The sequence below is a fragment of the Shinella sp. JR1-6 genome (assembly GCF_004284735.1).
Taxonomy (GTDB): domain Bacteria; phylum Pseudomonadota; class Alphaproteobacteria; order Rhizobiales; family Rhizobiaceae; genus Shinella.
In genome coordinates this window covers 111,679-225,630 of sequence record NZ_SHMI01000002.1, presented here as the reverse complement: position 1 = coordinate 225,630, position 113,952 = coordinate 111,679, and the positions used below count along the sequence as shown (strand labels likewise).

The following is a 113,952-nucleotide window of genomic DNA, read 5'->3' as shown; positions in this document are numbered from 1 at the left end:
CGTCGCGTTGGGAACGAGGCCGTGGATCCACGGCTGATAGGCCATGACCGCCTTGTTGTAATTGAAGAACCAGACCGGCGCGTCGTCCTGCACGATGTTGTTGGCCTGGCGCAGGAGGTCGTTCTGCTTGGCGGGATCACGCTCCTGCTGGGCCGCGTCGTAGAGCTTGTCGAAGTCCGCGCTCGCATAGCTCGTATAATTGCAGGCCGATTGCGCCGTCTTCGAATGATAGCAGCGCAGCGCGTTCAGCGGATCGGGACCAGAGAGGTTCGACCAGATGAAGGCCTGGAAATTGTTGGTCGTGACAGCCTCGCCGAGCGCCGAGCTTTCCACCGGCTTCGGCTTCACGGTGATGCCGACCTTCTTCAGCATCGGCAGGATGGCCTCGACGATCGGAACGCCCCAGCTTTCATTCGGGCTCGCCGTCACCTCGAATTCGAAGCCGTCGGCATAGCCGGCTTCCGCAAGCAGCGCCTTCGCCTTTTCCGGATCGAAGGCATAGGCCGGCTTGTCCTTGTCGAAGGCCGGCGAGGAGAGCGGCAGCCATCCGGACGCCGGATAGGCCTTGTTCTTGACGAGGCGCTCGATGATCAGCGGCGCATTGATGGCATGGTTGATCGCCTGGCGTACCCGCTTGTCCTTGAAAGGCTCGAAGGCCGGGTTGAAACCGATATTGCGGGTATAGACCTCGGCGACCTCGAGCAGTTGCCCCTTCAGCGCGTCCTCACCCTGATAGGCCTGGTACTGGGTCGGGCCGAGAATGGAGACGTCGATCTCCTTGTTGCGGAAGGCAACGTCGCGCGCGGCATCCTCGGCCATCAGCACGATGTTGATACGGTCGAGGTAGGGCTTGCCCTCCTCGTAGTACTTGTCGAACTTTTCGACGACGACCTGCGAACCCGGCACATGCTCCTTGAAAACGAAGGCGCCGAGGCCGACGGGGGTCTTGCCGAAGCTCGATTCGTCCTCGACATTCGACGGGTAGATGACCGTCGTGTTCTGCATCAGCGGGAAGCCGGGATTGATCGGGCCGGTATAGGTGATCTCCAGCGTGTTGTCGTCGATCTTCTTGAGGCCGGAAATCTCCTCGGCCTTGCCGGCGATATAGTCGTCCGCGCCCTTGATATTGGCGATGAAGCTTGCGCCCGGGAAGGCATTCTTCGGATTGGCGATACGCTTGTAGCTGTAGATGAAGTCGTCGGCCGTCAGCGGCTTGCCGTTGTGGAAGACGGCGTTCTTGCGCAGGTGATAGGTATGGACCGTGCCGTCCTCGGAGACGTCTTCGGAATCCGCCAGCTCCAGCACCGGCTTGTTCTGGATGGAATCCCAGCTGTAGAGCGCGCGGTGGATCGCCTGCGTGATGAACTCTTCCTGCGTGTTCGGGCTCGCCTGCACGTCGAGCGTGGCAAAGCTCGAGCCGTAGGGTGCGGTGAAGACGAGCGTTCCGCCCTGGCGTTCACCGGCGGCAAGCGCCCCGGAGGCCACGCCGAGGCTGAGCATTGCGGCCAGTGTCAGTGTCTTGAGCATGTCGTTCTCCCTCTCGTGCCGTTTTCGGCATCGTTTCGATTCAGTCTGTCAGGCCGTCACCTCGCATCATGCACGACACGGCCTGCAAGCAGGGTCAGCAGGCAACGTGTGCCTGAGAGAATGGTCTTGGGATCCGCGGTCAGAAGATCGTTGTCGAAGACCGCGATATCGGCCCACTGGCCGGGCACGAGCCGTCCCTTCACGCCTTCGGCCTTTTGCGACCAGGCGCCATATTCCGTATAGGCCTGCAGCGCCTCTTCCGGGCTCAGCCGTTCGGAAGCATCCATGACCGTGCCCTTGCCGGTCTGGCGCGTGATCATCGCGTGAAGATTGGGGAAGGGATCGGGCGAGCAGACCGGTGAATCCGAGCCGGTCGATGGCTTCAGGCCGAGGCGCGCCCAGGTACCGATCGGATAGGACGGCTTGCCGCGTGCCTCTCCGAGCACGGAAATGTAACTGTCGCCGAAATCATGAATGAAGGCCATCTGCGGCGCGGGCAGGATGCCGGCCGCCTGCATGCGCGCGTGCTGCGCGGGCGTGGAGAAGCCGCAATGCTCGATGCGGTGACGACGATCGGGATCCGGGTTGGCGGCAAGCGCCTTTTCGTAGGCCGTGATCAGCTGTTCGATCGCGCCGTCGCCGATGGCGTGGCAGACCATCTGGTAGCCGCGGTCATGGCAATCCCGAACGACCGCCTCGACCGTCTCGTCCGGCAGCATCTGCACGCCGATGTTGTCGGGCTCGCCCTCATAGGGCTTCGTCATCCAGGCGGTGCGCCCGCCGGCCGAGCCGTCGAGGAAGACCTTCACGCCGCCGACACGCAGCATGTCGTCGCCGCCCCCCGACAGCAGCCCCGCCCGCCAGGCATCCCCGACGATGGAGACGCCGGGATCACCGAGCAGCGTCAGCCAGACGCGCACCGGCAGGCGGCCGGACAGTTTTGCCATCTCATAGGCCTGGATCTCCGAGAACCCGGCGACATGGCCGACAGCCGCATCCATGCAGCTGGTGATGCCGAAGGAGAGCAGATGCCGCCCCGCCCGCTCGATGCCGTCGATCAGCTCCTCGGTGGTCGCCGGCGGCATGACGGCCTTGACGAGATTCTGGGCGTTCTCCGCGAGAAGACCGTTGAGCTTGCCGTCCGTGATGCCGATGACGCCACCGTCCGGCACCGGCGTCGCCTCGCTGATGCCGGCAAGCTCCAGCGCGCGGGAGTTGGCGATGGAGACATGACCGCAGGCCCGCGTCAGATACACCGGATGATCCGGCGCGGCGCGATCGAGATCCTCGCGCGTCGGATGGCGCCCCGTGTCAAGCTTGACCTGGTCATAGCCGCGGGCGCGCACCCAGCCACCCTTCGGCGTCGATGCGGCACGCTCGGCGATGGCCCGCGTAAGGGCGGCCACCGTCGGCGCAGCGGCGGGCGTCGCGTCGACGAAGCCCATGGCGATGCCGGTCGCGATGAGATGCAGATGATTGTCGATGAGGCCGGGGGTTGCGAAGCGCCCCTCCAGGTCGATCACCTCGGTCGCAGGCCCCTTCAGGCTCAGCATGTCGGCTGTGCTGCCGGTCGCCAGAACTTTGCCCTGCCAGACGGCGAGGGCCTCGCTGATGCCTTCTTCCCGCCCCCGCCAGATCCGGCCGTTGATCAGGATGCGGTCAGCCTCAATTCCGAATGCCATGCACAGCTCCCCCTGTCGGCACCGGCGAACCGGCGCCTATTTCCTCCACACGCAACGTGAAAGGTTGCGGCGGCCTTGGCCAATTCGCTTTTGGCACGACCCCATGCGAAATCGGCATACCTATTTCGATTGAATGACTTATGATCGCCTTTGCCGCGCAGAAGGCACCGGAGGGACGGGTGAATGGAGATCAAGTGGCTGGAGGACTTCGTGACGCTGGCCGACACGTCCTCCTTTTCGCGCGCCGCCGAATTGCGCAATGTCACCCAACCGGCTTTCAGCCGCCGCATCAAGCAGCTCGAAGGCTGGCTCGGCGCCACGCTGATCAGTCGCGCCACCATGCCGGCTGAACTGACGCCTGCGGGGCGCAACTTCCTGCCCGTCGCACAGGAGGCGATCCGCACCTTCTATGCGGCTCGCGAAGCGCTGCGCCCCTCGCATGAGCCGGGCCTCATCCGCTTTGCCGCCCTGCATACGCTGACGGTCACCTTCTTTCCGCGCTGGCTGAAGACGCTGGAAGGCGCGGGCGGCACCTTCAGCACATCGCTCATCCCCGACCGTGGCGGCATCGAGGCCAATCTCGATGCGCTCGTTGGCGACGAAGCGGATTTCTTCCTCACCTATGCCCATCCGGAGGTGCCGTTCCATCTCGACCGCGGGCAGTTCGCTTCGCTGACGGTCGGTCAAGACCGGCTGATGCCGCTCGTATCGGCGGAGATCACGATTGCGGGCCAGGTGCAATCCGGACACAATCTCCTCGACCGCGCCGTCGCGCAGCCGCGGCTCGCCGTTCCCTATCTCAGCTACGGCTTCAATTCCTTCTTCGGCGTCGCCCTGTCGCGCCTCCTCCTGCGCCGCCCGCCCTTCCGCCGGCGCACGACGCACGAGAACACCATCAGTGCCGGCCTGATGAACATGGCGGTAACGGGCGCCGGCCTCTGCTGGCTGCCGGAAAGCCTTGCGCGCGAGGAGATGGAGGCGGGACGCCTCGTGTCGGCCTCGGCGGACGAGGGCTGGAACCTCGACCTCGAAATCCGTCTCTACCGCCATGCGGCTAGCCGGACCGGCAAGGTCGAGGATTTCTGGCGCGCGGCGCGGCAATTTCTGGAAGCAGCGCCTGCCGAAATCAGACCTTCAGGAAGAGCAACGCCCTGAGGATTTCCGAAAAATCCCTATGCTCGAAGGCGACGGCGCGAGGACCGTGCGCCTTGGCACCGGGATACCATGCGGCCCGGTACGCCTCGGTCGGCGTGCTGAACTCGATCACCACCTCGTAGTGATCCGCCTTCGCAGGCAGTGCCTGTGCAAAATCGCCCGACAGCGCTGCCGCCACGCCTTCACGGATGAGGCGACGCGACCAGGCGGGCGAGATGGATGTCGAGGCACGGCCCCTGCCATCCAGCGTTTCCACCGTCGCAAGGCCCGGCACCATGGCCCGGGCCTCGGCGCAGATACCCACGTCTCCCGCGAGAAACACGGAAGGCACACCATAGCCGGCCGCACAGAGCGTGTTGAAGGTGAACTCGGACGCGACTTCGCCATTCAGCAGCAGGCGCGAGATGCGCAGGTTGGAGGTGTGCGCCAGCGGATTGACCTCCGTGCCGGCCTTGGAATGGTAACCCGTATAGATCGCGGCGGCGAAACCGGCGTCGATGCCGAACATCATTTCGTCCGGGTGGCCCGACCAGCCGCGCACGATGCGGGCGTAATCGGGCAGGCGATCAAGGATGAGGTTGCGGCCGCTGTCATGGGCATCCTTGATCACCACTTCCGTGGCACCGGCGGCGCGCGCGCCCTCGCAGGCGGCAACCACCTCGCCCGTCATCAGCGCGCGGAACTCGGCCCAGTCCGGATGAGTGCGCTCGGCCTCGTTCCAGTGGGCAATGCCGGCGGTGCCTTCGATATCGGCGGAGATGAAGACTTTCATGATGCGGGGCTCTCCTTCAGCCAGTCCGTGAGGGCGGGATAGATGCGGCCGTTCCGTGCCGGCGTGGCCGGCGCGGCACACAGCGCGTTCAGCACCGCCTCTTGCGTGGTCTCGGCAGCGGCGCGGAAGGCGATGTCGATATAGCTGTCAGACAGCCGTTGCTGCATGGCGACGGGCGCGGCCGGATCGTACTCGACCGGATCGGCCGTCGTGAAACAGAGGACAACGTCGCCGCTGCCATGGCCCCAGAAGGCGCCGAGCCGGGCAAGCCCGGCCCCGCCACGCCGGGCGACGCGCTGCAACTGCCTGTCCCCCAGCGGCAGGTCCGTCGCCATGACGACGATGACCGAGCCGCGCTCGGGGCTTGCCGGCACACGCGGATCGGGCCGGCGGCCATCCGGCAGGACGAGATCGCCAGCCGCGCCGAAATTGGCGAGGACCAGCGTGCCGAGCGTGAAATCGTGCTTGCCGATGCGCATCAGCCGCGACGCGGTGCCGATCCCAGCCTTGAAGCCGAAGGCGGTCATGCCGGACCCGGCGCCGACCGCCCCCTGCTCGACCGGCCCCGGACGCGCGGCGTCAAGAGCGGCATCGACATCGGCGGGCGTCACGCCGAGGGCCTGGATATCGTTGATGCTGCCGTCGTTGCATTCGCAGACCAGCGCATTGACGGTCGAGGTTTTCCGCCCGATCGCCGGATTGGCGCCGATGGCGCGGCGGATGAGCGCCTCGGTGCAGGCCGCAACGCCAAAGGTGTTGGTGAGCAGGATGGGCGTCTCGATCGTGCCGAGCTCGGCCACCTGCATCAGCCCGGCCGACTTGCCGAAACCGTTGACGATCTCGACCGCTGCCCGCGGCTTGACGCGGAAGAGATCGCCCGGATGCGGTACGACGGCCGTCACGCCGGTGAAGAGGCCGTCCCCGCGCAGCGAGCGGTGGCCGACGGCGACCCCGGCAATATCGGTGATGGCATTGCCCGGCCCCGGCTCCAGCCGCCCCTGCGGGATCAGGCCCAGTTCGCGCGCCGTGTTCATGTCCGCCCCTTCCGGCATTCCAGTTCTTGAAAAGATGGTTCTTTTTCAACGAGCAACCATAAGCCGCCTCGCCGGGCATGCTCTAGACCGAAACGCCGGCCGCTTCCAGATAGAGCGCCTGCAACACCCGTGTCCGGGGTCCGGGTTTTCCATCGCCGATCACCCGGTCGCCGATACGCACAACGGGCATGACCAGGCTGGAAGCGGAGGTCTGGAAGGCCTCCGCCGCATCCTGCGCCTCTTCGGGCGTGAAGGCGCGCTCCTCGATGCGCAGGCCCTCGGCGGCGCAGAGGCGCGCAAGGGCGCGCTGGGTGCAGCCCGGCAGCGTGGCCTGCGAGGCGGCGCGCGTGAGGATGCGACCATCGGCGGTGATGAGATGGGCGGTCGAGGAGGCGCCTTCCGTCACCAGCCCGTCTTCCACCAGCCAGACATCGTCGAAGCCACGGGCCCGCGCCGTCTGCTTGGCCATCACCTGCCCGAGCAGCATGGCGGTCTTGATGTCGCGGCGCTGCCAGCGCGGATCAGCGGCCAGATCGACCGAGATGCCGTTCTGCTGGGCCTTTGTCCCCGTCAGGGTCTTGGCCTGGGTGAAGCCGACCAGCCGCGGCGTCAGAGTGGCAGGGTAGAAGAAGTCGCGATCCGCCTCGCCGCGCGAGACCTGCAGATAGACGGTGCCGTTCTGCAGGGCGTTGCGGGCGATCAGTTCCGCCTGAATGGCCTCGATTTCCGGCCGGCCGAGCAAGAGGGCAATGCCGAGCTCCCTCAGCGAGCGTTCGAGCCGGGCGAGATGCAGGTCGTTATCGATCATTCGTCCGGCAATCACCGCCGTCACTTCGTAGACCGCATCACCGAACAGGAAGCCGCGATCGAACAACCCGATCCTGGCCTCCTCCTCTGCTACGAATTGACCGTGGACGTAGACGATCCTGCCCATCTGTTCCTCTTGCTTGCGCCGGTTGCCTTTGGCGCGGAACATTGGTGCGACTTGCCGCGGCTGACCAATTCAATTTGGGCAGGATCCTATGCAAAAATCGCCTGAGGTCTTGTTTTGCAATATGTTAGGCGGCGTCAGTTGCGCCGGACATAGCGGATCCCACGGGCCAGCCAGCAGCCGAGCACCAGACCCGTGATGTGTCCGGCCGCATCGCGCTCAGCCACCAGCGTCCAGTCCCCCGGGGCCGGCGCATCCATCGAGCGACGGGTCACGACGAGCCAGACATCAGGACCGGCCGGCCAGACGATTTCGGGCCGGCCCGTGCCGAGGAAGCCCTCAGCCCAGAGATAGGTCCCGCCGTCACGGCATTCGATGACGATGTCGGCCTCCAGTTCGGGGGAGCGGTAGCGGCCCGCAAGACGCGCGTCGCCGACCGCCGGCGCCGATGCGACCGGCACCAGCCTCTCGGCGTAGTTTTCCTGTGCGCGCTGCATCAGGAGGTCCTCACCGGCACGGGCGACCTTGACGGACGAAGAGGCAAGACTGCCCTCCTCCGCCTCCAAAAGGCTTTCCGGCGACGTGCCGAAGCGCAGTGTCGCCGAATCAAAACCTGGCTCCAGTCGCGCAAGAAGACCGGTCTCGCGACTCATCCATTGACCGCCCCAGCGCTCGCCGAGCGGCTTGGAAGCGGGATGCGGCAGGCCGAACGCGGCGCGCAGCAGCCGATGCGCCGCCCCATGCGCATCGCCGTGATGGTTGAACATCACCACGACAGAAAGCCGCGCCTCGGCCGAATAGGCCCGGAAGGCCCGGAACCCGCGCAAGGCGCCGCTGTGGCCGGTGAAGGCGACATCAGCGACACGCGAATGCTGCAGGCCGAAACCATAGGAGGCGGCCGCCCCATCGCGGAAGGTCTGCGGCACGGCAATCTTCCGGTAGAGGCTGTCCGGATCCCCGCGTGTCGCATCGATCCAGCGCTCATAGGCGAGCATGTCGTCGAGCGAGGCGGAAATGCCCGCATCACCGCGCCAGTAGATACCGTTGTCCGCCGGCAGATAGCCGGTCGCGTCACTGCCCTCGTAGCCGACCACGCCGTCCTCCGGCTGGCGGGTATCGGCGGTCAGCACGGCACCGGCCATGCCGGCCGGCTCCCAGATGTGCCGTGCGTAGAGCGTCTCAAGCGTGTCGGAGGAGAACTCCTCGAGAAGATCGGAGAGGAGGCGGAAATTGCCGTTGCTGTAGGAATAACGCGTACCTGGCGCAAAATGCCCGCTGCGCATACGCCTGAACGCCGATGCCGCATCATCACGCGAAAAGGCCTGCTCGGCTCTGGCACCGTGCAGCACGGTCAGCGCCCAGTAGTCGCGCAGGCCCGACTGGTTGTTGCAGAGGTCACGCACCCGCGGCAGCGGACCGTCGAAATTCGGCAGATGCGCGGCGAGCCGGCCATCCAGGGCCTCCGGCGCACCGCAGGCGGCCAGCATGGCCGCGCAGGTGAACTGCTTGGAGACCGAGCAGATCGGCAGCCGCGTGCCAGCCGTCATCGATCGCCGCGCGTCGAGATCGGAGAAACCCCAGGAACGAAGGGCGACAATCCGCCCCTCGCTGACCACACCGGCAACGCCGCCCGGCCCCGGAAAGCGCACGGCGAGTGCATCCATTTCCGCTTCGAGCCGCTTCTCGTCGATCATGCCCTGCCTGCCTTCCGTTCCCGCCCCGCCCGGCGCCTGCCCTGCGGGGATCGCTGCGAATCTTTCCGGCGGCCATTCTTTCCATCCGCGCCGGCTTCGCAACTCGGCAAATCTGGCCGGCAGGGCATGCCGGGTCACTCGATGCCGTTTGCCCGCTGCACCTCACGCACGTAGGCGATCACGTTCTGGAGATCGGCCTTCGTCATGGCCGGCTGGGGAGGCATGTCGCCGAACCTCCAGTGATGCGCCCGCACGCCGTTGGCAACGGCCATCTCGAAGGCGTAATCGCCATGATGTGAGGGCTCGTAGATCTTGTGCACCAGCGGCGGCCCGGCCTCGGTTCCCGCGGCATTTGCGCCGTGGCAGGCGGCACAGACGGCGTTGAATACCCTTTCCCCCATCTTCGCCGCCTCCGACAGGGTTGCCGGAACCGTGACGGCGACGAGAGCGCCCCCACCTGTCGCAGCTTCTGCCGCCGGGGCCTCCGCCCCCCGGCGCGTCCAGACAGCGGCGGCGGCAATGCCCACCGCGACGATGGCGAGAACGACGATCTTTCCCTTGTTCATACCGCCAGCGGCATTTTTCGAGTGGCTCTTCTGTTGTTCGTTTCGTGTCATGTGCGTGTCCTGATCGGAAGCCGGCTGCGGCAATTGCCACCCGGCGAAATTGTTTTCTGAAGGGCCACGGGGCAATCCCCGCGACCGGATGTGCAAGATCAGCCGCCCGAGATCTGGCGCTGATAATCCGCCTCGCGCTGCGGCCAGGTGCTCTTGATGAAATCAAGCACCGCCGCGCTTTCGGCATCGCTGAGGATGCCGGCAAAGCCCGGCATGTCGCTCTCGTAGCCGCCGCCAACGACCGCGGCCGTACCGCGGCGGATGATCGCCAGAAGCTGCGCGTCGGCATGATGCCAGGTGCGGCCGGTGGCATCGTGGGGCGGTGCGGGCAGGCGGCCGTCCGCCCGCGGGCTACGCCAGTCAGGCTGGCCCTCCAGCCTGACGCCATGACAGCTCGCGCAGTTCTCCGCATAGAGGGCCTTGCCGAGGGCGATACGCGCGTCCGCCTCCCGGCCCGGCCTTTCCAGGACGAAGAGAACCACGCCGGCCACGGCCACAAGGACCGCGCCGCCTGCAATCCACGCCGCCTTCACGCCTCGACCCGGAACTCGGTCATCATGCCGGCCGAAAGATGCGGCATGTGGTGGCAATGCAGCATCCAGCGCGCGGCCTCGCCCGCGTCCAGCGCCACGGTGACCATCGACATCGGCGGCACATAGACCGTGTCGCGTCGGGCGCCGGCAAAACGACGGGCATTGATCCCGACCACCTGGAAGGCATGGCCGTGCAGGTGCATCGGGTGTCCCATCATCGACATGTTGTGGAAGCCGAGTTCCACCCGCTCGCCGCTCTTTGCGACGATGGGGCGGTGCTTGCCCCAAGCAGCCCCGTCGATGGTCCAGACATAGGGCTGCATGGAGCCGCCCAGCATGACCATCTGGTTGCGCTCGATCGGCCTTTCCGGCAACGTGTCGATGCCCGAAAGGCTCGCTTCCTGCGCAAGGTCAATATCGAAGGCCGGTGCCTCTTTTTCGGCAAGGGCGTCGATCCTGGCGATGGCCGCACCGGGCGTCGCAAGGACGATGCCGGTCCGCTCGCGCGCACCCTCGCGCAGCGCAAGCACGGGCCATGCCCCGCCTTCGTTCGGCAGGTCGATCTCGATGTCGAGCCGCTGTCCCATGGCAAGGCCAAAGCGGGAGCCGGCGAGCGGGCGGACCTGATGCCCGTCCACGGCGACGAGCTGCCCTGTCAGCGCGCCCGTATCGATCCAGAAAACCGTGGCGGCGGCGGCATTGATGACGCGCAGCCGAATCCGTCCGCCGTGCTCGACCGACACGACCTCGGGATCGGACAGCGTGCGGTCATTGGCAAGATAGGCATCCCAGTCGTAGTCGTTCAGGTCCATGGTCATGCCGCCCATCCCGGCCATGCTGCCCATATCCATCGGCATCGCCATCGCACCCGTGGTTCCGGCGCTGTCCATGTTCATTCCGGCCATGCTGCCGTGGTCCATGCCCTGCACGGCGCCGGAGGGGGCGGTGCCCGCATGCCCGCCGGTGATCTCCGCCAGCACCTCTTCCGGCGCCTTGAAGGAGAAATCGTGCAGGAAGAGCACCACATCCTGCCGGTCGGCGGCGAGGTCTTCCGGCCGGCGCACGATCAGCGGGGCCGCAAGCAGCTGCATTTCCTGGATCGGCACATGGCTGTGCATCCAGTGCGTGCCCGAAAGCGGGGCGAAATCAAAACTGCGCGTCTCACCGGGCGCTAGAAGCGGCTGCGGCATATCCGGCACGCCGTCCTGCACGTTCGGCGGAATCTGGCCATGCCAGTGCACGATGGTGGGGACGGGCAGGTCATTGCTGAGGTCGACCCGAAAACGCTGGCCGGGATCGAGGACGAGGCCTTGCCCGCCGGGGCCGGAAAGGCCGAAGACGGTGGCGGCGCGACCGTCGATATCGAGTGTGCGGCGCGTGGCGGCAAGCCGCAATGGCGCGGCCGTCTGGCCGAAGACAGGGATGGGGAACTGGGTTGCAGCAAGCGTCGCTGCGCCGGCGGCCAGGAAGCCGCGTCGGGTAAAGGATCTCATAGCATCACCTCGGGACAGGCGTCCCGTTCAACAATCTGGAGGGGTGCAGCAGGAAGCGCCTGCCGCGGCTTCAAAGGCGGTGCGCTATGGGAGGTCGGTCGTCGAGGGCGGGTGGCGTCGAGACGAGCGCCGCGTCGGGATGACGACGATAGGTTTCGCGGGGCGAGGCAAGGCCTGCCGGGATCCGCTCGGCCGGCAGGAACACGCCGATACCCATGCAGACGAGATCACACAGGCCGGGATCCGTCTTGCACGTCCCGTCATCGGTACAGGACGCCTTCGCCATGGACGTGTGGTCCATCGGCTGCATGCGGCTGGCCAGTTCCGTCGACACGATCATGCCGGTCTCGTGCGCCGAGGCCGTGAAGGACACGACCGCGAACAGACAAGCCGAAACGATGAGCAACAGAAACCGCAGCATGATACAAAAATAGGGATCCGATCCCGCTTTGTCCATCGCTCAGCGCCCGGGCAAAGTGCCGCGCGGATCTTCTCCTGCCGCCCGACAGGCCAGAGCCATGGATTTAAAGGCAAAAGGCCTTTAATCCTCGCAGCTGCGGCCCGGTCGTTCGTTGGGATTGCAATCGAACCGACGGACACCCGGGCCCGAAGCTCATGCAGGGAGTGCGCAGATGCTCGTCGGAATTACGATCTTGCTTGTTTTCCAGTTGATCGGCGAAGTGACCGCCTATTACCTCGGCGGCTTCGTGCCGGGGCCGGTCATCGGCATGGCGATGATCGCCGTGGTTCTCACGCTGACCGGCGCAAAGCCGTTTCTGCAGTCCGCCCACCAGCAAACCCTCGACACGTCGAAAGCCATCCTTGCCAATCTTGGCATCCTCTTCGTGCCCGCCGGGGTCGGCATCATCCAGCACCTGGATCTCATCCGCGACCGGGGTTTCGCGTTGCTCGCCATCGTACTGCTGTCGACCGTCATCACACTGACCGTCACCGTCTGGGTTTTCATCCTGGTGAAGCGACTTTCCGGAGGCTATACGAATGACTGACGGGCTCTGGGTCTATCTCGCCACCTCGCCGCTCCTGTGGCTTGCCTGCACGCTGGTCGTCTGGCTCGCGGCCACCGGCCTTGCCGGGCTCCGTCCGGGAAATCCCTTGCTGAACCCGATCCTCTTCTCCATCGCCGCCATCGCCACAGTGCTCTGCGTCACCGGGATCGACTATGCCACCTATTTCGAAGGCGCCCAGTTCATCCATTTTCTGCTGGGCCCGGCGACCGTCGCCCTCGGCATCCCGCTCTATGAAAAACTGGCACTCGTGAAGAGCAACCTCCTGCCGTTGCTCGCCGCCCTCTTCGTCGGCAGCCTCACCGCGGTCGGCTCGACGGTGTTTTTCAGCCAGTTGTTCGGCTTCGCACCGGAGGTCGTCGCCTCGCTCGCCCCGAAATCCACGACCGCAGCGGTTGCCATGGCCATATCCTCCGGCCTTGCGGGGGACCCGGCCCTCACCGCAGCCGTCGTCGTGCTCACCGGCATCTGCGGTGCGATCGTCGTGACGCCCATGATGAACGCCATGCGCATCAAGGACTACAGCGCGCGCGGCTTTGCCGTCGGCCTCGCCTCGCACGGCATCGGCACGGCACGCGCCTATTCGGTGGATCCGGTGGCCGGGCTGTTTTCGGGGATCGCGATGGGGCTGAACGCGGTGCTCACATCCCTCATCGTGCATCTCTTCCTGTGATCGCTCACGCGATGGCGGTGATTTCGAGTTCCTGGTCACCGACTGTCACCAGATCGCCGACAGCCTTGCCCATGAGAATGCGGGCCACGGGCGCCACGTAGGAGATCGAGCCGGCCTTGGGGTCGGCCTCGTCCTCGCCGACGATGCGATAGGTCTGAACGCGTCCGTCGTCGCGGCTGAAGGTGACCGTGCTGCCGAAGGAAACGACATCGTTCGAGGCAGGCGCGGCAACGAGCTCGGCGGTTCGGACCCTCTCGGCGAGATAGCGCAGGTCCCGTCCCGGGCCGGCCGCCTGCCGCCGGCGCTCGTTAACGTCCTCGATGGCGTTCGCCGTCGCATAGGACTCGCGGGCCTCCTGAAGCTGCGCCTCCAGTGCCCTCAGCCCGGTCTCCGTCACAAGATTGAGGTGCGGGGAGATCGCCCGTTCGGGCAGCAGGGTTTCCGCTGCCGTCTCGGCGCTCTCTTCCTTCATGAAGGCTACGCTCACACTCGAACTCCATCCTGGCGCAGAGGGGCACACGCCCTGCGCTTGTCATTTGCTGTTTGCGGAAAAGGCCCTTCGCCCGGCCTGCCGACCGTCCATGGCCGGGCGGCTCGCAAACCGGACCCGCCACCGGGAATCTACCCATCGTCGGGAGATGGGTCAATTCCTCGACACGCCCGGCCCCGGCTGCAAAGACCATGCACGAGGATCAGGGGTGCGCCGACTGTCTCGTCGTATGCGCGATCGCAGATCCGGCGGCCGAGATCGCCGGCGGCGGCGATATGACCATACGGGCCTTCACCGCGCTGTCCGGCCCCGCTTCGCCCGCGATCTCCACACGGTTGCGGCCGTTCGACTTGGCGCGGTAGAGCGCACTGTCGGCCCGGCGCAGGATATCGTCATAGATTGTGTCGCCCGGGCGCAGGACGGCGATACCGCCCGAGATGGTAATGTCGATCCTCGCGTCGCCGACAGTGAAATCACTGCCCTCGACGGCGGCGCGCATCCGCTCGGCAATGGCGAAGGCATCGTCCGTGCCGAGATCGGGGAACAGCACGGCGAATTCCTCGCCGCCCATCCGGGCGATCGTGTCCGTCGGGCGTATTTCGGCGCGCAACCGCCTGGCGACATGGATGAGCACCCGGTCGCCGGTCTCGTGGCCGTAGGTGTCGTTGATCGCCTTGAACTTGTCGATGTCGAAGACGGCGATGGAAAAATCACGGTCCCTCGGCTTTGCGGCGAGAAAGGCTTCCGCGGCACGACCGGCGAGGCTGCGCCGGTTCGGCAGACCCGTCAGGTAGTCCGTTGCTGCAGCCCGCTCGAGACCTCGCCGCAACCGGTCGGAACACATCAGCAGGAATGCCGTCGTGCCCATGACGGGCAGCAGGGTCAACAGCATGGCGGACAAGACGTTCAGCCAGTTGTCCCCCGTCTCGACGGCGAAGGCATCGGGTACACCCACCCGCAGATAGAGCGCGCCCCGCAGGGCCGAATAGGCACCGACCCCGATGAACATCGCGGCAAGGATGGAGCGCGCCAGAGAGGCGTGGCCGCGCGTCCGGTCGAGCAGCACCCGCACGCACAGCGCCATCAGCCAGATCCAGGCGGCGGAAACGATCAGGATGCGAATGCGGAAATCCGGCATGACGGTGGAGAACCACACCACGGACAATGTCGCGATGGTCGCGGGAAGAAAATGCCAAACCCTCACCTCCAGCCGGTGAAACGAGAGGATCGCGGCATAATAGGCGGTCAGGCCGAAGGCGAAGGCGGCATTGGCTGCCGACAGCATGACCGGCCGGGGCAGCGGTGCGCCGAAAGCAAAGACGATGCAGCCGAAAGCGACCAGCAGCGTTCCAAGACACCATTGGCTGGCCGCCCCGCGCAGCCGTGCCGGCAGGTCGCGGTGGATGGCGGCGAGGATCGCGCCATTGGCAAGCACCATCACAGACGCCGTCGTGAATATGGTTTTCGCATCCATCATGAACGCGCTTCCCCCAATCCGAAGATCGTTGACCGACGTCGCCTCAGGCGGCGCGGGACGGTCGGCACGCAAGCGCCGTCCATCGCCCGCACCCTATCCGGGAGGCCCTAAGAGCGCGTTTCGAGACGAGGCCAACAGAGCGTTAAGGCGCCGCCTCCGATTTGCGGCAAGCGCCGGCCGAGCCGATCGTCAGGCTTCGGCAGGCGCGGCCTGCGCCCGGTGATGGCTCGCCCGGAACAGCGTGCGGGTATAGTCATGCTGCATGTCGCCGGCGCGCAGCTGTTCGCGCGTCAGCGTTTCGACCGTCCGGGCATTCTGCATCACCATCAGCCGGTCGCACATATAGGATATGACTGCGAGATCATGGCTGACGATGATGAAGGTCAGCTTCAGCTCCTGGCGCAAGCGGTTGAGGAGGTTGAGGATTTCGGCCTGTACCGAAACATCGAGCGCCGAGGTCGGCTCATCGAGCAGCAACACGCTCGGGGCGAGCGACAGGGCGCGGGCGATCGCCACCCGCTGGCGCTGGCCGCCGGAAAGCTCATGCGGGAAACGGAAGCGGTGCGCCGCCGTCAGCCCGATCATCTCCAGCAGCTCAACCGTACGGGCATCCACGTCAGGCAGACGGTTGATCAGCATTGGCTCGGCGATGGCCTGGCCGATCGTGTAGCGCGGATGCAGCGAGGCATAGGGGTCCTGGAACACCATCTGTGCCACGCGCACGAGATCCTTCCGCCGCCCCCGGCGTAGGTCGATGCCCGCAATGCTGATATCGCCGGTCCACTGGCGATTGAGCCCCATGACGGTGCGCAGCACCGTCGACTTGCCCGAACCGCTTTCCCCGACCAGCCCGAAGCTCTCGCCGCTCTCCACGGCAAGGCTGACATCCTGCACGGCGACGGCGCTGCCGAAGCGGACGCCGAGATTGTCGATACGGATCATGGGCGTGCCTCTCCCCAGCTTGCCGCGCGCGCAAGGGTCGGCAGCGGCGTCAGCGGCCCATCGATGGCGGGCAGGCAGGCGAGCAGGCCCTGCGTATAGGGATGCGCCGCCTCGTGCATGCGCCGCGCATCCAGTGTCTCGACGATACGGCCGGCATACATGACCAGCACCCGATCGCAGAAGCGCGAGACGAGGTTGAGATCGTGGCTGATGAAGACGAGGCCCATGCCGCGGCGCCTGACCAGCTCGTCCATGATCTCGAGCACCTGCGCCTGCACGGTGACGTCGAGGGCGGAGGTCGGTTCGTCGGCGATCAGCAGTTCCGGCTCGCGCACCACCATCATGGCGATCATCACCCGCTGGCCCATGCCGCCGGAGAGTTCGTGCGGGTAGAGGTCGTAGACGCGCTCCGGTGCACGAATATGCACCGCCTCCAGTATCTCGAGCACCTTCCGGCGCACCTTTGCACGCGGCAGCGAGCGGTCGCCGAGCCGGATCGCCTCGGCGATCTGCGCGCCGACGCGCATGACGGGGTTGAGCGAGAATTTCGGGTCCTGCAGGATCATGCCCATGCGGTTGCCGCGCAGCTGCCGACGCACGCGCGGCGAGGCCGTCAGGAGATCGATGCCCGCAAACGACATGGCGTCGGCGGCGACATGGGCATGGCCGGGCAGAACCCCCATCAGCGCACGGCTGGACAGGCTCTTGCCCGAGCCGCTTTCGCCGACGATGCCGAGCTTTTCCCGGCCGACCTCGAAGGAGACGCCCTTGACCGCCTCGATCGTCGCGCCGCCCTCGCCGGCAAAGGCGATGCGCAGGTTCTTCACGGTGACGAGCGGGTCGCTCATGCGCGCCTCCTCAGATGCGGGTCGAGCAGATCGCGCATGGCGTCGCCCAGGAGATTGAAGCCGAGACTGACGACGAAGATCGCAAAGCCGGGCATGGTCGCCACCCACCACTGGTCGAAGATGAACTTGCGGCCGGTCGAGATCATCGCGCCCCATTCCGGCAGCGGCGGCTGGGCGCCGAGGCCAATGAAGCCGAGGCCGGCGGCCGTCAGGATGATGCCGGCCATGTCGAGCGTCATGCGCACGATCACCGAGGAAAGGCACATGGGCATGATGTGGCGGAAGACGATGCGGAATTCCGAACCGCCGGCAAGGCGCACGGCATTGACATAGTCGCTGTCGCGCACGATCAGCGCTTCGGCCCGCGCGAGCCGCGCATAGGGCGGCCAGGCGGTGAGCGTGATCGCCAGTGCCGCATTGACGATGCCCGGCCCGAGCGCCGCGACGAAGGCGAGTGCCAGCAGGAGTTTCGGAACCGCCAGGAAAACGTCGGTGATGCGCATGAAGACCGCATCCACCCAGCCACCCGCCGTTCCCGCCACGGCACCGATAACAAGACCGATCGGCGCGGATGTCGCCACGACCAGGCTGACGATGAGCAGGGTGAGCCGGGCGCCGTAGAGAATGCGGGAGAAGATGTCGCGGCCGAGCTCGTCCGTGCCGAGCCAGTTCTGCGCGCTTGGCGGCGAGAGGCGACGCACGAGATCCGGAAGGTAGGGATCGTGCGGGGCAAGCAGCGGCGCGAGGATCGCGCTCGTCAGCAGCACACCGAGGATGGCAAGGCCGATCATGCCGAGCGGATTGCGCGCAAAGCGGCGGGAGAACCTACCGAATTCGTCGAGGCGTGCACGCCTTAACTGTCGGCGGCTGTCGGCGTGGGTGGGATTGGCGGTGGTCATGGCGGCCTCCTACCGGCGGCGAAGGTTGGAGCGCGGATCGAGCATCTGGTAGACGACGTCCGAGACCATGTTGAGCAGGATGAATACGGCACCGACCAGCACCGTGCCGCCGAGCACGGCATTGATATCGGCCCGGAAGAGCGAGGAGGCGATGTAGTTGCCGATGCCGGGCCAGGCGAAGACCGTCTCGACGAGCACCGAGCCTTCCAGCAGACCGCCATAGGAGAGCGCGATCACGGTGACGAGCGGGATCGCGGCGTTGCGCAGGGCATGCAGCATCACCGCCCGGTACTCCGTCGCGCCCTTGAGACGGGCCGTCAGCACATATTCGCGCGAAAGCTGGTCGAGCATCATGGAGCGCGTCATGCGCGAGATGTAGGCAAGACTGTAGTAGCCGAGCAGCGCGGCCGGCAGCACGATATGGCTGAGGGCGTTGCCGAACACCTCCCATTCGCCGGCAATCAGGGAATCGATCAGCAGCGATCCCGTCACCGGCGTGACGATGCCTTGAAAGAAGACGTCGATCTGGCCCGGACCGGAGACCCAGTCGAGCCGGGAATAGAAGACGAAGAGGCCGACCAGCCCGAGCCAGAAGATCGGTACCGAATAGCCGATGAGGCCGATGAAGCGGATGAGGTAGTCCGGCCAGCGATCATGCCAGTAGGCGGCGGCGACACCGGCCGGCACGCCGACCAGCGTGCCGATCAGAAGGCCGAGCATCGCCAGTTCCAGCGTCGCGGGGAAGAAGCCGGCGAGATCCGACAGGACCGGCCGGTTGGTGACGAAGGAGGTACCGAAATCGCCCTGCACCAGCTTGCCGGCATAGAGCAGGAACTGCTGCCAGAGCGGCTTGTCCAGACCCATTTCGAGGAAGACGCGCTGATAGACCTCCTCGCTCGCCTTCTGCCCGACCACGGAGAGCACCGGATCGATCGGCACAAGACGGCCGATGCAGAAGGTGAGCGCGACGAGACCGAGGAGCGTGATGCCCACGGTCAGGACGAGGGTGACGATCCGGCCGGTAAAACCGAGGACCCGCTGGAATAGAACTGCCGGCACGAACCCCTCCGGTTTGATTGCCTTGAACCCGCCTTCGACCACGGCCAGGCCGAGCCTGTCGTGGCCGAAGCCCAGATCCTACGCCTACTTGCTGACGTTCCAGTAGCGGTCGTCGGAGAAGGTCTGGCCGAGGACCAGGCCCTTGAGCGAGCTCTTCACCCCGACCTTGCGCACCTGTTGGAACATGTAGAGGAAGGGCGAGGTATCGGTATGGGTCTTCTGCAGCGCCTCGTACATCGCCCGGCGCTTGTCCGTGTCCTGCTCGCGCACCGCGGCCATCGCATCCTGCGACAGTTTTCCGGCATCCCAGCCGAAGCGGTCGGCAAGCCCGGTGGAGCCGTCCGGTGCGTCCTTCTGATTGACGGCGAAGGCCTTGCCGTTGGAATGCGGGTCCGGATAATCCGGTCCCCACAGGCCGAACCAGATATCGAGGCTCGCAGAGCGGTAACGCTCCAGCCATTGCTGGCCATCGACCACTTCGAGGTTCAGCTTGACACCGGCCTGCGCCATGGTCGCCTGGATGGCCTGGGCGAAATCCGTGTAGGGCGGCGTGTTCCAGACGACGGAATCCAGCGTGAATTCGCCGGAGACACCGGCCTCGCCAAGTAGCGCCTTGGCCTTCTCGATGTCGAGCTTGTAGGGCTTGTAGTCGATCGCCCCGAGGAAGCCCTTCGGCACCAGCGTCTGGTGCACCTCCATCGTGCCGCGCGAGATCGTGTCGGCAATGCCCTGGTAGTCCACGAGATATTTCAGCGCCTCGACGACCTTCGGCTTGGCGAGGTACTCGTTCCGCACGTTGAGGCCCATATAGTAGATGGTGCCTGAAACGCCTTCGACGAAGCCGACATCCGGATTGCCTTCCAGCGCTCCGAAATCGTCCGGGCCAAGCTTGTTGGCGATATCGATGTCACCCTTTTCGAGCAGCAGGCGCTGGGCGGCGCTTTCCGGAATGTGCTGGAGGAAGATGCGCTCCAGGCCACCGCTTTCGCCGGTATAGTTGGGGTTGCGGGTCAGCATGATCGACTGTTTCGGCTCCCAGCGCGTCAGCACATAGGGGCCGGAGCCGGCGGAATTCTCCGCCTTCAGCCAGGCATTGCCGAAGTCGCCGTTCACCTCGTGCTCCTGCACCAGCTTGGAATCGACGATACCGCCGACATAGGAGGAGAGGCAGTAATAAAGGAAAGACGGTGCATAGGTATCGCCGATCTCGATGACCAGCGTCATGTCGTCGGTCGCCTTGATGCGGTCCTTGACGTTTTCCGGCGAGAAACCGAACTGGGTCAGGATGAAGGCGGAGCGCGACTTCATGGCGACGACGCGGCGCAGCGAATATTCGGCATCTTTCGCCGTCACCGGATTGCCGGAGGCGAATTTCAGGCCGGAGCGCATCTTGAACGTATAGGTCTTGCCGTCTTCGGAGGCCGTCCAGCTCTCCGCGAGCACACCGATGATCTTGCTGGAATCATCCGGCGCCACGCTTACCAGCGGCTGGTAGATCTGGTTCGCCGCCAGCACACCACCCACCTCCGAGACTTCGCCCGGATCCAGCGTGATGATGTCGTCGATGGCGTCGGCCACGACGAGCGTGTTCTGCGGCGTTTCGGCAAGGGCGCTGGTCGATGCCAGTGCCAGTGCGATCATCGCGCCGCCGATCAGTCTTTCTATACGCATGTTTCCTCCTCCAGCCGGGCAGAATGTCCTGCCGCCGGCCGCTCCCGCGTTGCCGTTCGTGAAATGCGCCCGCCCCATGATCCCGTCCGCGTTTCGGGCGCGGAACCGGCGAGGCGGCCTCCCCAAATCGAGCGACCTCCATCGCTCATCTTCGAAACTTTAGTCAGGCTAAAGTTTTTGAGAGGTGCTTGTCAACCGATTTTGCGAGAATCCCCGCAAAGAATTGAAAGCGCCCACCGTCAGCGCTCCGGGATAATCCGTGTCGTGCCGACCCAGAGTTCCCGCGCCTCGACGATGCCGACATTGCGCGCCCGGTGCGGCAGGGAGGAGGGAAAATGCAACGTATCGCCCGCCTTCAGCAGATAGTTCCGGTCGCCGACTTCGTAGAGCATCTCGCCCTCGATGAGATAGAGGAAGTCCTCGCCCTCGTGGCGCGTCAGCTCCGAGACATAGCCGGGTGGCATATGGGTGATGCAGCTGTTCAGCCGGGCATCGGGAAAGCCGCGCTGCAGGATCTGATAGACCCGCTCCTCCGCATCGATGCTGCAGCCTTGCCGTTCACTCGCCCGCGAGACCATGGAATGGGCGGGCTGGGGGTTTTGCGGCAGAAAAGCCTCAATGCTGATGCCGAGCGTATTGGCGACATTGTAGAGCGAGATCAGCGAGGGGGTGGAAAGTCCGCGCTCGATCTGGCTGATGAAGCCTTCGCTGAGCCCGGCCTCCTGCGCCACCTCCTTCATCGTCTTGCCGATCTCCTTGCGCCGCTGACGCAGCGCGCGGCCGAGCGAGGTCGCGGAGGGCGGTTGGGCCAGGGAACCGGCGCCCGCCTCCGGCGCCTCCCGTTCATCGAAATTCATGCCGTCTTTCCGCACTGTGCCATCATCATCGCACACTTTAGTATTACTAAAGTTCATTGCGCAAGCGGGAAATTGACGAAAACCGAGGAACGCGAAACAACGAGGATATGCCGGCAGGACCGGAGCTCGCCCCTGTCAGAGCCAGCCGTTCTTGCGGAACCGCCAGTACAGGAACAGGCAGGTCGCACCGATCGCTGACAGCACCATGGGATAGCCGTATTGCATGCGCAGCTCGGGCATGTCGTTGAAGTTCATGCCATAGATGCCGGCAAGCGCGGTCGGCACGGCGAGGATCGCCGCCCATGAGGCCAGCTTCTTGGAGATTGCCGTTTCCTGGCTCTGGCCGACCAGCAAGCTCGCCTCGAAGGCGAAGGCCAGCACCTCGCGCAGGCTGTCGATCTTTTCCTGCACGGTGCGGATGTGATCGGTGACGTCGCGAAACAGCGGGTGCATGGCCTGCTGGATCTGCGGCAAGTCCGAGCTCGTCAGCCGCCGGCAGACCTCGACCAGCGGCAGCGCGGCATTGCGCAGCCGGAGCAGGTCGCGGCGCATCATATAGAGGCGCTCGATATCGCCCGCCGTCATCGGTTTGATCAGCACCTTGTCCTCGATTTCCTCGACCTCGTCTTCGAGTTGCTCCAGCACGGGCATGTAATTGTCGACGATGAAATCGAGAATGGCGTAGAGGACGAAATCCTCCCCCTTGGCCAGCGAATGAGGGCAGCTCTCCCAATGCTGGCGAACCGAGGCGTAGGAGGTTGACGGGCCGTGGCGCACGCTGACGATATAGCCCTTGCCGACGAAAAGATGCGTTTCACCGAAGATCACGCGGCGGTCGATCAGTTGCGCCGTGCGCGCCACGATGAACAGCGCGTCGCCATACTGCTCCAGCTTGGGTCGCTGGTGCGGGTGCTCGGCATCCTCGATCGCTAGATCATGCAGGTTGAATTGCGCCTGAACGCGCAGGAGAAGCTCGCGGCTGGGCTCCAGCAGCCCGATCCAGACGACATGGCCATCCTTGGCCGCCCATTCGCCGGCCTCTTCGATGGTGATATCGGCGATCCGCCTGCCGGCGGTGTAGACGCTGGAGGCAACGATCCCGGCCTCGGCCGGGGCTGGCGTGAACTTGCGGACATGATCCATCAGCACCTCCCGGTCGCGACCGCCGTCCCTCAAAGAACGCACTCGCACCACCAATCTAGCGCACTTTCGCCGCCGGTTCGAGGGTGGTTGTCGCAACAGGAGCAATCCGTTGAACGGACGTTTCAGCGATACGTTCAACGGGCACAGCCGAGCCGCAGGTGGAGACCGCACCGCCTCGGAAACCCGTGTTGCAGCGCTTCAGGGCGGGGCGAACTTCACCATCGTGCCACCGCCGGTGGCCTGGTCCGTCGGGAAGACCTCGATGCGGGCGACGTCGACATGGGCAGGCAGTGCAATGACGTCATGGACGATCTGCGCAATGTTTTCCGGCTGGATGGGACGGTAACCGTCATAGAGCACGGCATTCGCCTGGTCGCCGGGAAGCGAGGTGCGGTAGAGCGCCGTCTGGACGCGGCCGGGCACGATCTCGCTCACCCGCACGCCGGTGCCGAGGAGATCGCAGCGCAGGTTGTCGCAAAACAGGCTGAGACCCGCCTTCGAGGCACCATACGCGCCCATGTTCGGATAGGGTGCCTGACCGCCGCTCGAACCGATATAGAGGAGATGGCCGCGCTTGCGCGCCACCATGCCGGGCAGGAACACTCGCGTCAGCTGCATCGGCGCCTTGAGATTGACGTCGATCATCGCGTCGATCTCGGCGGGGTCGATGTCCTGGAAAGCCGCGCGGGTCGAGAGGATACCGGCATTGTTGACGAGGATGTCGACCGCGACGCCGGCCAGCACTTCGGCGATGCGCGCCGTATCGCGCACGTCCGCCTCGACAGGGATCGCTCCGCAGCGTTCCGCAAGCCCGGCAAGCGCTGCCGCGTTGCGGCCGATGGCATAGACCGTCAGTCCCCGCCCCCGCAGCATCGGCACGATGGCCTCACCGATGCCGCTGGTCGCGCCGGTGACCACGGCGACGCGGTTAGCATCAGACATAGATGTAGCCCCCGCTGATCACGACATTCTCGCCCGTCGCATAGGTGTTGCGGCTGGAGGCCATCATGACGATCCACTCGGCCATTTCCACCGGCTCCGCCGCCCGGCCGAGCGCGCTTGCCCTGGCAAGTTCCGGCAGGAAGCCGAGTTCCTTGGCCCGGTCCGTGGCAAAGCCCGCCGGGGCGACGGAGTTCACGAGGATCTGGTCCTTGGCGCATTCCTGGGCGAAGGATTTGGTGAGGCTGACGACCGCCGCCTTGGTGGCGGCATAGTGGGCATTCTGCGGGTGCGCCTTGAAGGCATCGACCGAGGTGACGTTGACGATACGGCCGGTCACCTCCGGCAGGGTCACGAAGCGGCGCATGTGGCGTACCGCCGCGACCATCATATGATAGGTGCCCTTGATGTTGATGGCGTTTTCCAGGTCCCAGTCCTCGTCGGTGATCTCGAGGATGGGCTTGCGCGGATAGATGGCCGCACTGTTGACGAGGGCATGGACACGGCCGAGCTTTTCCGCAACTGCCTCGAAGCCGCCATGCGCCGTCTCGGCCCGGGAAATGTCGGCGACGGCAGTCGCCACCTCGGCGCCCATCGCCGACAGCGTTGCCGCGGAGGAGGCAAGCAGCGCTTCGTTGCGGTCGACAAGGCCGATCTTCGCAGCACCGCGCTCGACCATCAGCCGGGCTGTGACGAAACCGAGACCCGAAGCGCCGCCGACGATGACAACAGACTGATCCTGCATGCTTCATCTCCTCCGCAATTTTCGCGGCAACGCTATATTGTATGTTATCACTTATATGCTAACTTTATCGAAATGCAAGCTGCCCCGGAGTTCGCCGCAGGCGCGCTTCCTCTGGGGAAGCCAGCGACACATGATATCTGATACCTGAAAACCCGGGAAAGGCTGGATCGGCATGTCGATCATCACGCAGCGCGGCAACCTCGCAGAGATCGTTGTCGCCAGGCTCGCCGAGCGGATCGACTCGGGCCTCTATCCACCCGGCGAAAAGATTCCGTCGAGCGCCCAGCTGTGCGAGGAGTTCGGCGTCTCCCGCACCGTCATCCGCGAGGCGCTGGCTTCGCTCAAGGTTGCCGGCCGCGTCATCGCGCGGCAGGGCGCCGGCGTCTATGTCACGGAGAAGGATACGCGGGCGCTGAACTTCGAGATCAGCCGCATCGACGACATCCGCTCGGCCATGCAGATCCTCGAGCTGCGGCTCGGCGTCGAAATGCAGGCCGTGGCACTGGCCGCCCAGCGGCGCACCCCGGAAGCCCTCGCGGAGATCGCCCGCGCCTTCGACCATATCGAGACACTCAACACGAACGATGCCGAGATCGAGGCGCGCGCCGATTTCGAATTTCACCTCGCCATCGCCAAGGCGACGCGCAACCCGCATTTCCCGCGTTTCCTCGAAGCCGTGATGGGCGAGATCAATCTCGACCTTGTTCTCAAGCACCGCCAGTCCGGCCCTGCCTCGAAGGCCTATCTGAAGAAGATCAACCGGGAGCACGCCGCCATCCTCGCCGCGATCACCCAAGGCGATCCCAAGGCCGCCAAGCAGGCGCTGGTCGCCCATCTGGAGGAAAGCCTCAACCGCTATCGAGCCCTCCTGGACGAGCCCGCGGGCAGCGAAGGGGACGATTGAAGGCTCGGCGCGCGCACCCTCAGATGACAGCGTCTTCCAGGAAGGGCCGGTTTGCGGCGACGCGCGCGTAGCCGAAGGGCGAGAGGTCGAGCGTGCGGAAACCTCCATAGGTGACCAGTTCGGAAATTCCGCGCCCCATGGCCGGCGATTGCTGGAGGCCATGGCCGGAAAAACCGTTGGCGAAGAGGAAATTCTTCACCTCGACATGCGGGCCGAGGATGACGTTGTGGTCGAGCGTGCAGTAATCATAGTGGCCTGCCCAGCTGTTGACGACCTTGATCGCCTCGAAGGCCGGTACGCGGTTTGCCAGCGTTGGCCAGATTTCCGTTTCGAACTCGTCATGCATGACGGCGAAATCGGCCGGATCGACCTCCGGATCATGCTTGGGATAAGTGCCCATCAGGTAGAATTTCCCCTCGGGGCGGAAGAAGACGCCGGAAGGGTCGATGGTGAGGCCGACGCCGGGGCCGAGCGGCGTGCGGCAATCGACGACGAAGATCGAGCGGCGACGCGGCTCGACGGGAATGTCGAGACCGGCCATGCGCGCCATGACCTTGCCATTGGTGCCCGACGTGTTGACCAGCGTACCGCAGGCGATGGTCTGCCCACCCCTGATCGTCACGGAGACGATGCGGTCGCCTTCGCGGTTGATCGCCACGACCTCGTCCTCGATGTATTCTACGCCAAGCGCGCGCGCCTTCTTGCGGAACCCTTGCAGGAGGCCGACGCTGTCGAACCAGCCCTCCCCGCGTTCGCCCTTGCTGCCGAGGGTGAGGCCTTCCGTGTTCAGCCACGCAAAGCGCCTGGTCAATCCGTCCGGGTCGAGCAGCGAGACCTCCGCACCGCAGGCGAGCTGCGTTTCATGGTTGCGGCGAAGCACGTCCGCGCCCCGCCTGTCGCCTGCCAGGAAGAGATAGCCGTTCTCGTGGAAGCCGATCTCCGGCGTGTCGGAATCGACCGCGACATTCTCCTTGAAGTTGCGGATGAATTCCGTGCCGAATTGCGAGACTTTCACGTTGATGGCATTGGAAAACTGGTGGCGGATCGAGCTGGAGGAGAGTGCGGTCGCCGATCGCTGGTAGGTCCAGTCCTTCTCGATCACCAGCACGGAGCCGGCGAAATCCGGATTGGTCGCCAGGAAATAGGCCGCTGCGCTGCCGACCACCGCGCCGCCGACGATGACGACGTCATAGGCTGTTCGAGACGCCTGCATCACCGGTCCTCGAAATGGCCGGCCGCGCAGAAGCCGCCCCCTTGGTAACGCACCGCCGGATCGTTCGGATCACCCTGTCCGGTTTCGGCAAAAACCTTGTCCGCATAGTCGTCGGCGCTATCCTCCGGTCGGTAGCCGAGCGAGGCCGCCGTACGATTGTCCCAGAAGGCGCGGCTGTTGTTCGACATGCCGTAGGCGACCATGAAACCGATGCGTTCCGCCGAAAGGCACTTTTCGACGAGCTGGCGGCAGTCGCGGTAGGAGAGCCAGGTGATGAGATGGCGCCGATCGGTCGGCTCCGGGAAACAGGAACCGATGCGGATATTGACGCTCTCGATGCCGAACTTGTCGAAATAGTAGCGGCCGAGATTTTCGACAAAGGTCTTCGAAACGCCGTAGAGGCTGTCCGGCCGCGTCGGCACGTTGCCGTCGATCGTCTCGGTGCGCTCATAGTAGCCGATGGCGTGCACGGAGCTGGCATAGACGATGCGCTTGACACCGTGGCGGCGCGCCGCCTCGTAGAGGTGGTAACCGCCGGAAATGTTGCTGTCGAGGATCGTCTTCCATTCGGCCTCGAGCGGCTGGCCGCCGAGATGCACAATGGCATCGCACCCCTGCACCGCCGTACAAACCGCATCGAAATCCGCAAGGTCGAGCGTGAAATCCTCCTCGTGGGAAGCGAGGTTTTCGCAGGGCCTGCGGTCGGAAAGCCGCACAACCTTGCCGAGCCGCGTGCCAGACTGGCGCAGTGCCGTGCCGACCCGGCCCGCCGCGCCCGTCAACAGAACCCTTTGAAAATGCGACATGGTCTTTCCTCCAGAATCTTTTCAGTCGAAGCTGGCCACGATGGCGGGCGACAAGAGCAACGGCGACCTGAGATGTCCGTCTCAGGCTTTGCCATCCGCCTTGCCGTAGAGTGCAGCCTGTTCGCCGGTGATGTAGCCGTGTTTGACGTCATGGGCGACGGTATCGGCGGGGCGTTCGGCCGGATCGCCATATCCGCCACCGCCCGGCAGAGAAAGCACGAGGCGGCGCCCCTCCGGCACGAACTGCAGGCCCTTGCCCTTCAGCACCGTGCCATCATCCAGCGCTACACCGCCGGGCGCACCATCAAGGCCGCCGTCGCGGCCGCGGGCGGGATGACCGAGGCGATCGAACATCGCGGAAAAGCGGAAAGAAAACCCCTCGGCCGCTTCGATCTCAATCATCTGGCCAAGGCCACCGCGCTGCGCACCAGCGCCACCGGAGCCCTCGCGCAATTCCTTGCGCCAGACGATGACCGGGCCGACATTTTCCGTCGCCTCGATCGGCATTGTATGCACGCCGCTCGGAAAGGCCGTCGCGTTGAGCCCGTCGAGCGCGGCGCGCGCGCCGGTGCCGCCGGAATTGAACATCAGGATTTCCGCGCCCTTGCCGCCGATCTCGTCGCTCAGCGGACGCACGCTCATATGCAGGTTCCAGAGTGCACTCGCGCCTTCCGCCGGCACCTTTCCGGGCAGTGCCTGATGCAGCGCGCCGAGCACGAGGTCGGGCACGAAATGGCCAAGCACGTGGCGCACGGCAACAGGGGCCGGACGTCTGGCATTGAGGATGCAGCCTTCGGGTGCGGCAACGTCGAAGGGCGCAAGCGAGGCGGCGTTGTTCGGAATGTCGGGCGCCACCACACATTTAATGCCGTAGCAGGCATAGGCTTTCGCATAGACCAGCGGCACATTGATGCCGAACCGGCTCATGCCCGAGGTGCCGTCGAAATCGACCAGCACGCCGTCGGGACTGACGGTCAGCCTTGCGGCAAGATGCACAGGCTCGTCATAGCCGTCGAGATCGAGGCTGTAGGACCAGCTGCCATGCGGCAGCGCCTGCAGCCGCTCCAGCGTCGCCTCGCGGCTGTGCTTCAGGATGAAGCCGCCGATCACCGAAAGGTCTTCGAGGTTGAACTCCGTGAGCATGTCGACGAGGCGGCGGTGGCCGGTCTCGTTGCAGGCGGCCAGCGCATGGAAATCGCCGACCACCTTGTCGCTCTCGCGCACATTGTTGCGCACGATATGGATGAGCGTGCGGTTCAATTCGCCGCGCTCGAAGAACTTCATGATCGGGATGAAGAGGCCTTCCTCGTAAACCTCACGCGCATCCGGCCCGAAGCCGCGACCACCGATATCCACCACATGGGCGGTGGAGGCAAAATAGCCGACAAGCCTGCCATGGTGGAAGGAGGGCGTGACGACGGTGATGTCGTGCAGGTGGCCGGTGCCCTTCCAAGGATCGTTGGTGATGTAGACATCGCCTTCGAAGATGTTCTCCGGGCCGATGTCGCGAATGAAATGGGCGACAGATTCGGCCATGGCATTGACATGGCCCGGCGTACCGGTGACGGCCTGTGCCAGCATGCGGCCTTCAAGGTCGAACACGCCGGCCGAAAGATCGCCCGCCTCGCGCACCGAGGTGGAGAAGGCCGTGCGGATCAGCGTCTGCGCCTGTTCCTCGACGACGGAGATCAGGCGGTTCCACATGACCTGCATGTGAATATCGATCATCGACTGGTTCATGCCTTCGATCCTCGATCAGGTCCGGGTGACGAGCAAGCAGCCGTCGTTCTGCACGACGGCCCTGAATGCGGCGGTGAGCATGGTGGACGTCTCGCGCTCGACGATGACGGCCGGCCCCTTGACCACGTCGCCGGGCATCAAGCTGTCCCGCTCATGAATGCCGGCATCGCGGAAGACGCCGTGCGCGGCGTCGAAGAGGCGGCGCGTCCGTGGAGGCGCCACGACGGCGCCCTCATCGACGATGGAAACCCGGGCGACGGGCGGCAGCGGGGAGCTTGCCTTGACCGACCAGCTGACGATCTCGACCGCAAGCCCCTCGATGGCGCGGCCGAAAAAGCGCTCATATTCCCTCTCGAACAGGCCCGCGATTTTCACCGCGCTTACAGCATCGAACTGCTCGACGTCGAGCGGCACCGGAATGTCCCAGCCCTGCCCCGCATAGCGCATGAAGAGCGTGCGTTCGATGACGGGCGTTTCGCGATCGAGCCCGCCTTCGACGAAGCCGAGGGCCTCCGCCTGCATGGCTGAAACCAGCACGTTCGCCGCGGCAAAATCGAATGCCGAGAGATTGAAAACGGCGCTGCGCACGGATTCGTAGCCGAACGGCGCGCGCAAAAAGCCGATGGCGGAGCCGACACCGGCACCCGGCGGCACGAGGAAGGTGGAGATGCCCATCTTCTCGCAGAGCCGCGCGGCATGCAGCGGGCCGGCGCCACCGAAGGTGATCATGGTGAAATCGGCGATGTTCTTGCCGTTCTCGACCGTGTGGACACGGCCGGCATTGGCCATGTTCTCGTCCACCATCTCGCAGGTACCGAAGGCGGCGACCTCCGGATCGAGGCCGATAACGGCGCCGATATCGTCGGCCATGGCCTGCCTGCTGGCCTCGACAGAAAGCGGGATGACGCCGCCGGCGAAATTGTCGGGATCGAGCTTGCCGAGGATAAGGTCGGCATCCGTCACGGTCGGGTTCCTGCCGCCGCGCTGGTAACAGGCCGGGCCGGGCTCGGAGGCGGCGGAATGCGGGCCGACGCGGATCTGGCGCATGCCATCGACCGAGGCGATGGAGCCGCCGCCGGCACCGATCTCCACCATTTCGACGACCGGGATGGAGATCGGCATGCCGGAGCCCTTGCGGAAGCGATAGGTGCGGGCAACCTCGAAGGTCTTTGCCGTCTTCGGCACCTGGTTCTCGATCAGGCAGATCTTTGCCGTCGTGCCGCCCATGTCGAAGGAAAGCACCGTGTCGAGCCCATGGCGGCGGGCGATGTCGGCGGCGAAGATCGCCCCGCCCGCAGGGCCGGATTCGACGAGGCGAACCGGGAATTCCGCAGCGCTTTCGACCGAGACGATGCCGCCGCCTGAATGGATCATGAAGACCGGACAGGATACGCCGATCTCCTTCAGCGAGACGACGAGCCGATCGAGATAGGATTTGATCGCCGGCTTGACATAGGCATTGGCTGAGACCGTGTTGAACCGCTCGAACTCGCGCATCTGCGGCGAGACTTCGGAGGAAATCGACACGGAGACATGCGGCAGGCACTCCAGGATCGCCGCGCGCACCGCGACCTCGTGTGCGCCGTTGGCATAGGCATGGATGAAGCCGATGGCGACGCTCTCGTAGCCGCCGGCGGCAATCGCCTCGACCACGGCGGCAACGGAGGCCTCGTCCAGCGGCAAAAGCACCTTGCCGGCGGCGTTCATGCGCTCGCGCACGACAAAGCGGTCGGCGCGGGGTATCAGCGCTGGCGGCAGGGTGATGTCGAGGTCATACTGCTCGAACCGGTTTTCCGTGCGCATTTCCAGCACGTCGCGAAACCCCTCCGTCGTGACGAAGGCGGTCTTCGCGCCGCGCCGCTCGATCAACGCATTGGTGGCGAGCGTCGTGCCGTGGATCAGGAGGTCGATCTTGGAAAGGGCGATGCCGGCGAGACCCGCGACGGCAACGACACCTTTGAGGATCGCCTGTTCGGGCGCCGTATAGTCGGTCAGCACTTTCGTCGAATGAAGGACGCCGTCGATGTCGAGCGCGATATCCGTGAACGTACCGCCGATATCGACGCCGACCCGGCAGTTTCGCGGGCTATCCTTCACCATCGCACTCTCCACAGACGACATCCTTACAGCGCCGCACCCCTACCGTATCTGCCGCCCGGCCCGGCCATCCGATCGCAAGGGTATTCAATCGTAAAATGGATATATCACTTATCATACATGTGTCAATTTAAACCAACCCAGAAGCCCCGCGCAATCCAGACTGCGGCGAGCACCGTGGCGGCACTGGATCACACGATGGCAGGCTTTGCTAACGAACACGAGTCGGTGCAAGCGGCAAGCCCCGCGCCGACGCCCGGCCCCACGCGGTGGTGAGCCTCTCGCGGAGGTCGAAAGGACATAAAACAGGCGGTACGGATCCACCAAGCGGCCGTTCGGCACCGCCGCGCAGATCGCTCCCGGACACATGGGCGGCACGGCAAAGCAGGAACGAAGGGGTCGGGAACGGCAGGATCCCTCTCGCCGGACCTGCTTCAGGCTAGCGGGCACGGTGATCGGTGCAGACCTGCTAGCCTGAAGCAGGACGCTGATAGAATATCTACCTTGTGATCAAGACAGGCGATCAATTCTCACGAAGAAACATCGCCCTTGCGTCAACGATATCCGCAAGGCGCCGTCATGGGTTGTAGCCCGCCTGCACCACCGTGACCGCAATCATGTGGAAGACGTCATCGGCGTTGCAGCCGCGCGAAAGATCGTTGGCGGGCTTGGCAAGGCCTTGCAGGATCGGGCCGATGGCGGTGGCGCCGCCGATGCGCTGAGCGATCTTGTAGCCGATATTGGCGGCGTCGAGATTGGGGAAGACGAAGACATTGGCCTCGCCGTGCAGCGCGGAATTGGGCGCCTTGGCGGCGCTGACGGCCTCGACGAAGGCGGTGTCGAACTGCAGTTCGCCGTCGATGACGAGGCCGGGCGCGGCGGCATGCGCCAGCCGCGTCGCCTCCACCACCTTAGAGACGCGCTCGTGCGCGGCGCTGCCGGCCGTCGAGAAGGAGAGCATCGCCACCTTCGCCGGCTTGCCGGCCAAGGCTTCGAAGGAGCGCGCCGACATGACGGCGATATCGGCAAGGCCCGCGGCATCGGGATCGACCACCAGCCCGCAATCGGCGAAGACGAAGGCGCCCTTCTTCACATGATGCGCCTCGCACAGCATCATCAGGAAGAAGCTCGACACCAGGCCGGCCTCCGGCGCGCGGCCGATCGTCTGGAGCGCGGCGCGCACCGTGTCCGCGGTCGTCGCCACCGCCCCGCCCACCGTGCCGTCCGCCTCGCCCTCCCGCACCATCATGGCGGCGAAGACGAGCGGGGAGCGCGCCGCCTCGGCCGCAGCCGCTGCATCGACGCCCTTGCTCTTGCGCAGCGCATGATAGGCGGCGGCAAAGCGCGGCGTCAGCGGAGACGTTGCCGGGTCCTCGATGCGGATTTCGCCCGGGCTCGCACCGGCGGCAGCAAGCCGTTCCTCGACGATCGCACGGCTGCCGACCAGCGTAATCCCGGCGATGCCGGCGCGCACGGCCCGCAAGGCGGCTGCGACGACACGCGGGTCCTCCCCTTCGGCGAGCACGATATGGCGCGGCGCGGATTTGGCGGTTTCGAGAATGCGGTCGAGCGGTTTCATCAGGCGTGCCCCAGATAGTGAATGCCGACGAGGATGAAGACGGCGATGAAGGCGGTTTCCGCAACGATGAGCGCGACCGCATCGCCGCCGACATCCAGCACCCGGCGCAGCGAGGTGCGCATGCCGACGGCGACGATGCCGGCGAGCAGCGCCCAGCGCGAGGTCTCCATGCCGGCCGTCGCGACCATCTCGGGCACGAGGCCGAAGGAATTGAGCGCCGCGAAGATCAGAAAGGCGACGACGAATCCGGGCAGGAGCGGCGGGCGTTTTCCCGCCTCCCCTTCCGGCTGCGGCACATTGCGCAGCGCCAGCGAATAGGTGAGCACGACGGGCGCCAGCATGGTGACGCGGATCAGCTTGACGAGCGTCGCCGTCTCGCCCGCTTCCGGCGAGACGGAAAAGCCGGCGCCGACGACCTGCGCCACGTCATGGATGGTGCCGCCGAAGAAGATGCCGGTCGCCCGCGCATCGAGCCCCATGGTCTGGGCGATGATCGGGTAGGCGATCATGGCGAGCGTCGAGAGCACGGTCACCGAGAGCACGGTGAAGATCAGGTTGCGCTCGGAAAACTCGTTTTTCGGCAGCACGGCGGCGATCGCCATCGCCGCGGAGGCGCCACAGATGGCGACGGAACCGCTGGTGAGCAGCGCCAGCCGCCAGCCGCGGCCGAGCAGTTTTGCGGCAGCGAGGCCGAAGCCGATCGTGGCGACCAGCGCCGAGACGAGCAGCAGAATGGTGCTGGCGCCAAGCCCGATCAGGAGATCGACGCTGATGCGCATGCCGAGCAGCGCAACGCCGATGCGCAGCACATGTTTGGCGCAGAAATCGATGCCGGCGACGCAGCGTCCCTCTTCCGAGAGGAAATGGAAGGCGATGCCGAGCAGCAAGGCCATCAGCATGGCCGGCGCGCCGTAGTGATCGGAGAGGAACTGGGCGGCGACGGCCACGGCGGCGGTGACGGCGAAGCCCGGCCAGTAGGCGGCAAATCCAGAGGGCATGCCCCTGAAACGGTCTTGGACGGAGGCGGCGAAGGTCATGATGTCGTTCCGGTCGCTTGCGGGAAGACGGGCCCGCCCGGTTTTCTTGCCGGGCGGGACATGGGTCGGGGAGGATCAGGCTCGCGTCTGCGGGCGCATGTCGGCGCGCTCGATGCCGGCAACGGCGACCGGCTTCTTCATCGCATCCCGCCGGAAGGGTTCGCCGAGCTCCTGGTTGAGGATGACCTCGACGAAGGTCGTCACGCCGCGCTTCTGGTCGGCGATGGCGGTGGCAAGCGCCTCGGTGAGGGCCGCCGGCGTATCGACGGCGACGCCCTTCAGCCCGCAGCCCTCGGCCACCTTGGCGTAGCTGAGATTGGGGTTCAGCTCCGTGCCGACGAAGTTGTTGGAATACCACAGCGTCGTGTTGCGCTTTTCCGCACCCCATTGGTAGTTGCGGAAGATCACCATGGTGATCGCCGGCCAGCCCTCGCGGCCGATCGAGCCCATCTCGTTCATCGAGATGCCGAAGGCGCCATCGCCAGCAAAACCGACGACCGGCACGTCCGGGCAACCGATCTTGGCGCCGACGATCGACGGGAAGCCGTAACCGCAGGGGCCGAACATGCCGGGCGCCAGATACTTCCTGCCGTCCTCGAAGGTCGGATAGGCATTGCCGATGGCGCAGTTGTTGCCGATGTCGGTGGAGACGATCGCCTCCTTCGGCAGCGCGGCCTGGATCGCCCGCCAGGCCTGGCGCGGCGACATGCGGTTCGGCTCGCGGCTCCGGGCGCTTTCATTCCATTCCGTGCCGACGTCGTCGTCCTCGTGATCCATCGAGGAGAGCTGCTGCTGCCAGGCCGAGCGGGTCTGGTGGATCGCTGCCTTGCGCTCCTCACGCCCGGCATCACCGGCGGAGGGGGAGAGCTGTTCGAGGATCTGGCCCGCCGCCTGCTTCGCGTCGCCGCAGATGCCGACCGTCACCTTCTTGGTGAGGCCGATGCGGTCGGCGTTGATGTCGACCTGAATGATCGCGGCGTTCTTCGGCCAATAGTCGATGCCGTAGCCCGGCAGGGTCGAGAACGGATTGAGCCTTGTGCCGAGCGCCAGCACGACATCGGCCTTGGAGATCAGCTCCATCGCCGCCTTCGAGCCGTTATAGCCGAGCGGGCCGACCGACAGGCGGTGGCTTCCCGGGAAGGCGTCGTTGTGCTGGTAGCCGCAGCAGACCGGCGCATCCAGCCGTTCGGCGAGCTTCATGGACGCGCCGATCGCGCCGCCGATGACGACGCCCGCACCGTTGAGGATGACCGGGAATTTCGCTTCCGACAGCAGTTTTGCCGCCTCGGATATCGCCTGCGGACCGCCGGCCGGGCGCTCGAAACGCACGATGGCCGGCAGATCGACGTCGATCACCTGGGTCCAGTAGTCGCGCGGAATGTTGATCTGCGCCGGGGCGCAGCCGCGCCAGGCCTTTTCGATGACGCGGTTCAGCACTTCGGGAATGCGCGAGGGGTCGCGCACCTCTTCCTGGTAGCAGACCATTTCCTTGAACATCGCCATCTGGTCGACCTCCTGGAAGCCGCCCTGGCCGATCGTCTTGTTGGCCGCCTGGGGCGTCACCATCAGGAGCGGCGTGTGGTTCCAGTAGGCGGTCTTGATCGCCGTGATGAAGCCGGTGACGCCCGGGCCGTTCTGGCCGATGGCGATCGACATGGTGCCCGTCGCGCGGCTGAAACCGTCGGCCATCATGCCGGCATTGGTCTCGTGCGCACAGTCCCAGAATTTGATGCCGGCCTTCGGGAAGAGGTCCGACACCGGCATCATGGCCGAGCCGATGATGCCGAAGGCATGTTCGAGGCCATGCATCTGCAGAACTTTGACGAAGGCTTCCTCGGTGGTCATTTTCATGGCGTGTTCCCTTTCTGATTTCAATGGGTTAGAGGATTTCGTCGCGCAGGTAGTACCAGCGGTACATGCCCCACTGGCCGAGCCGGCGGAACGGGGTGAGAAGCCCGTGGCTCGGCAGCGGCGAGGTGAAGATCGGAAGGTTGAGGCCGGCGCCCTTGCCGGCGACCATCTGCGCCATGCGGCGCCCGGCCTGCGCCGAATACATGACGCCGTTGCCGCCATAGCCCATGGCATAGAACAGGTTTTGCGCGGGGTCGGGCTGGAAGATGCGCGGCATCATGTCGTGGCTGACATCGACCCAGCCCCACCAGGAATAGTCGATCTCAATGCCGCGCAGGATCGGGAACTTGCGGTAGAGCCCCTCCAGCAGCAGCGCGAGATGTTTCGGGTTGGTGGCGTCGCGCCCGGTGATGGCGCTGCGGCTACCGATCTGCACCCGGCCATCCGGCAGCATGCGGTAGTAGTGGCGGAGCGTGCGCGTATCCGTCAGCGGTATCAGCGTCTTGAAGTTCAGCGCCTGCTGCTCCTCCGCCGTCAATGGCCGCGTCACCACCGAATTCGACAGGATCGGCATCAGCCGGTGTTTCGTCAGCGCATTCATGCCGGGAGACGTGTAGCCGGCCGTCGCGATACAGACCGCGCGAGCGCGCACCGTGCCGCCCGGCGTCCGGAGATAATGCACGCCGCCCTTCGCCGTGCAGTCGAGCACCGGGCTCGACGTGTGCACCCTTGCGCCGAGACGCCGCGCCAGCCGGAGATAGCCGAAGGCGAGTTTTGCGGCGTGGATGCCCATGCCGTCAGGCTCGTACATCGCGCCGCGGGCTTCCGCATCGCGGACGAAGTCGCTGTGAATCTCTTCGCGCGAGACCATGCGGGCGCGATAGCCGAAGGTGTCGTTGAGGACGCGGGCCTCGCTTTCGAGGTTCGGCAGGACCTTGTCGCGGTGCGCGATGTAGAGATGGCCGCCGTCCTGCGGATCGCAATCGATCTCCGGTTCACGGACCAGCGAACGGAACAGGTCGAAACCCTCGGATATCTCCGCATGCATGCGCTTTGCGACATCGACACCCCAGCGGGCGATCCATTGCGAGCGCTTCAGGCGGCCGGCGGAAATCTGCGCCTGCCCGCCGTTGCGGGTGCTGCATCCCCAGGCAACGCCGTTGGCTTCCAGCACCGTCGCCTTGATGCCGTGCTCGCGGGCGAGATGGATGGCGCAGGACAGGCCGGTATAGCCGGAGCCGATGATGGCGACATCGACATCGATATCGCGCGTCACCGGGCTGTCGTCCTCCGGCTCGGGGCCGGCGGTGCCTATCCAGTAGGTCGGCGCATAGTCCTTGCCGGTGCCGGGGCTTTTGGCATGTTCGGGATCATAGGCGGGATCGAACGGCGCCCTGCCGGTTTTCGGGGGGATGGTGCGCATCTGCATGGCCTTGCCTCCCATCCCTCAGTAGCGGGGCTGCAGAACCGGCCGGTTCTTGCGGAACGCCTGCTTGCGGACGATCTTGCCGTTTTCGAAGGTGAAGAGGTCGCAGCCCTCCGCCTCGATGCGGCTGCCATCGGCGGCCGTGCCGGAAAAGGTCCATTCGGAAACGCCGCGGTCGCCGCTGACGAAATGGCTGTGGTTGCCCCATTCGGCATCCGGCATCGCCTTCCAGACGCCGCTGAAGGCGTCGGCGATCGCAGCCGTGCCTTCGATCCGGGTGCCGTAAACCTCCGGGCCGCCGACCGCGTTGAACACGCAATCCTCGGCGAAGAAGCGCATGACCCCGTCGATGTCATGCCGGTTGAAGGCATCGAACACGCTTTTGAGATCGGTTGCGGTGAGTGTCATCGTCCTGTCCTTTGTCGCAAGGCATGGCTTCGCCGGAGACGGGAAACGCCGTCTTTGAAAGGCCGCCACGGCCGGGGAAATGAAGTGTCGGGGCTAGAGCATTTCCGCTTTTCTTCGAATCGCTAAAACGCTCTATCTCTTTGTTTTTCCGCAATTCCGGACGCAAAACCGCTTCGCACTTTTGCTGGAATTGCTCTGGTCGCCGCCGGTCAGATGCGCCCCTTCCAGGGGATCAGCGTCTTTTCGAGGTAGCGGATGAGCAGGTCGAAGGCGAAGGCGAAGAGGCCGATAATGAAGATGCCCATGATGACCGTATCGCTTTCGAGGTTTTCCGCCGCATTGAGCACCATGAAGCCGAGGCCGCGGTTGGCGGCGACCATTTCGGCCGCCACCAGCGTCGTCCAGCCGACGCCGATGCCGATGCGCATGCCGGTGAAGATCTCCGGCAGGGCGGCCTTCATGATGACCTGGCTGATGACCTGCCCCCGGGTGGCGCCCATCGCATAGGCCGCATGGATCTGCTCCGTCGAGACCGAGCGCACCCCTGCCCTTGCGGCAATCGCCATCGGCGCGAAGATCGCCAGATAGATCAGGAAGACCTTGGGGAATTCACCGATGCCGAGCCAGATGATGACCAGCGGCAGGTAGGCGAGCGGCGGCAGGGGGCGGTAGAATTCGATGATCGGATCGAACAGGCCGCGCGCGAAGCGGTTGACGCCCATCAGGATGCCGATCGGCACCGCCGTGACCAGCGCCAGCAGGAAGGCGCCGAAGACGCGGCCGATACTGGCCAGCGTGTGCTGCGCCAGCGTCGAGTTCGAGACGCCCTCCGTCATCGCCAGCCAGAACTTGTCCCAGACCGAGAGCGGCGAGGGCAGGAAGAGCGGCTTGACCCAGCCGGATTCCGTTACCAGGAACCACATTGCGAGGAGCACGGCCGCCGTCACGAAGCTGATCAGGCCGCTGCTGCCGTCGCCTGGCGCGCCGAAAATCTTGCCGGCCTTGGCGGGCTTGGCGCGTGTCACTCTGTCAAGCATGGGCCACCTCCGAGTTGCCGGACGCACGTTCGTCGCCATAGATGATGCCGAGCACTTCCTCGCGCATGCGGATGAATTCCGGGCTCGACTTGATCGCGCGAGCATTGCCTTCGGCGAGGAAACGGCGGTTGAAATCAAGCTCGTAGGTATGGGTGATGCGGCCCGGGCGCGGCGACATGACGATCAGCCGCGAACCGAGGAACAGCGCCTCCTCGACGCTGTGCGTGATGAAGAAGAACATCTTGTTGGTGAGCTGCCAGACCTCCAGCAGCAGTTCCTGGATGGTCTCGCGCGTCAGCGCGTCAAGCGCCGCCATCGGCTCGTCCATCAAAAGCATGGCGGGGTCGCAGGTCAGCGCCCGCGCAATGCCGACGCGCTGCTGCATGCCGCCGGAGAGATGATAGATCATGTGACGGTGGAAATCCTGCAAGCCGACGAGGGCGAGGTTTTTCGTCGCGATCTCCCGCCGCTCCGCCTTGTCGACGCCGCGCAGCTTCAGGCCGAATTCGGTGTTCTCGATGACGTTGAGCCAGGGCAGGAGCGCGTGTTTCTGGAAAACCACGCCGCGCTCGGCGCCGGGGCCGTTGACCCGGTGGTTGCCGAGCGAGATATCACCCTCAGAGGGGGCCATGAAGCCCGCCATCAGGTTGAGCAGCGTGGTCTTTCCGCAGCCCGAAGCGCCGAGCGCGACGACAAAATCCCCGCTCTTGATGGTCAGATTGACGCCTTTCAGGGCGATCACCGCCTGATCCGAGTACAAGCCCGGATAGGTCAGACTGATGTTCCTGACGCTGAGTGTTTCCATGAGAAATGCCTCCCTGCACCTCGATCACGTCTCTAAGCGATGATGGCTGCACCGGCCGCTCCACCGGCCGGTGCGCGATCGACGGATGGTTACTTCGCCGCTGCCGCGGCGAAATCCGCATTGACGAAGGGCGCATAGTCGTCGAGCGATTTACCGATCTGCTTCTGCTCGACGAGGAATTTTGCGCTTTCGCTGAGCGCCCGCGTCGCCCCGCCGCCGAGCCAGGTGTCGGAGGCCTGTTCGTCCGCATTGGGGAAGGAGAGCAGCCCCAGCGCCTCCACCGTGCTCGGCCCGTCGCCGCCGATCAGCTTGACGATACCCTGTACCTCGGGCGAGTCCACCGTCCACTTCGCCTTGTTGGCGTTGTAGTCGGCGTAGGACTCGGCGAGAACCTTGGTGAAGGCCTCCATCAGCTTGGGGTTTTCCGCCGCCCAGGCCTTGTCGACCACCAGCCCGTCGAAGGTCGGCACGCTGGCCGCGCCGATCACCTCGCTGTCCGAGATCGCCTTGCCGGTCTTGAGGATTTCCGAGAGCGCCGGCGGCCAGACATAGGCGGCATCGATATCGCCGCGCTGCCAGGCGGCGACGATCTGCGGCGGCTTCAGGTTCAAAATCTCCACCTCGCGCGGATCGACGTTCCACACCTTGCTCATGCCGACCAGAAGGTGGAAATGCGAGGTCGAGACGAAGGGCACGGCGACCTTCTTGCCCTTGAGATCGGCGGGCGTCTCGATGCCCGACCCGTCGCGGGCGACCAGCGCCTCGGACTTGCCGATATTGTCGAGGATCCAGAACAGTTGCAGCTCGACGCCGCGGGTCGCGGCCGCCGCCGTGCCGGTCGAGCCGAGCACGCCGATCGGCACGTCGCCCGAGGCGAGCGCGGTGGTGATATCGCCGGCCGACGAGAACTGGCGCCAGTCGATCGTGTAACCGACCTCCTTGGCCGCCGCGTCGAAACGGCCATCGGCGATGGCGGCGACGAACGGGCCGACGATCTGCTGGTAGCCGACGACCAGGTTGGTTTCGGCATAGGCGGCAGTCGAGGCAAGAAGGCCCGCCAGAAGGCCGGCCGTCGCGGTCATGCGTTGAATAGACTTGAAAAGCATCATCGTTCTCCTCATCGATTGGTGCTTGAGCCGGTTTTCCTCCCGGTCTTCTTGATGAAAGTGATAAGGGTGAAGCTCGTCTTGCGTTATATCCAGTTTGGAAGTTGAATAAATCCAGATTGGCGGAGCGGAGGACGGAAGAGATGCGCACCAACGTTTCCGAAACGATTTTCTTCATCGACCGGGAGAGCGGGCTGGGCTTGCAGGCGCAGTTGCGGGAAACGCTGGTCTCGGCGGTGCTGGCTGGTCGCGTGCAACCCGGCGCGCACCTGCCCTCCACCCGCAAGCTCGCGGATTACCTCAACATTTCCCGCATCACGGTAACGCTCGCCTATCAGGAGCTGGTATCGCAGGGCTATGTCGAGGCCGCCGACCGCAGCTCCTATCGCATCGCCGGCAATCCGCCGGGACGCGGCGTCGAAGGCGACCGCCCCTCGGCCGGCTCCGCCCCGGTCGATTGGACGGGCAAGATGAAGATGCGCTTCGAGGTGGTGCGCCAGGTTTCAAAACCGCTCGACTGGCGGCGCTACCCCTACCCTTTCCTCTACGGCCAAATGGACCCGACGCTGTTCGACCTCAATGCCTGGCGCGATTGTGCCCGCCGCGCCTTGGCGCGTGAGGATTTCATCCTGATGGCGAGCGATTTTGCCGCGGCCGACGATGTCCGGCTGGTCAATTACATCTGCTCGCGCACCCTGCCGCGGCGCGGCATCCATGCCAATCCGGACGAAGTGCTCATCACCGTTGGCGCGCAGAACGCGCTGTGGATGGTCACGCGGCTGATCCTCGACAGGGGCTCCAGCGCGGTGTGTGAAAACCCGTGCCATCCCGATATCAGCGCCTCGCTGCTCCTCAGCGGCGCAAAGGTCACCACTGTCGACGTCGACGGCGAGGGCCTGCCGCCGGATGGGCTCCCCGACGACACCGACGCCGTCTTCGTCACGCCGAGCCACCATTCGCCGACCGGCGCGACAATGCCGATCGACCGGCGCACGCGGCTGTTGCAGGCGGCGGCGGAGAAGGATTTCGTCATCGTCGAGGATGATTACGAGTTCGAGATCAGCTATCTCGCCCCGCCCTCCCCGGCGCTGAAAGCCTTCGATTCCACCGGGCGCGTGCTCTATATCGGCAGCTTTTCGAAATCGCTGTTTCCCGGCCTGCGCCTCGGCTACCTCGTCGCGCCGGCCCCGTTCATCCGCGAGGCGCGGGCTTTGCGCTCGCTGATGCTGCGCCATCCACCCGGCCACCTGCAACGCACGGCCGCCTATTTCCTGGCGCTCGGCCACTATGATGCCGTGCTCCACCGCATGCGCACCGAGTACCACAAGCGCCATGTCCTCATGGCCGATGCGTTGGAGCGCGAGGGATTGACGGTCGTCGGCTCCTCAGCCTTCGGCGGCACGTCCTTCTGGATGGAAGGGCCAAACGGGCTCGATGCCGACAGGCTGGTCACCGCACTTCGCCAGGACGGCGTCCTCGTCGAATCCGGCTCGCCGTTCTTCCCGAGAAACGACCAGCCATGCCGCTACTTCCGCATGGGCTATTCCTCGATCCCGCGTGCCAATATCGTCGAGGGCGTTTCACGTCTCAGGGCGGGCATCGAACGCCTGATGGCGGGATGACATGTTGCGCCAAAGGCGCGCGCCTGCTTGCGGCTACCCCGTCGCCGTTCAGTCGAGCACGTCGAGGTCCCGGCTGTGGCGCCAGAACATACGCGGCGTCTCCAGCGCGTAACGCAAATCCAGCCGGTCGATCATGCGCTCGGCCTCGCGCTGCGCCGCGTCGAGCACCGCGTCCTGATCGACATGGACGGGCCTGCGGTCGCGCAGCAACACCCTGCCATCGACCAGAACGGTGTGCACGTCGTTGCCGTTGGCAAAACAGGTGACGCGGAATTCCGGCATGTGGGCGGGGTAGAGGTGCGGGCGGCGCAGGTCGACGAGGATAACATCGGCCTTCTTGCCCGGCTCGAGTGAACCAATCTCCGCCTCGAGCCCGAGCACCCGCGCGGCGTCGATGGTGCACATTTCCAGCACCTTGCCGGGCGGAAGCCAGCTTGGATCGTGAAAATGGGTGCGGTGGTAATGCATGCATTGCTGCATGTGGCGGAACATGTCGGCCGAACGATCCGGTGCCGTCGCATCCGAACCAATGGCCACGGTGACACCCGCATCCAGCAGCTCCGGCACGGGGCACCGCGCCAGGATAGCGGCAACGGCGCTCGGATTGTGCACGATGGTCGTGCCGGTCTCGGCGCAGATCGAAACTTCTTCCGCATCAAGGCCCGTTGCATGGGACAGGAGGGTGCGCGGGCCAAGGATCCCGATCTCATGCGCGATACGCACGCTGCCGCTGGTGTGGCCGTCCTGGGTGAAGACGAGGCCGCGTTCCTCGGCATAGCACTTGACGGTATGTGACTGGGCGACGGCCTCCTGCGCTCCCGCCGTGTCCCGATAACCCTGATGCAAGGTGGGCGTCAGCAAGGCGAGGTGCAGGCGGCCGCCATGGCTGCCGTGCCAGCGGTCGATAAGCGCCTTGCAGGTCGAAAACTGCTGGTCGAAGGAAACGGGATAGTCGATGCGTGTCTCGCCGTGCCAGCGGGCATAGGTCAGGGGATGAGGCGGGCGGGTCGTGCCGACCGCCACCACAGAGCGTGTTCCGATACCAAGCACGCCTTCCATATGGGCATCGCCATATTGCGGTTCGTCGGTGCGCATGACGGAATCGCCGCCGCCAAGCAGCGAGACGCCCGTCGTGACGCCGAAGCGCAGGCGCTCCAGCGCGGCAAGTTGCGCTTCGGCATACCAGAAATCCGGCGTCGAGCCGACGGTATAGGCGCCGCGGCAGGCCTGATACCACGGATCGCTCTTCCCGCCACCGAGCGTCTTGATCAGGCCATGGCCGGCATGAGCATGCGCATCGACGAAGCCCGGCATGATCGCCATACCGCGCGCATCGATGACCTCTGCGGCCGGATGCGCGACCTCCACCTCGGCGGTCGGCCCGACGGCGACGATACGGTCACCGGTGATGGCGACCGCCCCGTCATGGATGATGCGGCGCTGCGGGTCGATGGCGATGACCACGCCGTTCTTGATGAGGATGTCGGCCATGGCGGTCTCCATTGGTTCGGTTCAGTTTCTGACACACGGACGCCTTAACGTGAACCGGTGCCGCTCCTTCCCTTCTCCCCAGCGGGGAGAAGGGAAGGAGCGCAACGTTACTCCGCCGCCTGCCGCGACAGGATTCGGTCGAGCGAGGGCGCGAGGCGCAGCAGTTCCTTGGTGTAGTCGTGCTGTGGTGCGGTGAACAGCGTCTCGGTCTCCGCCAGCTCGACGATCTCGCCCGACTTCATCACCGCGATGCGGTCGCACATCTGGCGAATGACCGCCAGATCGTGGCTGATGAACAGCATGGAGAGGCCAGCGAGGTCGCGCAGGTCCTTGAGGAGGTTGAGGAGCTGGGCCTGCACCGAGACGTCGAGCGCCGAGGTCGGCTCGTCGCAGATCAGGAGCGACGGGCGCGGGCCGAGTGCGCGGGCGATGGCGATGCGCTGGCGCTGGCCGCCGGAAAAGGCGTGCGAGAAGCGGCTGCCCGCATCCGCCGGCAATCCAACCGCTTCCAGTAGCGTCCGGGCGTCCTGCCGGGCTTCCTCCGCATTGGAGGCGAGCTTGTAGAACAGGATCGGCTCAGCGATAGCCGAGTTGATGCGCAAGCGCGGGTTGAGCGCCGAATACGGGTCCTGGAACACCATCTGCAGGGACTTGCGCACGGATTTCTCGCGTTTTGCGCCGAGCGACGTGCCCTGAAAGTCGATATTGCCGGAACTCTGAGTGACGAGGCCGGCAATGGTGTTGGCGACGGTGGTCTTGCCGCAGCCGGATTCGCCGACAAGGCCAAAAATCTCTCCGCGGCGCACGTCGAAAGAAACGCCTTTCACCGCGCGGAAGACGGAGGATTTGCGGCCGGGGATCAGCGACCGGCCACCATATTCAACGGCAAGGTTCTTGACGGAGAGCATCACGTCGTCGCGGCTGCCCGTCTCGCTGCTCGTGCTCTTGGCGCGCACGGCGGCGCGCGCATCGAGCGCCACCTGTGTTTCCTCGCTCGGCACCGGCAGGCGTTCGAGCCGGTGTTCGATCGGCGGCACGGCGGCGATCAGCGTGCGGGCATAGGGAGCCTTGGGAGCGGTCAGCACCTCGCGGGCCGAGCCGCTTTCCACGACGGCACCGTTCTGCATGATGGTGACGCGGTCGGCGATTTCGGCGACGACACCCATATTGTGCGTGACGAGCAGCACGCCAACGCCGCGCTGGTCCGCGAGATCGCGGATCAGTTTCAGGATTTGTGCCTGCACGGAGACGTCGAGCGCCGTCGTCGGCTCATCGGCAACGAGGAGCTGGGGGCCGCAGGCCAGCGCCGTTGCGATGACCACGCGCTGGCGCTGGCCGCCGGAAAGCTGGTGCGGATAGGAGCCGAGTCGGCGTTCCGGTTCGGGAATGCCGACGGCTTTCATCAGGTCGAGCGCGCGGGCCTTCGCCTCAGCGCGGGAAAGCTTCAGATGCGTCAGCATGCCTTCGCAAAGCTGGCTTTCCACGGTGAAGAGCGGGTTGAGGCTCGTCATCGGGTCCTGGAAGATCGCGCCGACGTCACGGCCGGGCACGATGCCCTCGGTGCGGCCGGTGCGCAGGTCGATCGGCTTGCCGGCGATCTCGATGGAGCCGGCAACAATCTTGCCGGGGGCCTGCAACAGGCCCATCAGCGCATTGCCGACGGTGGTTTTTCCCGCGCCGGATTCGCCGACGAGGGCGTGGATCTCGCCGGGGCGGATCAGGAGGTCGATATCCTTGACGGCGACGAGCGTATCGCCGCTCGCCAGCGGATATTCGACGCGGAGTTTCTTGATGTCGAGGACGGGGGTCGTGTTCATCTCAGCGGGCCATCAGTTTCGGGTTGAAGCGATCGCGCAGATAGTCGCCGATCACGTTGACGGCGAGCACGAGGATGACGAGAACCGCCGCCGGCATGACAGCAATCCACCAGAGGCCGGAGAACAGGAACTGGTTGCCGATGCGGATCAGTGTGCCGAGCGAGGGATAGGTCGGCGGCATGCCCGCGCCGAGGAAGGACAGCGTCGCCTCCGTCAGGATCGCCCCGGCGAGGTTGATCGTGGCGATGACCATGACCGAGCTCATGACGTTCGGCAGGATGTGGCGGCCCATGATGCGCCCGGAGGGCAGGCCGATCACCTTGGCGGCACGGACATAGTCACGCGCGACCTCCACCATGGTCGAGGCGCGGACCGTACGGGCATATTGCACCCATTCGTTGATCGCGATGGAGAAGATCAGGACGAGCGGCGCCCAGGCGAGCATCGTATCGGCGCTGAGCTGCGCGCGGGCGATGCCGCTGATGAGGAGCGCCACGAGGATCGTCGGAAAGCTGACCAGCACATCCGCGATGCGCATCACCACATTGTCGACGAGGCCACCGAAGAAACCGGCGACAAGCCCCAGAACGACGCCGAACGCGGCGGCAAACAGCACCGCGCCGAGGCCGATGACGACGGAGATCCTGAGGCCGAACAGGATGACCGAGACGAGATCGCGGCCCTGGTTGTCCGTGCCCAGTAGGAAGCGCGGATCGCCCCCCTCCATGAAGGCCGGGGGGATCTCCATGTCGATCAGCGAGTAGGAGGAAACGTCGCGCGGGTCCATCGGCGCGATCAGCGGGGCGAAAAGGACGAGCACGAGCATGATGGCAAGCACCAGGCCGGCGATCATCACGGAAACCGGCGGCAGCCGGCGCATCAGGGATTGCGTGGCCATTATCGTGTCCTCAGGCGCGGATCGATGAAGGTGTAGAGGATGTCGACGATCATGTTGATCATGACGAAGAGGAAGCCGACGAAGAGCAGATAGGCCGCAAGAACAGGCACATCGGGATAGCCGACGGCATTGGTGAAGAGCAGGCCCATGCCCGGCCACTGGAACACCGTCTCGGTGACGATGGCAAACGCGATGAGCTGGCCGATCTGCAGGCCGGTGACGGTCACGACCGGCATCAGCGCGTTGCGCAGTGCCAGTCGCCCGTAGATATAGGCGCGCGGCAGGCCGCGGGCGAAGGCGAAGCGGATGTAATCCGACGACAGCACGTCGATCATCTCCGAGCGCACCAGCCGCATGATCAGCGTGAGCTGAAAGAGCGCCAGCGTGATCGACGGCAGGATCAGCGATTTCAGGCCCGAGAAACTGAGGAAGCCCGTCTGCCAGAAGCCGAGGTCGACGAGATCACCTCGTCCGGAGGATGGCAGCCAGCGCAGGTTGACGGCAAAGACCAGGATCAGCAGCAGGCCGGTGACGAAGGTGGGCATGGAAATGCCGACCAGCGTCGTCGCCTGGGTGAGACGGGACAGAACGGAATTGGGCTTGAGCGCGCAGAGCACACCCAGGGGAATGCCGACGGCGAGCGCCAGGAAGGTCGCCACGATCACAAGTTCCAGCGTTGCCGGCAGGCGGCTCATCAGCAGGCTTACGACGGGCTGCTGATAGCGGAAGCTCGTGCCGAGATCCCCTGTCAGCACCTGGCCGACGAAATCCATGAACTGCATCAGCACAGGCTTGTCGAGGCCGAGGGCCGCGCGCAGCGCGTCCTTTTCCGCCTGGGTCGCCCCTTCGCGCACCATGGAGGCAACGGGATCGCCGACGAAGCGGAACATGACGAAGGCGATAGCCGTCACGGCCAGCATGACAAGGACCGCCTGGAGCAGCCTCACCGAGAAAAGTCTGAGCATCGTTATAGTCCTTGCTAGGGAGCGCCTGCGCTCCACGGGCAATTGCGGCAAACGGCCGTAGCGGCCCGGCATCCGGAACGGCATCGAAACACGCCGGTGAACCGGCTCTTCGCCCCGCCTCCCCGCGCACCGTCTTGGCAGGCCGGGAGGATCAAACCAGTTTGCGAAATGGTCCCGGCCAACTTTCACCGGCCGGAACCATGCCTCGGGAGAATCCCGTTACTTCTTGACCTGCGCGAACCAGGGACGAACGTATTCGTCGGGGAACTGCGGCATGTCGACCTTGGTGCTCATCGCCCAGGCGACGGGCTGCTGGTGCAGCGGCAGATAGAGCACCTGGTCATGAGTGATGCGGAAGGCCTGCTTCAGCATGTCGACACGCTTGGCTTCGTCGAGTTCGACGGCCGCGGCATGCGCCAGCTTGTCAATCTCGGGGTTGGACAACCCATCCGCATTGCTGCCGCCGAAGACCCCATCGTTGGTGGCCAGCAGGGACTGCAGCGGGCTGAAACCGTCCATTGGCGGCAGCGAGGCCCAGCCGAGCAGATAGGTATCGAACTCGCCCTTGTCGGTGCGCGGGAAATAGGTCGTCTTGCTCTCGACGCTGAGATCCACCTGGACGCCGACCTTCGCCCACATGGAGGCAATCGCCAGGCAGATCTGCTCGTCGGCGATGTAGCGATCGTTCGGGCAGGCGAGCCCCGTCTTGAAGCCATCGGCATAGCCCGCCTCGGCGAGCAGCGCCTTGGCCTTGTCGATGTCGTAGGGCAGCGGCACGTCGATGGTTTCGTCATAGCCGGTGACGGCAGGGGCGACGAGCATGGCGGCGATACGCGACTTTCCGCGCATCAGGCGCTTCTGGATCGTGTTCATGTCGATGGCATGCCAGAGCGCCTGACGCACCCGCACGTCGAGCATCGGGTTGGGTTTTCCGGGGGCGGCATGAAGCTCTGGCCGGTAGCTGAAGACGAGGAAGATGGTGCGCAGCGACGGATTCTCGGCCACCTTCAGCCCGTCCGTGGCAGCGATGCGGTCGACATCCTGCAACGGCACCGGCGCGATCATGTCGACTTCACCGGACAGCAGCGCGGCAACACGCGTCGCATCGGAAGCGATCGGGCGGAACTCCACCTCGTCGAGATTGTGCTCGGGCTTGTCCCACCAGTCCTTGTTCACCTCGAAGACCGAGCGGGAATCCGGCTCGTAGCTCTTCAGCTTGAAGGCGCCCGTGCCGTTGGCGTGGTTGCTCGCATAGGTGACGACGCCCGTCGAGGCGTTGCCCGGCTTCAGCGCATCATGCTCCTCCATCCAGGGCTTGCTCATGATGTAGATGGCGGCGAGGTCGTTGAGAAGCAGCGGATAGGGGCCGCGCAGGATGAGATCGACGGTATAGTCGTCCACCTTCTCGACGCCGGTAACGGTGGAGAGATTTTCGCGGTTGCGTGCGCCGGGATCGATCTGACGCTGGATCGTCGCCACCACGTCGTCGGCATTGAAGGGCTGGCCTTCATGGAACTTCACGCCCTGGCGCAGCTTGAAGCGCCAGCGCGTCGGCTCGATGACCTCCCAGGAGGTGGCGAGCGCCGGTTCCAGCTTCAGCTCCTTGTTCCGCCGCACCAGCGGGTCGAACACCATGTGGTGCACGCTCTGGGTAAAGCTGTCGACCTGCGCATTCGGGTCGTAGGAAATGACATCACCGGACGACGCCCAGCGCAGCGTCTCGGCAAGGGCAGGTACGGAAAGCGGCGCCAGCATGGCCAGCCCCGCCAGCAGGGTTTTCACATAGGTCTTCATGCGGATTCTCCCAGATTTGTATGCATACAACACTATTTTTGCATACGATCACTCCGAATATGAATGTACATAATGAAAATGGAATATCAAGATACCAGCGCTAGAATTTGCACACAATATATGCAAAAATTGTATCCAATTTAGGAGGATTTTGAGTGACCGACACATTGCTGATCGAAAATGGCGTGATCCTCACCATGGATGCCGGCCGAAGAGTGCTGGAGGGAGCATCCCTGCTGGTGCGTGACGGGCGGATCGCCGCCATCGGCGCGGATGTGCCTGCCATGCCGCCCGAAACGTCTCGCATCGACGCCGCCGGCATGGTTGTCATGCCGGGGCTGATCGACACCCATGCTCACGCCGGACACATGCTGACCAAGGGTCTGGGCGGGGATTCAGAAGACTGGATGACGATCACCGGCCGGGTCTACGCCGAGGCGACGGATGCGGAATTCTGGGCAGCGGAGGCAGCGCTTTCAGCCGCGGAACGCATCAAATGCGGCACGACCACCGCCGCTCTCCTCTTCGGCGGCGGGCCGGATATCATGCGCACCGAAGCGCCGGACGCCGCCGACGCGCATCTTGCCGTTATCGCCGAAATGGGACTGCGGGAAGTGCTGGCCATCGGCCCCAACCGGCTCTCGGCAAAGAGTATCTACCGAAAATACAACGCCAAATCGTATGACGAAATCGCTGTTTTACCGGATACACAACTGAAGGTGTGCACGATCCTGATCGATGCCTGGGCCGGTCGCAATGACCGGGTACGGCTCGCCGTCTCGCTGCCGGTCTTCGATGCATGCGACCTCCAAGACCCCGCCGTGCGCGCCCTTTGCCTGAAGGCGCGCGACCTTGCCCGGGAAAAGGGCGTGCTCCTGGTGCAGGATGGCCACCGCGACGGCTCGATCGCGGCCAACGACGCCAGCCTCGACCTCTTCGACACCCGTTCGCTGCTCGCCCACTGCATCGACCTCACCGACGAGGACCGCGCCGTGCTGAAGCGTACCGGCGCCAAGGTGGCGCACAATCCGAGCGCGCTGATGTCGGTGTCCGGCCGCTGCCCGGCGCCGGAGCTGATGGAGGACGGTGTCACCGTCTCGCTCGGTACCGATGCTGCGGCGCCCGACCGCTCCTTCGACATGTTCCGCAACATGTTCCAGGCGCACCGCTACCACGCCCGGCATTTTCGCGACGACGCCGTGCTGCCGCCGCAACAGCTTCTCGAAATGGCGACGATCGAGGGCGCCCGGGCGCTTGGCATGGAAGACGAGATCGGCTCGCTGGAGGTCGGCAAGCGCGCCGACATTCTCCTTGCCAACATGCGTCAGCCGCATCTCTGGCCGCCTACCGATCCGGTGCAGCGCCTCGCGCGCTTCGCCAACGGCGCGGATGTCGACACGACCATCGTCGGCGGCCGCGTGCTGATGCGCGGGCGAAAACTGGTGCAGGCCGACGAGGGCGCGATCCTCGACCGCGCCGAAAGAGCTTATCGCCTCGCCATGCGCCGCGCCGGCCTCACCTGACGCCGGAAAGGGAGACCGCCATGACCCAAAACCTTCTCATCCGCAACGCCCGCCCCCTCGGCGGCGCACCGGTCGATCTCGTCATCCGCGACGGCCGCTTCAGCCCGCCCGGCGATCAGCCGCCGGCAGAGGTGATCGACGCCGCCGGTTTCATCGCGCTTCCCGGCCTCGTCGAAGCCCATACCCATCTCGACAAGACGCTGATCGGCATGGACTGGTATGAAAACCGTGTCGGCCCGACGCGCAACGACCGCATCCTCGCCGACCGCGAGGCCAAGCGCGACCTCGGTATTGACGCCCGCCGCCAATCCGCCCGCCAGGTTCTCCAGACACTGAAATACGGCGTGCTCCACATCCGCAGCCATGTCGACGTCGATACGGAGATCGGCACCGCCAATATCGAGGGTGTCATCGAAACCCGCGAAGCGGTGCGCGATCTCGTGGACGTGCAGATCGTCGCCTTCCCGCAGAGCGGCATGCTGCCGCGCGCGGGCACGCTGGACCTGATGGACACCGCGATGCGGGCCGGAGCCGATATCGTCGGCGGCATCGATCCCGCCACCATCGACCGCGATCCGGTGCGCCATCTCGACGAAATTTTCGCCCTCGCGGAGCGTTACGGAAAGCCGATCGACATCCACCTGCACGAACCCGGCGATCTTGGCGCCTTCTGCCTGGAATTGATCGTCGAGCGGACGCGGGCGCTCGCCATGCAGGGCCGCGTCATGGTCAGCCACGCCTATTGCCTCGGCATGCTGGATCCGGCCCGCCAGCGCGCGCTGATCGAGGCAATGGCAGCGGAAAACATTTCTGTCATGACGGTCGGCAGCCCCGCGGCGCCTGCCCTGCCGCTGCGCCTGATGCGCGAATGCGGCCTCACGACCGCCTCCGGCTCGGACGGCATCCAGGGTACCTGGGAGCCCTGGGGCAACGGCGACATGGTGGAACGGGCAAAATACCTCGCCCAGCGCAACGGCATGACCAACGATGCGGACCTTGCGGAAACGATGCGCATCTGCACCGTCGGCGGCGCTGAGGGCATCGGCCTTTCGGGCTACGGCTTTGCCGAAGGCGATTTCGGCGATCTCGTGCTCGTTCCCGCCCGCACGCTCGCAGAGGCCGTGGCGCTGACGCCCCAAAAACGCACCGTCATCCGTCGCGGCCGCATGCTCGTGCGGGACGGCGAGCAGGTCGCGGATCTTTCCGGCCGCTTCAGCCTATGACAGACGGCCAGCCCGGGCGTTTTCGCGGAATTCGCCCGGCGGCACGCCGAATTCGGCCTTGAAGACGCGGGAAAACTGCGTCTGGTCGCCAAAACCCCAGCGATAGGCGATCTCCGCCGCCGTCTCGACATTGTTCGGGTCCTCCAGCGCCTCCCGGCAGGCCATCAGCCGCTGGTCGCGGATCCAGCTCCGCACGGTCTGCCCCGTATCGCGGAAGAGTTCGTGCAGGTAGCGCGTGGAGATGCCGCAGGCCCGCGCGATGCGCTCGGGATCAAGCCGAAAGTCCTGGAGATTGGCGCGCACATAGGCCTCGATGCGGGCGAGATGGGCGCCGCGCACCGTGGAATTGCCCGAGGCCAGCACCCGGTCGTCGGCCTTGATCGCCAGAACGAGCAGATCGACAAGCTGCCGGCCGACCGTGATACGCGCCTCCTGCGTCATGCCGTCGAAACGCGCCGGCAGGAGATGCAGCATGTCGGTGAAGAGGCCGCCCGCCCCGTTGTCCGCCTCGAATTGCAGGGTGCAGAAGCGATCGGGCGCGCGCATGCGGCCCGCCAGTGCGTCGCCCTCCACCTTCAGCACCCACATGTCCGCCGGCTCGGCATGGCTGAACTGGTAGGGCTCGCTGCTGCGCTCCAGGAAGAAGCCGCCGGGCGGGCATCTGATGTCCTTGCCGCACTGGGAGAAGAACACCTCCGCCTTGGCCGGCACCGTCACCAGAAACTCCTCGTCGCGCGCGGCGCGAAAATGATGCGGCAGGCGGTGGTATTGCAGGGCATCCGAGGTGAGCCGCGAGATCGAGACGTCGCCGAACTGCCAGGTCGTCAGGTCGCCGGAAAACCGGTCGGGATCACGGAAACGCAGGTCGAGCGGGAAATAGGCCGAGGCGATGGCCTCGTGCCAGTGCCGGCTGCGGTCCGGGGCGCGTGTCGCGCTTGTGGTGATGCTCGTCTTCATGCGGCTTCCCCTCTTCGGACAAAGGTACGCACAGGATTTCCGCCAGGCAACGAAAATGACAGCTTGTGCGCCCCAGCGCAATTTGTCGTTCCCGCACTGCAAAGACCGAAGCGGAAAACTCTGCCTAGATTGACCCCGGCTTCAACGGTGCGACAGATACCGGCGGCTTAAGGGAACAGTCACATCAGCACCTCCAACGGTTTCCAGGCCGTCGGTTCTCGCCCTCAACCAGCGTGAACACGATGAATCATACCCAGACTTCCAAGGTAGACCCGATCACCCTGTCGGTCGTGCGCGGCATGCTCGAGACGACCCAGCGTGAAATGACGCTCGCGCTCGAAAAGACGGCCCGCTCGTCGGTCTTCAACCTGGCACACGACTATTCGACGGCGCTGTTCAACGCCCGGCCGGAAATGATCCTGCAAGGCCAGGACATCCCGATCCATCTCGGCTCGCTCATTCCCGCCATGAAGGCGGTCGCCGCCTTCTTCGGCGACGACATCCACGAGGGCGACCTGTTCCTGCACAACGACCCGGCCTTCGGCGGTAGCCACGCCATCGATACCTGCATGTACAAGCCGGTCTTCTACAAGGGCGAGCTCGTCTACTGGACCGTCTGCAAGGGCCATCTCACCGATATCGGCGGCCCCGTGCCCGCCGGCTACAACCCCAACGCCACGGAAATCTACGCCGAGTGCCTGCGCATTCCGCCGGTCAAAATCTGGGACCGCGGCACGCCGCGCCACGACGTGCTCAACATGATCCTCACCAACATGCGCGCCCGCCGCGACCAGGAGGGCGATTTCCGGGCGCTGATCGGCGCCTGCCAGGTCGGCGAGCGCAACCTCATCGCCATGCTCGACAAATACGGCAAGGCGCAGGTGGACGCCTGCGTCGACACGTTGCTCGACATGGCCGACCGGCACATGCGCGCACTGATATCCACCGTGCCCGACGGCACCTACGAGGGCGCCGCCATCCTGGAAGATGCCGGCCACGGTTTCGGCGATTTCGAGATCAAGGCGACCGTGACGGTCACGGGCGATAGCTGCCACATCGCCATCGCGAGCCCGCCGCAGATCCCCTATTTCATCAACTCCTACGAGGGCAATTCCCATTCCGGCGTCTATCTCGGCCTGATGATGTTCGCCGCCCTGCCGCCACCCTACAACGAGGGCCTCTATCGCTGCGTCAGCCTCGATTTCGGGCCGAAGGGCACGCTCTGCAACGCGCAGGAACCGGCCCCGCACATGAATTGCACGACGACGCCGATGGAGACGCTGACCGACGCCGTGCGCCTCGCCTTCGAAAAGGCAATGCCCTCAAAGGTCTCCGCCTCCTGGGGCCATGCCAACGGCCTCAACATTGCCGGCCGCGATTCCCGCACCAACGAGGAATTCGTGACCATGGTGCTCGCCACCATCATCTCCGGCGGCGGCGCGACACCCAAACAGGACGGCTGGCATGCCGTCGGCCCGGAATGCTGCTTCGGCGCGCTCACCTCCGGCGACGTCGAGCTTCTGGAATACTCCTACCCCATCGTCATCCACCGCTATTCGCTGATGACCGATTCCGGCGGCGCGGGAAAATTCCGCGGCGGTTCCGGCACCGCCTGGGAGGTGGAACCGCTCAACGGCGACATGCTGTGCATCGGTTTCGGCGAAGGCCGGCGCATTCCCGCCATGGGCGCGGCGGGCGCAAAATCGGCGATGGTCGACACCAAGGTCGGCCGCGTGGAGCTGCGCCGCGACGGCAAGGTCGAGGTCGAGCGCAAGAACATCATTGAAACCATCAAGCCGGGCCAGACCATCACCAACCTCAATCCGGGCGGCGGCGGCTACGGCAATCCCTTCGAGCGGCCGGTGGAGAAGGTCGTCTGGGACGTGCGCAACGGCCTCGTCTCCATCGAAGGTGCGCGCGCCGACTACGGCGTCGCCATCGCCAACCCGCAAACCCTCGCCGTCGATACCGCCGAGACCGCGCGGCTGCGCGCCAGCGAATAAGGAAGATCCCACATGACCCTGCATTCCTACCGTCTCGGCATCGACGCCGGCGGCACCTTCACCGACTTCGTCATCGCCGACCGCGCCAGCGGAGAGGTAAAACTGTTCAAGGCGCTCTCCACGCCCACCGACCCGACCAAGGCCATCGAAAACGGCCTCGGCCTCATCGCCGCCGATCTCAGGAAGCCGATCGAGGAGATCATTGCGAGCTGCGATCTCTGCATCAACGGCACGACGGTCGGCCTCAACGCGCTGATCACCCATCGCGGCGGCAAGACGGGGCTGATCTGCACCGCCGGCCACGAAGACTCCATCGAGATTCGCAACGGCCACAAGGAAGACGGTTTCCGCTACGACCCGGATTATCCCGCCGCGACCATGCTCGTGCCGCGTTACCTCCGCCGCGGCGTGCGCGAGCGCATTCTCTCCGACGGCTCCGTGCGCACGCCGCTGCACGAGGAAGACGTGCGCGAGGCCTGCCGCCTGTTCCTGAAAGAGGGCGTCGAGACCGTCGCCATCTCCTTCGTCTGGTCCGTGCTCGACCCGAGCCACGAGCGGCGTGCCGCGGAGATCGTACGCGAGATGATGCCGGACGCGATCCTGACCGTGGGCGGCGAGCTTTATCCACAGGTGCGCGAATACACCCGCACTTCCACCGCCGTCACCAATGCCTATCTCGCGCCCGTCATGCGCCGCTACGTCGCCGCCGTCGACGCCTATTTCCGCAAACTCGGCGCCAAGCAGCCGGTGCGCTACTTCCAGTCGAACGGCGGCCTCGCCATCGGCCAGGTGATGACCGACCGCTCGGTCTACGCCATCAATTCCGGCCCGGCCTCCGCGCCGCAGGCGGGTCTTTATGCCGGCGCGCCCTTCGACCAGAAGAACGTCATCACCGTCGACATGGGCGGCACCTCCTTCGACATCACGCTGACGCGCAACGGCCAGACCAACCTCAACAAGAACATCGACTTCCTGCGCTACCGCATCGGCGTGCCGATGATCCAGGTGGAGACGCTGGGCGCCGGCGGCGGCTCCATCGGCTGGATCGACCCGCTCGGCCTGTTGCAGGTCGGCCCGCAGTCGGCCGGCTCCGAGCCCGGCCCCGCCTGCTACGGCCGCGGCGGCACCGAGCCGACCACCTCCGACGCCAATCTCGTGCTGGGCTACCTCAACCCGGAGGGCCTGCTCGGCGGCAAGCTGCCGCTCGACATCGAGAAGGCGCGCGCCGCGGTGGCCCGGGTCGCCGAACCGCTCGGCATCTCCGTCGAACAGGCCGCCTACGGCATGTTCGCCATCGTCAACAACAGCATGGTCAACGGCATCCGCCGCGTCTCCGTCGAACGCGGCTACGATCCGCGCGATTTCGTGCTGGTCGGCGCGGGCGGCGCGACGGCAGCGCATATCACGGCGCTCGCAAGCGAGATGGGCATCGATACGATCATCCTGCCGAAACTCGCCTCCGGCCTTTGCGCTTTCGGCCAGATCATCTCCGACGTCAAATACAACTACATGGCCCCGGCCCCGGTGCGCCTCGACAATGCCGCCGCCTACCAGCGCATCGACAGCCTGTTCCACGAGATCGAGGAGAAGGGCGTTTCGCATCTGAAGGCCGACGGTTTTGCCGACGACGCGATCGCCATCAAGCGCTCGATCGACATGCGCTATGTCGGCCAGGTGCATGAATGCACGGTCGATATCGGCACCTTCCCGATCGACGCTACGACCATCGAGAAGGTCAAGGACGCCTTCCACGCCCGGCACGAGGAACTCTACACCTATGCCGAACGCCACAGTGCGGTCGAGGTGGTGAATCTCGAATCCACCGTCTACGGCCTCATCGAAAAGGTCCGTCCGCCGAAACTCGCCGAAGGCGGCGAGGCGAAAGCGGCCCTGAAAGGCTACCGCGAGGCGATCTTCGACCAATCCGGCAAGGCGACGTCCACGCCGATCTATGACGGCGCGAAGTTCGGCGCAGGCGCCCGCATCGAGGGACCGGCAATCATCGAGGAGGTGACGACGACCATCGTGATCGAGCCCGGCTGGACGAGCGTGCTGCATGAAAGCGGCAGCTACCTGCTGACCCGCACCTAATCGGCCCTGGGCGGTTGCGCCAGCGGAGCCGCCCGAAACGTCCCGTTGCAAAGCGCCTTCTGGTTTATGGCGATCCTATATCAAAAAAACAGAAGGCGCTTTGCATACACGCCAATGAAACCGCGAATGCGTTTGGCGATATACGCCTAAACGTCTGTATAATCGACGGTTTTTACGGCCAAGACAGCGAATGAACAGTTCTGATTTTCAGATCCAGAACATGCAAAAATAGAATTTTTCAAAAGGAGGCAATCGGCCTAGCGTTGGCTGGTCAGAGAGGACATGCGTTGGGAGGAGCAATGCACGCACCAATGTCGATGACGCTTCTCCGAGGTCCCTGATCCCCTTCGCATCGGCAATCCGAAGCCGGCGGATCAGACCCAAGCACCTCGCCACCAGACAGATACGCACCCAATCGCCCGCCCGGCCGACACTGTCGCCGGTCGAACCGCATCACCTGCAACAATCGAGGGGAACAAGATGGCAGGCAACGTATCGGCCACCGAAGCCGACAATTCGGATTTTTCCAACGTGGCGGTCCCGCCGCACGCGCGCATGCCGAAAGGCGCCTTGACCATGGCCTGGTGGGCCGTGTGCAGCGCCGTGTTCTATATCGTCGTCGGCGCGGCAATGGCGCTCAATTTCGGCACGCGCAACGCCATCATCGGCATCGTGCTGTCGGTCATCGCCTATGGCGTCGTCAATGCGGTGCTGAGCCGCTTCGCCATCCGCACCGGGCTTTCCGTCGCGCTGTTCTCGCGCGTCCTCTTCGGCAATGTCGGGGCGGGGCTCGCAACGCTGATCTTCTGCGCCACGGCGATCTACTACGCCGTCTTCGAGGGCTCGGTCATCGCCGTCGGCATCAACACCGTCATGCCGTCGATCTCCTATCCCGTCGCGGCGCTCATCGTCGTGCTCTACAGCGTGCCCCTAATCTTCGGCAGCATCCAGACCTGGCTCGACAAGTTCAACGGCGTGCTCCTGCCCTTCTACATCCTCGGCCTCGTGGTCGCCGTCGCGCTCGCCATCGGCGAATACGGCTACAGCGACAAATGGCTGAACCTCGGCCCGGAAACCGGCGAACCGGCCGGCGGCTGGTGGTCCTGCTTCGTCTACTACATGGGCGTCTGGGTGCTGATGATGTTCACCTTCGACTATGCCCGCTTCGGTCGCCAGGAAGACGCCGGCTATCACGCCTGGTTCAACTTCGGCACGCCCTTCTACGCCGTCGCCTTCCTCGTCAGCGGCCTCTTCGGCATGTTCATGATCGGCACCGTGCCGGATCTCGGCGCGCTCTCGGAGGTCAGCGTGCTGCTGGCGCTCCTGAAGCTCATGGGCATCTGGGGCCTCGCCTTCGTCTGGGTCACGCAGACGCGCATCAACACGGCGAACTACTACCTCGCCGCCGTCAACCTCGAAGCGCTGGTGCAGCTCTTCGGTCGCCTGCCCTTCGGCCGCGTCGGCTGGGCGATCGCGGTCGGCGTCATCGTCTATCTCCTGATGCTCGCCGACGTCTTCTCCTACCTGCTCCAGGCCCTCGCCTACCAGGGCATCTTCGTCGTCGCCTGGGTCGCCGTCGCCATGGCGCACATCCTGATCGACCGCTACAGCACGCTGGTGGGTCCGGCCATCGAATACCGCTCCAGCCATGTGCCGGCCTTCAATCCGCTCGGTATCAGCGCCTGGTTCGTCGCCGCCGCGGTCGGCATCGCGCTCCATGTCTGGGGCGGCGCCTATGCGGAACTCTCGGCACCCGCGACCGCGGTCCTTGCCTTCTCCATCTATGCCGTGGGGCTGATGCAGGCGCGCCGGTCCTGGTTCCTCGTGGCGGGCTGAGCCCGCTGGCCGTGCCCCCAGCTCGGGGCACGGTCTACCCGCTCAGGCGATCACGACTTCCGTCCCGGCGGCCGCCAGCGCCTCGGCGATCGAGGCCGGCGGCTCCTGTTCCGTCACCAGCCGGTCCAGCGCAGACCAGGGCGCGACCTCGAAAATGCCGTGCTTGCCGAATTTCGAAGCATCCGCCAGCACGGTGACCGCCTCCGCGCGTTCGATCATGGTCTGCGCCACCTCCGTTACCTGCGCGTCGAAGTCCATGACCGAATGCTGATCCACCGCCCCGACGGTGAGAAAGGCGTGGCGCGCGCGGAACTTCCGCACCTGCTCGACAGCGAACTGCCCGAGCGTCTCCCCCGCATCCGCGCCATAGGCTCCGCCGAGCAGGAAGACCTTGTGATCGGCATTGGCCGAAACCGTCGCGGCGATCTTCCAGGAATTGGTGATGACGACCAGCGCCGGCAGGTCGACGAGCGTCTCCGCCAGGATCAGCGTCGTAGTGCCCGTGTCGATGAACACCGAATCCCCCGGCGCAAGCAGCCGGGCGGCGGCATAGGCGATCCGTCGTTTTGCGGTGAGGTTTTCCGCCATGCGCAGCGCGAAGGGCCCCTCCACGGCCGGCTCGACCGATGGCGTGGAGCGAACCCGCGCGCCGCCGTGGAATTTCTTCAGGCGCCCCATCGCATCGAGGTTCGAGAGATCGCGCCGGATGGTTTCCCGGGAGGCGGAGAGCGTCTGGGCCAGCTCATCGACACTGATCTCCCCAGCCTTGTGCACCAGCCGCACAATTTTTTCGTGGCGATCCGCAGGCCTCACAATGGTCCTTTCCGGCAACGGTTTTCGAATGCAAAGCCACTCGTTTGCTATGCTTTCCCGTTGTAGCGCGATGATCGGTCAAGTCAATGACCGAAAAGAGACCGATCGGTCAAAACCTGAGGTTTTCACTCTTGCACCGCACGCGCTGAGAATCAGGGCTTTCTATCACGCAACGCCCGAACTGGCTCGCAATCCCGCTTTACATTCGGTCAAACGTTAAATACCGTTCAGTCAACAATTGACCGAACGGGAGAAATGTCAGTGCCCCTTCCCCCCGCCATCAGCGGATCATTCGACATCGCGATCATCGGCGCAGGCGTCGTGGGCTGTGCGGTCGCCCGGCGGTTTGCGCTGGCCGGTGCGAAGGTTGTGCTCATCGAGAAGGGAACGGACATTCTCTCCGGAGCGTCCAAGGCGAACAGCGCGATCCTGCATACGGGCTTCGACGCCCCGCCCGGCAGCCTCGAGCTCGATCTGGTCCGCGCGGGCCGGCGGGAGTATCTCGCGATCCGCGACACGCTGAACCTGCCCCTCGTCACCACAACGGCCTTCGTCTGCGCCTGGAACAGCCTCGAGGCCGACAAGCTGGCCGCCATCGACGCCCAGGCGCACGAAAACGGCATCACGGATGTCGTGCTCCGCTCAGGCGCCGAAGCGCGCGCCGCAATGCCGACGCTGTCGGAACGCCTTGCCGGCGCCCTCGAAGTGCCGGGCGAACATGTCATCGATCCCTGGTCGGCGCCGCTCGCCTATCTCACGCAGGCCGTTTCGCTCGGCACGATCTTCCTGCGCGGCGCGGAACTTCTCAAAGGCGCGTTCGACGGGAGCTGGCGGCTGGAAACGTCGGCCGGCATCATCGAGGCAGGCAGCGTGATCAATACGGCCGGCCTTTACGGCGATATCGTCGATAGCCGCCTCGGCTTCGAAGCGGCCTTCCGCATCAAGCCGCGCAAGGGCCAGTTCGTCGTGCTCGACAAGGCCGCCGCGCGCCATGTCCCCCGCATCATCCTGCCGGTCCCGACGGAAATCACCAAAGGCATCGTCGTCTGTCCCACCGCCTTCGGCAACGTGCTCGTCGGCCCGACGGCGGAGGAGCAGGAGGACCGGGTGCGCGCCACGGTCGAGACGGAAACGCTCGACGCCCTCTTGCGCCGCGCGGCGGAAATCGTGCCCGCCCTTGCCGGTATTCCGGTGACGGCGGTCTATGCCGGGCTACGCCCCGCCAGCGAGGAAAAGGGCTATCGGGTTTTCGTGCGGCCCGACAAGCGCGCCATCACGCTCGGCGGCATCCGCTCGACAGGCCTCAGCTCTGCTCTTGGCCTCGCGCAGCACGCCCTGAAGCTGTATTCGGATTTTGCCGGTGATTTTGCACACCCTTCCGAGGTTCCACCGGTCTCAGTCCCCAATCTGGCCGAATGCCGGGAGCGCGACTGGCAACGCCCCGACCATGGCGAGATCGTCTGTCACTGCGAGCTGGTCACGCGCCGCGAGATCGAGGCGACCTTCGACAGCCCCGTCCCGCCCGGCGATTTCGGCGGCCTGCGCCGGCGCACGCGCGCCGGCATGGGGCGCTGCCAGGGCTTCTACTGCAATGCACGCCTTGCCGAGATGACCCGCGGAAAGCTTGCAACACCACTGGCCAGCGAAACGGGAGAGAGCCGATGAGCCCGTTCGACGCGGATGTCATCGTCATCGGCGGCGGCCCCTCGGGCGTCGCGGCAGCCATCGAGATGCGCAAGCGCGGCGCCGGGCGAGTCAGCCTGCTCGACCGTGAGCCGGCACTCGGTGGCGCAACCCGCCACTGCAGCCATTCCCCCTTCGGCATGCTGGAATTCGGCCGCGTCTATTTCGGGGCGGCCTATGGGCGCAAACTCGAACGGGAAGCCGCCACGGCCGGCGTCGATATCCGCACGGGCCATTCCGTCGTGCGGCTGGAAGAGGGCGGGGCCGTCACGGTCACCTCGGGCCGCGGCGTCGAGACCCTCCGTACAAGACGCATCCTGGTGACGACCGGCGCGCGCGAAAAGCCACGCTCTGCGCGCCTGCTCTCCGGCGACCGGCCGATCGGCGTCGTCACCACGGGCACGCTCCAGGCCTATATCGCCTTCCACGGCCTCGTGCCGTTCCGCCGCCCGCTCATCGTCGGCTCCGAACTCGTCTCTTTGTCGGCCGTGCTGACCTGCCTCACCCACGGGGCAAGGCCCGTCGCGATGATAGAGCCGCGCTCCCACGCCCTTGCCCGGCTCCCCCTGAACTGGTTTCCCACACTGGTCCGCGTGCCGTTCCACCGCAGCACCGACATCGTCGACATCGTCGGGCGCGATCGCGTCGAGGCCGTCACCATCCGCCGGAACGGTGAGCTCGAAACCCTCGCCTGTGACGGCGTGCTGCTGACGGGACAGTTCACGCCGGAATCGGCGCTGTTCCTGCAGTCTTCTATCGGGGTCGATACCGGCAGCGACGGCCCGGCGGTCGATCAATATGGACGCGCGCGCGATCCGCTGCATTTCGCTGCCGGCAACGTGCTGCGCGCGGTCGAGACCGGCGGCTGGGCCTATCGCGAAGGCCGCGCGATCGGGCGCTCGTTGGCTGCGGATATCGGCCGCGACCCGGAGGCAGCACAACCGGTTGCCGTCACCTTCGACGATCCGGTCAAGCTCGTCGTGCCGAACATCCTGCGCCGTGCGGCCTCTCTGCCTGCGGCATTCCGGGACTTCCAGCTGCGCTTCCTGCGCCGCGCGAAGGGCCGCCTGTCGCTTGAACTGGAGGGGCGCGAAGTGTGGCACGCCAGCGGCACCTGGATGCCCGAGCGGCGCGTCCTCGTGCCCATTCCGGCGGCGGCGCCGCAGGCGCAGCACGTCCATTTTCGTTTCAGGGAGGAATCATAATGCGGGTAGCCGCCATAGATCAGGGCACGACGTCCACCCGCTGCCTCGTCGTCGAGGATGGCGGGGCCTGGACGGTCGCCGGCACGCGCCGCCATGCGCAGCACCATCCGGCACCCGGCTGGGTGGAGCACGATCCGGAGGAACTGCTGCGCAACATCGAGGCCGTGCTGGAGGGCGCCGGGCCGGTGGATGCGATCGGCATTTCCAACCAGGGCGAAAGCTGCCTTGCCTGGGACGCAGAGACCGGAAAGGCCCTCTCTCCTGTCATCGTCTGGCAGGATGCGCGGACGGCGGACGACCTTGCCGCCCTGCCGCCTGCCGCGGGGGAACGCTCCAAGAGCGTCTGCGGCCTGCCGCTTGATCCCTACTTCTCCGCCAGCAAACTCGCCTGGCTGGTCAAGAACATCCCGGCGGTCTCCACCGCACTTCAGGCCGGCCGCCTGCGGCTCGGCACGACGGACGCCTTCTTCCTCGACCGGCTGTGCGGCACGTTCCGTACGGATCTGGCAACCGCCTCGCGCACGGGCCTCATTGATCTTGCCACCGGCAGCTGGAGCGAGGAGATGTGCGACCTGCACGGCGTCCCTCGACACTGCCTTCCCGATATCGCCGCCGTCAACGAAACCTTCGGGACCATCGGCGGAACGCCCGTCAAGGTCTCGATCGTCGACCAGCAGGCCGCCCTTTACGGCCACGATTGCCGCAAGCCCGGTGATTGCAAGATCACCTTCGGCACCGGCGCCTTCCTTTTGTCCGTCACCGGAGACAGGCGTCCGCCCGCTTCAGACCTTCTGCCGACCATTGCCTGGCATCGTAAGGGCGAAGCGCCGACCTTCGCCGTCGAGGGCGGCGTCTACGATGCCGGCTCGGCGCTCGAATGGGCGCGCAATATCGGCCTCTTCTCGGCAATGGAGGAGCTCGGCAGCTTCGAGGGGCCGTCGGCCCTCAGCCGCGGCATCGTTTTCGTGCCGGCGCTTTCCGGCCTTGCCGCACCCTACTGGGACCGCCAGGCTGCGCCACTCTTCATCGGCATGGACCATGCAACGGACCGACGGGACATGGTTCGCGCGGTCCTGGAGGGCATCGCGATGCTGACGGTGGGCCTCATCGAGGCCGCCGCGCAGGTCGTCCCGCTCGGTGAAAGCATCTCCATCGACGGCGGCCTGTCGCAGAGCAGCTATTTCGCCCAGTTCCTCGCCTCGGCGAGCAGGCGGTCGATCACCGTGCCGCCGATGCACGAGCTGACAGCGCTCGGCCTTGCCGAACTCTGCGGCGTCGACGTCAGCGGCGCCCGCAAGGCGGCGCAGACCTTCACGCCGGATGCTTCCGTCAGCACGGCTGAGCATGCGCGCTTCGCGCGCGCCATCGAGAGGGCTCGAGCCTGGCGTCAGTGACGCCCTCGACCACAGACAGACCATTTCCGGAGCTTAGAACATGCGAAAGATCTTTCTCGCATGCCCCTACGGGCATGCCGACAAAACGGTCGTGGAACAGCGTTTCACGCTGTCGAACGCCGTGGCCGCCCGCATCGTGCGGGGCGGCGGCGCCGTCTTCAGCCAGGTGTCGATGTCCCATCCGATCAACGGCCACCTTGCCGATCTCGACAAGGCGGGCATCGGCAAGCTCTGGGGGCCGGTCGATGCCGTTTTCATGGAGGCGATGGACGAGCTGATCGTCATCGATGCCGACGGCTGGAAAGAAAGCGCCGGCGTCGCGCGCGAGATCGATTTCTTCAAGCAACGCAACCGCCGCGTCAGCCTCTGGAGCGAGGCCGAGGGCGACTTTCCCGCATGACTTGACCGCATACCAAACCTGAAACAGGAGGGGAACCATGAGCAAGAACACCACGGGACGGCCCGCGCCGTCCCATCACGCAAGCCAGCACGACACGCTGAAGCGTGACGTCACCGCCTTTCAATCCTTCGCCGTCGCCTTCGGCTTCGTCTCGATCGCGACCGGCATCTTCACCGCCTACGGCGCCATGCTCTCGACATCGGGACCGATGGGCATCTGGACCTGGCCGGTGGTTGTCGTCGGCCAGCTGATGGTCGCTCTCATCCTCGGCTCGCTCGCCGCACGCATTCCGGTGACCGGCTACGTCTACCAGTGGACGTCGCGCATCTCCAATCCGGTCTTCGGCTGGATCATGGGCTGGATCAGCTTCACCTTCCTTGCCATCGTGCTCTGCGCGGTAGACTACACCATCGCCTCCACCGTGCTGCCGGTCCTCTTCGGCTACGAGGGCACGACCATGAACGCCTGGTGGATCACCAGCCTCGTCATCGTCGCCCAGGCCGTGATGATCGCCTTCTCCACGAAGTTCACCCAGCGCTTCAACGCGGTCGCCGTCACCATCCAGCTCGTCGGCATGATCGGGCTCGTCGTGCTGCTCTTTGCGGTCGGCGCCATCAACAACGAACTCGACTTCGCCAATTTGACGAGTACGGGCACGATCGGCGCGGAAGGCTATTATGCCTTCGGTGAACTGACCAAGGCCGGCCCGTGGATCATGGGCACGCTGCTCGGCGCCTTCACCATCGTCGGTTTCGAATCGGCGGCAAACCTTGCCGAGGAAACCCGCGAACCGGCGCGTGTCGTGCCGAAGGCGATGTGGCAGGCGGTTCTCAGCCTCGGCATCATCGGCATGCTGTTCCTCATCGCCGTCACCGCCCTTCTCGGCGATCCGACAGCACTCGGTGCCTCTGCAACGCCGATCGCGGATGTCATCACACGCGTACTCGGCCCTATCGTCGGCAATTTCCTGCTGGTTCTGGTGGTCATCTCCATCTTCTCCTGCGGCCTCGTCATCCTTCTCAGCGGCACACGCCTCGTCTGGGCCATGTCACGCGACGAGCGCTTCCCGGGATGGCAGCTCTGGCACAAGATCAGCCCGACCCTGCACACGCCGGTCAACGCGACCATCTTCGTCGCCGTCATCGGGCAGGTCATCCTCGCGCTGTTCTCGCAGCAGACCGATGCACTGTTCTCGCTGTTCTCCGCCGCAACGCTGCTGCCGGCGATCATCTATGCGGTGACCGTGCTGATGTATGCGGCCAAGCGCCACCAGCTGCCGCCGAGCCAGGGCTTCACGCTCGGCGCCTGGGAGGTTCCGGTGCTCGTCCTCGCCATCGCCTGGCTTGCCTTCGAACTGGCGATCTTCCGCGACGCCTCCTTCGCAAAGCCGTGGTCCTATGTCGCGATCATGTTCGCCATCGGCGCCGTCTACCTCGGCTACCTGCTCGTCTCGCGCGGCGGTGCCAACGGCCTGAAGATGCCCGACCTCATCGCCATCGACAGCATCCTCGATGCCGATCGCGGCGCGGAATACAAGTCTGCCCCGGCAGAATAGCCGCGCTCTCTGCCGACCGGCCGGGGAAACCCTGGCCGGTCTTCTCCTATATCCGGCGGCCGCTAGGCTCGGGAGTTGTCCGTCACCGTATAGACGCGCAGGCGATGGCCATCGGGATCGACGGCGACAAAGCTGCGGCCGAAGTCGAGATCGGTCGGCGGCATCAGGATGTCGGCGCCTCTCTCCCGCCACGCGGCATGACGGCGATCGACCTCTTCCACGGTCTCGACCTTGAAACCGATCTCGCTTCCGCCACCGGCCGCTGCCGGAGCCGGCGCCACGCCCTCCCTGCCCCACAGGCCGAGACCGAGGCCGGACGGCAGCACGAAAATCGCGAAGGTCGCGCTCGCCTCCACCGGCTCCTGGCCGAGAAGACGTGCATAATAGCGGGCACTTACCGCTGCATCCGCCACATAGAGAAGAACGCTGTTGATGTTGCTCATCGGAGCCTCCTGTCGTTGAAAGACAGGAAACAGCTACCATCCCCTGCTGCCAGTTTATGGCAGCAGCATGCGCTGCTGCGGAATGTTTTCCGCCTCGCGCCATGCCAGCAGCAGCGCCTGACGGCGCCTGGGATAGCGGTCGTCCAACACCTCAACCGCATCGATCCGGTCGGTGCGGAAATGCCGGAAGGCCTCGCGCAGCTCGCACCATCCGATCACCACCCGCGCATGGTCGAAAAAGGAGAGCGCGAAGGGCCAGATCACGCGAGCCGACGCCGTGCCCTCCGCCGAGCGATAGGTGATGGAAAGCCTGCGCTCCGTGCGGATCGCCTGCCGCAGGACGGCAAGGTCCACCGAACTTGCCGGGAGCGCATTCCCTGGACCGACGAGCAGCGGCGATGCCTCCAGCGTCTCGCGCAGTTCAGGCGGCAGCACTGCCGATATCCGGGCCAGCGCGTTGCGGGCAGCATCCTGCAGCGGGTCGTCGCCGCGGTTCGCCACCCAGCGGGCGCCAAGGACAAGAGCCTCGATCTCCTCCGGCGAGAACATCAGCGGCGGCAGGAGAAAGCCGGGCTTCAGAACATAACCCAGTCCCGCCTCCCCCTCGATGCCGGCGCCCTGCGCCTGGAGGCTGGCAATGTCGCGGTAGAGCGTGCGCAGGCTGACGCCTGTCTCCTCCGCCAGAACCCGCCCGCTCACCGGCCGGCGATGACGGCGAAGGGCTTGCAGGAGAGCGAAGAGGCGTTCGGAGCGGGACATGCCGGCACTCTATACGCACCCGCCGCTGCCAGAAAGCGGCAGCAGGCTGCTATGCGCGCGCTTCGCCGCCCAGCAGCCGCTGCGCGATGCCGGCAAACAGCGCGACGCCAGTTTCGAGCGATGCCTCGTCGATATCGAAATCAGCGGCGTGGTGCACGGCTGGTATATCGCTGCCGATGATGCAATAGGCGGCCGAGCCGCCGTTCTCCCGCACATGGCGGATCATCAGGCAGGCATCGTCGCCACCCCCGATCGACCATTCCGGCAGCACCTCGGTGACGCCGGGCAGGCCACGCGCCACGTCGGCGATGAGGTCGGTGGCGTTCCGGCTGTTCTCGTTGCCGGGCATGTGGTTCTTGCGCACGATATCCACGCCGCATTGCTGCATGGCGGCGGCGCCCTCGATGACCGCGTGCAGCCGCTCGACCATGTAGTCGTGCGCCGCACGGTCGTCGGCCCGCACCTCCACCAGCATCTCGCAGGTGTCGGCCACGATGTTGAAGGCCGTGCCGGCGCGGAGAACGCCGACATTGACGAAGGTTTCCGCGCCGGCAAAACGCGAAATGCCGTGCAAGCCGAGCGCCGCCGAGGCCCCGGCCAGCAGCGCGTTGCGCCCCTCTTGCGGCCCCATCGCCGCATGGGCGACAGTCCCGCGGAACGTGACGACAAAGCGGCTGGAGAACAGGAAGCCGACAGCGCTGGCACCGATCCTGCCGGACGGCAACAGGCAGCCGAGATGGCCGACAAAGAGATGATCGACAGCGTCGACCGCGCCGCCCGCCACCATGGGCGCAGCACCGCGGGCGCTTTCCTCCGCCGGCTGGAAGATCAGGCGCAGAGTGCCGGAAAGTCCCTTCTCCGCGCAAAGCCGGCGGGCGAGCGCAAGGCCGATGCCAACATGGCCATCATGACCGCAGGCATGCATGCGGCCGGCAAAACGCGAGCGGTAGTCCTCCGCATTCGGCCGGTGCGTCTCGGCCCCGGTCTCGTTGACCGGCAGCGCATCCATGTCAAAGCGGAAGGCGACGATCGGCCCGTCGCCAAAACGATAGTCCGCGACGACCCCGGTAAGGCCTTCCGGCATACGGTCCATCCAGACGGGATCGCCGCCCGTGGCAAGAGCCGCCTGCTTTGCTGCCACCACCGCCTCGGCCGAGGGCGGATCGATGACGACGGCTTGATCCATCACGTCCCGGCCGGTGCGCACGGCAAAACCGAGATGGTCGAGATAGGCGGCAACGCGCGAGGCGGTACGGTATTCGAGGAAGGCCGTTTCCGGATGGCGATGCAGGTCGCGGCGCACGGTGACGGCGGGCGCATTGCTGGTGGCGATCATCTCGGCAAGGGTCATGGTGGTTCCTGTCAGTTTAGCCGCGGCTGGCAAGGGAAACGCCGAGCGTGGCGATGCAGAGGCCGGCAATCTGGACCAGGGTGAGGCTTTCGCCAAAACCGATCCAGGCCATAAGGGCCGAGACGCCGGGCACGAGGAAGAAGAGCGACGACACCTTGGACAGTGCGCCCTGGCGGATCATGTGCAGGAGCAAGAGGATCGCCCCGAGCGACATGCCGAAAACCGACCAGGCAAGGCCGATCCACAACGGCACCGCCGTCGTATCGAAGGCCGGCCCGCCGACGAAGGGCACGAGGATCGCCGTCGGCACCAGCGCGCCGATATATTGCGCGGCTGTGTTGGTCAGCGGATCTGCGGTGATCTTCGTACGCTTCACCAGGATGGAGCCGGTGGTAATGGCGAGCACGCCCGCAAGGCAGACGAGGAGCGGCACGAGAAGAATGCCGCCGGCATCCGTCGCGCCGAGCTTCGGTGCCAGGGTGACCAGCGTGCCGATGGCACCGATGACGATGCCGATGGCGCCGCGCCGCGACATGCGCTCACCGAGCAGCCGGCCGGCCAGCAACGTCACGAGCAGCGGCTGCATACCCGCCATCAGCGCGGAAATCGCCGTCGGTAGGCCGTTCGCCACCGACCAGAAGACACCACCGAGATAAAGCCCGTGGATCAGCACGCCGGCAAGCAGCGCCTGTCGCCATTCCCGCGCCGCGCGCGGCCAGCGGGCACCCTTCCAGAGCGCGATGGCGGCGAGTGCCAGAAAGGCAAGGCAGAAGCGCACGGCAAGGAAGGTCAGCGGCTCCGCATGGGGCGCGACGAGCCGCGCCAGCACGAAGCCGCTCGACCACAGCGGCACAAAGACCGCCGGCAGCAAGAGACCGGTGCTGGCCGATGGAGCGGTGGTGTTGGCGGGTGCGTTCACGGAAGGCCCCGAATGCTCAAGACCGGGCTTTCGAGCAGCACGCCGGTCGTGCCATCGGCGATGCCGCGGTCGGTCTGGTGCGGGCCGGCATTGCAGGCGAGCGTTGCGCCGAAGACGGCCTTGAACACCAGGTAGGGCGGTTGCCAGTCGACGATGCCATCGGCCGCGGTGCGCAGCGCCGAGAAGGTCGCGGCCACGTCCTCAAGCGGCGCATCGGAAATCAGGCCGGAGAGCGGCAACGCGAGCAGCGCCAGCACCTTGCCCTCCGCCGCCACGGCCATGCCGCCGCCGGCGGCAATCACCGCATTGGCCGCCACGGCCATGTCCCGCGGGTTGCCGCCGAAGACCGTGAGGTTGTGGCTGTCATGCGAGACGGTGGTGGCAAGCGCGCCGCGCCAGTCGCCCCAGCCGGAGAGGAGGCCGACGCGAGGGCATGCATCCGTCTTGCCGTGCCGATGTGCCACCGCGATCAGCGTGGTTCCGGCGGGCGGAACGACAAAACCGTTCTCGACCTTCGCGACGGCCTCGCCCCATTCGGTGAAGCGCGGTTTGGCGATCAGAGCGACGGTCGCCTCGCTGCCCGCACAGGGAATACGGAAATCATCGTCCACGAGCGGCGCAAGATGCATGGAGCCGCGAAGCGGCGCCGCGTCGATTTCCTGTGCCGCTTCGATGAGGGCACCATCGCGAGCAACAAGACGACCGCTGCAAAAGACCCGTTTCGCTTGAAAATCGGCAAGATCCCGGAACAGCACGATGTCGGCTCTTCGGCCGGGAGCGATGAGGCCGAGATCGTCGCGGCGGATGCGGCGGGCAGCGTTCAGCGTGGCGGCCTGCAAGACCCATTCCGGCTTCATGCCATAACGCACAAGGCGGCGCACCACGTCGTCGAGGCCGCCGGCGGAAAAAAGGTCGTCCGGGAAGACGTCGTCGGTGCACAGCGTCACCGTCTGCGGGAAGTGGGGCAGCGCGTTGAGGGCCGCGACGCATTCGGGCAGAAGGTGATCGTGCGAGCCGCGCAATTCGATGGTGAGGCCGGCACGCAGTTTCTGCACGAGGTCCTCACCGGAGACGATCTCATGATCGGAGCTGATGCCCGACGTCACGAAAGCCTGCAGATCGGCACCGTCCAGGCTGCGCGCATGGCCGTGGATCGGCTTGCCGGACCGGCGGCCGGCAGCGAGGATGGCGCTCATGCGTGCCCTCCCCTCGATGACGGCGCGCATGTCCATCACCTCGGCAATGCCGCCGATCTCCGGGCGGGCGAGCAGTGCGGCGATGGTTTCCGCGGGAAAATCAGCGCCTGCCATTTCCAGATCCGGCGCGGACGGCACGCAGGAGGGTGCAAGCAGCACATGGCGCTGCGCCAGCGCGCCGGCTGCCTCCGCCGCCCAGTCGACACCAGCGACACCGTGCACATTGCCGAGCTCGTGTGGATCCCAGACAAGCGTGGTGACGCCGCGCGGCAGCGTCGCCGCGGCATAGGCCGCGGGGGTGATCATCGAGCTTTCGACATGCATATGCGTATCGATGAGACCGGGTGAGACGAAGAGCCCGGTGGCGTCGACTGTCTCCGCCGCATCCTGCCGGGCATCCGGCGCATGAACGCTCGCAATCAGCGGGCCGACGAGGCCGATATCGGCAGGGCGGCACTCGCCCGTCACCATGTCGACCAGCGTGCCGCCACGGATGAGGATATCGAAGACGCGGTCGCCGCGGGCCGCCGCGACGGCGTTTTCCCTCAAGGTCTCGTCGTCGAGGTCGCAAGCGTCGGTCCGGCCGGTCATCGCTGCGCCTCCGCAGTCAGCGCGCCAAGGATGACCGCACGGGCGGCATCCACGTCGATATCGGAGACGAAGGCGGCATTGCGTCTTTCCGCGGCGGCGCGCACATCCACAACCGTGCGTCCACGGGTCAGCATGCCGGACAGCTCCACGTCGATGCGGGCAGCAGTAAAGGTCACCAGCTCCGGTCGCACGAAGACGACGGCAGCGCAAGGATCGTAGATGGCCATGCCGGGGCGGCCACGGCTTGTCCCGATGGAGATGTAGCCGGCAAGAAGATCGGCCAGAAGGTCGGCATTCCGCCCGCCTGCGGTGCGGACCGGCGCGGCGTCGTCCGGAAAGGCGACGACCTTACGGCAGAGGTCGAGATCGACCATGCGCAGCGGCAGGCCATGGGCGAGCACGATGGCGAGCGCTTCCGGGTCGGCGAAGGCGTTGAATTCGGCCGAGGCCGTGTGGTTGCCGGCGGTGACGCCGCCGCCCATCCAGGTAAGATCGTCGATCTTCTTCGCCAGATCCGGCCGGGCGATCGCCAACGCGGCGATGTTGGTGAGCGGGCCGAGGGCAAGGATGCGGCGCGGGCTTTCCATCGTCTCCAGCCAATGGCAGAGGGCCGAGAAGGCATCGCTCTCCGGCAGCAGCGGCGCCGGCGGCAGGCTGCGGCCGGCGGTCAGCATGCCGGCTTCGGAAAGGATGTTTTCCGCGGTTTCGAGGCGGCCCAGGACCGGCAGGGACCGGCCGTCGTGGAGGGGAAAGCTCCAGCCGAAGGCTGCTGCAGCCGAGGCCGCATTCTGTCGCACCTGCGCAAAGCCGGAATTGCCGAAGACCAGCGATATGCCGTCGATGGGCTCCCTCGCATGCGCCACCACGAGGATGGCGGCGATGTCGTCGAACCCCATATCCGTATCGATCCAGACGCCCATCGCCGTCACGCGAAACGCTGGAGGGGCGCAGCCGCCTTCAGCGGCAGGTCGAAGGCGAGGTCAGCACCGAGTGCATGGACCGGCAGCGCGGCACTGACCTCGGCCGTGATGGGGCCGAGCGGCGTGTCGAGCAGGTATTCGCGCAGATTGCCCGTGAAGGAAACGCTCTTCACCTTGCCCCTGAACGGGCCGGCATCGAGCACGACGCCTGCCGGGCGCCAGGCAAGACCCGCGGCATTGCCGGGCAGCGTCTCGGCAAACGCGGTCGCGCCCGCGGGCGTAGCAAGCTTGCCGTCCTTCAGCGCGAAGACATTTTCGAATCCGACGAAGTCGGCGACGAAGGAAGAGACGGGGTTGTTGTAGATTTCCTCGGGCGTGCCGATCTGCTCGACCAGGCCGTCACGCATCACGACGATGCGGTCGGCGAGCGACAAGGCTTCGGCCTGGTCGTGGGTGACGAAGATCATGGTGACCCCGGTCTCCTTCTGCACGCGCTGCAGCTCGGCGCGCATTTCGACGCGCAGGCGCGCATCGAGATTGGAGAGCGGCTCGTCGAGCAAGAGCACCTTCGGCTCCATGACCATGGAACGGGCGAGCGCCACGCGCTGCTGCTGGCCGCCGGAAAGTTCCGCCGGCTTGCGGCCGGAGAAGGCGGAAAGGCCGACCGACTTCAGGCCGGCGGTGACACGCGCCTCGATGTCGGCGGCCGGCATGCGCTTCAAACGCAGACCGAAGGCGACGTTTTCGAAAACGGTCAGATGCGGGAAGAGCGCATAGGACTGAAAGACCAGGCCGACATTGCGTTTGTTGGCGGAAACGCGGGTGATGTCCGTGCCGTCGAGCGTGATGCGACCGGAGGTCGGCGTCAGGAGGCCGGCGATCGAGCGCATGGTCGTCGTCTTGCCGCAGCCGGACGGGCCGAGAAAGGCGACGAGTTCGCCCTTCCTGATGTCGAGGTTGAATTTGTCGACGGCGATCGAATTGCCGTAGGAGAGCGTCAGGTTTTCGAGGGAGAGGAAAGCGCGATCAGACATAGCGGGAGAATCCAAGGAAGCGTTCTGCGAGGAAGACGATGCCGATCGACATCAGGGCCAGAAGGGCCGACAGCGCAGCGACGGAGGGATCGTAGGTGGTTTCCATGTAGGAGAGCATGTCGATGGGCAGCGTGCGCACGCCAGGACCGGACAGGAACAGCGAGACGGGCACCTGGTTGAAACTCGTTACGAAGCCGAGGATGAAGGCGGCGAGAATGCCCGCCCGGATATTCGGCAGCACCACCATGAAGAAGGCGCCGAGACGGGTGGCGCCGAGCAGCACCGCCGCCTCCTCCATGTCGGAGCGCAGGTTGTTGAAGCTGGAGGAGACGACGCGCACCGTATAGGGCAGCACGAGGGCCGTATGGGCAAGGAACAGCGCAACGCCGATCGAGAAACTGAAGGGCACGACGAGATAGCGCAAGAGCGCGAGACCAACGATGATGCCCGGCACGATGATCGGCAGGGTAACGATGGTGTTGATCGTCTCGCCGAAGGGCAGCTTGTAGCGCGACAGCGCATAGGCCGCCGGCACGCCGAGCAACAGCGCAACGAAGGTGCCGCCGACGGCGAGGATCATCGACATGATGAAGCTGTCGCGGAAACTCTCGACGGTGAAGACCTTCAGCACCCATTTGAGCGACAGGCCCTGCGGCGGGAAGGCAAGCGTATCGCCGGCCGAAAGCGAGGCGGCAACGATGATCAGGAACGGACCGATCAGGAAGACGATCAGTGCGGTCAGGATGGTGAAGGACAGCGTGCGGTTCATCGCTTGTTCCTCGCGGTGGCGAGCCGTTTCAGGAGAAGGTTCGCGGCAAAGCACATGGCGATCAGGATGAAGGCGATGACGCTTGCGGAGACAAAGTCGTTGGCGACGGTGACGCGCTGGAAGAGCAACGTCTCCAGCATCAGCACCTTTGAGCCGCCGAGGATGGCGGGCGTGATGTAGGCCGTCAGCGAACCGGTGAAGACCAGAGTGCCGCCGACAACGAGGCCTTCGCGCGTCAAGGGCAGGATGACCTTCCAGAACACCTGGAACCAGTTGGCGCCGAGCACCCGGGCGGCGAGGATGGCATCCTTGGGCATGTTTTCCAGCGCGCTGATCAGCGACAGGATCATTAGCGGCAGGAAGAGCTGCAGGAGGCCGATAAAGACGGCCGTCTCGGTAAAGAGCAGGCGGATCGGCTCGTCGCTGAGGCCGACGGCCTGCAGCGCCTGGTTGACGATGCCGGTGCGGCCGAGGATGACGATCCAGGCATAGGTGCGCGCGACCGGCGAGATCATCAGCGGCAGCGAGATGAGGCCGATCATGCGCCCCTTGCCGGAGGCGCTGAGATTGACGATCGCAAAGGCGGCGGCATAACCGATGATGGCGGACGCCACCGTCACGGCGATGCCGAGCTTGAACGTGCGCAGCAGAACCAGCCTGTTCAGTGGCTCAGAGAAGAAGTTTGTATAGGCCGAGAAGGTCCAGCCGGCCGGGCTGCGAAAGCCCTCCGCCAGCACGATGACCACAGGCACCAGGAAGATGACGGTCGCAAAGACGGCGGCCGGCAAGGCCAGCGCCAGGGCTTCAGCGCGATTTTGAAACATGCGTGCTCCTGCCGAAAAGAGGGCAGCGGTTCGGGGTGATGGGAAGCGCAGAGGGCTTCCCTCTGCCTGCCGGCATCTCCCCACGAGGGGGAGCGGTCGCGTATAGAGATTGCCCCTCATCCGGCCTGCCGGCCACCTTCCCCCCGCAAGCGGGGCGAAGGAGATATGCCGTGCCGGCTTGCCCAATTCCTCAACGGTTCGTAGGGCAAGTCCCCTCTCCCCGCCTGCGGGGAGAGGGTGAGGGGCAACTTAGTGCGATCGCCTTCGGTTCAGAACGCCTTTTACTGCGCGACCGTCGCGTTCCACTCGGCAAGCCACTTCTCACGGTAGTCGAGGGTGGTGGCGGCCGGCAGGAAGGTCAGCTTGTTGGCGACGTCGGCGCCGTAGGTCAGCTTTTCGGCGATCTCGGGCGCGACGACGACTTCCTTGTTCGCCGGGCTGTCGATCAGCATTTCGGCGATCTTGGTCTGCATCGGCGTCGAAAGCCAGAAATCCATGAACTTCAGGGCCAATTCCTGGTTCTTGGAGCCCTTGACGAGCACCATGGCGTTCATATCGCCGGCGTCGCCTTCCTTGGTGGCGGCCCAGCCGATCGGCAGGTCCAGCTTCGAGATGCCGGCCCAGGAGAAGTGCCCCATCGGCGCGGCCCAGATCTCTTCCTGCTGCATGAGCTGCACGAGCTGCGAGCTCTTGACGTAGAAGGTGACGAACTCGTCGCGCTTCTCGCCGACGGCGGCCATGGCATCCTTGAGATCGGGCGAATCCTTGCCGAGCGCCTTGCCGATCATGTTCAGCACCGGTCCACCCTGGTTGGTGGTGATGTTCGGCAGGGCGACATGACCGGCATAGTCGTCCTTCAGGAGATCCGCCCAGGATTCGATCTTCATCTTGTCGGTGCGGTAGGCGATGCCGGTCTTGTAGATCGTGTAGCCGACGCTCATGCCGTCGCCGTTCGGGTCCTTGGCGAAATCATAGAGCTTGTCGTAGTTGGAAAGCTTCGTCGTATCGATCTTGTCGGTCAGCCCCTTGCGCGCGGCGGAAAGCGCATCGGCAAGCGAGAAGACGGCCATGTCGATGACCGGAGCGTCCTTGTTGGCGTCCAGCTTGGCCAGGCGCTCGATGCTGTTGCCGGTCTCGACGACCAGCTTGCAGCCGCATTCGGCCTCGAAGGGCTTGTAGAGCGCCTCGGTGAATTCCTCCTGGACGAAGCCATAGACGGAAATGGTCAGCGTCTGCTCCTCGGCGGATGCGAGCGCACCGCTCATGAGCCAGAAGACGCTGGCGGCCAGTACTTTCTTATGCATGCGGGGACTCCTCCTCAAAAAAACCGGCAGATGGCGCGGGACCACTGGAACGGCGGATGACAAGCTCCATCGGCACGGCGGCCTTGCGAGCGGTGACGGGCGGGCTCGGCGTGTCGTCCGAGGCCTCGCGGGACTGGATCGCCTCGACCAGCGCATCGAGCGCCAGCGTCGCGATTTCCGGCATGTTCATCTTCACGGTCGTCAGCGGCGGCGAGATGAAGGACGACCATTGCAGATTGTCGAAACCGGTGATGCTGGCCTCCGCCGGAATGGCGATGCCGGCCGATTGCAGCTCGGTGAGCGCACGCAGTGCGTGGGGATCGGAGACGCTGGCGAAGGCGGTAAAGCCCCGCTTCCGCCAGTCTGCAAGCCCGAGCGCACAGCCTTTGCCGTGCCGGGCCTCCAGCTCGACGATCCAGATGGTCTCCGTCCTGATGCCCGACAGCGCGGAACGCATGCCATTGATGCGGGCGTTCTGCACATTTGAGCTCGGATCGTCACCGATCAGAAGGATCCTGCTGTGGCCGAGCGCAGCAAGATGGCCGGCAGCCTCCGCGCCGCCGGCGAAATGATCCGCCGAGACGGTGTTGCGCGGGGTCGTCGGTGTGTCGATGATCGCAATGGGGCAGCGCGTTTCCGGCACCGTCGTGCCGCGGCGGGGAACGATGACGATGCCGTCGACCCCGCGCTCGATGAGCTGGAAAATCGCCTTGTCCTGCGCGGCGATCTCGTCGCGCGAGTTGGCGATCAGCACGCCGTAGCCCGCCCCCGTCGCCACGCGCTCGATTTCCTGCGCGATTTCCGGATAGAGCGGATTGCCGATATCGGGCAGGACGAGGCCGAGAACGCCGCTGCGGCCGGTGCGCAGGGCCCTGCCCGCCTGGCTCGGCACATAGCCCAATTCGTCCGCCGCATCGCGGATGCGCTTGGCAAGTTCCGGCGACAGCCGCCCCTTGCCCGACAGCGCATTCGATACCGTCGCAATCGACACCCCAAGGTGGCGCGCCAGTTCCGAAAGGTTGGGTCGCGAAGGCTTCACGGCTGGTCACCGACATGATTAAACGTTTAATCACATTAGCACAGTTTAAAACATTGTCAATCGGCGCCGTTTTTTGCCGGTGGAAAACAGCGGCCGGCGGCAGCGTTCCCGTGGAAAGCGACCGCCGGAAGCACACACCGTCAGTTTGATGACGCTGCAGCAAGCTGTTCAGAATCCAGAGGAAAAGCCGGGCGGCGAAGGCGCGTATAGGTCCTGCGCGCAAGATCCGGCGAGCTCAGCCCGCCAGCATCCGTCACGATCATGCGCGCGGCGATCGGCCCGAAGGCGCCCTTGAAATGCTGCATGGATTTCACCGCGAGGATCGCCCTTTTGGTCGGCTCTATGCCGACGGCGCGGAAGATGTTCTTGTCCAGCATCTGCATGCGCTCGGAAACGATCATGATGTCGAGCCCATCGACGCGCAGGCAAACACTCGTGCCGCAGGTGCCGGGCAGGCCGGTGAACATCGGCCCCTCGAAGACGAACCTGCCGTCGGTGATCGCCATCACCGTGCCGGTCACCGTCAGGGGACCGCCACCGACCGCCGGGTCCGTGCGCCCGCCAATCGTCACCGTGACCTTTGCCCCGACGCCAGCCTCTGCGATCTCGCGGACCGCATCGGGATCCAGCAACGCCCCGGCGGCGGCATCGGTGAGCTGCGCGTCCAGCATGGCGGCGATCAGGGCCGTGCAGTCGCTATAGGCGCCCGATCCGGGATTGTCGGAAAAATCCGCCACCACGACGATGCCGTCCCTGGGATCGGCGTCCGTCAGTTCCGCGATGCATGCCGAGAGCGGCACCGGCTGCGTCCACTCGTTGCGGTAGGACCAGATGGCCGCGCAGAGCCTTTCCCCGACGCCCTCCGCCGCTGCGACCGGCACGTTGGCGCTGTCATAGGTGACGACAACGCTTGGCCCGGCGGCCCAGACATCGGCATCGGTGAAGCCGGCATTGATCGAGACGGCGAGCACGCCCGGCGCCGCTGCTTCCGCCGCCGCTTTTTCCAGGAGGCGGCACATCGGCCCGTTGTCCGTCGTGCGCCCGTCGTCGCAGCCGAGCAGCATGGGCGGGCGGCGGATGGCGAGTTTCGGCGCGATCTCGCCGGCCATCGCCCGGTGCAGCAGATCGCAGGCCTCGACGCCGACCTCCCGCATGTCGACATGCGGATAGGTGCGGAAGGAAACGGAGATCTGGGCAAGGTCCGCCAGGTCGTCGAAGATGTTGGCATGCAGGTCCAGCGTGATGGCGACGGGCACGGCATCCCCCACCACGGCACGAATTTCCCGCAGGAACTGGCAATCACCGTCCTCGTCCGTCTCCGTCACCATCGCGCCGTGCAGCGCCACGAAGATCCCGTCGAAGGGTCCGCTTTCCTTCAGCCGGCGCAGGCATTCCTGCGTGATCTCCGCGCGTGCCTCTTCAAGGATGATGCCGTTCGGTTCGGCGTGGGCAGCAACGATATAGACCGGCGTCCAGCCCCGCGCATGGGCAACCTCCATCGCTCCGCCCACTTCCGATCCCGTGCCCGCGAAGTTCTGCGGAATCTCGTCGCCCTTGAAGTAATGCGAGGCATGGAAATCGTCGATCCCGGTCCGCTTCAGCGTGAACGTGTTGGATTCGTTGATGAACTCTATAATGGCGACACGATAGGACATGAAATACCCTTCCCTGCCCGCAAGGGCAGACGATGAACTGGCGTGGAAAAATGCGGAATGCGGCCCGGTTTTCGAGGTGGCGCAAAGGTTCAGGAAGCCATGACGCCCCCGTCAGCTCTGCGCGATACGGCTGAGGAAACGTCGGGACCGCTCCTTCGCGTCGACGCCGAAGAACACGTCCGGCGGCGCCGCCTCGATGACTTCCCCCTTTTCCATGAAGACGATGCGGTCCGCGATCTTGCGGGCGAAGCCCATTTCGTGGGTCACGCACAGCATCGTCATGCCCTCGGCGGCAAGCCCGGCCATCACCTCGAGCACCTCTGCGATCGATTCCGGATCGAGCGCGGAGGTCGGCTCGTCGAAGAGCATGATCTCAGGCCGGAGGCAGAGGCCGCGCGCGATGGCGACACGCTGCTGCTGGCCGCCGGAAAGCTGATGGGGATATTTGCCGGCATGGCCGTCCATGCGCACCCGCGCGAGCAGCGCCATGGCAAGCGCCTCCGCCTCTTCCTTCGCGACACCATGCGTGTGGATCGGCGACAGGGTGCAGTTGCCAAGCACGGTCAGGTGCGGGATCAGGTTGAAATGCTGGAAGCACATGCCGACCCGGTTGCGCACCGCGCGAATGGTCTTCGGCGTATCGTCGAGCAGGATGCCATCGACAGTCAGCCGGCCGGACTGATGGGGTTCCAGCCGGTTGATACAGCGGATCAGCGTGGATTTTCCCGAGCCGGACGGCCCGCACAGCACGATGCGCTCGCCGCGGGCGACCGAAAGGTCGATATCCTTCAGCACATGAAAGGCGCCGTAGAACTTGTTGAGCCGCTCGAAGCGGACGGCGGGCTGCTGCTGCATGAAGCTCTCCTACCGCGCGACCCAGGGTGTGCGCGCCTCGATCCGCCGCACGGCCCATTCGATGAGAAGGACGACGACCAGATAGTGCGCCGCCGCCACGTAATAGACGCCAAGGTCAAAGGTCTTCGAGAAGATGAACCGCGCCTGCCCCATCAGGTCGAAGACGGTAATGATGGCGACGAGCGAGGTGGACTTCAGAAGCAGGATCACCTCGTTGCCGAGCGCCGGCAGCGCCTTGGAAAGCGCGATCGGCAACAGCACCCGCCGGAAGGCCGTCCAGCGCGTCAGGTTGAGCGCCGCGTTGGTTTCAAGCACAGACTTGGAAATCGTATCGAGGCTGCCGCGGATGATCTCGGCCTGGTAGGCGGCGGTGTTGAGCACCAGAGCCAGAAGGCCGCAATAGGTGGCGTCACGGAAGAACCACCAGAGCCCCAACTGCCTGAGTTCACGGTTGAACTGGCCCACGCCGTAATAGATGAGGAACAACAGCACCAGGAGTGGCAGGCCGCGCAGCACGTTGACATAGCCGAGCGCAAGGAGGCCGAGCACGCCCCTGGAGCGCGAACGCGCCACGCCGATCGGCACCGCGAGGAAGAAGCCGATGACGACCGCCGAGACGGTGAGACCGATCGTGGTGAGGAGGCCGTCGCGCCAGAGCGGCAGATTGTCGAACCAGAGATCAAGCATGCGAGCCTCCGGCGGCGGAAAACCCGCGTGATGCCCGCAGCTCCAGTGCCTTCTGCGCCCGCGACGACAGGGTCACCAACGCGACATAGAGCACCCCGATGGCGAGATAGAACAGGAACGGTTCGCGCGTCGTGTTGATCGCCATGACGGCGACATGGGTGAGGTCGCTGAGCGCGATCACCGAAACGAGCGAGGTATCCTTCAAGAGGATCACCCAGAGATTGCCGAAGCCCGGCAGCGCATGGCGCCAGAGCTGCGGCAGGATCACCTTCTGGAACGCTCGCATGGGGGACAATCCCAGCGCCGCGGCCGCCTCGAACTGCCCGCGGCCCACCGCGTTCATCGCTGCACGCACGACCTCGCTGCCATAGGCGCTGATGACGAGGCTGAGCGCGACAAGCCCGGCGATGAAGGGGCTGATGGAGAAATCGCTTCCCGGCGATAGGCGCTGCGCCAGCCAGTTCAGCACCGCCTGGGCCTGGTAGTAGAGGATGAGAAGCGTCAGGATTTCCGGCAGGCTCTTGAAGAGCGTCGCATAGGCCTGCCCGAAGAGCCGCACCGGCGCCAGCGACGCGGTGCGTGCCCAATGCACGGCGAAGGACAGCGCGATCGCCACCGGAAAGGTGGCCAGCGCCAGCGCGAGGGTGACGGCAAGGCCCCGAAGGATCTCGTCGCCCCATCCGCCCGCGCCGAAGGCAAGAAGGGATAGCTGGTTCATGAACCTGTCCGGACAAGGGCTGACGGAGGGCGCAGCCCGGTTGCCGGGCTGCGCCAACGTTTCATGCGGTCAGGACCGGATTATTTTGCGAACAGCTCGCTCGCATTCTTCGGCTTCTGACGGATATCGAAGTCGAAGTATTTCTTGCGGATCGTCTCATAGGTGCCGTTGCCGACGAGGGTCGCCAGCGCCGCGTTCACGCGCTCGCGAAGGGCGTTGTCCTCCTTGCGGAAGGCAAGGCCGGCGCCGAGCGTACCGTCCTGGAGAAACTCCTCGCCGACGAAGACGCAGCAGTCCTCGCCCTTGGCCAGCCAATCCGCGCTGGCGATCTTCGATTCCACCAGGAGGTCGAGGCGGCTGCTCTTCATGTCGAGGAAGGCCTCGCCCAGCGTCGGATAGAGCTTCACCTCATTGTCGGGGAAGAACTCCTTGAGCATGTCGGCCGCAATCGAGCCCGACTGCGTGCCGATCACCATGCCCTCGGCGGTGGCAGGCGTGACGTCCTTCAGGTCCAGGTCCTTGGACGCGACGAAACGCATGGCGTTGAAATAGTACGGCTCGGAGAAGCTCACCTGTTCCCTGCGTGCTTCCGTGATCGCCATCGACGAGGCGATGATGTCGAACTTGCTGGCCTGCAGCGCCGGAATGATGCCGCTCCACTCGTTGGTGCTCCACACGCATTCCGCCTTCAGCTCCGCGCAGATCGCGTTGCCGAGATCGATGTCGAAGCCCTTGAGCTGGCCATCCTCGGCAACATAGTTGAAGGGCGGATAGGCACCTTCCGCGCCCATGCGGATCGTCTCGGCTGCGGCCGATGCTGCCCCCGACAGGACGATCGCGACCGCCGTGCACGCATAGAGCGCCATTTTTCTCATCATCGTTCCCTCATCGTGTTGTGTCGCCGGATTGCCTCGCCCACAGCCCCACCTTCCAGCGCATGACACCGAAGTGAAGGCAACAACCTGAATTTTCCGGGTCTTGGCGAACGATACATCCGGTCGGTTTTCGTTCTGCCCTTGTAGGATTACTGTTGAGCCGACGCTGCAACAATGCAAAAGATATATTCCTAACTATTAGTTTTCCTCATGGTTCGATGACAGACAGGCACCACCGTCGACAACTCGCCAATCTGCGCGCATTGCGCGCCTTCGAGGCCGTGGGCCACCACCGCAGCTTCACTGCGGCGGCGAGCGAGCTTGCCGTCAGCCAGGGCGCCGTCAGCCATCAGATCAAGCAGCTGGAGGAGCGGCTCGGCCGCCGCCTTCTGGAGCGCAACTCGCGCGGGGTCAGCCTCACCTCGGAAGGCAGCCTGCTGCTCGACGTCTGCACACGCGCCTTCGAGGATGTCGCCAATGTGCTCTCGCTCATCGGCCAGGAGACCGAGGCGAAGATCCTGCGCATCCGCACTGGCCCCTTCTTCGCCATGGAGGTGCTGGTACCCCGCATGGCGGGCTTCCTCGAACAGAACCCCGGCATCCAGCTCCATCTCAGCAATCTGGAGGAGCGCAGCGGCACCGTCGAGCGCGAGGACGCCCAGATCAAGTACTGCGTCCATCCTCCGGCCGGAGACTATGCCGTCGAGGTGCTGCGCGAACGCCTTGTCCCCGTCTGCAGCCCGGCGCTGCTCGCCAGCGTCGCGCAGGCCAGAGATCTCCTGTTCAGCCGCAGCGTCGCGCGCCTGCACTATCGCAACGCCAATGACTGGAAGAACTGGCTGACCCACAACAACCTGCAGGAGACGCAGACGAACGCCAATCTCTTCTTCGACGACCAGCATACGCTGCTTGCCGCCGCGCGCTCCGGCCACGGTATCGGCTTCTCGCACCGCGCCTTCGTCGAGGCCGACATTGCGCGCGGCACCCTGTGCGTGCTCTCGGAAGAGACCTTCCAGCCGGAGGAATCCTATAAATTCCTCTGTCCGAAGGAGAGTATCGAGGGCAACCCCGCCCTCGCCCGCTTCCGCGACTGGCTGCTGCAGGAAATCGAAACGGTGCGCTGACGTCAGAAGCTGGGCGGGCTGATCGCCCAGAGCACGACGGCCTCCCGGCTTCCCGGATTGCGGTAGCGGTGCGGCTCACCGGCGGAATAGGAGCAGCTGTCGCCCTCGCGCAGGTGGAAATGCCGTTCGCCGACCCACATCTCCAATTCGCCTGTCACGACGAACCCGACGGCATCACCCGCATGGGTGTAGCTTTCCGCGCTTTCGCCGCCCGGCGGCAGGCGGGTGTGAATCATCTCGAGCTGGAGGCTCATCTTCGGCGTCAGCAGTTCGTCGACGATGCCGCCGTCATACTGGATGCGCAGACGGTTGCCGCGGCGGATGACGTACCCCTGCTCGGCCTGCGGCACCGCCGCCGCACCGCCGAAAAACCATTGCACGGTGACCCCGAGACTGCGGGCAATACCAACCAGGGCCGGGATCGACGGGTAGGCAAGGTTGCGCTCGATCTGGCTGATATAGCCGGTCGAAAGGTCGCAACTTTCGGCCAACTGGGCGAGCGTCATACCCCGCCGCTTGCGCAAGCCGCGGATACGCTCGCCGAGCACCGGATCCTCGGCCACCGCGCCGCCCTGCCCTCCAAGAACATCCTCGTCCACCATCACCTCTTCCCTTTCCACGCGATACCGGCGCATGGCGGCAAGGTTGCCCAGAATAGAGCGCGTGGCAACAGATTTTGCCGTTAGTAAAAAAAGTCATCGATTTTTTACTTTGGATAAAATATAAGCACCTGGCTTCGCTCAATCAGGATGGGAGGACTGAATGATGGAGAATGCACGGACCGATCGCGCCATGCGCCACTGTCGCAAGACCGGGAGCGCAGCATGACTGCGTCCGCCGCCTTTCCGAACCTCTTCCAGCCGCTGACGATCCGCGGCGTGCGGCTGAAGAACCGCATCATGTCCACCGGTCACGACACGACGCTGCCGACCGATGGCCGCGTCAACGCGGCTCTCGTCGCCTACCACGAGGCCCGAGCCAAAGGCGGCGTCGGTCTTATCGTCTCACAGGTGGCCGGCGTGCACGAGACGGCGCGCTACACCTCGCACATGCTGATGGCGACGGACGACAGCTGCATCGAGGGCTATCGCAAACTGGCGGAAATCTGCCACGCCCACGGCTGCGCGCTCTTCTCGCAGCTTTTCCATCCCGGCCGGGAGATCATGGAGGGCGGCGACGGCCTGCTGACGGTCGCCTATGCCCCCTCCGTCACGCCCAACGAGCGGTTTCGCGTCATGCCGCGCGCGCTCGACCAGGCGATGATCGACGAGATCGTCGCCGGCTATGGCGCGGCCGCCCGGCGCATGCTGGAGGCCGGTGTCGACGGCGTCGAACTGGTGGCGAGCCACGGCTACCTGCCGGCGCAATTTTTGAACCCGCGCGTCAACCGCCGCACGGATGCCTATGGCGGCGCGCTGGAAAACCGGCTGCGTTTTGCCGAGGAAGCGCTGAAGGCGATCCGCGCCGCCACATCGGAGGATTTTGTCGTCGGCCTGCGCATCAGCGCCGGGGACCGCGATGAAAACGGCCTCACCCCGGACGAGGCGCTCGACGGCTGTCGCCTGCTCGAACCGCTGGTCGACTATGTCAACGTCACCGCCGGCACCTCTGCCTCGCTCGGCGGCGCAGTGCATATCGTGCCGCCCATGGCCTATCGCAACGCCTATCTGTCCAGCGACGCCGCCCGCTTCCGCAAGGCGCTGAGCGTACCGGTCTTCGTCGCCGGCCGTATCAACCAGCCGCAGGAGGCCGAGGCCGTCATCGCCGAGGGCGCAGCCGATGTCTGCGGCATGACGCGCGCGCTGATCTGCGATCCCGAGATGCCGGCTAAGGCCGAAGAAGGCCGCACGGACGATATCCGTGCCTGCATCGCCTGCAACCAGGCCTGCATCGGCCATTTTCACCGCGGCGTGCCGATCTCCTGCATCCAGCATCCGGAGACCGGCCGGGAACTTGCCTTCGGCACGCTGACCCCGGCCGCCCGGCCGAAAAAGGTCATGGTGATCGGCGGCGGGCCGGGCGGCATGAAGGCCGCCGCCATCGCCGCCGCACGCGGCCATCAGGTCACGCTCTATGAAGCCGCAAACCAGCTCGGCGGGCAGGCCCTGCTCGCCCAACAATTGCCGCGCCGCGCCGAATTCGGCGGCATCGTCACCAACCTGTCGCGCGAACTCGAACTGGCGCAGGTGCGCGTGGTCAAAGGCGTTCGCGTCGATGTGGCCCTTGTCGAACAGGAAAGGCCGGACGCCGTCGTGCTCGCGACGGGCGCGAGCCCCTACCTGCCGGAAATCCCCGCCGACGACAGCGTGCAGGTGGTCGATGCCTGGCAGGTGCTGCGCCGCGAAGCCAAGACCGGCAGCCGCGTCGTCGTCGCGGACTGGCGCTGCGACTGGATCGGCCCCGGCATTGCCGAACTGCTGGTCAACGAGGGATGCAGCGTCGATCTCGCCGTCAACGGCACCCACCCCGGCGAGCTTCTGCCGCTCTATGTGCGCGACAACATCGCCGCTGAGCTGCACAGGAAGGGCGTCGGCATCACGCCCTATGCCCGGCTCTACGGCTGCGACGGCGGCACAGTCTACCTGCAACACACCGTCAGCGAACAGCCGATCCTCTTTGAGGAGGTGGATACGCTCGTCCTCTGTCTCGGGCATGCGCCAAACGACGCGTTGCGGACGATGCTGACTGGACTGGTCCCGGAGATCCATCTCATCGGAGACTGTCTGGCGCCACGCACCGCCGAAGAAGCCGTCTATGACGGATTGAAGGCTGGAACCGCTCTCTAAGTTGCCATTTTGAAACGGCTTTGCTGCCGAACGCCCTTCCGCCAAGCAGATATCCGCCGAGGGCGGATCCCGGGCAGTTCGGGAAAATCGTTGCACCTTGATTTTAGCAGTTGCCAAAATGCCATTCACTTAATACGCTGTTAAGTGAGGAGCAAAACCATGGACGACATCGCGGTCGCGACAAGGAACCAGGCTGCCGTCGGCGAGAAGGTAAAAGCCTTCCGCACCGCCCGCCGCATGTCGTTGCGCACGCTGGGCGAGGCGACAGGCACGACCGCAAGTTTCCTCAGCCAGCTCGAACGCGGCCTCAGCGGCGTCAACATCAGCACGCTGATGCGCATTGCCGGTGCGCTCGGCATCAGCCTGACGGACCTTTTCGAGGAGGCCGCCCCGCCCGTCGGCCGCGTGCTGCGCAAGCATGAACGCCCGGCCCTGCCGCCGGCCGAGGGCTATCGGAAAATGCTTCTGTCACGGCGGCCGATCCGCGACATGGAAGTCTATATCGGCGAATTCGATCCCGGCGGCTCGACGGGCGACAAGCCCTACAGCCACGGGGATTCGCATGAACTCTTCTTCGTCCTGCGCGGCGAGGTGGAACTCACCCTCGGCGAGGAACGCCATGTGCTGTCGGCCGGCGACAGCATCGAATATCCGACCTCGGTTCCGCACAAGACCGTCAATATCGGCAAGGAACCGGCTGAAGTGCTCTGGATGATCGCGCCGCCCACCAGCGTCGCCGATGACCTCGACAAATACCTGCCACGGCCGGGCTCGTAACCGCGGCAGGAACAATTCACGCGAGCGCTACTGGGAGTATCGATGATGAAGAATTTTGCGAGGGCTTTTGCCCTGACGATGACGTGCGCCCTGGCGTTGCCGGCGTTTGCACAGGAAAAGCCGGTCGCCGGCGAGGTGAAGGAAGGTTCGCTCAAGGGCAAGACGCTGACCTTTGTCTCCTATGGCGGCATCTACCAGGACGGCCAGGTCGCCGCGCTCCAGGAGTTCGTCACGAAATCCGGCGTGACGCTGCTGAACGACGGCCCGACCGAGATCGCCAAGCTCAAGGCCCAGGTCGATGCCGGCAACGTCACTTGGGATGTGGTCGACACCGCCGACCTGCCGCCCTATGTGCATTGCGGCACGCTGTTCCAGAAGCTGGACTTCTCCAAGCTCGACGTTTCGAAAATCCCGCCCGGCCAGGTCGGCGAATGCTCGGTTCCGGCGATGAACTACGGCGTCGTGCTGATGTACAAGAACGAGACCTACAAGGACAATCCGCCGAAGAGCTGGGCCGACTTCTTCGACACGGAAAAATTCCCGGGCGTGCGCGCCATCGACGGTTCCGGAGATCCGACCGGCGGCCTGATCGAGCAGGCCTTCAAGGCTTCGGGCGGCGATCCCAAGGCGATGACGCCTGACGATATCGAGAAGGGCATCCAGAAGCTGCGCGATCTCGGCCCCGACACGATCTACTGGAAAACCGGCGCGGAGAGCCAGCAGCTCGCCGAATCCGGCGAGGCTGACATGGTAATGATGTGGACTGGCCGCGCCATGACCGCGGTGAAGAACGGCGCCGCCTATACGCCCGTCTGGCAGGACTGGCTGGTCGTGATGGACCAGATGACCATCCCGGTCGGCGTCAAGGATACGGATGCCGCCTACGCGCTGCTGAATGCCTATCTCGGCGCGAATGCCCAGGCGATCCTCACCGAAAAGACCTCCTACACGCCGATCAACCTCGACGCCAAGCCGAAGGTCGACGACACCACCGCCGCCTTCCTCACCTCGACGCCCGAGCGCATCGCGCAGGGCTATCAGCAGAACATTCCGTTCTGGGTGAAGAATTTCGACCTCGCCGCGGAAAAGTGGAACGCGCTGCTTTCCGGTAACTGAGGCCTGCGGCGGCGACTGCCCCTCACCCTAACCCTCTCCCCGCAAGCGGGGAGAGGGGACCTGCCCCACGAACCGGTTCTCATTGCGGAAAACGGTGCGGCCTATCCCCTTCGCCCCGTTTACGGCGAGAAGGTGGCCGGCAGGCCGGATGAGGGGCCAGCCCAACTGAGAATGCCGCCACCCAACCGAACCCACAGGAGACGACCGTGACCGACACGCCTGACAGGCCCGCTCTCCTCACGCGATGGCGCCCCCGCGGTGCGGTGTGGCTCGCGGCCCCCGCCGTGCTGGTGCTGCTCGTCGCCCTCGCCTATCCGCTGGCGATCGTCGTGGTGCGAAGCTTCACCGATCCCGCCCCCGGCCTCGACAACTATGTCTGGTTCTTCCAATCCGCCGTGAACCGCACCGTGCTGCAACGCACCTTCGTCGTCGCCGCCTGGGTCACGCTCGTCTCCCTCATCTGCGCCTATCCCTATGCATACGCCATGACCATCGTCGGCAAGAATGTGCGCCTCGCGCTCATCCTGTGCGTGCTCGTGCCCTTCTGGCTGAGCGGCGTGGTGCGCACGCTGGCCTGGGTCATCCTCTTGCAGGATTCCGGCGTCATCAATTCCTTCCTGCGCGGCATCGGCCTGCCGCCGGTTAAGCTGATCCGCACGCTGCCCGGCGTCATCATCGGCATGACGCAGGTGCTGCTGCCCTTCATGATCCTGCCGATCTATTCCGTGATGAAAGGCATCGACACGCGCCTGCTCCAGGCCGCCCGCAGCCTCGGCGCAAAACCCTGGAAGGCCTTTTTGCAGATCTACGTGCCGCTGTCGCTGCCCGGCGTCTATGCCGGCGTCATCATCGTCTTCATCCTGTCGCTCGGCTTCTACATCACCCCTGCCCTTCTCGGCGGTCCGCGCTCGACCATGCTGTCCTCGCTGGTGCAGAACCAGGTGCTGAGCCTGCTCAACTGGGGCCGCGGCGGCGCCATGGGCGTCGTGCTGCTCGTCGCCACCTTCGTGCTTCTCGCCATCGCCGCCCCGCTGATGCGCCAGAAACATTCCTCAAGCCGCAGGGAGGCGTAAGAGATGCCGTCCTTCCCCCGCGTCCTCCTCGGCCTGTTCTGCCTGCTCGTCGCCGTGCTCCTGCTCGCGCCGACGCTGGTGGTCATCCCGATGTCGTTCAACGGCAACAAGTCGCTCGCCTTCCCGCCGGTCGGCTTCTCCTGGCAATGGTACGACAACTTCTTCCGCAATCCCGACTGGACGACGAGCTTCTCCAACTCGCTGATCATCGCCCTCATCGTCGCGGTCGTTGCGACGATCGTCGGCACGCTCGCCGCCTTCGGCGTCTCCCGCGCGGCGGCGCGCACCGGCGGCCTGCTGCGCGCCCTCCTCATCACGCCCATGGTGGTGCCCGGCGTCGTGCTGGCCATCGGCATCTACGCGGTCTATCTCGACGCCCACCTCGTCGGCACGGTCACCGGCTTCGTGCTGGCACACACCATGCTCGCCATCCCCTTCGTGCTGATCGCCGTGCAGGCCAGCCTCGAGGTCTTCGACCGGCGCCTGGAAACCGCAGCCGCCAGCCTCGGCGCCGGCCGGCTGACCGTGTTCCGCACCGTCACGCTGCCGCTCATCCTGCCCGGCATCCTCTCCGGCGCGCTCTTCGCCTTCATCACCTCGTTCGACGAGATCATCGTCGCACTGTTCATCACCAGCCCGTACCTGAAAACCCTGCCGGTGCAGATCTACACCTCGATCACCCGCGACGCCGACCCGACCGTCGCCGCCGTCGGCACGCTTCTGTTCCTCGCGACCTCGCTCATCATCATCGCCGGCCTGCTTCTCGGCATGCGCCGCGGAAGGACCTGACCCATGACCGCACCCCAACGCTCGGCCGGCGCCGCGATCGAAATCCGCAAGGCATCGAAACGTTACGGCGCGTTCACCGCCCTCAACGACATCGACCTGCACATCCGCCCCGGCGAGTTCATGACGCTGCTCGGCCCCTCCGGCTCCGGCAAGACGACGACGCTGAACCTCATCGCCGGCTTCACCGACATCAGCTCCGGCACTCTGGAAATCGGCGGCAAGAGCGTGACGGGCCTGCCCTCGCACAAGCGCAATATCGGCGTCGTCTTCCAGCACTACGCGCTTTTCCCGCACATGACGGTGGGAAAGAACGTCGCCTATCCGCTGGCATTGCGCGGCATCCGGGGCGAAGACCGCGAGCGCCGCGTCAAACGCGCCCTCGACATGGTGAAGATGGCCGATTTCGCCCATCGTTACCCCAACGAACTCTCCGGCGGCCAGCAGCAGCGCGTGGCGCTCGCCCGGGCGCTGGTCTTCGATCCGCCGCTCCTCCTGATGGACGAACCGCTCGGCGCGCTCGACAAGAAACTGCGCGAATGGCTGCAACTCGAAATCAAGCGTATCCACCGCGAACTCGGCACCACCTTCGTCTACGTCACGCACGATCAAGAGGAAGCCCTCGTGCTCTCCGACCGCATCGCCGTCTTCAACGGCGGGCGCATCGAGCAGATCGGCACGGGCCGCGAACTCTACGACCACCCCGCGACACTCTTCGTCGGCCGCTTCATCGGCGAATCCACGGTTCTCCGCGGCAAGGCCGAGGTCTCCGGCAACGACACGGTGATGACCATCGGCGATCAAAGGATTCTTGCCCATGGCCGCCTTCCCGGCGATGCCCGCCCGGTCATCCTGCTGCGGCCCGAGCGCGTGGCGCTGAAACGCCCCGGCATGGACACTCTCCCCGGCGAAAACCGCCTGTCCGGCACGGTCGCCGAGGCGATCTATCTCGGCTCCGGCTCGAAATACGAGGTGCGGCTGACGGACGGCACGGTCGCCGTGGTGCGCAGTCCCCTCGGCGCGACCGATTTTGCCATTGGCGACACCGTCGACATCGCCTTCACCCCCGCCGACCTCATCCTTCTTCCCGACGATGCCAGCGCCGACGTGACGCTGACCTGAACCCGAAAGCCTCTCCCATGGACGTCAAGACCAACGGTGACATCTCCTTCTGGTATGCCGATATCGGCGGCATACCGCAAAAGCGCCCTCCCCTGCCCGGCGATCGCGAGGCCGATGTCTGCATTATCGGCGCCGGCTATACGGGCCTGTGGACGGCCTACTACCTGAAGAAGGCCGATCCCTCGCTCGACATCGTCGTGCTGGAACGGGAGTTCGCGGGCTTCGGCGCATCCGGACGAAACGGCGGCTGGCTATCCGGCGGCTTCGGATGGTCCCGCGACAAATATCTGAAAACCTCGACGCGCGGCGCGGTCATCGACATGCAGCGCGCCATGGCGGGCACGGTGGACGAAGTGATCCGTGTCACCGAGGCCGAGGGCATCGACGCCGATATCCGCCGCGTCGACAATTTCACCGTCGCCACCAACGCGCCGCAGCTCGCCCGCGCTCGCGAGGAGTACCAGTTCTATCTCGATTGGCAGATGCCTGCCGAGCGCCTGGAAATGCTCTCCGCAGAGGAGGCCGCAAAACGCATCCGCATCGCCAACGTCCAGGGCGGCTTCGTCATCCGCGACACCGCGCGCGTGCAGCCGGCCAAGCTCGTGCGCGGGCTCGCCAATGTCGTCGAAGCCCTCGGCGTTCCGATCTTCGAAGGCACCGCGGTCACCCGCTTCGAGAAGGGCCGGGTCGAAACCGACCGCGGCACGGTACGCGCGGCGAAAATCATCCGTGCCACTGAAGGCTTTTCCGCCGGCTTCCCTGGCGAGGAGCGCACCTGGCTGCCGCTGAACAGCGCCCAGATCGTCACCGAGCCCGTGCCGGAAGCGCTGTGGCGGGAGATCGGCTGGGAAGGCCACGAACTGCTCGGCGATGCGGCGCATGCCTATTGTTACGCCCAGCGCACCCGCGAGGGTCGCATCACCATGGGCGGGCGCGGCGTGCCCTATCGTTTCGGCTCGAAGACCGATGTGAACGGAAAGACGCAGCAGGCGACCATCGACGCCCTGCATGCCATCCTCACGCGCCTGCTGCCGCAGACGAAACCGCTGAAGATCGACCATGCCTGGTGCGGCGTGCTCGGCGTGCCGCGCGACTGGTGCACGACGGCCGGCTTCGACCGCTCGACGGGCATCGGCTGGGCCGGCGGTTATGTCGGTCTCGGCGTCTCCAGCTCCAACCTTGCCGGCCGCACGCTCTGCGACCTCGTGCTCAACCGTGAGACGGAGCTGACCGCCCTGCCCTGGGTCAACCGCACCGTGCGCAAGTGGGAGCCGGAACCCTTCCGCTGGCTCGGCGTGCATTCCATGTACCAGCTTTACCGCATCGCCGACGAGCGCGAGTTCGCCGGCCTGCCGCACACGTCGAAACTCGCGGCGCTTGCCGACACCATCACAGGCCATTGAGCCAGAGACAGGACGAACCATGATCAGCTTCGAAAATTTCGGCGACCTCCTCCAACGCGATATCGGCGCCTTCGTCGCAAAACCCACCTCCATCGAGGGCGAGCAGCAGGAGGCAACGCTGCCCCTGTGGACGAGCCCGGACGGCAAGATGGAGACGGGCATCTGGGAATGCACCCCCGGCCGCTTCACCGCCGACCGTAGCGAGATTGCGGAAATCTGCCACATCCTCACCGGCCGCGTATCGCTGCACAATGCTGACGGCACGAGCCGGGAAATCGGGGCGGGTGAAATGTTCGTGCTGCCGCTCGGCTGGCGCGGCGAATGGACGATCCACGAGCGGACCCGCAAGATCTACACGATGGTGGCGAAGGGTGTCTGACGGCGCTATCGCTGAATCTTCACTGTAGTATTCCCATAGTACCCGCTCGCATGCCGGCCTTGCTAAGCTCCTCCCATTGGTTTTGGGAGGAAACAGATGCCAGCTTCGAAAATTCTGATGATCACCGGCGACTTCACCGAGGACTATGAAACCATGGTCCCGTTCCAGACGCTGCTTGCCTGCGGCTACACCGTGCATGCCGTCTGCCCCGGCAAGAATGCCGGCCAGACCGTCGCGACCGCCATCCATGATTTCGAGGGCGACCAGACCTATACCGAAAAACGTGGCCACAATTTCACCCTCAACGCCACCTTCTCCAGCATCCGCGCCGAAGACTACGACGCGCTGGTCATCCCGGGCGGCCGCGCGCCGGAATATCTGCGCCTCAACCCCGAGGTCATCAAGGCGGTGCGGCACTTCTTCGAAGCCGGCAAGCCGGTGGCCGCCATCTGCCACGGTGCCCAGCTTCTCGCTGCCGCCGGCGTCCTCAAGGGCCGGACCTGCTCGGCCTATCCCGCCTGCCGCCCTGAGGTGGAACTTGCCGGCGGCATCTATGCGGATATCGCGATCGACGATGCGGTCTCCGACGGCAATCTCGTCACGGCACCCGCATGGCCGGCACACCCTTCCTGGCTGCGGCAGTTCATGGCTGTGCTGGACGCCGCGTCCCTGCTACAAACAGACGCTGCCTGAGGAGGCGGACAAGGAGGCCGGGATGTGTGAGCTGTTCATCAAGGCGGATGCGAAGCTCTGGGAGAGCACCACGCGCTCGCTGCGGATCGACGGCATGGTGACGAGCGTGCGGCTGGAGAATTTCTTCTGGTCGAAGCTCGAGGAGATCGCACGCCGCGATCGCATGAACGTGACCCAGCTGATCACCAAGCTGCACCATGAATCGATCGATGCCGGCCACGACCTCGGAAACTTCACATCTTTCCTGAGGGTGTGCTGCGCGCGCTATCTCGATCTCCAGCTGACCGGAGACATTCCGGCAGACGTCAACCAACCGATCGCCGGGCTGAACGCCCCGGCGATCCTCCTGCGGGAGCGGGAAAAATATCACTGAGCATGGCGGGGATCGCATTGGCGACGTTTCCGCAATGTGCAGTTTTTGAATCTTTTCCAGGGAAAACCGCACAGGGCGCATGGAGTTTCTTTCGAACCTCTGGACAAAGCCAGTTTTCCTGAACCCGGAACCATCCAAACAAGCGGTGACCGCCTGACCCTGCCGTAGCCTTTACCAGCGCAAAAGCATCGAACGGTGAACGCAGCGTTCTCGTTCCACACCTTTTCAAGCCTTGCCCGATACCCCATCTTCGCCGGCGACACCCATCCCAACGGACGCACCGGCGTCGAGGCAAACATCCATGAAGAAAATCGGTTTCCTTTCCTTCGGGCACTGGACCCCCTCCCCCCAATCCGAGACCCGCTCGGCCGGCGATACGCTGCTCCAGTCGATCGACCTTGCCGTCGCGGCGGAGGAACTGGGCGCGGACGGTGCCTATTTCCGGGTGCATCATTTCGCCCGGCAACTCGCCTCCCCCTTTCCGCTCCTTGCCGCCGTCGGCGCGAAGACGGACAGGATCGAGATCGGCACGGCCGTCATCGACATGCGCTACGAAAACCCGCTCTACATGGCAGAGGACGCCGGCGCAGCCGACCTCATCTCCCGTGGACGCCTGCAGCTCGGCATCAGCCGCGGCTCGCCCGAGCAGGTTATCGACGGCTGGCGTTACTTCGGTTACCAGCCGCAGGAAGGCCAGAGCGACGCCGACATGGGGCGACGGCATGCCGAAGTGTTTCTGGATGTGCTGAAAGGCGAAGGTTTCGCACAGCCGAACCCGCGGCCGATGTTCCCCAACCCGCCCGGCCTCCTGCGACTGGAGCCGCATTCGGAAGGCTTGCGCGAGCGCATCTGGTGGGGTGCAAGCTCGAACGCCACCGCCGTCTGGGCGGCGAAGCTCGGCATGAACCTGCAGAGCTCGACGCTGAAGAACGACGAGACGGGCGAGCCGTTCCATGTCCAGCAGGCGGCGCAGATCCGCGCCTATCGCGAGGCATGGAAGGAAGCCGGCCACGGCCGCACACCGCGTGTTTCGGTCAGCCGCAGTATCTTCGCGCTCGTCGACGACCGCGACCGGGCCTATTTCGGCCGCGGCGGCAAGGAGGCGGATTCGATCGGCTTCATCGACGACCAGACGCGGGCGATCTTCGGCCGCTCCTATGCCGACGAGCCGGACAAGCTCATCGGGCAGCTTGCCGCCGACGAGGCGATCCGGGAGGCCGATACACTGCTGCTGACCGTGCCGAACCAGCTGGGCGTCGAGTACAATGCCCATGTCATCGAGGCCATCCTGAAGCACGTAGCACCGGCGCTGGGCTGGCGCTGATTGGCTGAAACGACAAAGGCGCGTCGGATTTTCCGGCGCGCCTCGGTTTCGACGGCAAGCTCCGCCCCACCCGCCTCCGTCATCTGCAGGTCAGGCCCGCCCATGACGGAGGAAAGGTTTGCGTGCCTCATTGGCAAGCGAAAGGCGCACCGGAGCCTCGGCGCGCCTTTGCCCCTTACCAGATGCGGCTGAACTTGAAGGTAATGGTACGGCCATCGCCGTAGCCGCAGACCATGGTGGTCTGGCACCCCTTCACATACTCCTTGTCGAAGAGGTTGGTGACGTTGAGCGCCGCGCCCCAGCCGTCCTTCTCGTAGCGCAGCGCCGCGTCGGCGAGCACCACGTCCGGCACCTTCTTGGTGTTGGCGTAATCCGCCCAGGATTCGCCCTGGTAGCGCACACCGCCGCCGACGCTGAGCCCTTCCAGGGCGCCTTCCGGGATGGTGTAGTCGAGCCAGAGCGATGCTGTGACTTCCGGCACCAGATAGGGGCTGTTGCCGATCAGGGTCCGGTCGGCGTGTTCCGTCATTTCCAACTTCTGGTAGGTGAAGGCCGCCGTCGCCTTCCAGTCGTTGGCGATCTGCGCCTTCGCTTCCAGTTCGATCCCCGTCGAGGTCACTTCGCCGATCTGCGACTGCAGGAAGGTCAACGGGTCGGTGACGGTCCAGTTCTGTTTCACGAGATGGAAGACCGAAGCCGTGAGCATGCCGTCAAAGCCCGTCGGCTCGTACTTGAAGCCGCCTTCGAGCTGATAGCCTTCCTCCGGCTTGATCGGTGCTGTCGCGCTTGCACCGATAACTGGCAGGAAGAACGTCGAAACGCTGGCATAGGGGGTAAAGCCGTTGGCAAATTCGTAGGCGAGGCCTGCACGGCCGCTCGCTGCCTTGTCGTCGGAGGTGTAGCTATAGCCGACCGCAGCATCGGATTCGGTGCGCACGAAGTCGTAGCGCCCGTTCAGGGTGGCGATGAAGCCGCCGCCGAAGCGGATCTGATCCTGCGCATAGAGGCCGACCTGGCGCTGCGTCAACACCTGATCGAGATAGACGAACTTGTCACCCTGAGCGACACCGTAGAGCGGGTCGAGCACGCCAATCGGCGTCGCACCGCCCGCGGCCTGGGTCTGGTCGATCCTGTAGTATTTGAAATCGAGACCGACCGTCAGGTCGTGCTCGAGCCCGCCCGTCTGGAACGTGCCATTCAGGCGGTTGTCGAGCGCGAAGGTATCCACCTCGGTGTCGCCATGGAAACCGATGCGGGTAAACGTATCCGTGCTGCCAGCCGGCTGCTCCAGCCAGCCTGCATCCGTATCCCGGTTGTAGTAACCGTAAATGTAGGCCATGGTCTCCTCCTTCGAGAGGTGACCGTAGCGACCGTTCTGCGAGAAGGTCCAGCCGTTGTCGAAGGTGTGCTCGAATTCGTGGCCGAGCAGGAATTGCTGGTAACCGCCATCATCGGACGACGGCTCGCCATAGAAACCTTCCGGATCGATCTTGCCGAAGCGCGCCGATTCCACGGTCCCGTAGTAGGGATAGAAGCCGTTGCCGACATGCAACTGGTCCATGGCGCTGTAGAAGGCGTAGACGTTGAGCTTCGTCGCATCGTCCGGCTGCCAGGTGACCTGCGGCATGATCCCGCCGCGCAAGTCTTCCGAATAGTCGGTCGTCTGGTCACCGCCCGCAAGCTTGCCCGTAAGGCGGAAATTGACGCCGCTCCCAAGCGGCGTGTTGACGTCGAAACCGGCGAAGGCATTGCCGTAATTGTTGACGCCGATCTCGCTGTAGACCAGCTTCTCCTCGAGCGGCCGCTTGCCGACCATATTGACAAGACCGCCGGGATTGGCCGCGCCGTAGAGCACGGAGGCCGGCCCCTTCAGCACTTCCACTCGTTCGAGGAAGAACGGATCAACCTGGAAATTGCCGAACGAATAACTGAAGAGATTGAGGCTATCGAGGAAAAGCCCTGTCTGGCTGGCATCGAAACCGCGAATGTAGATCCAGTCCGTGTCCGGATCGGAGCCGAAGGGTTCGGCGAAGACGCCGGACGTATAGCGCAGCGCTTCGTCCACCTTGCCGACGACGCCGCGGTCCTCGAGTTCATCCCGGCCGATGACCGAAACGGCCTGGGGGATATCGCGAAGCGCGGTATCGGATTTCGAGCCGGTAGCGGACACCTTGGCGACATAACCCCTGACAGGTCCCGTCGCAGAGGCCTCCCCTTCCCCGCCGGTCCCCTCGACGACTACGGGATTGAGCGTCGTGCTGTCCTGGGCCGCGGCATGGCCCAGCCCGGCGAGCATGGACATTGCAACACCCGCCAAAAGCCTTGCCCGCGGCGCCGGCCCCTTCGATTTCATCATCATCTGCGCATACCCCACTCACCCGTTCGCCAGCCAGAACGGTCTTCCAACAATAAGGTGAGTGCTTAACTCAGTTTTAACGATCGGGCTTGTCGCATTCCGCGAAAATTGTACGTTCTTGGGCAATTTTCCACGGAGCGAACAATCGCCCGACCGCGCAAGCTCAGGTCAGCTGCACTTTCTGCCAATGGGCCGGGGTCGTGCCGAAATTCTTGCGGAAAACCCGGGTGAAATGCGCCTGGTCGGCAAATCCGGTCTCGACGGCGATCTCCGTCAGAGGCTGATCACCTTGCAAAAGCAATTGCTTGGCCCGGCGCAGCCGCGCGTTCACCTGCCATTGATGGGGCGCAATGCCAGTCGATGCCTTGAAGGCATGGCTGAAATGGGATTGCGACAGGCCGATCAGGCTGGCGAGTTCCTCCAGCCGGATGTTGCGCAAGCAGTTTTCTTCAATGAAGTCGGTCGCGCGACGAAGTTGCCAGCCCGCCAGTTTGCCGCGCTTACGGCCCGGCATCTTACCCAACTTCATGACATCGATGATCAGCGCCAGCGCCAGACCGTCGCCATAGAGATCATGCAGCGGCAACGGATTGATGCATTCGGCAGCGATGAGCTGCGCCAGCGAAAACAGGCGGTCATCGGAGAAGAACAGCTTCGGGGTGGCGAGCCGCTCCGGATCGAGATCCTCCGCCAGGCGCCGGCCAACCGTTTCCACATCGAAATGCAGGTCGAGATGGCGCAGGAACTGGTGATCGGCGAGATCCGCCCAGAGTTCAAAATTCGCGGGGATGTAGGCAATCGGGCAATGCCGCCAGTCCTCGACGGATTCGCTCCCCCCGGGCGCGAGGCGAATGCGAGAATCGCCCGGCCCCTGCTTGTCGAGCAGGATGAAAAGCCGCGGGTCCCGGCCGACATAATAGCCGCCTGCATGGGCCGCGCATTCGACATCCCAGACATCAGCGACGATGCCGTTCCAGTGACGACGGTTGAGACCGCCGACGACGGAAAAGCCCTCGATCCTGTTCTGCATGCGCGGCTGGAACGTCATCTTCCCCTGCTGATATTCCTTCTATTTTTCCTCAAGTTTTTTAACCCGGTTTCTGCCGCAATGCAATATCGCTAAAATGCGAGGAGGAGCGGCTCGTCGCCACTCCTCCCCTCCCCCGCAGGTTTTCCTGTTTCAGTCTTCTTCTTGGAAAACCTCTTCACGCTTCTTCTTGACCGAAGGCAGGAAGACGATGATGAGAACGGCCAGCGCCAGTGCCAGCAGAATTGCGCTGATGGGACGTGTGACGAAGGTGGTCGGGTCGCCGCGCGACAGGATCATGGCGCGGCGCAGGTTCTCCTCCAGCAAAGGCCCGAGCACGAAGCCGAGCAGCAGCGGCGCCGGCTCGCAGCGCAACTTGACCAGCAGATACCCGCCAAGGCCGAACAGCGCGACCGCATAGAGGTCGTAGACGTTCGAGTTGACGCTGTAGACGCCGATAGAGCAGAACGCCATGATGATCGGGAAGAGCACGTAGTAGGGCACCGTGAGCAGCTTCACCCAGAGGCCGATCAGCGGCAGGTTCAGCACGACAAGCATCAGGTTGCCGATCCACATCGAGGCGATGATGCCCCAGAACAGCGTCGGCTGCTCGGTCGCGACATTCGGCCCAGGCACGATGCCCTGGATGATCATCGCCCCGACCATCAGCGCCATGACGGGATTGGCGGGGATGCCGAGCGTCAACAGCGGGATGAACGAGGTCTGGGCACCCGCATTGTTGGCCGATTCCGGTCCGGCGACACCTGCAACCGCGCCGTGGCCGAACTCTTCAGGATGATCCGATACACGTTTTTCCACCGTGTAGGACGCGAAGGCCGCGAGGATCGCCCCTCCCCCCGGCAGGATGCCGAGCGCCGAGCCGATGGCCGTGCCGCGCAGCACCGGGCCGACCATGCGCCGGAAGTCGTCCTTCGTCGGCCAGAGCCCGGACACCTTGGCCATGATGAGGCTGCGTGTCTTCTCCCCCTCGAGGTTGCGCAGGATCTCGGCGATGCCGAAGACGCCGACCGCAACAGCAACGAAGTTGAGCCCGTCGGCATATTCGCGAATGCCGAGGGTGAAGCGCGGCGTGCCGGTATAGATGTCCGTACCGACGAGGCCGAGCAGCAAGCCCAGCGCCACCATGGCCAGTGCCTTGACGATCGAGCCGTGGGCCAGCGCGATGGAGGAAACCAGACCGACGACCATCAGAGAAAAGTACTCGGCAGCGCCAAATTCGAGTGCGATGGCTGTCAGGGGAATGGCAAAGATCGCGACGAGGAAGGTGGAGACTGTGCCGGCGAAGAACGAGCCGAGCGCAGCGATGGAGAGCGCCGCTCCTGCCCTGCCCTTGCGAGCCATCTGATAACCGTCGATGGCGGTCACGGCGGATGAAGACTCGCCCGGCATGTTGATCAGGATCGCCGTGGTCGAGCCACCATATTGCGCGCCGTAGTAGATGCCGGCGAGCATGATCAGTGAAGAGACCGGCTCCAGCTTGAAGGTGATCGGCAGGAGCATGGCGATGGTCGCCGTCGCGCCGATACCGGGCAGAACGCCGATCAACGTTCCGAGCAGCACGCCGATCAGGCAGAAGGCGAGGTTTTCCGGCGAGGCCGCGGTGGAAAAGCCGAGCGCGAGATTGCTGACAAGATCCATGCGCGCCTCCTAAAGCCGGGTCCAGGGGCCGAAGCGTTCGAACGGCAACCCGAGGGCGTAGCTGAACACCAGGACGGAAAAGAGCGTGATCGCCCCTGCAAGCACCAGCGCCATCAGCGGCTTCATGCGCGTCGAGGCGAAGGCGGCGATAAGCGCGGCGAAGAACAGCGACGGCACGAAGCCGAGCCCGCGCACGGTGAGCCCGAAGAAAACGGGCGCCGGCAGAATGAACAACATGCCGCGCAGCGCCAGCGGGGCCATGGGCTCGCCCTGCACCCGTGTCGCCTGCGCCAGCACGACGACGCCGAGCAGCGTCAGGATCGCGGCGAGGATCAACGGGAAGTAACCCGGCCCCATGCGGAAAGCCGTGCCGAGCTCAAGGTTGAGGCATTGATAGATAAAGAAGCCGCCAAGCGCGATAAAGGTCAGGCCGCAGATCGCATTGGTACCGTCGAACTGTAATTGTTTCATGGGTTCCCCTCTTCCAGCGGCCGGGACGGGCCGCGCAGGCGGTCAGGGCTCGTGGCGACATCGACTGCCGCTGCGAGCCGCTCCGTGCACCGCCGTGTCGTTTCCGTCATCTCGACGGAAACGACACGCCACGGCAGCGGTTGACCTCAGTCAGCGTACTGGCCGGCCGCCTCGATGACGGGCTTCCAGCGCGCAATCTCGCCTTCGAGTTTTGCCTTCAGGGCAGCCGGCGTTGCGTCTGCCTCTGCCGACGGCGCCGTGCCGAGTTCGGCAAAGCGGGCAACGACGTTGGGGTCCTTCAGTGCAGCCTGCAGCGACTTGGACAGGCGTTCCGTCACGTCGGCCGGCGTACCCTTGGGCGCATAGACGCCGTGCCAGATGCCGACCTGGAAGCCGGAGAGACCGGCTTCTTCCGCCGTCGGGACATCCGGCAGATTGCCGAGCCGGGCAGGGGAGGTCACCGCATAGGCCTTGATCGTGCCGCCCTGGATCTGCTTCGTCGTGTTGGTTGTCTGGTCGCACATCACGTCGACCTGGCCGCCGAGCAGATCCGTCATCGCCGGGCCGGTGCCCTTGTAGGGAACGGTAACGAACTGCGTCTGCATGGCGCTCATCAGCAGCATGCCGCACAGATGCGAGGCCGCGCCGATGCCGGCATTGGCCACGGTCACCGTATCCTTGTTCGCCTTCATGTAGTCGATCAGGCCCTTGAGGTCCGTCGGCTCGAGATCCTTGCGGGCGACGATCGTCATCGGCACATCGGTGACGAGGCCGACATATTCGAAGGCGTTCAAAGTGTCATAGGCGAGCTTGCGATAGAGCGTCGCGCTGGTCGCCATGCCGATATGGTGGAGCAGCAGCGTGTAACCGTCCGGGTCTGCGCTGGCCACACGGCCCGCACCCAGCGTGCCGCCGGCGCCGCCGACATTCTCGACCACGATCTGCTGGCCAAGATCCTTTGACATCGCTTCGGCGACGAGGCGGGTGACCGTATCGGTCGGACCGCCCGCGGAGAAGGGCACCACCATGGTGATGGTCCGTTCCGGATAGGTCTGGCCGAGTGCCGACGTGGCGAGCAGCGATACGGCGAGTGCGGCCGAGACGCCGAACAGGGCTTTCAATGTCTTCATCAAATCCTCCCGATGAAATGCCCAGCCGACGTGGCTCCTCCCGCGCCGGTTCTGGATGACCTAGAAGGGCCTCCGGGATGGCGAGTCGGCAAGCGGCGAGGGAACTTTACGGGCGAGTTTACCGCCGTAAACTTGGCACGATGGGTGGAGATGGGAACAAACCTGCACACGAGCGGGTGGAAATCCACCCACCAACGCCTCAAATGTCGTCCTGAAGCAGCCCAGACGCGAAATTTTTATCGAGCCCGTACTTCTGCATCTTCTCGTAAAGCGTCTTGCGGGAGACCCCGAGCTGCTCGTAAACAGGCTTCAGACTGCCGCCATGGGCAGCCAGTGCCGAGGCGATCAGACCTCGCTCATAGGCGGCAACCCTGTCGGCAAGGCGCTGCGGTCCGGACTCCGGCGACGCCTCGTCCGGCGCAGTATCAAGCCCCAGCACGAGCCTGTCCGCGAAATTGCGCAGCTCCCGCACGTTGCCCGGCCAGCTCCGGCCGGCAATGTCCGCCGTCAACTCCGGGGGAACGTCAATGTCGCTGCGGCCGTATCGCGCCGCGGCCTCGCGCACAAGCTGGAGGAAGAGCAGGGGAATATCCGCCCGGCGCTGCGCGAGCGAGGGCACATGCAGCGTCGCGACATTGAGCCGATAGAGGAGGTCGGCCCGGAACCGTCCGGCCGCCACCTCCGCCGCCAGATCCACCTTGCTGGTCGCAATGAAGCGCACGTCGAGCGGCACGGGCTCGTTCGAGCCGAGACGGGTGATGACCCGTTCCTGCAGCACGCGCAGGAACTTTGCCTGCAGGTCGAAGGGCATGGAGCCGATCTCGTCCAGCAGGATGGTGCCGCCACGGCCGTGTTCGAATTTGCCGAAGCGCGGCCGCAGGGCGCCGGGAAAGGCTCCCGCCTCGTGGCCGAAGAGCTCGCTCTCGATGAGGTTTTCCGGCAGGGCCGCGCAGTTGATGGCGATGAAAGGGCGGTTTGCGCGGGCGCTGATATCGTGCAGCGCGCGTGCCACCACTTCCTTGCCGGCCCCGGTCTCGCCGATCACCAGCGTATCGGCATCCGTCGCGCCGATCGCCCTCAGCCTGTACCGAAGGTCCACCATGATCTGCGTTCGACCCGGCAGCCGGGCTTCGATGTCGTCCCGCTTGCCGGCGACGGCGCGCAGGCGGCGGTTTTCCAGCACCAGGCTACGGCGGTCCATCGCACGGCGGATGATGCCGGCGAGATGCTGCGCCGTGAACGGCTTTTCCAGGAAGTCATAGACGCCGGCCCGCATGGCGCTGACGGCAAGTTGCACATCCGCATGCCCGGTCACCAGGATAACCGGGACTTCCGGATCCACCTCGCGAATGCGCTGCAACAGCGTCATGCCGTCCATGCCGGGCATGCGGATATCGCTGACGACAACCCCGTCGAAAGCATAGCCGACGAGTTCCAGCACCGGCTCCGCACTGGCAAAGGTATCCACCGTCAGGTCGAACAGTTCGAGGGCCTGCGCCGAGGAGCGGCGCATCTCTTCTTCGTCGTCGATCAGCAGAATGCGCGGTCCGCTCATTCCGCCGCCTCCTGCGCAGGGGTTGCTACATCGAGCGTAATGCGGAAAACAGCGCCTCCGTCGGGATGGCTCACAGCGGAGAGACTCCCACCGAAGTCCTTGATAATATTATAAGAAATAGAGAGACCCAAGCCAAGTCCCTTGCCGACGCCCTTGGTCGTGAAGAAGGGATCGAAGATACGATCGGCAATTGCAGCCGGTACGCCCGGTCCGTGATCGCGCACTTCGATGACGACATGATCGTCTTCGCGATGCGCGGAAAGCCGGATCAGCCGGTCATCCAGTCCCTCGACCGCATCGGCCGCATTGCTGATGATGTTGACAAGCACCTGCTGGAGGCGGACCGGCCCGGCGCGCACGACGAATGCCTGCTCATCAAGTGCGACCTCCAGCTTCGCATCCGCCGCCTTCAGCCGCGGGGTGACGATCTCCACCGTATCGGCGATGACATCGGGGAGGGGAACGGCTCCCAGTTTCTCGTTCGGCTTGCGGGCAAAGTTGCGTAAGTGACGGCTTATCGAGGCCATGCGGTCGACGAGGGCGGAGATGCGGCGGACATTATCTTGCGCTTCAGGCACACGGCCCCGATCGATCAGCAGCGCCGCGCTGTCCGCATAGGTTTTCGCCGCGGCAAGCGGCTGGTTGAGTTCATGGGAGAGGGCGGCTGACATCTGGCCGAGACCGGCAAGCTTGCCGGCCTGGATGAGATCGGCCTGAGTCTTGCGCAGTTCCTGCTCGGTCAGCCGTCGTTCGGCGACTTCGAGTTCGATCTGTTCGTTGACGCGGGCGAGATCGGCAGTGCGCTCCTCGACGCGCCGCTCAAGCTCATTGCGCGCCTCCTCCTGGAGCCGGAGCCGCTCCACGACCCGGGCGCGACGTTGCCAGAGCACGGCAAGTCCAAGGCCCGCAAGGCAGATGAACAGCAGAATGGCGATGAGGGCGGTCCGGGCCTGCGTGCGCACCGAGGCTGTGTCGAGCAGCACATTCACGGTCCAGTCCGCCTCCGGCATGTATTGCGAGAGCTGCAGATATTCCCGCGTCGAGCCTTCACCGGCGATCCGCATCAAATGTTGACCGTAGTAAACACTTTCGGTGACGGGCAGGGGTTTCAATGCCGCTTCGGCGTAGCGCCGGGAAGCCTGGGTACGGGCGAGGCGAGGGGCGTCCAACGGCAGAATGCCGTTGTAGAGCCACTTTTCGTTCCCCGTCATGAAGATGATGCCTTCGGGGTCTGCGACGAAGATTTGGTATTCGCCACCGCGCCAGGAAGCCTCAATAGTGTCAATGTCCACCTTGAAGACGATAACACCGAGGATAGTACCGCCGACTTCCACCGGCGAGGAGAAATAGTACCCCCGTCTCAGCGATGTCGTACCAAGCGCATAGAACCGTGCCTGCCGACCCGCGATCGCCTCCTGAAAGTAGGGACGGTAGTCGAAATTCTGGCCGACGAAGGTTCCGGGCGCCTCGTAATTGCTGGCCGCGATCGTGTTGCCGTCCGGCGTCATCACATAAATGTCCGAGGACTCCAGAAGGCTGTTGATCTCCTTGAGGTATTGACTTGCGGTCCGGCGCAGCTCCGGGTCCGTCGGCGCCTGGAGCAGCGCTTCGATGTCGTCGTGATCAGCGATCAGCGCGGGCAGGGGCTCGTACCGGCTGAGGTGCCCGCCAAGCGCCGCAACCGCAAGGCGAAGCGTCGTGCCGGCCTGCAAGGAGGCTTCGCCCATGTAGCTGCGGGTCAACAGCGCGCCGCCTTGCAGGATGGTGAGCACCACGACGATCGGCAGGATCACGAATGCCAGGGCATGACGCAATTTCACGGAACGACGGCTCCTCTCCGCTTCCTCCCGGCCAAGCGGCCGCAGCTTATCCTAATGAGCCGGGTCGATCTTTCCTAGAGGGGAGGGGAGGGGAGGGGAGGGACGCTAGTCCGGCAAGCGGGCTTCACCAAGGTCGATGTTCAAGAAGCCGGCGATCGCATCCGCGACAATGGCGTGGTCTATGCGCTGTGGCACGCCCGAAACCGTAACGGCTCCCACGCAGCCGAGATCCGCTACGAAGAGCGGGACGCTGCCGCCGTGCACTGCGAAGTCGGCATGCGGGAGATTATGCGCTTCCATTTGGTCCCGGCCGGAAAGCGCCAGCCTCCGCCCGACGAGATAGGAGGAGTGCCAGAGCCGCAGCACCGTGTTTCGCTTGCGACGGACCCACTCGACATTGTCGGTCGATGTTCCCGGGAGGGCGCAATGAAACAACGGCCGATCACGCAGGGAGATATCGATCGCCACACCCGCGCCACGGGCGAGCGCCGTCTCGCGAACCCGATTGCCGAGCGCCCAGGCATCGTCCGGGCTGAACCGGCTGAACCGGAGAAGGCGCTCCTGTTCCTCCAGCCGGCGGATGTCGTCCGCAATCATCTCGGTCATTGTCGTCTCCCTCTCGTGATCTTGGTCCGATCCTTACCGGGACTTCGCATGCGGGGGAAGACACCGCGCTCTTGACGGAGATCAAGGCCGCGGTGCAGGAAGTGCCTAGGGTGGAGCCGTACAGATCCTCCCCACCCGTGGAACACTCATGCCGGACAGCTTTTTCATCGTCGCCATTCTCGCGCTGCTGCTCACGCCTGGACCGACCAACACCCTTCTGACGGTCGGCGCCGCAGCGCGCGGATTCCGCTCGAGCCTCCCGCTGCTGATCGGGGAGCTTGCAGGCTATCTTGTCGTCGTCGTGCCACTGGCAACGATTGCCGCGTCTCTGCTGGAAGGGCGCCCGGCGCTTGCCGTCACCCTTCGGCTCGTGGCTGCCTTGTGGGTGCTTTTTCTGGCCATTCGGCTTTGGCGCGTCTCGTCCAGCGAGACGACCCCGGACAGTGCCTCTACCGTAACCATTGGTCAGGTCTTCCTGACAACCGTCCTCAACCCGAAAGCGCCGATTATCGGTCTCGTCATCATGCCACACGGCCCGCTTTCGCAGATCGCCCCGGCGATAGGGTTGTTCAGCCTGCTGGTTGCGGGCGCCGGCACGAGTTTTCTCGTTCTCGGCAGCCTGATTGGTCGCGCGCCGGTTCTGTCGCCGCAACTTGTCTACCGCGTTGCAGCCGTCTGCCTCGGCGTGTTTTCGCTCGGGCTGGCGGGAACCGCTTCCGGGCTTATTTGAGATCAGGCCTCATCGGCCTGATGCAGGCGCATGAGTTCCTGCTGCACCTCGTCCTGAAAGGCGAAGACGGCGGCCCGTGCCTGGGTTTCGTTCGATCCAAGCTTCTGCAGCTCGGCCGCAAGTTCACGGCACACCTTCACCCAGTATAGCCGCGCTTCATCGCCATGCAGGACGCCCAGTTCCCCGGCACAGCGGCGGACATGGGCCGTGCGGCGTTCGACGGGAAACGGGACGACCGGTCCATTCTCGTTGGCAACAGAGCGGCGGTGCGGCTGGATCGCGGCATATGGGGGCATTGATTCGGGCTTCCTTGTCTTCCCCCCATGATTAGGGAATCCATGGTTAATGCCCGGTTTCCAAAGTGAATTTCGTGTACCGCCCTGGCACCGTCACCCCACCTGCCGTACTGGCTTCTCGTTTGCCCGCGTCAGCGCCATCAGCATCGGCCCGAGCGAAAACTCCCCGCGTTCCGCCCGCCGGGTGAGGTCACGCAAATAGCCGCCCGCCGAGTTGATGTGCCCGGCGCGTTCAAGAATGCAGGCAATGACCGTCGCCGCGTTCTCCGGCCCGAGGATCGCACAGGCGTTCTCATAGGCCGAAGCGCTGACCGCCAGCATTGAGCGCACCACCACCGCCGCGGTCATCAGATCGCGCCAGCTCGATATCGCTCCACCCGGACCGAAGGCGACGATTTCCGGGCACGCCTGCAGCACAAGACCCAGCGGATAGGGCTTGAGCGCATCCGAAACATTCGCCGGCTGTGGATGAACTCCTTTCGCCGTCGTCGGGACATCGACAGGCCACTGCGAATAGCGTCCGCTCGTTTTTTCATCGCCATTGCCGTGCTGCACAGCCACCCGCTCCTGTTCTCTCTCGGCATCGCCGCCCTGCTTCGATTCGAAGCGAGGTTCAAAATCAGAGGATGAGTCGGGTTTTGAATTCTGTTTGTGCCGCTCAGTTTGGCCGGCATTGCCCGCCGATTTTTTCAAAATAACCTGCCGTTCCAGGTGGTTGATGATTTCCGCTCGCAACGCTTCCAGCGCGGCGAGGGCCGGCGTCAGGATTTCCGGTGTCGGTACGCGTGGCAGGGCAAGCACAAGCACTCGAAAATCGGCTTCGTAACGCATCCAGTCACCCGCAAGCCCGTCTTCCAGCGCGGTCCCGATCAGCTTGGCAATATCCCGGCGCACGAGCGTCACACGCTCCCGCAGCCGCTGCAGTAACAGGCGCTCGGCAACCACCTCGGCGGCAAGCTGTTCGATTTCCTCGGCCCGGGCAAGCAGCGGGGCCAGTGAAAAGCCGAAGGCTTCACCGATCGCGCCCTGCGGGTCGCGTCGCACATAGCGCTTGCCGTTCGGGCTGTCGCGCCGGGTGAGAAGGCCACTTTCCACCAGCGCCGCGAGATGCCGGCGCAGCGTCGTCTCCGCCATGCCGTGCGTGCGCAGCGAAAGCTGAGCGTTCGAGGGGAACACCACCAGCCCGTCGCTTCCGGCAAGGTCGGTCTTCGGATAAAAGCTCATCAACGCATTCAGCACCGAAAGCGCCCGGTCGCTGATGCCCAGCTTCGGCCGCGCTTCACAGAGCCAGCGATACAGCTTCCACTTGTCCACGCTCGCATCCGGCGGGACTGATTTTGCGATCGCCTGGCTTGCGAGCATGCCAAGCGTCATCGCCCGCCGCCCGAAGGGCGTCGTTATGCCGTCCGTCTCCATGTCTCTTCACCTTTTCAACAGGCAAAAGAAACCCCATCACCGGAACCGGCGCCAAAAAGGCTTGACTGTGATTCGGGGAAGTGCGACTCTCAGGCTGCTAAACGATGAGAAGGGCTTCCACGACGGTAACGTTGAGGGGGCCTTTTTCTTTTGCGGATCAATCTCCTGATTTATCTGCATTTTCCGTCTGGAACGCCTCGTAGAGGCGGTCCAGGTTCTGGGTAATGTAAGCGCCAAAGGCCACGGCATCCGCGGATTTCAGCGCAATCGTGTACTGGCGACCGGTGGTCTTGATGCTGGCGCGCACCGGGCCATCCTTGCGGACCCACTCGGCTGATGCCGGCTTTGCGACAGCCTCCGGGGCGTCCTTGCGGGCAAGGTGGCTGCTGACGAGATTGAAACGGTCCTCGGGCGCACGGGCTTTCACCCGGTCGCGGGCCAGGAATTCCATCGCCCTGTCCTCGTTGGCGGGCTCGTCGAAGCGGGTGGCCAGCTCGTGCCAGCGGTCTCGCCCGATGGCGAGCGCCGGGCCGATGCCGGTCCGCACCGTCTTGGGAATGCGGTTCACCACCGAGAGCATCTTGGACACGGTCGTCTTGTCGGCACTCAGCGCCGCCATGATCGTTTCGCGGTCGAAGCCACGCGCCTCCAGCTCCCCGGCAAAGGTTGCCCTTTCGAGGAAGGAAAGGTCAGCGCGCGCACTGTTTTCCTGGCCCTGCGCGATAACGTGGTCCCGGTCGGTCAACGCCTTGACGACAGCGCGAACGGGCCGCCCGAGCAGGCGCGCAGCCTTGGCGCGGCGATGGCCGAAGGCGATCTGGTAGATACCGTCCTTGGCTGGATGCGGACGAACGAGGATCGGCGAGTCTTGCCCTCGCACGCGCATAGCCTCAACGAGGTCACGGAACTGCTCGTCCGAATGGGCAAGGCGGTCGGAAACGAAGGATTCTTCGATCTGATCGGGCTCAAGCTCGATGACGACCTCGCCGGCCGTCAACTTCGCTTCGATCTCTTTTGCCGCATCCGCCTTGGCGGCCAGCGCGTCGATACTGCGCGTAACAGCGCCAAGCGCGCCGATGCCCTTGTAGGTCACATGCTGGCGCGGCTCGTCGTTGCCGGGGATTACCGGCGCCACTTGCTCCGTCGTCGTCGGGGACATCAGGTTGGAAAGAACGTTCTTGCGCGCCATGGTCAGCGCCCCCATGCCTTGTGGATCAGTTCAACAATTTCCGCGTTGACCGCCTCCATGGATTCGAGCGCCCGGTCATAGGTGGCACGTGTGAACTGACTCCGGTCAACTTCGTAAAGCGTCTGGTTGGTCAGCGCTGCATCGGCAATGGCAACGCTTCGCACCATCGGATTGGTCAGGACATGCTGCTTGAACAGTGAGCGCATGAAGGCGACCATCTGGGTTTGCGGCCCGTCGGCCGGGTCGTAGCGAGTAACGAGATACCGCAGCCAGTCGAGGTTCATGTTGCCACCCGCGCTCTTCAGCGTGTTCAGCACTTCCCCCAGCATCTGCAGGAACTGGCACATGGACATGACGTCGAGCATCTGCGGATGCACCGTGATCAGCACTGCCGTCGCGCCGCAGATCGCGCTCATCGTCAGGAAGCCGAGCTGCGGCGGGCAGTCGATCACCACCACGTCATAGTCGTCGGCTACGGACGACAGAGCCTCATCGAGCCGTGCGAAGAAGATCCGGCCATAATCGCTCCGGTCGCCCTGCGCGAGAACCCGCGGCGTGTCGTGCTCGAACTCCATGAGTTCGAGATTGCCCGGCACGATGTCGAGGCCCGGGAAGTTCGTCTTGCGGATGATTTCCTTCAGCGGCCGCCGCTGGTCGTCATAGCGGATGGCCCCGTAAAGCGTCTCGTTCTCGTTGACGTCGAACTCCGGCTGGAAGCCGTGCACCGCCGAAAGGCTGGCCTGCGGGTCGAGATCCACCGCCAGCACCCGGTGCCCTGTCAGCGCGAGGTGTTGGGCGAGGTGGGCCGTCGTCGTCGTCTTGCCGGAGCCGCCCTTGAAGTTGACGACCGCGATGACCTGAAGGTGTTCGCCGCCGCGCCGGCGCGGCACGTAGCGCTGACCGGCGCGGCCGTTCTGCTCCAGATACTCGCGCATCTCCTGCAATTGCTCGGCCGAATAGGACCGACGGCCGGAAGGCGTGACCTGCGGCAGCGGCCCCTTGGATTCCAGCGAAAGATTGCGCAGGTAGCCGCTGGTGACGCCCAGGAAATGTGCGGCCTCGCTCAGCTGGAACTGGCGCAGGTTCTTCTGTGCGACGGGAGGGAACATCTCCAGCCGGTGCTGCTTCAGTTTGTCTGACAGTTCGTGCGCCTGTCCGATGATCAGTTGATCGACCTCGGAAATTGCCCGTCCGAACGTTGCGGCCATATTCATGTCGAGAATCTCAAAATGCGATTTCAAACCCATTTGCAGGTTTAAAACGCATTTAGACGCGATTCTGATTCCAGGGCAAGGCAAAAAGGGTTAACGCGCCCGTCACGGGACGGAGCTGGCACCCAATAATCCAGACTTTAGCCTATTGACCATCAGTCGCCTATCGAGGCTGCGCGATTCGGCTGGGGAAAACTCAAGAAAGTTTGCATTTTTCTTCCGGGACCGCCGAATCTGGTCCCTCAAGCCTCGACATAGCCCCGCCTGCGCCGAAGCGCGACCTGTCGCGCGAGCACCGTCTCTGCCTCCGCCAGCGAGGGATAGAGGTTCAGCGCCTGCCGGCCGCGCGTGCCGATACGGCCCCAGTGACGCAGCACCGCGACTTCGCCGAAAAGGGTCGGCTCCAGCGAGAGCATATAGAAGCGCGCCATGTTGCGCACCGCATCGATACGGCGAAAACGATAGGTGGGCAGCGGGGGTGGGGGCGTGTTGGGCATGGACGCGAGTCTGCCGAAGGCGCGAACACCGTCCAACGAAAGATATGAATCGATCAGGGTCGATCGTTTCACGGTATTGATGCATCGTCAGTCCTTTGGCAAACGACGGACCGTCGGCACCGCCAGCTTCGCCTCGACGGCGGCAAGACCGGCCTCCAGCTGTTTCAGCCCGCCGCCACCGAGAAGCCGGGCAAGCTCCCGCTCGTACTCTCGTGCCACCACGACCATTTCGCCATAGATGCGCCGTCCCGCCGGCGTCAGTTCGAGGTGCTCGATCCGGCGATCGTCCAAATCCTCGCGCCGCTTCAGCCAGCGTTTTTCCTCCAGCGCCCGCACGGCACGCGACACCTTCGTCTTGTGCATGCTGGAGTTCGCGCCGATCTCCGTCGCCGTCATGTGCCCGTAGGCGCCGAGTGCGGCAAGCGCCCGCCATTCCGGCCGCGTCATGCGGTAGCGCGCACGATATTGCGCGGCAAAGCGCTGGCTGACCAGCTCGGCAGCGAGATTGAGCCGATAGGGCAGGAATGTCTCGAGCTTGAAATCCATGGCGCGCCTTGATGGTTACAAAATGGACAGTTACATCTGCAACCACTTGAGGACAAGCACCTTGCAGGAGGAGGACCAGCCATGTCGGATCATGCCGCCAACAGCCTGAAATACATGCCGGGTTTCGGCAATGATTTCGAAACGGAGGCGCTGCCGGGTGCCCTGCCGCAGGGCCAGAACAGCCCGCAGAAATGCAACTACGGCCTTTATGCCGAACAGCTTTCCGGATCACCTTTCACTGCACCGCGCGGCACCAACGAGCGCTCCTGGCTCTACCGAATCCGCCCAAGCGTGCGCCACACCCGCCGCTTCTCCAATGTCAGCTACCCGCACTGGAAGACCGCGCCCTGCCTCGACGATCATTCCCTGCCGCTCGGCCAGCTGCGCTGGAACCCGCTGCCGGCGTCTGACGAGACGCAGAATTTCCTTCAAGGTATCCGCACCATGACAACGGCCGGCGACGTGCTGACGCAGGTCGGCATGGCGGCGCATGCCTATACGTTCAACGCCGACATGGTGGACGACTATTTCTTCAATGCCGACGGCGAGCTTCTCGTCGTGCCGCAGCTCGGTGCCGTCCGTATCTTCACCGAAATGGGCATCATGGATGTCGAGCCGCTGGAAATCTGCCTCATCCCGCGCGGCATGATGTTCAAGGTCGCGCGCATCGGCGAGGGCGACACCTGGCGCGGTTATGTCTGCGAGAACTACGGCGCGAAATTCACCCTGCCGGACCGCGGGCCGATCGGCGCCAACTGCCTTGCCAATCCGCGCGACTTCAAGACGCCGGTCGCGGCCTATGAAGACAAGGAGACGCCCTGCCGCGTGCACGTCAAATGGTGCGGCAAGTTCTACGTGACCGAGATCGGCCATTCCCCGCTCGACGTCGTCGCCTGGCACGGCAACTACACGCCGTTCAAATACGACCTCAGGGCCTATTCGCCGGTCGGCGCGATCCTCTTCGACCATCCCGACCCGTCGATCTTCACCGTGCTGACTGCGCCGACCGAGGAGGCCGGCACCGCGAACATCGACTTCGTCATCTTCCCGCCGCGCTGGATGGTGGCCGAGCACACCTTCCGCCCGCCCTGGTATCACCGCAACATCATGAGCGAATTCATGGGCCTGATCCACGGCCAGTACGACGCCAAGGAAGAGGGGTTCGTGCCTGGCGGCATGAGCCTCCACAACATGATGCTACCACACGGGCCCGATGCGACCGGCTTCGAGAAAGCCTCGAACAGCGAGCTGAAGCCTGTAAAACTCGACCACACCATGGCCTTCATGTTCGAGACGCGCTTCCCCCAGCAGATCACGAAGTTCGCGGCCGAGCTAGAAACCCTGCAGGACAACTATCTCGAATGCTGGGATGGGCTGGAACGCAAGTTCGACGGAACGCCGGGCATCAAATGACGTCAGCCGCCCTGCCAGGCCTTCACCGCCTCCAGCGGCCAGACGAGCATCAGGATGTTGAGCGCCAGGCCATCGCGGATGAGCCAGGTGGTGGTCGCCTCGAAGACGACGATGATCGCCACGCTCGCCCAGACGGGCAGGCGTGCAGCGAGGAAGAAGCCGACCACCATGGCGAGAATGTCCGCGCTCGAATTGATCACGCTGTCGCCGAAATAGTCGAACGAGATCGTCGCCTCGCGATAGCGATTGATGATCATGTCGGTGTTTTCGAGGATTTCCCAGGCGCATTCCAGCACCAGCGAGAGAGCAAGCCGCAGTTTGAGGCTCGCCTTCTTCAGGAGGAACGTGAAGAGGCCGAAGAACAGGATACCGTGGATGATGTGGCTCGGCGTGTACCAATCGGACAGGTGCTGCGAGTTTTCCGAAGAAATCACCACGCCATGCCAGAGTTTGACATATCCGCACTTGCAGATGAGCGGCTGACCCATCGTATAAAGGACGATGGCCGTCGCGCCGACGAAGCCGGCGACCAGCAACAGGGAATTCAGCACCGTACGGTTCAAGACGGGATTTCCTCGGAAAAGCGATGCGCCGGAACGACCGACGCACGAGGGTGGAGACAGGCGGCCGGAAGATGACACGATCGCACGGCCGGAAACAAGATCGGGAGTAGGACGCATGAAGCTTGCGACACTGAAAAATTCCACCCGCGACGGCCGCCTGGTCGTCGTCTCGCGCGACCTGACGCGCTGCTCGGAAGTGGGGCATATCGCCCGCACTCTCCAGGATGCGCTGGACGACTGGGAACATGTCGCCCCGCGGCTTGAGCGGGTCGCCGAAGGGTTGGAAACCGGTTCGCAACCGACCGCCCGCTTCCACGAACACGACGCCGCATCGCCACTGCCCCGCGCTTACCAGTGGGCGGACGGCTCGGCCTATGTCAATCACGTCGAACTCGTGCGCAAGGCACGCAATGCCGAAATGCCCGAGAGCTTCTGGACCGATCCCCTGATGTATCAAGGCGGCTCCGACAGCTTTTTGGGACCGCGAGACCCGATCCTTGCGGCGGATGAGGCCTTCGGCATCGACATGGAAGGTGAGATCGCCGTCATCGTGGACGACGTGCCGATGGGCGCGAGCGTCGAGGAGGCGCGGCAGGCAATCAAGCTCGTCATGCTCGTCAACGACGTGTCGTTGCGTGGCCTCATTCCGGGTGAACTCGCCAAGGGCTTCGGCTTCTTCCAGTCGAAACCCTCCTCGGCCTTCTCGCCCGTCGCGGTAACCCCCGCCGAACTGGGCGATGCCTGGGACGGCGGCAAGCTGCACCTGCCGCTCCTCGTCTCCCTGAACGGCAAGGCCTTCGGCAAGGCCAATGCCGGCATCGACATGACCTTCGACTTCGCCGAACTCGTCGCCCATGCCGCCAAAACCCGGCCGCTCGTCGCCGGCTCGATCATCGGCTCCGGCACCGTCTCCAACAAGCTTGATGGCGGCCCTGGCAAGCCGGTCGCCGAAGGTGGGGCGGGGTATTCCTGCATCGCGGAAATCCGCACCATCGAGACGATCGCCTCAGGCGCGCCCAAGACACCCTTCATGAAATTCGGCGACACCGTGCGCATCGAGATGAAGGACAAGACGGGCCACTCGATC

101 protein-coding genes and 1 pseudogene (2 of these 102 cut by a window edge) are annotated in these 113,952 nt (G+C 64.8%); 30 read left to right on the top strand and 72 right to left on the bottom strand.

Going from position 1 to position 113,952, the window contains the following annotated elements; all coding sequences use genetic code 11:
• Nucleotides 1–1,527 carry the 5' portion of an ABC transporter substrate-binding protein gene (locus EXZ48_RS03760; protein ID WP_050744761.1) on the bottom strand. The gene continues 66 nt to the left of window position 1, outside the view, so only the first 1,527 of its 1,593 coding nucleotides appear in the window; its start codon is at nt 1,525–1,527; its stop codon lies off the left edge, out of view.
• Nucleotides 1,528–1,583: 56 nt separating this feature from the next.
• Complete coding sequence (locus tag EXZ48_RS03755) at nt 1,584–3,209, bottom strand: amidohydrolase (protein ID WP_130514368.1); 1,626 nt, start codon at nt 3,207–3,209, stop codon at nt 1,584–1,586.
• A gap of 183 nt (nt 3,210–3,392) precedes the next feature.
• Between EXZ48_RS03755 and EXZ48_RS03750 the strand changes: the two genes are divergently transcribed.
• On the top strand, nt 3,393–4,364 hold the full coding sequence (locus EXZ48_RS03750) for a LysR family transcriptional regulator (protein WP_130514367.1): 972 nt from the start codon (nt 3,393–3,395) through the stop codon (nt 4,362–4,364).
• Here the strand turns inward: EXZ48_RS03750 and EXZ48_RS03745 are convergent.
• The 8 genes from EXZ48_RS03745 to EXZ48_RS03710 form a co-directional block, all read right to left on the bottom strand.
• On the bottom strand, nt 4,336–5,136 hold the full coding sequence (locus EXZ48_RS03745; RefSeq protein ID WP_130514366.1) for a M55 family metallopeptidase: 801 nt from the start codon (nt 5,134–5,136) through the stop codon (nt 4,336–4,338). The genes EXZ48_RS03750 and EXZ48_RS03745 overlap by 29 nt on opposite strands.
• Nucleotides 5,133–6,170 carry a P1 family peptidase gene (locus tag EXZ48_RS03740; protein ID WP_130514365.1) on the bottom strand — a complete coding sequence of 346 codons (1,038 nt, stop codon included), beginning with the start codon at nt 6,168–6,170 and terminating at the stop codon, nt 5,133–5,135. The genes EXZ48_RS03745 and EXZ48_RS03740 overlap by 4 nt, the downstream gene beginning before the upstream one ends.
• Before the next feature lie 82 nt (nt 6,171–6,252).
• Nucleotides 6,253–7,104 (bottom strand): D-amino-acid transaminase, encoded by an 852-nt coding sequence (locus tag EXZ48_RS03735; RefSeq protein WP_130514364.1) that lies wholly within the window; start codon nt 7,102–7,104, stop codon nt 6,253–6,255.
• Nucleotides 7,105–7,238: 134 nt separating this feature from the next.
• Nucleotides 7,239–8,795: a D-aminopeptidase gene (locus tag EXZ48_RS03730; protein WP_130514363.1), complete on the bottom strand. Its 1,557-nt coding sequence runs from the start codon at nt 8,793–8,795 to the stop codon at nt 7,239–7,241.
• A 134-nt stretch (nt 8,796–8,929) separates the two neighbouring features.
• The gene (locus EXZ48_RS03725; protein ID WP_245461917.1) at nt 8,930–9,412 is read right to left on the bottom strand and encodes a cytochrome c; all 483 of its coding nucleotides are present in this window, start codon (nt 9,410–9,412) and stop codon (nt 8,930–8,932) included.
• Between the two features lie 98 nt (nt 9,413–9,510).
• Nucleotides 9,511–9,945: a cytochrome c gene (locus EXZ48_RS03720; protein ID WP_130514362.1), complete on the bottom strand. Its 435-nt coding sequence runs from the start codon at nt 9,943–9,945 to the stop codon at nt 9,511–9,513.
• Nucleotides 9,942–11,438, bottom strand: coding sequence for a multicopper oxidase family protein (locus EXZ48_RS03715; RefSeq protein WP_130514361.1), 1,497 nt, complete (start codon nt 11,436–11,438; stop codon nt 9,942–9,944). Before EXZ48_RS03715 ends, EXZ48_RS03720 begins: the two co-directional genes overlap by 4 nt.
• A gap of 70 nt (nt 11,439–11,508) precedes the next feature.
• A complete protein-coding gene (locus EXZ48_RS03710; protein ID WP_130514360.1) occupies nt 11,509–11,778 on the bottom strand; it encodes a hypothetical protein in 270 nt (89 codons plus the stop codon).
• A gap of 292 nt (nt 11,779–12,070) precedes the next feature.
• On the opposite strand from EXZ48_RS03710, the gene EXZ48_RS03705 reads away from it, so the two are divergent.
• Together EXZ48_RS03705 and EXZ48_RS03700 are read left to right on the top strand one after the other, a co-directional pair.
• Nucleotides 12,071–12,445 (top strand): CidA/LrgA family protein, encoded by a 375-nt coding sequence (locus tag EXZ48_RS03705; protein WP_050744754.1) that lies wholly within the window; start codon nt 12,071–12,073, stop codon nt 12,443–12,445.
• Complete coding sequence (locus tag EXZ48_RS03700) at nt 12,438–13,136, top strand: LrgB family protein (protein ID WP_024271193.1); 699 nt, start codon at nt 12,438–12,440, stop codon at nt 13,134–13,136. Before EXZ48_RS03705 ends, EXZ48_RS03700 begins: the two co-directional genes overlap by 8 nt.
• A gap of 4 nt (nt 13,137–13,140) precedes the next feature.
• Here the strand turns inward: EXZ48_RS03700 and greA are convergent, their stop codons facing one another.
• The 11 genes from greA to EXZ48_RS03645 all read right to left on the bottom strand — a co-directional run bounded on the left by greA (nt 13,141) and on the right by EXZ48_RS03645 (nt 24,206).
• Nucleotides 13,141–13,623: a transcription elongation factor GreA gene (greA, locus tag EXZ48_RS03695; RefSeq protein WP_130514359.1), complete on the bottom strand. Its 483-nt coding sequence runs from the start codon at nt 13,621–13,623 to the stop codon at nt 13,141–13,143.
• Nucleotides 13,624–13,828: 205 nt separating this feature from the next.
• Entirely contained in the window at nt 13,829–15,103 is a 1,275-nt protein-coding gene (locus EXZ48_RS03690; RefSeq protein ID WP_130514358.1) for a GGDEF domain-containing protein, read from the bottom strand.
• A gap of 189 nt (nt 15,104–15,292) precedes the next feature.
• The gene (locus tag EXZ48_RS03685; RefSeq protein WP_023516143.1) at nt 15,293–16,045 is read right to left on the bottom strand and encodes an ABC transporter ATP-binding protein; all 753 of its coding nucleotides are present in this window, start codon (nt 16,043–16,045) and stop codon (nt 15,293–15,295) included.
• Nucleotides 16,042–16,893 (bottom strand): ABC transporter ATP-binding protein, encoded by an 852-nt coding sequence (locus tag EXZ48_RS03680; RefSeq protein WP_130514357.1) that lies wholly within the window; start codon nt 16,891–16,893, stop codon nt 16,042–16,044. Before EXZ48_RS03680 ends, EXZ48_RS03685 begins: the two co-directional genes overlap by 4 nt.
• Nucleotides 16,890–17,792 (bottom strand): nickel transporter permease, encoded by a 903-nt coding sequence (gene nikC / locus EXZ48_RS03675; RefSeq protein ID WP_130514356.1) that lies wholly within the window; start codon nt 17,790–17,792, stop codon nt 16,890–16,892. The genes EXZ48_RS03680 and nikC overlap by 4 nt, the downstream gene beginning before the upstream one ends.
• Before the next feature lie 9 nt (nt 17,793–17,801).
• Nucleotides 17,802–18,851 (bottom strand): ABC transporter permease, encoded by a 1,050-nt coding sequence (locus EXZ48_RS03670; protein WP_130514355.1) that lies wholly within the window; start codon nt 18,849–18,851, stop codon nt 17,802–17,804.
• Between the two features lie 84 nt (nt 18,852–18,935).
• A complete protein-coding gene (locus EXZ48_RS03665; protein WP_130514354.1) occupies nt 18,936–20,522 on the bottom strand; it encodes an ABC transporter substrate-binding protein in 1,587 nt (528 codons plus the stop codon).
• Nucleotides 20,523–20,761: 239 nt separating this feature from the next.
• Complete coding sequence (locus EXZ48_RS03660) at nt 20,762–21,379, bottom strand: helix-turn-helix domain-containing protein (RefSeq protein WP_050744748.1); 618 nt, start codon at nt 21,377–21,379, stop codon at nt 20,762–20,764.
• 135 nt (nt 21,380–21,514) lie between these two features.
• The gene (locus tag EXZ48_RS03655) at nt 21,515–22,522 is read right to left on the bottom strand and encodes a magnesium and cobalt transport protein CorA (RefSeq protein WP_023513198.1); all 1,008 of its coding nucleotides are present in this window, start codon (nt 22,520–22,522) and stop codon (nt 21,515–21,517) included.
• Between the two features lie 198 nt (nt 22,523–22,720).
• Nucleotides 22,721–23,464 (bottom strand): SDR family oxidoreductase, encoded by a 744-nt coding sequence (locus EXZ48_RS03650; RefSeq protein ID WP_130514353.1) that lies wholly within the window; start codon nt 23,462–23,464, stop codon nt 22,721–22,723.
• Complete coding sequence (locus tag EXZ48_RS03645) at nt 23,457–24,206, bottom strand: SDR family NAD(P)-dependent oxidoreductase (RefSeq protein WP_050744745.1); 750 nt, start codon at nt 24,204–24,206, stop codon at nt 23,457–23,459. Before EXZ48_RS03645 ends, EXZ48_RS03650 begins: the two co-directional genes overlap by 8 nt.
• A 172-nt stretch (nt 24,207–24,378) precedes the next feature.
• Between EXZ48_RS03645 and EXZ48_RS03640 the strand changes: the two genes are divergently transcribed.
• Nucleotides 24,379–25,110 (top strand): FadR/GntR family transcriptional regulator, encoded by a 732-nt coding sequence (locus EXZ48_RS03640; RefSeq protein ID WP_023513195.1) that lies wholly within the window; start codon nt 24,379–24,381, stop codon nt 25,108–25,110.
• A gap of 19 nt (nt 25,111–25,129) precedes the next feature.
• On the opposite strand, the gene EXZ48_RS03635 is transcribed toward EXZ48_RS03640, so the two are convergent.
• The 12 genes from EXZ48_RS03635 to tauA all read right to left on the bottom strand — a co-directional run bounded on the left by EXZ48_RS03635 (nt 25,130) and on the right by tauA (nt 40,218).
• The gene (locus tag EXZ48_RS03635) at nt 25,130–26,323 is read right to left on the bottom strand and encodes an FAD-binding oxidoreductase (RefSeq protein ID WP_130514352.1); all 1,194 of its coding nucleotides are present in this window, start codon (nt 26,321–26,323) and stop codon (nt 25,130–25,132) included.
• On the bottom strand, nt 26,323–27,129 hold the full coding sequence (locus EXZ48_RS03630; RefSeq protein ID WP_130514351.1) for an NAD(P)-dependent oxidoreductase: 807 nt from the start codon (nt 27,127–27,129) through the stop codon (nt 26,323–26,325). Before EXZ48_RS03630 ends, EXZ48_RS03635 begins: the two co-directional genes overlap by 1 nt.
• Nucleotides 27,130–27,210: 81 nt before the next feature.
• Nucleotides 27,211–28,869 (bottom strand): hydantoinase B/oxoprolinase family protein, encoded by a 1,659-nt coding sequence (locus EXZ48_RS03625; protein WP_130514350.1) that lies wholly within the window; start codon nt 28,867–28,869, stop codon nt 27,211–27,213.
• A 15-nt stretch (nt 28,870–28,884) separates the two neighbouring features.
• Complete coding sequence (locus tag EXZ48_RS03620) at nt 28,885–30,969, bottom strand: hydantoinase/oxoprolinase family protein (protein WP_165909270.1); 2,085 nt, start codon at nt 30,967–30,969, stop codon at nt 28,885–28,887.
• Between the two features lie 574 nt (nt 30,970–31,543).
• The gene (gene pta, locus EXZ48_RS03615) at nt 31,544–32,545 is read right to left on the bottom strand and encodes a phosphate acetyltransferase (RefSeq protein ID WP_130514349.1); all 1,002 of its coding nucleotides are present in this window, start codon (nt 32,543–32,545) and stop codon (nt 31,544–31,546) included.
• Entirely contained in the window at nt 32,545–33,582 is a 1,038-nt protein-coding gene (locus EXZ48_RS03610) for a YeiH family protein (protein ID WP_130514348.1), read from the bottom strand. Before EXZ48_RS03610 ends, pta begins: the two co-directional genes overlap by 1 nt.
• A 75-nt stretch (nt 33,583–33,657) precedes the next feature.
• On the bottom strand, nt 33,658–35,433 hold the full coding sequence (gene xsc / locus EXZ48_RS03605) for a sulfoacetaldehyde acetyltransferase (RefSeq protein WP_130514347.1): 1,776 nt from the start codon (nt 35,431–35,433) through the stop codon (nt 33,658–33,660).
• Between the two features lie 28 nt (nt 35,434–35,461).
• Nucleotides 35,462–36,862, bottom strand: coding sequence for an FAD-binding oxidoreductase (locus EXZ48_RS03600; RefSeq protein ID WP_130514346.1), 1,401 nt, complete (start codon nt 36,860–36,862; stop codon nt 35,462–35,464).
• Nucleotides 36,863–36,880: 18 nt separating this feature from the next.
• Nucleotides 36,881–37,267 carry a nuclear transport factor 2 family protein gene (locus EXZ48_RS03595; protein WP_130514345.1) on the bottom strand — a complete coding sequence of 129 codons (387 nt, stop codon included), beginning with the start codon at nt 37,265–37,267 and terminating at the stop codon, nt 36,881–36,883.
• Nucleotides 37,268–37,476: 209 nt separating this feature from the next.
• Nucleotides 37,477–38,304 carry an ABC transporter permease subunit gene (locus EXZ48_RS03590; RefSeq protein WP_130514344.1) on the bottom strand — a complete coding sequence of 276 codons (828 nt, stop codon included), beginning with the start codon at nt 38,302–38,304 and terminating at the stop codon, nt 37,477–37,479.
• Nucleotides 38,297–39,109 (bottom strand): taurine ABC transporter ATP-binding protein, encoded by an 813-nt coding sequence (locus EXZ48_RS03585; protein WP_130514343.1) that lies wholly within the window; start codon nt 39,107–39,109, stop codon nt 38,297–38,299. Before EXZ48_RS03585 ends, EXZ48_RS03590 begins: the two co-directional genes overlap by 8 nt.
• A gap of 89 nt (nt 39,110–39,198) precedes the next feature.
• A complete protein-coding gene (gene tauA, locus EXZ48_RS03580) occupies nt 39,199–40,218 on the bottom strand; it encodes a taurine ABC transporter substrate-binding protein (RefSeq protein WP_130514342.1) in 1,020 nt (339 codons plus the stop codon).
• Nucleotides 40,219–40,358: 140 nt separating this feature from the next.
• On the opposite strand from tauA, the gene EXZ48_RS03575 reads away from it, so the two are divergent.
• On the top strand, nt 40,359–41,837 hold the full coding sequence (locus EXZ48_RS03575) for a PLP-dependent aminotransferase family protein (protein ID WP_050744735.1): 1,479 nt from the start codon (nt 40,359–40,361) through the stop codon (nt 41,835–41,837).
• Between the two features lie 48 nt (nt 41,838–41,885).
• On the opposite strand, the gene EXZ48_RS03570 is transcribed toward EXZ48_RS03575, so the two are convergent.
• The 5 genes from EXZ48_RS03570 to EXZ48_RS03550 form a co-directional block, all read right to left on the bottom strand.
• Nucleotides 41,886–43,328 carry an amidohydrolase family protein gene (locus EXZ48_RS03570; protein ID WP_130514341.1) on the bottom strand — a complete coding sequence of 481 codons (1,443 nt, stop codon included), beginning with the start codon at nt 43,326–43,328 and terminating at the stop codon, nt 41,886–41,888.
• A gap of 107 nt (nt 43,329–43,435) precedes the next feature.
• A complete protein-coding gene (locus EXZ48_RS03565) occupies nt 43,436–45,145 on the bottom strand; it encodes an ABC transporter ATP-binding protein (protein WP_130514340.1) in 1,710 nt (569 codons plus the stop codon).
• Between the two features lies 1 nt (nt 45,146).
• Nucleotides 45,147–46,043, bottom strand: coding sequence for an ABC transporter permease (locus EXZ48_RS03560; RefSeq protein WP_050744733.1), 897 nt, complete (start codon nt 46,041–46,043; stop codon nt 45,147–45,149).
• Nucleotides 46,043–47,008: an ABC transporter permease gene (locus EXZ48_RS03555; protein WP_023515892.1), complete on the bottom strand. Its 966-nt coding sequence runs from the start codon at nt 47,006–47,008 to the stop codon at nt 46,043–46,045. The genes EXZ48_RS03560 and EXZ48_RS03555 overlap by 1 nt, the downstream gene beginning before the upstream one ends.
• Before the next feature lie 219 nt (nt 47,009–47,227).
• Nucleotides 47,228–48,802, bottom strand: a complete 1,575-nt coding sequence (locus EXZ48_RS03550) for an ABC transporter substrate-binding protein (RefSeq protein ID WP_130514339.1) — start codon at nt 48,800–48,802, stop codon at nt 47,228–47,230.
• 155 nt (nt 48,803–48,957) lie between these two features.
• Between EXZ48_RS03550 and EXZ48_RS03545 the strand changes: the two genes are divergently transcribed.
• Together EXZ48_RS03545 and EXZ48_RS03540 are read left to right on the top strand one after the other, a co-directional pair.
• Nucleotides 48,958–50,325: an amidohydrolase family protein gene (locus EXZ48_RS03545; RefSeq protein ID WP_130514338.1), complete on the top strand. Its 1,368-nt coding sequence runs from the start codon at nt 48,958–48,960 to the stop codon at nt 50,323–50,325.
• Between the two features lie 20 nt (nt 50,326–50,345).
• Entirely contained in the window at nt 50,346–51,548 is a 1,203-nt protein-coding gene (locus EXZ48_RS03540; RefSeq protein WP_130514337.1) for an amidohydrolase, read from the top strand.
• On the opposite strand, the gene EXZ48_RS03535 is transcribed toward EXZ48_RS03540, so the two are convergent.
• Entirely contained in the window at nt 51,543–52,505 is a 963-nt protein-coding gene (locus tag EXZ48_RS03535; RefSeq protein ID WP_130514336.1) for a helix-turn-helix domain-containing protein, read from the bottom strand. The genes EXZ48_RS03540 and EXZ48_RS03535 overlap by 6 nt on opposite strands.
• A gap of 242 nt (nt 52,506–52,747) precedes the next feature.
• Between EXZ48_RS03535 and EXZ48_RS03530 the strand changes: the two genes are divergently transcribed.
• From EXZ48_RS03530 to EXZ48_RS03520, 3 genes are all read left to right on the top strand, one after another.
• The gene (locus tag EXZ48_RS03530) at nt 52,748–54,508 is read left to right on the top strand and encodes a hydantoinase B/oxoprolinase family protein (RefSeq protein ID WP_130514335.1); all 1,761 of its coding nucleotides are present in this window, start codon (nt 52,748–52,750) and stop codon (nt 54,506–54,508) included.
• Between the two features lie 12 nt (nt 54,509–54,520).
• Nucleotides 54,521–56,599 carry a hydantoinase/oxoprolinase family protein gene (locus EXZ48_RS03525; RefSeq protein ID WP_130514334.1) on the top strand — a complete coding sequence of 693 codons (2,079 nt, stop codon included), beginning with the start codon at nt 54,521–54,523 and terminating at the stop codon, nt 56,597–56,599.
• A gap of 480 nt (nt 56,600–57,079) precedes the next feature.
• On the top strand, nt 57,080–58,435 hold the full coding sequence (locus EXZ48_RS03520; protein WP_023513789.1) for a cytosine permease: 1,356 nt from the start codon (nt 57,080–57,082) through the stop codon (nt 58,433–58,435).
• 42 nt (nt 58,436–58,477) lie between these two features.
• Here EXZ48_RS03520 and EXZ48_RS03515 read toward each other — a convergent pair whose 3' ends face one another.
• Nucleotides 58,478–59,248 carry a DeoR/GlpR family DNA-binding transcription regulator gene (locus tag EXZ48_RS03515; protein ID WP_130514333.1) on the bottom strand — a complete coding sequence of 257 codons (771 nt, stop codon included), beginning with the start codon at nt 59,246–59,248 and terminating at the stop codon, nt 58,478–58,480.
• Between the two features lie 234 nt (nt 59,249–59,482).
• On the opposite strand from EXZ48_RS03515, the pseudogene EXZ48_RS03510 reads away from it, so the two are divergent.
• The 5 genes and pseudogenes from EXZ48_RS03510 to EXZ48_RS03490 all read left to right on the top strand — a co-directional run.
• Nucleotides 59,483–60,913 (top strand): annotated as a pseudogene (locus tag EXZ48_RS03510) (NAD(P)/FAD-dependent oxidoreductase); the annotation flags it as partial.
• Nucleotides 60,910–62,136, top strand: a complete 1,227-nt coding sequence (locus tag EXZ48_RS03505; protein WP_130514331.1) for an NAD(P)/FAD-dependent oxidoreductase — start codon at nt 60,910–60,912, stop codon at nt 62,134–62,136. The pseudogene EXZ48_RS03510 and the gene EXZ48_RS03505, both read left to right, overlap by 4 nt.
• Complete coding sequence (locus EXZ48_RS03500) at nt 62,136–63,530, top strand: FGGY family carbohydrate kinase (RefSeq protein WP_130514330.1); 1,395 nt, start codon at nt 62,136–62,138, stop codon at nt 63,528–63,530. The genes EXZ48_RS03505 and EXZ48_RS03500 overlap by 1 nt, the downstream gene beginning before the upstream one ends.
• Before the next feature lie 40 nt (nt 63,531–63,570).
• The gene (locus EXZ48_RS03495) at nt 63,571–63,930 is read left to right on the top strand and encodes a DUF1937 family protein (protein WP_050744721.1); all 360 of its coding nucleotides are present in this window, start codon (nt 63,571–63,573) and stop codon (nt 63,928–63,930) included.
• Nucleotides 63,931–63,967: 37 nt separating this feature from the next.
• Nucleotides 63,968–65,485 (top strand): amino acid permease, encoded by a 1,518-nt coding sequence (locus EXZ48_RS03490; RefSeq protein ID WP_023513343.1) that lies wholly within the window; start codon nt 63,968–63,970, stop codon nt 65,483–65,485.
• 62 nt (nt 65,486–65,547) lie between these two features.
• Here EXZ48_RS03490 and EXZ48_RS03485 read toward each other — a convergent pair whose 3' ends face one another.
• From EXZ48_RS03485 to EXZ48_RS03410, 16 genes are all read right to left on the bottom strand, one after another.
• Entirely contained in the window at nt 65,548–65,928 is a 381-nt protein-coding gene (locus EXZ48_RS03485; protein WP_023513342.1) for a VOC family protein, read from the bottom strand.
• A gap of 54 nt (nt 65,929–65,982) precedes the next feature.
• Entirely contained in the window at nt 65,983–66,687 is a 705-nt protein-coding gene (locus EXZ48_RS03480) for a YafY family protein (RefSeq protein WP_130514329.1), read from the bottom strand.
• A 49-nt stretch (nt 66,688–66,736) separates the two neighbouring features.
• Nucleotides 66,737–68,038, bottom strand: coding sequence for an amidohydrolase (locus tag EXZ48_RS03475; protein ID WP_207900356.1), 1,302 nt, complete (start codon nt 68,036–68,038; stop codon nt 66,737–66,739).
• Between the two features lie 16 nt (nt 68,039–68,054).
• Nucleotides 68,055–68,957 carry a DMT family transporter gene (locus EXZ48_RS03470; protein WP_130514328.1) on the bottom strand — a complete coding sequence of 301 codons (903 nt, stop codon included), beginning with the start codon at nt 68,955–68,957 and terminating at the stop codon, nt 68,055–68,057.
• Nucleotides 68,954–70,744, bottom strand: a complete 1,791-nt coding sequence (locus tag EXZ48_RS03465) for an adenine deaminase (RefSeq protein WP_130514327.1) — start codon at nt 70,742–70,744, stop codon at nt 68,954–68,956. The genes EXZ48_RS03470 and EXZ48_RS03465 overlap by 4 nt, the downstream gene beginning before the upstream one ends.
• Nucleotides 70,741–71,664 carry a nucleoside hydrolase gene (locus EXZ48_RS03460; protein WP_130514326.1) on the bottom strand — a complete coding sequence of 308 codons (924 nt, stop codon included), beginning with the start codon at nt 71,662–71,664 and terminating at the stop codon, nt 70,741–70,743. The genes EXZ48_RS03465 and EXZ48_RS03460 overlap by 4 nt, the downstream gene beginning before the upstream one ends.
• A 5-nt stretch (nt 71,665–71,669) precedes the next feature.
• Entirely contained in the window at nt 71,670–72,698 is a 1,029-nt protein-coding gene (locus tag EXZ48_RS03455) for an ABC transporter ATP-binding protein (protein WP_130514325.1), read from the bottom strand.
• Nucleotides 72,691–73,467 carry an ABC transporter permease gene (locus tag EXZ48_RS03450; protein WP_023513335.1) on the bottom strand — a complete coding sequence of 259 codons (777 nt, stop codon included), beginning with the start codon at nt 73,465–73,467 and terminating at the stop codon, nt 72,691–72,693. The genes EXZ48_RS03455 and EXZ48_RS03450 overlap by 8 nt, the downstream gene beginning before the upstream one ends.
• Nucleotides 73,464–74,291 carry an ABC transporter permease gene (locus EXZ48_RS03445; RefSeq protein WP_050744714.1) on the bottom strand — a complete coding sequence of 276 codons (828 nt, stop codon included), beginning with the start codon at nt 74,289–74,291 and terminating at the stop codon, nt 73,464–73,466. Before EXZ48_RS03445 ends, EXZ48_RS03450 begins: the two co-directional genes overlap by 4 nt.
• Nucleotides 74,292–74,572: 281 nt before the next feature.
• A complete protein-coding gene (locus tag EXZ48_RS03440; protein ID WP_023513333.1) occupies nt 74,573–75,595 on the bottom strand; it encodes an ABC transporter substrate-binding protein in 1,023 nt (340 codons plus the stop codon).
• Complete coding sequence (locus EXZ48_RS03435; RefSeq protein ID WP_130514324.1) at nt 75,588–76,634, bottom strand: LacI family DNA-binding transcriptional regulator; 1,047 nt, start codon at nt 76,632–76,634, stop codon at nt 75,588–75,590. The genes EXZ48_RS03440 and EXZ48_RS03435 overlap by 8 nt, the downstream gene beginning before the upstream one ends.
• 140 nt (nt 76,635–76,774) lie before the next feature.
• The gene (locus EXZ48_RS03430) at nt 76,775–78,289 is read right to left on the bottom strand and encodes a M81 family metallopeptidase (RefSeq protein ID WP_130514323.1); all 1,515 of its coding nucleotides are present in this window, start codon (nt 78,287–78,289) and stop codon (nt 76,775–76,777) included.
• Between the two features lie 111 nt (nt 78,290–78,400).
• Complete coding sequence (locus EXZ48_RS03425) at nt 78,401–79,144, bottom strand: amino acid ABC transporter ATP-binding protein (RefSeq protein ID WP_130514322.1); 744 nt, start codon at nt 79,142–79,144, stop codon at nt 78,401–78,403.
• 9 nt (nt 79,145–79,153) lie between these two features.
• The gene (locus EXZ48_RS03420; protein WP_130514321.1) at nt 79,154–79,831 is read right to left on the bottom strand and encodes an ABC transporter permease subunit; all 678 of its coding nucleotides are present in this window, start codon (nt 79,829–79,831) and stop codon (nt 79,154–79,156) included.
• Entirely contained in the window at nt 79,824–80,549 is a 726-nt protein-coding gene (locus tag EXZ48_RS03415; protein ID WP_050744709.1) for an ABC transporter permease, read from the bottom strand. Before EXZ48_RS03415 ends, EXZ48_RS03420 begins: the two co-directional genes overlap by 8 nt.
• An 80-nt stretch (nt 80,550–80,629) precedes the next feature.
• Nucleotides 80,630–81,427, bottom strand: coding sequence for a transporter substrate-binding domain-containing protein (locus EXZ48_RS03410; protein WP_023513327.1), 798 nt, complete (start codon nt 81,425–81,427; stop codon nt 80,630–80,632).
• A 215-nt stretch (nt 81,428–81,642) separates the two neighbouring features.
• Between EXZ48_RS03410 and EXZ48_RS03405 the strand changes: the two genes are divergently transcribed.
• Nucleotides 81,643–82,548, top strand: a complete 906-nt coding sequence (locus EXZ48_RS03405; protein WP_130514320.1) for a LysR family transcriptional regulator — start codon at nt 81,643–81,645, stop codon at nt 82,546–82,548.
• Nucleotides 82,549–82,550: 2 nt separating this feature from the next.
• Here the strand turns inward: EXZ48_RS03405 and EXZ48_RS03400 are convergent, their stop codons facing one another.
• Nucleotides 82,551–83,150: a helix-turn-helix domain-containing protein gene (locus EXZ48_RS03400; RefSeq protein WP_130514319.1), complete on the bottom strand. Its 600-nt coding sequence runs from the start codon at nt 83,148–83,150 to the stop codon at nt 82,551–82,553.
• Nucleotides 83,151–83,372: 222 nt separating this feature from the next.
• On the opposite strand from EXZ48_RS03400, the gene EXZ48_RS03395 reads away from it, so the two are divergent.
• From EXZ48_RS03395 to EXZ48_RS03340, 11 genes are all read left to right on the top strand, one after another.
• Nucleotides 83,373–85,334 (top strand): FAD-dependent oxidoreductase, encoded by a 1,962-nt coding sequence (locus EXZ48_RS03395; protein ID WP_130514318.1) that lies wholly within the window; start codon nt 83,373–83,375, stop codon nt 85,332–85,334.
• A 159-nt stretch (nt 85,335–85,493) separates the two neighbouring features.
• Entirely contained in the window at nt 85,494–86,111 is a 618-nt protein-coding gene (locus tag EXZ48_RS03390; protein WP_130514317.1) for a helix-turn-helix domain-containing protein, read from the top strand.
• A 42-nt stretch (nt 86,112–86,153) separates the two neighbouring features.
• The gene (locus EXZ48_RS03385) at nt 86,154–87,227 is read left to right on the top strand and encodes an extracellular solute-binding protein (protein WP_130514316.1); all 1,074 of its coding nucleotides are present in this window, start codon (nt 86,154–86,156) and stop codon (nt 87,225–87,227) included.
• A 206-nt stretch (nt 87,228–87,433) separates the two neighbouring features.
• Nucleotides 87,434–88,300 (top strand): ABC transporter permease, encoded by an 867-nt coding sequence (locus tag EXZ48_RS03375; RefSeq protein ID WP_245461913.1) that lies wholly within the window; start codon nt 87,434–87,436, stop codon nt 88,298–88,300.
• A 3-nt stretch (nt 88,301–88,303) separates the two neighbouring features.
• Nucleotides 88,304–89,089: an ABC transporter permease gene (locus tag EXZ48_RS03370; RefSeq protein WP_130514315.1), complete on the top strand. Its 786-nt coding sequence runs from the start codon at nt 88,304–88,306 to the stop codon at nt 89,087–89,089.
• A gap of 3 nt (nt 89,090–89,092) precedes the next feature.
• Entirely contained in the window at nt 89,093–90,208 is a 1,116-nt protein-coding gene (locus EXZ48_RS03365) for an ABC transporter ATP-binding protein (RefSeq protein ID WP_130514314.1), read from the top strand.
• Between the two features lie 17 nt (nt 90,209–90,225).
• Nucleotides 90,226–91,611, top strand: a complete 1,386-nt coding sequence (locus EXZ48_RS03360; protein ID WP_130514313.1) for an FAD-binding oxidoreductase — start codon at nt 90,226–90,228, stop codon at nt 91,609–91,611.
• Nucleotides 91,612–91,630: 19 nt separating this feature from the next.
• Nucleotides 91,631–91,990, top strand: a complete 360-nt coding sequence (locus EXZ48_RS03355; RefSeq protein ID WP_023513895.1) for a cupin domain-containing protein — start codon at nt 91,631–91,633, stop codon at nt 91,988–91,990.
• A 96-nt stretch (nt 91,991–92,086) separates the two neighbouring features.
• Complete coding sequence (locus tag EXZ48_RS03350; protein ID WP_050744698.1) at nt 92,087–92,683, top strand: DJ-1/PfpI family protein; 597 nt, start codon at nt 92,087–92,089, stop codon at nt 92,681–92,683.
• Between the two features lie 22 nt (nt 92,684–92,705).
• Nucleotides 92,706–93,056: a ribbon-helix-helix domain-containing protein gene (locus EXZ48_RS03345; RefSeq protein WP_023513893.1), complete on the top strand. Its 351-nt coding sequence runs from the start codon at nt 92,706–92,708 to the stop codon at nt 93,054–93,056.
• A gap of 301 nt (nt 93,057–93,357) precedes the next feature.
• On the top strand, nt 93,358–94,380 hold the full coding sequence (locus EXZ48_RS03340) for an LLM class flavin-dependent oxidoreductase (protein ID WP_050744697.1): 1,023 nt from the start codon (nt 93,358–93,360) through the stop codon (nt 94,378–94,380).
• Between the two features lie 175 nt (nt 94,381–94,555).
• Here the strand turns inward: EXZ48_RS03340 and EXZ48_RS03335 are convergent, their stop codons facing one another.
• From EXZ48_RS03335 to EXZ48_RS03300, 8 genes are all read right to left on the bottom strand, one after another.
• On the bottom strand, nt 94,556–96,739 hold the full coding sequence (locus EXZ48_RS03335; protein WP_130514312.1) for a TonB-dependent siderophore receptor: 2,184 nt from the start codon (nt 96,737–96,739) through the stop codon (nt 94,556–94,558).
• A 160-nt stretch (nt 96,740–96,899) separates the two neighbouring features.
• Complete coding sequence (locus tag EXZ48_RS03330) at nt 96,900–97,784, bottom strand: AraC family transcriptional regulator (RefSeq protein ID WP_130514311.1); 885 nt, start codon at nt 97,782–97,784, stop codon at nt 96,900–96,902.
• A gap of 132 nt (nt 97,785–97,916) precedes the next feature.
• Complete coding sequence (locus EXZ48_RS03325) at nt 97,917–99,422, bottom strand: tripartite tricarboxylate transporter permease (protein WP_050744695.1); 1,506 nt, start codon at nt 99,420–99,422, stop codon at nt 97,917–97,919.
• 9 nt (nt 99,423–99,431) lie between these two features.
• Complete coding sequence (locus EXZ48_RS03320; protein WP_130514310.1) at nt 99,432–99,893, bottom strand: tripartite tricarboxylate transporter TctB family protein; 462 nt, start codon at nt 99,891–99,893, stop codon at nt 99,432–99,434.
• A gap of 146 nt (nt 99,894–100,039) precedes the next feature.
• Entirely contained in the window at nt 100,040–101,023 is a 984-nt protein-coding gene (locus EXZ48_RS03315) for a tripartite tricarboxylate transporter substrate-binding protein (RefSeq protein ID WP_050744693.1), read from the bottom strand.
• Between the two features lie 199 nt (nt 101,024–101,222).
• The gene (locus EXZ48_RS03310) at nt 101,223–102,578 is read right to left on the bottom strand and encodes a sigma-54 dependent transcriptional regulator (RefSeq protein WP_130514309.1); all 1,356 of its coding nucleotides are present in this window, start codon (nt 102,576–102,578) and stop codon (nt 101,223–101,225) included.
• Entirely contained in the window at nt 102,575–104,398 is a 1,824-nt protein-coding gene (locus tag EXZ48_RS03305) for an ATP-binding protein (protein ID WP_371687636.1), read from the bottom strand. The genes EXZ48_RS03310 and EXZ48_RS03305 overlap by 4 nt, the downstream gene beginning before the upstream one ends.
• A gap of 105 nt (nt 104,399–104,503) precedes the next feature.
• Nucleotides 104,504–105,004: a heme-degrading domain-containing protein gene (locus tag EXZ48_RS03300; RefSeq protein ID WP_130514308.1), complete on the bottom strand. Its 501-nt coding sequence runs from the start codon at nt 105,002–105,004 to the stop codon at nt 104,504–104,506.
• Between the two features lie 148 nt (nt 105,005–105,152).
• Here EXZ48_RS03300 and EXZ48_RS03295 point away from each other — a divergent pair, with 148 nt between their 5' ends.
• Nucleotides 105,153–105,734: a LysE family translocator gene (locus tag EXZ48_RS03295; RefSeq protein WP_023514389.1), complete on the top strand. Its 582-nt coding sequence runs from the start codon at nt 105,153–105,155 to the stop codon at nt 105,732–105,734.
• 2 nt (nt 105,735–105,736) lie between these two features.
• Here EXZ48_RS03295 and EXZ48_RS03290 read toward each other — a convergent pair whose 3' ends face one another.
• The 6 genes from EXZ48_RS03290 to EXZ48_RS03265 form a co-directional block, all read right to left on the bottom strand.
• Nucleotides 105,737–106,030: a DUF6074 family protein gene (locus tag EXZ48_RS03290; RefSeq protein ID WP_050744690.1), complete on the bottom strand. Its 294-nt coding sequence runs from the start codon at nt 106,028–106,030 to the stop codon at nt 105,737–105,739.
• Between the two features lie 93 nt (nt 106,031–106,123).
• Nucleotides 106,124–107,446, bottom strand: a complete 1,323-nt coding sequence (gene repC / locus EXZ48_RS03285; RefSeq protein ID WP_023514387.1) for a plasmid replication protein RepC — start codon at nt 107,444–107,446, stop codon at nt 106,124–106,126.
• Between the two features lie 157 nt (nt 107,447–107,603).
• Nucleotides 107,604–108,635, bottom strand: coding sequence for a plasmid partitioning protein RepB (gene repB / locus EXZ48_RS03280; RefSeq protein ID WP_130514307.1), 1,032 nt, complete (start codon nt 108,633–108,635; stop codon nt 107,604–107,606).
• A 2-nt stretch (nt 108,636–108,637) separates the two neighbouring features.
• Entirely contained in the window at nt 108,638–109,849 is a 1,212-nt protein-coding gene (repA, locus tag EXZ48_RS03275) for a plasmid partitioning protein RepA (RefSeq protein WP_024271204.1), read from the bottom strand.
• A 239-nt stretch (nt 109,850–110,088) separates the two neighbouring features.
• A complete protein-coding gene (locus EXZ48_RS03270) occupies nt 110,089–110,343 on the bottom strand; it encodes a WGR domain-containing protein (RefSeq protein WP_130514306.1) in 255 nt (84 codons plus the stop codon).
• Between the two features lie 87 nt (nt 110,344–110,430).
• Entirely contained in the window at nt 110,431–110,889 is a 459-nt protein-coding gene (locus tag EXZ48_RS03265; RefSeq protein ID WP_130514305.1) for a MarR family winged helix-turn-helix transcriptional regulator, read from the bottom strand.
• An 81-nt stretch (nt 110,890–110,970) separates the two neighbouring features.
• Between EXZ48_RS03265 and hmgA the strand changes: the two genes are divergently transcribed.
• Nucleotides 110,971–112,302 carry a homogentisate 1,2-dioxygenase gene (hmgA, locus tag EXZ48_RS03260; RefSeq protein ID WP_130514304.1) on the top strand — a complete coding sequence of 444 codons (1,332 nt, stop codon included), beginning with the start codon at nt 110,971–110,973 and terminating at the stop codon, nt 112,300–112,302.
• Between the two features lie 2 nt (nt 112,303–112,304).
• Here hmgA and EXZ48_RS03255 read toward each other — a convergent pair whose 3' ends face one another.
• Nucleotides 112,305–112,865, bottom strand: coding sequence for a DUF2585 domain-containing protein (locus EXZ48_RS03255; RefSeq protein ID WP_245461911.1), 561 nt, complete (start codon nt 112,863–112,865; stop codon nt 112,305–112,307).
• Nucleotides 112,866–112,980: 115 nt separating this feature from the next.
• Between EXZ48_RS03255 and EXZ48_RS03250 the strand changes: the two genes are divergently transcribed.
• Nucleotides 112,981–113,952, top strand: partial view of a fumarylacetoacetate hydrolase family protein gene (locus EXZ48_RS03250; protein WP_023514380.1) — the 5' portion only. It continues 45 nt past the right edge of the window; the window shows 972 of its 1,017 coding nt (coding positions 1–972); it begins with the start codon at nt 112,981–112,983; its stop codon lies off the right edge, out of view.

Excerpts from the sequence above, each read along its gene's own strand:
- EXZ48_RS03310 (WP_130514309.1), bottom strand. The coding sequence starts at position 102,578 with ATGAGCGGACCGCGCATTCTGCTGATCGACGACGAAGAAGAGATGCGC.
- EXZ48_RS03575 (WP_050744735.1), top strand. The coding sequence starts at position 40,359 with ATGCGCACCAACGTTTCCGAAACGATTTTCTTCATCGACCGGGAGAGC.
- EXZ48_RS03315 (WP_050744693.1), bottom strand. The coding sequence starts at position 101,023 with ATGAAGACATTGAAAGCCCTGTTCGGCGTCTCGGCCGCACTCGCCGTA.
- repA (WP_024271204.1), bottom strand. The coding sequence starts at position 109,849 with ATGAATATGGCCGCAACGTTCGGACGGGCAATTTCCGAGGTCGATCAA.
- EXZ48_RS03335 (WP_130514312.1), bottom strand. The coding sequence starts at position 96,739 with ATGATGATGAAATCGAAGGGGCCGGCGCCGCGGGCAAGGCTTTTGGCG.
- EXZ48_RS03590 (WP_130514344.1), bottom strand. The coding sequence starts at position 38,304 with ATGCTTGACAGAGTGACACGCGCCAAGCCCGCCAAGGCCGGCAAGATT.
- EXZ48_RS03690 (WP_130514358.1), bottom strand. The coding sequence starts at position 15,103 with ATGATGGATGCGAAAACCATATTCACGACGGCGTCTGTGATGGTGCTT.
- EXZ48_RS03505 (WP_130514331.1), top strand. The coding sequence starts at position 60,910 with ATGAGCCCGTTCGACGCGGATGTCATCGTCATCGGCGGCGGCCCCTCG.
- EXZ48_RS03730 (WP_130514363.1), bottom strand. The coding sequence starts at position 8,795 with ATGATCGACGAGAAGCGGCTCGAAGCGGAAATGGATGCACTCGCCGTG.
- EXZ48_RS03745 (WP_130514366.1), bottom strand. The coding sequence starts at position 5,136 with ATGAAAGTCTTCATCTCCGCCGATATCGAAGGCACCGCCGGCATTGCC.
- EXZ48_RS03640 (WP_023513195.1), top strand. The coding sequence starts at position 24,379 with ATGTCGATCATCACGCAGCGCGGCAACCTCGCAGAGATCGTTGTCGCC.
- EXZ48_RS03415 (WP_050744709.1), bottom strand. The coding sequence starts at position 80,549 with ATGAACCAGCTATCCCTTCTTGCCTTCGGCGCGGGCGGATGGGGCGAC.
- EXZ48_RS03480 (WP_130514329.1), bottom strand. The coding sequence starts at position 66,687 with ATGTCCCGCTCCGAACGCCTCTTCGCTCTCCTGCAAGCCCTTCGCCGT.
- EXZ48_RS03405 (WP_130514320.1), top strand. The coding sequence starts at position 81,643 with ATGACAGACAGGCACCACCGTCGACAACTCGCCAATCTGCGCGCATTG.
- EXZ48_RS03355 (WP_023513895.1), top strand. The coding sequence starts at position 91,631 with ATGATCAGCTTCGAAAATTTCGGCGACCTCCTCCAACGCGATATCGGC.
- EXZ48_RS03270 (WP_130514306.1), bottom strand. The coding sequence starts at position 110,343 with ATGCCCAACACGCCCCCACCCCCGCTGCCCACCTATCGTTTTCGCCGT.
- EXZ48_RS03715 (WP_130514361.1), bottom strand. The coding sequence starts at position 11,438 with ATGAGATCCTTTACCCGACGCGGCTTCCTGGCCGCCGGCGCAGCGACG.
- EXZ48_RS03365 (WP_130514314.1), top strand. The coding sequence starts at position 89,093 with ATGACCGCACCCCAACGCTCGGCCGGCGCCGCGATCGAAATCCGCAAG.
- EXZ48_RS03595 (WP_130514345.1), bottom strand. The coding sequence starts at position 37,267 with ATGACACTCACCGCAACCGATCTCAAAAGCGTGTTCGATGCCTTCAAC.
- EXZ48_RS03625 (WP_130514350.1), bottom strand. The coding sequence starts at position 28,869 with ATGAACCAGTCGATGATCGATATTCACATGCAGGTCATGTGGAACCGC.
- repC (WP_023514387.1), bottom strand. The coding sequence starts at position 107,446 with ATGGAGACGGACGGCATAACGACGCCCTTCGGGCGGCGGGCGATGACG.
- EXZ48_RS03725 (WP_245461917.1), bottom strand. The coding sequence starts at position 9,412 with ATGACACGAAACGAACAACAGAAGAGCCACTCGAAAAATGCCGCTGGC.
- EXZ48_RS03540 (WP_130514337.1), top strand. The coding sequence starts at position 50,346 with ATGACCCAAAACCTTCTCATCCGCAACGCCCGCCCCCTCGGCGGCGCA.
- EXZ48_RS03655 (WP_023513198.1), bottom strand. The coding sequence starts at position 22,522 with ATGGATCATGTCCGCAAGTTCACGCCAGCCCCGGCCGAGGCCGGGATC.
- EXZ48_RS03740 (WP_130514365.1), bottom strand. The coding sequence starts at position 6,170 with ATGAACACGGCGCGCGAACTGGGCCTGATCCCGCAGGGGCGGCTGGAG.
- EXZ48_RS03610 (WP_130514348.1), bottom strand. The coding sequence starts at position 33,582 with ATGACCTTCGCCGCCTCCGTCCAAGACCGTTTCAGGGGCATGCCCTCT.
- EXZ48_RS03700 (WP_024271193.1), top strand. The coding sequence starts at position 12,438 with ATGACTGACGGGCTCTGGGTCTATCTCGCCACCTCGCCGCTCCTGTGG.
- EXZ48_RS03430 (WP_130514323.1), bottom strand. The coding sequence starts at position 78,289 with ATGTCCTATCGTGTCGCCATTATAGAGTTCATCAACGAATCCAACACG.
- EXZ48_RS03425 (WP_130514322.1), bottom strand. The coding sequence starts at position 79,144 with ATGCAGCAGCAGCCCGCCGTCCGCTTCGAGCGGCTCAACAAGTTCTAC.
- EXZ48_RS03325 (WP_050744695.1), bottom strand. The coding sequence starts at position 99,422 with ATGGATCTTGTCAGCAATCTCGCGCTCGGCTTTTCCACCGCGGCCTCG.
- EXZ48_RS03735 (WP_130514364.1), bottom strand. The coding sequence starts at position 7,104 with ATGGGCAGGATCGTCTACGTCCACGGTCAATTCGTAGCAGAGGAGGAG.
- EXZ48_RS03445 (WP_050744714.1), bottom strand. The coding sequence starts at position 74,291 with ATGTTTCAAAATCGCGCTGAAGCCCTGGCGCTGGCCTTGCCGGCCGCC.
- EXZ48_RS03420 (WP_130514321.1), bottom strand. The coding sequence starts at position 79,831 with ATGCTTGATCTCTGGTTCGACAATCTGCCGCTCTGGCGCGACGGCCTC.
- EXZ48_RS03555 (WP_023515892.1), bottom strand. The coding sequence starts at position 47,008 with ATGCTCAGACTTTTCTCGGTGAGGCTGCTCCAGGCGGTCCTTGTCATG.
- EXZ48_RS03455 (WP_130514325.1), bottom strand. The coding sequence starts at position 72,698 with ATGTCTGATCGCGCTTTCCTCTCCCTCGAAAACCTGACGCTCTCCTAC.
- EXZ48_RS03645 (WP_050744745.1), bottom strand. The coding sequence starts at position 24,206 with ATGCAGGATCAGTCTGTTGTCATCGTCGGCGGCGCTTCGGGTCTCGGT.
- EXZ48_RS03755 (WP_130514368.1), bottom strand. The coding sequence starts at position 3,209 with ATGGCATTCGGAATTGAGGCTGACCGCATCCTGATCAACGGCCGGATC.
- EXZ48_RS03565 (WP_130514340.1), bottom strand. The coding sequence starts at position 45,145 with ATGAACACGACCCCCGTCCTCGACATCAAGAAACTCCGCGTCGAATAT.
- hmgA (WP_130514304.1), top strand. The coding sequence starts at position 110,971 with ATGTCGGATCATGCCGCCAACAGCCTGAAATACATGCCGGGTTTCGGC.
- EXZ48_RS03265 (WP_130514305.1), bottom strand. The coding sequence starts at position 110,889 with ATGGATTTCAAGCTCGAGACATTCCTGCCCTATCGGCTCAATCTCGCT.
- EXZ48_RS03340 (WP_050744697.1), top strand. The coding sequence starts at position 93,358 with ATGAAGAAAATCGGTTTCCTTTCCTTCGGGCACTGGACCCCCTCCCCC.
- EXZ48_RS03485 (WP_023513342.1), bottom strand. The coding sequence starts at position 65,928 with ATGAGCAACATCAACAGCGTTCTTCTCTATGTGGCGGATGCAGCGGTA.
- EXZ48_RS03535 (WP_130514336.1), bottom strand. The coding sequence starts at position 52,505 with ATGAAGACGAGCATCACCACAAGCGCGACACGCGCCCCGGACCGCAGC.
- EXZ48_RS03390 (WP_130514317.1), top strand. The coding sequence starts at position 85,494 with ATGGACGACATCGCGGTCGCGACAAGGAACCAGGCTGCCGTCGGCGAG.
- EXZ48_RS03400 (WP_130514319.1), bottom strand. The coding sequence starts at position 83,150 with ATGGTGGACGAGGATGTTCTTGGAGGGCAGGGCGGCGCGGTGGCCGAG.
- pta (WP_130514349.1), bottom strand. The coding sequence starts at position 32,545 with ATGAAACCGCTCGACCGCATTCTCGAAACCGCCAAATCCGCGCCGCGC.
- EXZ48_RS03290 (WP_050744690.1), bottom strand. The coding sequence starts at position 106,030 with ATGCCCCCATATGCCGCGATCCAGCCGCACCGCCGCTCTGTTGCCAAC.
- EXZ48_RS03660 (WP_050744748.1), bottom strand. The coding sequence starts at position 21,379 with ATGAATTTCGATGAACGGGAGGCGCCGGAGGCGGGCGCCGGTTCCCTG.
- EXZ48_RS03350 (WP_050744698.1), top strand. The coding sequence starts at position 92,087 with ATGCCAGCTTCGAAAATTCTGATGATCACCGGCGACTTCACCGAGGAC.
- nikC (WP_130514356.1), bottom strand. The coding sequence starts at position 17,792 with ATGACCACCGCCAATCCCACCCACGCCGACAGCCGCCGACAGTTAAGG.
- EXZ48_RS03710 (WP_130514360.1), bottom strand. The coding sequence starts at position 11,778 with ATGATCGTGTCGACGGAACTGGCCAGCCGCATGCAGCCGATGGACCAC.
- EXZ48_RS03520 (WP_023513789.1), top strand. The coding sequence starts at position 57,080 with ATGGCAGGCAACGTATCGGCCACCGAAGCCGACAATTCGGATTTTTCC.
- EXZ48_RS03490 (WP_023513343.1), top strand. The coding sequence starts at position 63,968 with ATGAGCAAGAACACCACGGGACGGCCCGCGCCGTCCCATCACGCAAGC.
- EXZ48_RS03440 (WP_023513333.1), bottom strand. The coding sequence starts at position 75,595 with ATGCATAAGAAAGTACTGGCCGCCAGCGTCTTCTGGCTCATGAGCGGT.
- EXZ48_RS03525 (WP_130514334.1), top strand. The coding sequence starts at position 54,521 with ATGACCCTGCATTCCTACCGTCTCGGCATCGACGCCGGCGGCACCTTC.
- EXZ48_RS03550 (WP_130514339.1), bottom strand. The coding sequence starts at position 48,802 with ATGAAGACCTATGTGAAAACCCTGCTGGCGGGGCTGGCCATGCTGGCG.
- EXZ48_RS03370 (WP_130514315.1), top strand. The coding sequence starts at position 88,304 with ATGCCGTCCTTCCCCCGCGTCCTCCTCGGCCTGTTCTGCCTGCTCGTC.
- EXZ48_RS03320 (WP_130514310.1), bottom strand. The coding sequence starts at position 99,893 with ATGAAACAATTACAGTTCGACGGTACCAATGCGATCTGCGGCCTGACC.
- xsc (WP_130514347.1), bottom strand. The coding sequence starts at position 35,433 with ATGAAAATGACCACCGAGGAAGCCTTCGTCAAAGTTCTGCAGATGCAT.
- EXZ48_RS03450 (WP_023513335.1), bottom strand. The coding sequence starts at position 73,467 with ATGAACCGCACGCTGTCCTTCACCATCCTGACCGCACTGATCGTCTTC.
- EXZ48_RS03460 (WP_130514326.1), bottom strand. The coding sequence starts at position 71,664 with ATGGGCGTCTGGATCGATACGGATATGGGGTTCGACGACATCGCCGCC.
- EXZ48_RS03570 (WP_130514341.1), bottom strand. The coding sequence starts at position 43,328 with ATGGCCGACATCCTCATCAAGAACGGCGTGGTCATCGCCATCGACCCG.
- EXZ48_RS03300 (WP_130514308.1), bottom strand. The coding sequence starts at position 105,004 with ATGACCGAGATGATTGCGGACGACATCCGCCGGCTGGAGGAACAGGAG.
- EXZ48_RS03600 (WP_130514346.1), bottom strand. The coding sequence starts at position 36,862 with ATGCAGATGCGCACCATCCCCCCGAAAACCGGCAGGGCGCCGTTCGAT.
- EXZ48_RS03650 (WP_130514353.1), bottom strand. The coding sequence starts at position 23,464 with ATGTCTGATGCTAACCGCGTCGCCGTGGTCACCGGCGCGACCAGCGGC.
- EXZ48_RS03635 (WP_130514352.1), bottom strand. The coding sequence starts at position 26,323 with ATGCAGGCGTCTCGAACAGCCTATGACGTCGTCATCGTCGGCGGCGCG.
- EXZ48_RS03585 (WP_130514343.1), bottom strand. The coding sequence starts at position 39,109 with ATGGAAACACTCAGCGTCAGGAACATCAGTCTGACCTATCCGGGCTTG.
- EXZ48_RS03685 (WP_023516143.1), bottom strand. The coding sequence starts at position 16,045 with ATGATCCGTATCGACAATCTCGGCGTCCGCTTCGGCAGCGCCGTCGCC.
- EXZ48_RS03295 (WP_023514389.1), top strand. The coding sequence starts at position 105,153 with ATGCCGGACAGCTTTTTCATCGTCGCCATTCTCGCGCTGCTGCTCACG.
- EXZ48_RS03560 (WP_050744733.1), bottom strand. The coding sequence starts at position 46,043 with ATGGCCACGCAATCCCTGATGCGCCGGCTGCCGCCGGTTTCCGTGATG.
- EXZ48_RS03395 (WP_130514318.1), top strand. The coding sequence starts at position 83,373 with ATGACTGCGTCCGCCGCCTTTCCGAACCTCTTCCAGCCGCTGACGATC.
- EXZ48_RS03330 (WP_130514311.1), bottom strand. The coding sequence starts at position 97,784 with ATGACGTTCCAGCCGCGCATGCAGAACAGGATCGAGGGCTTTTCCGTC.
- EXZ48_RS03345 (WP_023513893.1), top strand. The coding sequence starts at position 92,706 with ATGTGTGAGCTGTTCATCAAGGCGGATGCGAAGCTCTGGGAGAGCACC.
- EXZ48_RS03750 (WP_130514367.1), top strand. The coding sequence starts at position 3,393 with ATGGAGATCAAGTGGCTGGAGGACTTCGTGACGCTGGCCGACACGTCC.
- EXZ48_RS03705 (WP_050744754.1), top strand. The coding sequence starts at position 12,071 with ATGCTCGTCGGAATTACGATCTTGCTTGTTTTCCAGTTGATCGGCGAA.
- EXZ48_RS03360 (WP_130514313.1), top strand. The coding sequence starts at position 90,226 with ATGGACGTCAAGACCAACGGTGACATCTCCTTCTGGTATGCCGATATC.
- repB (WP_130514307.1), bottom strand. The coding sequence starts at position 108,635 with ATGGCGCGCAAGAACGTTCTTTCCAACCTGATGTCCCCGACGACGACG.
- EXZ48_RS03665 (WP_130514354.1), bottom strand. The coding sequence starts at position 20,522 with ATGCGTATAGAAAGACTGATCGGCGGCGCGATGATCGCACTGGCACTG.
- EXZ48_RS03630 (WP_130514351.1), bottom strand. The coding sequence starts at position 27,129 with ATGTCGCATTTTCAAAGGGTTCTGTTGACGGGCGCGGCGGGCCGGGTC.
- EXZ48_RS03465 (WP_130514327.1), bottom strand. The coding sequence starts at position 70,744 with ATGACCGGCCGGACCGACGCTTGCGACCTCGACGACGAGACCTTGAGG.
- EXZ48_RS03500 (WP_130514330.1), top strand. The coding sequence starts at position 62,136 with ATGCGGGTAGCCGCCATAGATCAGGGCACGACGTCCACCCGCTGCCTC.
- EXZ48_RS03410 (WP_023513327.1), bottom strand. The coding sequence starts at position 81,427 with ATGATGAGAAAAATGGCGCTCTATGCGTGCACGGCGGTCGCGATCGTC.
- EXZ48_RS03475 (WP_207900356.1), bottom strand. The coding sequence starts at position 68,038 with ATGACCCTTGCCGAGATGATCGCCACCAGCAATGCGCCCGCCGTCACC.
- EXZ48_RS03385 (WP_130514316.1), top strand. The coding sequence starts at position 86,154 with ATGATGAAGAATTTTGCGAGGGCTTTTGCCCTGACGATGACGTGCGCC.
- EXZ48_RS03680 (WP_130514357.1), bottom strand. The coding sequence starts at position 16,893 with ATGAGCGACCCGCTCGTCACCGTGAAGAACCTGCGCATCGCCTTTGCC.
- tauA (WP_130514342.1), bottom strand. The coding sequence starts at position 40,218 with ATGATGCTTTTCAAGTCTATTCAACGCATGACCGCGACGGCCGGCCTT.
- EXZ48_RS03530 (WP_130514335.1), top strand. The coding sequence starts at position 52,748 with ATGAATCATACCCAGACTTCCAAGGTAGACCCGATCACCCTGTCGGTC.
- EXZ48_RS03495 (WP_050744721.1), top strand. The coding sequence starts at position 63,571 with ATGCGAAAGATCTTTCTCGCATGCCCCTACGGGCATGCCGACAAAACG.
- EXZ48_RS03620 (WP_165909270.1), bottom strand. The coding sequence starts at position 30,969 with ATGGTGAAGGATAGCCCGCGAAACTGCCGGGTCGGCGTCGATATCGGC.